General features: G+C 72.4%; 105 protein-coding genes, 2 tRNA genes and 3 pseudogenes (1 of these 110 running past the window's edge). 55 read left to right on the top strand and 55 right to left on the bottom strand.

What is annotated here, in order from left to right; translation table 11 throughout:
* Positions 1 to 603: 603 nt before the first annotated feature.
* On the top strand, positions 604 to 1,563 hold the full coding sequence (locus ACQEVU_RS48880) for an NAD(P)H-quinone oxidoreductase (protein ID WP_433336997.1): 960 nt from the start codon (positions 604 to 606) through the stop codon (positions 1,561 to 1,563).
* Here ACQEVU_RS48880 and soxR read toward each other — a convergent pair.
* Together soxR and ACQEVU_RS48870 are read right to left on the bottom strand one after the other, a co-directional pair.
* Complete coding sequence (soxR, locus tag ACQEVU_RS48875) at positions 1,550 to 2,020, bottom strand: redox-sensitive transcriptional activator SoxR (RefSeq protein ID WP_433336995.1); 471 nt, start codon at positions 2,018 to 2,020, stop codon at positions 1,550 to 1,552. The genes ACQEVU_RS48880 and soxR overlap by 14 nt on opposite strands.
* A complete protein-coding gene (locus tag ACQEVU_RS48870) occupies positions 1,972 to 2,670 on the bottom strand; it encodes a glycosyltransferase family 2 protein (RefSeq protein WP_433339709.1) in 699 nt (232 codons plus the stop codon). Before ACQEVU_RS48870 ends, soxR begins: the two co-directional genes overlap by 49 nt.
* A 101-nt stretch (positions 2,671 to 2,771) precedes the next feature.
* Between ACQEVU_RS48870 and ACQEVU_RS48865 the strand changes: the two genes are divergently transcribed.
* A complete protein-coding gene (locus tag ACQEVU_RS48865) occupies positions 2,772 to 3,161 on the top strand; it encodes a PPOX class F420-dependent oxidoreductase (RefSeq protein ID WP_433336993.1) in 390 nt (129 codons plus the stop codon).
* A gap of 117 nt (positions 3,162 to 3,278) precedes the next feature.
* Here the strand turns inward: ACQEVU_RS48865 and ACQEVU_RS48860 are convergent, their stop codons facing one another.
* Both ACQEVU_RS48860 and ACQEVU_RS48855 read right to left on the bottom strand, forming a co-directional pair.
* A complete protein-coding gene (locus ACQEVU_RS48860; protein ID WP_344610657.1) occupies positions 3,279 to 3,488 on the bottom strand; it encodes a BldC family transcriptional regulator in 210 nt (69 codons plus the stop codon).
* A 766-nt stretch (positions 3,489 to 4,254) separates the two neighbouring features.
* Entirely contained in the window at positions 4,255 to 5,094 is an 840-nt protein-coding gene (locus tag ACQEVU_RS48855; RefSeq protein WP_433336991.1) for a hypothetical protein, read from the bottom strand.
* A 144-nt stretch (positions 5,095 to 5,238) separates the two neighbouring features.
* Here ACQEVU_RS48855 and ACQEVU_RS48850 point away from each other — a divergent pair, with 144 nt between their 5' ends.
* Complete coding sequence (locus ACQEVU_RS48850; protein ID WP_433336989.1) at positions 5,239 to 6,297, top strand: Glu/Leu/Phe/Val dehydrogenase dimerization domain-containing protein; 1,059 nt, start codon at positions 5,239 to 5,241, stop codon at positions 6,295 to 6,297.
* Between the two features lie 219 nt (positions 6,298 to 6,516).
* Positions 6,517 to 6,744 (top strand): DUF3073 domain-containing protein, encoded by a 228-nt coding sequence (locus tag ACQEVU_RS48845; protein ID WP_433336987.1) that lies wholly within the window; start codon positions 6,517 to 6,519, stop codon positions 6,742 to 6,744.
* Positions 6,745 to 7,014: 270 nt separating this feature from the next.
* Here ACQEVU_RS48845 and amcA read toward each other — a convergent pair whose 3' ends face one another.
* The 5 genes and pseudogenes from amcA to ACQEVU_RS48820 form a co-directional block, all read right to left on the bottom strand.
* A complete protein-coding gene (amcA, locus tag ACQEVU_RS48840; RefSeq protein WP_433339708.1) occupies positions 7,015 to 7,179 on the bottom strand; it encodes a multiple cyclophane-containing RiPP AmcA in 165 nt (54 codons plus the stop codon).
* Positions 7,180 to 7,185: 6 nt separating this feature from the next.
* A pseudogene (gene amcB / locus ACQEVU_RS48835) lies at positions 7,186 to 8,287 on the bottom strand (cyclophane-forming radical SAM peptide maturase AmcB); the annotation flags it as partial.
* Positions 8,288 to 8,484: 197 nt separating this feature from the next.
* Positions 8,485 to 9,639: a phosphoribosylformylglycinamidine cyclo-ligase gene (purM, locus tag ACQEVU_RS48830; RefSeq protein ID WP_433336985.1), complete on the bottom strand. Its 1,155-nt coding sequence runs from the start codon at positions 9,637 to 9,639 to the stop codon at positions 8,485 to 8,487.
* A 58-nt stretch (positions 9,640 to 9,697) separates the two neighbouring features.
* On the bottom strand, positions 9,698 to 11,266 hold the full coding sequence (gene purF, locus ACQEVU_RS48825; RefSeq protein WP_433336983.1) for an amidophosphoribosyltransferase: 1,569 nt from the start codon (positions 11,264 to 11,266) through the stop codon (positions 9,698 to 9,700).
* 231 nt (positions 11,267 to 11,497) lie between these two features.
* Positions 11,498 to 11,851, bottom strand: coding sequence for a sterol carrier family protein (locus tag ACQEVU_RS48820; protein ID WP_433336981.1), 354 nt, complete (start codon positions 11,849 to 11,851; stop codon positions 11,498 to 11,500).
* A gap of 389 nt (positions 11,852 to 12,240) precedes the next feature.
* Here ACQEVU_RS48820 and ACQEVU_RS48815 point away from each other — a divergent pair, with 389 nt between their 5' ends.
* Entirely contained in the window at positions 12,241 to 14,283 is a 2,043-nt protein-coding gene (locus tag ACQEVU_RS48815; protein ID WP_433336979.1) for a carboxypeptidase-like regulatory domain-containing protein, read from the top strand.
* Between the two features lie 858 nt (positions 14,284 to 15,141).
* On the opposite strand, the gene ACQEVU_RS48810 is transcribed toward ACQEVU_RS48815, so the two are convergent.
* From ACQEVU_RS48810 to ACQEVU_RS48785, 6 genes are all read right to left on the bottom strand, one after another.
* Positions 15,142 to 15,315: a hypothetical protein gene (locus tag ACQEVU_RS48810; protein ID WP_433336977.1), complete on the bottom strand. Its 174-nt coding sequence runs from the start codon at positions 15,313 to 15,315 to the stop codon at positions 15,142 to 15,144.
* 21 nt (positions 15,316 to 15,336) lie between these two features.
* Positions 15,337 to 15,510 (bottom strand): hypothetical protein, encoded by a 174-nt coding sequence (locus ACQEVU_RS48805; protein WP_433336975.1) that lies wholly within the window; start codon positions 15,508 to 15,510, stop codon positions 15,337 to 15,339.
* A 98-nt stretch (positions 15,511 to 15,608) separates the two neighbouring features.
* Entirely contained in the window at positions 15,609 to 16,133 is a 525-nt protein-coding gene (locus ACQEVU_RS48800) for an NUDIX domain-containing protein (RefSeq protein WP_433336973.1), read from the bottom strand.
* A gap of 154 nt (positions 16,134 to 16,287) precedes the next feature.
* Positions 16,288 to 17,211 (bottom strand): anti-sigma factor RsbA family regulatory protein, encoded by a 924-nt coding sequence (locus ACQEVU_RS48795; RefSeq protein ID WP_433336971.1) that lies wholly within the window; start codon positions 17,209 to 17,211, stop codon positions 16,288 to 16,290.
* Positions 17,208 to 18,080, bottom strand: coding sequence for an MEDS domain-containing protein (locus tag ACQEVU_RS48790; RefSeq protein ID WP_433336969.1), 873 nt, complete (start codon positions 18,078 to 18,080; stop codon positions 17,208 to 17,210). The genes ACQEVU_RS48795 and ACQEVU_RS48790 overlap by 4 nt, the downstream gene beginning before the upstream one ends.
* Before the next feature lie 44 nt (positions 18,081 to 18,124).
* Complete coding sequence (locus tag ACQEVU_RS48785; RefSeq protein ID WP_433336967.1) at positions 18,125 to 18,907, bottom strand: hypothetical protein; 783 nt, start codon at positions 18,905 to 18,907, stop codon at positions 18,125 to 18,127.
* A gap of 359 nt (positions 18,908 to 19,266) precedes the next feature.
* On the opposite strand from ACQEVU_RS48785, the pseudogene ACQEVU_RS48780 reads away from it, so the two are divergent.
* Positions 19,267 to 20,256 (top strand): annotated as a pseudogene (locus ACQEVU_RS48780) (helix-turn-helix domain-containing protein); the annotation flags it as partial.
* A 73-nt stretch (positions 20,257 to 20,329) separates the two neighbouring features.
* Positions 20,330 to 21,148 carry an HAD family hydrolase gene (locus ACQEVU_RS48775; RefSeq protein WP_433336965.1) on the top strand — a complete coding sequence of 273 codons (819 nt, stop codon included), beginning with the start codon at positions 20,330 to 20,332 and terminating at the stop codon, positions 21,146 to 21,148.
* Here the strand turns inward: ACQEVU_RS48775 and ACQEVU_RS48770 are convergent.
* Together ACQEVU_RS48770 and ACQEVU_RS48765 are read right to left on the bottom strand one after the other, a co-directional pair.
* Positions 21,068 to 21,658, bottom strand: coding sequence for a peptide deformylase (locus ACQEVU_RS48770; RefSeq protein WP_433336963.1), 591 nt, complete (start codon positions 21,656 to 21,658; stop codon positions 21,068 to 21,070). The genes ACQEVU_RS48775 and ACQEVU_RS48770 overlap by 81 nt on opposite strands.
* A 247-nt stretch (positions 21,659 to 21,905) precedes the next feature.
* Positions 21,906 to 22,349: a pyridoxamine 5'-phosphate oxidase family protein gene (locus ACQEVU_RS48765; protein WP_433336961.1), complete on the bottom strand. Its 444-nt coding sequence runs from the start codon at positions 22,347 to 22,349 to the stop codon at positions 21,906 to 21,908.
* A gap of 259 nt (positions 22,350 to 22,608) precedes the next feature.
* Here ACQEVU_RS48765 and ACQEVU_RS48760 point away from each other — a divergent pair, with 259 nt between their 5' ends.
* From ACQEVU_RS48760 to ACQEVU_RS48750, 3 genes are all read left to right on the top strand, one after another.
* Entirely contained in the window at positions 22,609 to 23,721 is a 1,113-nt protein-coding gene (locus ACQEVU_RS48760) for a globin domain-containing protein (RefSeq protein WP_433336959.1), read from the top strand.
* 70 nt (positions 23,722 to 23,791) lie between these two features.
* A complete protein-coding gene (locus tag ACQEVU_RS48755; protein WP_433336957.1) occupies positions 23,792 to 24,538 on the top strand; it encodes a CPBP family intramembrane glutamic endopeptidase in 747 nt (248 codons plus the stop codon).
* A 28-nt stretch (positions 24,539 to 24,566) separates the two neighbouring features.
* Positions 24,567 to 27,491 carry a S8 family serine peptidase gene (locus tag ACQEVU_RS48750; RefSeq protein ID WP_433336955.1) on the top strand — a complete coding sequence of 975 codons (2,925 nt, stop codon included), beginning with the start codon at positions 24,567 to 24,569 and terminating at the stop codon, positions 27,489 to 27,491.
* 297 nt (positions 27,492 to 27,788) lie between these two features.
* Here ACQEVU_RS48750 and ACQEVU_RS48745 read toward each other — a convergent pair whose 3' ends face one another.
* Entirely contained in the window at positions 27,789 to 28,013 is a 225-nt protein-coding gene (locus ACQEVU_RS48745; protein ID WP_433336953.1) for a hypothetical protein, read from the bottom strand.
* Between the two features lie 91 nt (positions 28,014 to 28,104).
* Between ACQEVU_RS48745 and ACQEVU_RS48740 the strand changes: the two genes are divergently transcribed.
* Positions 28,105 to 28,317: a hypothetical protein gene (locus ACQEVU_RS48740; RefSeq protein WP_433336951.1), complete on the top strand. Its 213-nt coding sequence runs from the start codon at positions 28,105 to 28,107 to the stop codon at positions 28,315 to 28,317.
* A gap of 56 nt (positions 28,318 to 28,373) precedes the next feature.
* Here the strand turns inward: ACQEVU_RS48740 and ACQEVU_RS48735 are convergent, their stop codons facing one another.
* The 5 genes from ACQEVU_RS48735 to ACQEVU_RS48715 all read right to left on the bottom strand — a co-directional run bounded on the left by ACQEVU_RS48735 (position 28,374) and on the right by ACQEVU_RS48715 (position 30,776).
* The gene (locus ACQEVU_RS48735; RefSeq protein WP_433336949.1) at positions 28,374 to 29,414 is read right to left on the bottom strand and encodes a fatty acid desaturase family protein; all 1,041 of its coding nucleotides are present in this window, start codon (positions 29,412 to 29,414) and stop codon (positions 28,374 to 28,376) included.
* Positions 29,415 to 29,566: 152 nt separating this feature from the next.
* On the bottom strand, positions 29,567 to 29,770 hold the full coding sequence (locus tag ACQEVU_RS48730; protein ID WP_433336947.1) for a cold-shock protein: 204 nt from the start codon (positions 29,768 to 29,770) through the stop codon (positions 29,567 to 29,569).
* A gap of 282 nt (positions 29,771 to 30,052) precedes the next feature.
* Positions 30,053 to 30,325: an adhesin gene (locus ACQEVU_RS48725; RefSeq protein WP_433336945.1), complete on the bottom strand. Its 273-nt coding sequence runs from the start codon at positions 30,323 to 30,325 to the stop codon at positions 30,053 to 30,055.
* 252 nt (positions 30,326 to 30,577) lie between these two features.
* A tRNA-Arg gene (locus ACQEVU_RS48720) sits at positions 30,578 to 30,650 on the bottom strand.
* 35 nt (positions 30,651 to 30,685) lie between these two features.
* A tRNA-Ser gene (locus tag ACQEVU_RS48715) sits at positions 30,686 to 30,776 on the bottom strand.
* A gap of 458 nt (positions 30,777 to 31,234) precedes the next feature.
* Here ACQEVU_RS48715 and ACQEVU_RS48710 point away from each other — a divergent pair.
* Positions 31,235 to 32,320, top strand: a complete 1,086-nt coding sequence (locus ACQEVU_RS48710) for an EcsC family protein (RefSeq protein WP_433336943.1) — start codon at positions 31,235 to 31,237, stop codon at positions 32,318 to 32,320.
* A 79-nt stretch (positions 32,321 to 32,399) separates the two neighbouring features.
* Entirely contained in the window at positions 32,400 to 33,728 is a 1,329-nt protein-coding gene (locus tag ACQEVU_RS48705) for a mannosyltransferase family protein (RefSeq protein ID WP_433336941.1), read from the top strand.
* Between the two features lie 4 nt (positions 33,729 to 33,732).
* Here the strand turns inward: ACQEVU_RS48705 and ACQEVU_RS48700 are convergent, their stop codons facing one another.
* Positions 33,733 to 37,989: an MBG domain-containing protein gene (locus tag ACQEVU_RS48700; protein ID WP_433336939.1), complete on the bottom strand. Its 4,257-nt coding sequence runs from the start codon at positions 37,987 to 37,989 to the stop codon at positions 33,733 to 33,735.
* A gap of 219 nt (positions 37,990 to 38,208) precedes the next feature.
* Between ACQEVU_RS48700 and ACQEVU_RS48695 the strand changes: the two genes are divergently transcribed.
* Both ACQEVU_RS48695 and ACQEVU_RS48690 read left to right on the top strand, forming a co-directional pair.
* Positions 38,209 to 39,018, top strand: coding sequence for an MEDS domain-containing protein (locus ACQEVU_RS48695; RefSeq protein ID WP_433336937.1), 810 nt, complete (start codon positions 38,209 to 38,211; stop codon positions 39,016 to 39,018).
* Positions 39,018 to 39,974, top strand: a complete 957-nt coding sequence (locus tag ACQEVU_RS48690; RefSeq protein WP_433336934.1) for an anti-sigma factor RsbA family regulatory protein — start codon at positions 39,018 to 39,020, stop codon at positions 39,972 to 39,974. The genes ACQEVU_RS48695 and ACQEVU_RS48690 overlap by 1 nt, the downstream gene beginning before the upstream one ends.
* Here ACQEVU_RS48690 and ACQEVU_RS48685 read toward each other — a convergent pair.
* Entirely contained in the window at positions 39,935 to 40,564 is a 630-nt protein-coding gene (locus ACQEVU_RS48685) for a hypothetical protein (protein ID WP_433336932.1), read from the bottom strand. The genes ACQEVU_RS48690 and ACQEVU_RS48685 overlap by 40 nt on opposite strands.
* A gap of 175 nt (positions 40,565 to 40,739) precedes the next feature.
* Between ACQEVU_RS48685 and ACQEVU_RS48680 the strand changes: the two genes are divergently transcribed.
* The 7 genes from ACQEVU_RS48680 to ACQEVU_RS48650 all read left to right on the top strand — a co-directional run bounded on the left by ACQEVU_RS48680 (position 40,740) and on the right by ACQEVU_RS48650 (position 47,266).
* Positions 40,740 to 41,942, top strand: a complete 1,203-nt coding sequence (locus tag ACQEVU_RS48680; RefSeq protein ID WP_433336930.1) for a sensor histidine kinase — start codon at positions 40,740 to 40,742, stop codon at positions 41,940 to 41,942.
* A complete protein-coding gene (locus ACQEVU_RS48675) occupies positions 41,939 to 42,598 on the top strand; it encodes a response regulator (protein WP_433339707.1) in 660 nt (219 codons plus the stop codon). The genes ACQEVU_RS48680 and ACQEVU_RS48675 overlap by 4 nt, the downstream gene beginning before the upstream one ends.
* A gap of 93 nt (positions 42,599 to 42,691) precedes the next feature.
* Positions 42,692 to 43,156, top strand: coding sequence for a hypothetical protein (locus ACQEVU_RS48670; protein WP_433336928.1), 465 nt, complete (start codon positions 42,692 to 42,694; stop codon positions 43,154 to 43,156).
* Positions 43,157 to 43,173: 17 nt separating this feature from the next.
* On the top strand, positions 43,174 to 44,943 hold the full coding sequence (locus ACQEVU_RS48665) for a hypothetical protein (RefSeq protein WP_433336926.1): 1,770 nt from the start codon (positions 43,174 to 43,176) through the stop codon (positions 44,941 to 44,943).
* Positions 44,940 to 45,146, top strand: coding sequence for a hypothetical protein (locus ACQEVU_RS48660; protein WP_433336924.1), 207 nt, complete (start codon positions 44,940 to 44,942; stop codon positions 45,144 to 45,146). The genes ACQEVU_RS48665 and ACQEVU_RS48660 overlap by 4 nt, the downstream gene beginning before the upstream one ends.
* 1 nt (position 45,147) lies before the next feature.
* Positions 45,148 to 45,681, top strand: coding sequence for a hypothetical protein (locus ACQEVU_RS48655; protein ID WP_433336922.1), 534 nt, complete (start codon positions 45,148 to 45,150; stop codon positions 45,679 to 45,681).
* 22 nt (positions 45,682 to 45,703) lie between these two features.
* Positions 45,704 to 47,266, top strand: a complete 1,563-nt coding sequence (locus ACQEVU_RS48650) for an AAA family ATPase (protein WP_433336920.1) — start codon at positions 45,704 to 45,706, stop codon at positions 47,264 to 47,266.
* 3 nt (positions 47,267 to 47,269) lie between these two features.
* Here ACQEVU_RS48650 and ACQEVU_RS48645 read toward each other — a convergent pair whose 3' ends face one another.
* Complete coding sequence (locus ACQEVU_RS48645; RefSeq protein ID WP_433336918.1) at positions 47,270 to 47,908, bottom strand: hypothetical protein; 639 nt, start codon at positions 47,906 to 47,908, stop codon at positions 47,270 to 47,272.
* Positions 47,909 to 47,933: 25 nt separating this feature from the next.
* Positions 47,934 to 49,847: an Hsp70 family protein gene (locus ACQEVU_RS48640; protein WP_433336916.1), complete on the bottom strand. Its 1,914-nt coding sequence runs from the start codon at positions 49,845 to 49,847 to the stop codon at positions 47,934 to 47,936.
* Between the two features lie 102 nt (positions 49,848 to 49,949).
* Between ACQEVU_RS48640 and ACQEVU_RS48635 the strand changes: the two genes are divergently transcribed.
* The gene (locus ACQEVU_RS48635; protein WP_433336914.1) at positions 49,950 to 50,120 is read left to right on the top strand and encodes an RICIN domain-containing protein; all 171 of its coding nucleotides are present in this window, start codon (positions 49,950 to 49,952) and stop codon (positions 50,118 to 50,120) included.
* A 6-nt stretch (positions 50,121 to 50,126) separates the two neighbouring features.
* Here the strand turns inward: ACQEVU_RS48635 and ACQEVU_RS48630 are convergent, their stop codons facing one another.
* On the bottom strand, positions 50,127 to 51,191 hold the full coding sequence (locus tag ACQEVU_RS48630) for an ImmA/IrrE family metallo-endopeptidase (protein ID WP_433336912.1): 1,065 nt from the start codon (positions 51,189 to 51,191) through the stop codon (positions 50,127 to 50,129).
* Complete coding sequence (locus ACQEVU_RS48625; protein WP_433336910.1) at positions 51,188 to 51,871, bottom strand: hypothetical protein; 684 nt, start codon at positions 51,869 to 51,871, stop codon at positions 51,188 to 51,190. The genes ACQEVU_RS48630 and ACQEVU_RS48625 overlap by 4 nt, the downstream gene beginning before the upstream one ends.
* A 106-nt stretch (positions 51,872 to 51,977) precedes the next feature.
* On the opposite strand from ACQEVU_RS48625, the gene ACQEVU_RS48620 reads away from it, so the two are divergent.
* The gene (locus tag ACQEVU_RS48620; RefSeq protein WP_433336908.1) at positions 51,978 to 52,838 is read left to right on the top strand and encodes a PhzF family phenazine biosynthesis protein; all 861 of its coding nucleotides are present in this window, start codon (positions 51,978 to 51,980) and stop codon (positions 52,836 to 52,838) included.
* A gap of 37 nt (positions 52,839 to 52,875) precedes the next feature.
* Positions 52,876 to 54,093: a GNAT family N-acetyltransferase gene (locus ACQEVU_RS48615; RefSeq protein WP_433336906.1), complete on the top strand. Its 1,218-nt coding sequence runs from the start codon at positions 52,876 to 52,878 to the stop codon at positions 54,091 to 54,093.
* Here ACQEVU_RS48615 and ACQEVU_RS48610 read toward each other — a convergent pair.
* A complete protein-coding gene (locus ACQEVU_RS48610) occupies positions 54,090 to 54,956 on the bottom strand; it encodes a sigma-70 family RNA polymerase sigma factor (RefSeq protein WP_433336904.1) in 867 nt (288 codons plus the stop codon). The two genes, ACQEVU_RS48615 and ACQEVU_RS48610, sit on opposite strands and share 4 nt — an antisense overlap.
* A gap of 123 nt (positions 54,957 to 55,079) precedes the next feature.
* On the opposite strand from ACQEVU_RS48610, the gene ACQEVU_RS48605 reads away from it, so the two are divergent.
* Positions 55,080 to 55,532, top strand: a complete 453-nt coding sequence (locus ACQEVU_RS48605; RefSeq protein ID WP_433336902.1) for a carboxymuconolactone decarboxylase family protein — start codon at positions 55,080 to 55,082, stop codon at positions 55,530 to 55,532.
* Here ACQEVU_RS48605 and ACQEVU_RS48600 read toward each other — a convergent pair whose 3' ends face one another.
* Both ACQEVU_RS48600 and ACQEVU_RS48595 read right to left on the bottom strand, forming a co-directional pair.
* Positions 55,533 to 56,471: an STM4015 family protein gene (locus ACQEVU_RS48600; protein WP_433336900.1), complete on the bottom strand. Its 939-nt coding sequence runs from the start codon at positions 56,469 to 56,471 to the stop codon at positions 55,533 to 55,535.
* 334 nt (positions 56,472 to 56,805) lie between these two features.
* Entirely contained in the window at positions 56,806 to 57,474 is a 669-nt protein-coding gene (locus ACQEVU_RS48595) for a class I SAM-dependent methyltransferase (RefSeq protein ID WP_433336898.1), read from the bottom strand.
* Positions 57,475 to 57,529: 55 nt separating this feature from the next.
* Here ACQEVU_RS48595 and argS point away from each other — a divergent pair, with 55 nt between their 5' ends.
* The 3 genes from argS to ACQEVU_RS48580 all read left to right on the top strand — a co-directional run bounded on the left by argS (position 57,530) and on the right by ACQEVU_RS48580 (position 61,827).
* Entirely contained in the window at positions 57,530 to 59,131 is a 1,602-nt protein-coding gene (gene argS / locus ACQEVU_RS48590) for an arginine--tRNA ligase (protein WP_433336896.1), read from the top strand.
* A 68-nt stretch (positions 59,132 to 59,199) separates the two neighbouring features.
* Entirely contained in the window at positions 59,200 to 59,700 is a 501-nt protein-coding gene (locus ACQEVU_RS48585) for a hypothetical protein (protein ID WP_433336894.1), read from the top strand.
* A 45-nt stretch (positions 59,701 to 59,745) separates the two neighbouring features.
* On the top strand, positions 59,746 to 61,827 hold the full coding sequence (locus ACQEVU_RS48580; protein WP_433336892.1) for a tetratricopeptide repeat protein: 2,082 nt from the start codon (positions 59,746 to 59,748) through the stop codon (positions 61,825 to 61,827).
* Here the strand turns inward: ACQEVU_RS48580 and ACQEVU_RS48575 are convergent.
* Positions 61,824 to 63,395 (bottom strand): methyl-accepting chemotaxis protein, encoded by a 1,572-nt coding sequence (locus ACQEVU_RS48575; RefSeq protein WP_433336890.1) that lies wholly within the window; start codon positions 63,393 to 63,395, stop codon positions 61,824 to 61,826. The genes ACQEVU_RS48580 and ACQEVU_RS48575 overlap by 4 nt on opposite strands.
* A gap of 81 nt (positions 63,396 to 63,476) precedes the next feature.
* Between ACQEVU_RS48575 and ACQEVU_RS48570 the strand changes: the two genes are divergently transcribed.
* From ACQEVU_RS48570 to ACQEVU_RS48560, 3 genes and pseudogenes are all read left to right on the top strand, one after another.
* Positions 63,477 to 64,472 carry a suppressor of fused domain protein gene (locus ACQEVU_RS48570; RefSeq protein WP_433336888.1) on the top strand — a complete coding sequence of 332 codons (996 nt, stop codon included), beginning with the start codon at positions 63,477 to 63,479 and terminating at the stop codon, positions 64,470 to 64,472.
* A 45-nt stretch (positions 64,473 to 64,517) separates the two neighbouring features.
* Positions 64,518 to 65,507, top strand: coding sequence for an L-glyceraldehyde 3-phosphate reductase (gene mgrA, locus ACQEVU_RS48565; protein WP_433339706.1), 990 nt, complete (start codon positions 64,518 to 64,520; stop codon positions 65,505 to 65,507).
* A 426-nt stretch (positions 65,508 to 65,933) separates the two neighbouring features.
* Positions 65,934 to 66,644 (top strand): annotated as a pseudogene (locus ACQEVU_RS48560) (carbohydrate-binding protein); the annotation flags it as partial.
* A gap of 68 nt (positions 66,645 to 66,712) precedes the next feature.
* On the opposite strand, the gene ACQEVU_RS48555 reads toward ACQEVU_RS48560, so the two are convergent.
* The 9 genes from ACQEVU_RS48555 to htpG all read right to left on the bottom strand — a co-directional run bounded on the left by ACQEVU_RS48555 (position 66,713) and on the right by htpG (position 78,737).
* Positions 66,713 to 67,387 carry a hypothetical protein gene (locus ACQEVU_RS48555; protein WP_433336886.1) on the bottom strand — a complete coding sequence of 225 codons (675 nt, stop codon included), beginning with the start codon at positions 67,385 to 67,387 and terminating at the stop codon, positions 66,713 to 66,715.
* A gap of 827 nt (positions 67,388 to 68,214) precedes the next feature.
* Complete coding sequence (locus ACQEVU_RS48550; RefSeq protein ID WP_433336884.1) at positions 68,215 to 71,019, bottom strand: DUF5682 family protein; 2,805 nt, start codon at positions 71,017 to 71,019, stop codon at positions 68,215 to 68,217.
* On the bottom strand, positions 71,016 to 72,128 hold the full coding sequence (locus ACQEVU_RS48545) for an ATP-binding protein (protein WP_433336882.1): 1,113 nt from the start codon (positions 72,126 to 72,128) through the stop codon (positions 71,016 to 71,018). The genes ACQEVU_RS48550 and ACQEVU_RS48545 overlap by 4 nt, the downstream gene beginning before the upstream one ends.
* 11 nt (positions 72,129 to 72,139) lie before the next feature.
* On the bottom strand, positions 72,140 to 73,435 hold the full coding sequence (locus tag ACQEVU_RS48540) for a VWA domain-containing protein (RefSeq protein WP_433336880.1): 1,296 nt from the start codon (positions 73,433 to 73,435) through the stop codon (positions 72,140 to 72,142).
* Entirely contained in the window at positions 73,432 to 74,784 is a 1,353-nt protein-coding gene (locus ACQEVU_RS48535; RefSeq protein ID WP_433339705.1) for a hypothetical protein, read from the bottom strand. The genes ACQEVU_RS48540 and ACQEVU_RS48535 overlap by 4 nt, the downstream gene beginning before the upstream one ends.
* Positions 74,784 to 75,278 carry a hypothetical protein gene (locus tag ACQEVU_RS48530; protein WP_433336878.1) on the bottom strand — a complete coding sequence of 165 codons (495 nt, stop codon included), beginning with the start codon at positions 75,276 to 75,278 and terminating at the stop codon, positions 74,784 to 74,786. The genes ACQEVU_RS48535 and ACQEVU_RS48530 overlap by 1 nt, the downstream gene beginning before the upstream one ends.
* A gap of 68 nt (positions 75,279 to 75,346) precedes the next feature.
* The gene (locus ACQEVU_RS48525) at positions 75,347 to 76,513 is read right to left on the bottom strand and encodes an aminoglycoside phosphotransferase family protein (protein ID WP_433336876.1); all 1,167 of its coding nucleotides are present in this window, start codon (positions 76,511 to 76,513) and stop codon (positions 75,347 to 75,349) included.
* A gap of 11 nt (positions 76,514 to 76,524) precedes the next feature.
* The gene (locus ACQEVU_RS48520; RefSeq protein ID WP_433336874.1) at positions 76,525 to 76,893 is read right to left on the bottom strand and encodes a nuclear transport factor 2 family protein; all 369 of its coding nucleotides are present in this window, start codon (positions 76,891 to 76,893) and stop codon (positions 76,525 to 76,527) included.
* The gene (gene htpG / locus ACQEVU_RS48515) at positions 76,890 to 78,737 is read right to left on the bottom strand and encodes a molecular chaperone HtpG (RefSeq protein WP_433336872.1); all 1,848 of its coding nucleotides are present in this window, start codon (positions 78,735 to 78,737) and stop codon (positions 76,890 to 76,892) included. The genes ACQEVU_RS48520 and htpG overlap by 4 nt, the downstream gene beginning before the upstream one ends.
* Before the next feature lie 82 nt (positions 78,738 to 78,819).
* Between htpG and ACQEVU_RS48510 the strand changes: the two genes are divergently transcribed.
* Genes ACQEVU_RS48510 through ACQEVU_RS48500 form a run of 3 tightly spaced genes read left to right on the top strand, consistent with a single transcriptional unit; the run spans position 78,820 to position 80,686 of the window.
* On the top strand, positions 78,820 to 79,161 hold the full coding sequence (locus ACQEVU_RS48510; RefSeq protein WP_433336870.1) for a YciI family protein: 342 nt from the start codon (positions 78,820 to 78,822) through the stop codon (positions 79,159 to 79,161).
* Complete coding sequence (locus ACQEVU_RS48505) at positions 79,158 to 80,372, top strand: RNA polymerase sigma factor (RefSeq protein WP_433336868.1); 1,215 nt, start codon at positions 79,158 to 79,160, stop codon at positions 80,370 to 80,372. Before ACQEVU_RS48510 ends, ACQEVU_RS48505 begins: the two co-directional genes overlap by 4 nt.
* Positions 80,369 to 80,686 (top strand): DUF5808 domain-containing protein, encoded by a 318-nt coding sequence (locus ACQEVU_RS48500; RefSeq protein WP_433336866.1) that lies wholly within the window; start codon positions 80,369 to 80,371, stop codon positions 80,684 to 80,686. The genes ACQEVU_RS48505 and ACQEVU_RS48500 overlap by 4 nt, the downstream gene beginning before the upstream one ends.
* Before the next feature lie 3 nt (positions 80,687 to 80,689).
* Here ACQEVU_RS48500 and ACQEVU_RS48495 read toward each other — a convergent pair whose 3' ends face one another.
* Positions 80,690 to 81,112, bottom strand: coding sequence for an ester cyclase (locus ACQEVU_RS48495; RefSeq protein ID WP_433336864.1), 423 nt, complete (start codon positions 81,110 to 81,112; stop codon positions 80,690 to 80,692).
* On the opposite strand from ACQEVU_RS48495, the gene ACQEVU_RS48490 reads away from it, so the two are divergent.
* The gene (locus ACQEVU_RS48490) at positions 81,011 to 81,451 is read left to right on the top strand and encodes a TetR/AcrR family transcriptional regulator C-terminal domain-containing protein (RefSeq protein WP_433336862.1); all 441 of its coding nucleotides are present in this window, start codon (positions 81,011 to 81,013) and stop codon (positions 81,449 to 81,451) included. The two genes, ACQEVU_RS48495 and ACQEVU_RS48490, sit on opposite strands and share 102 nt — an antisense overlap.
* 352 nt (positions 81,452 to 81,803) lie before the next feature.
* Here ACQEVU_RS48490 and ACQEVU_RS48485 read toward each other — a convergent pair whose 3' ends face one another.
* On the bottom strand, positions 81,804 to 82,631 hold the full coding sequence (locus tag ACQEVU_RS48485; RefSeq protein WP_433336860.1) for an NAD(P)H-binding protein: 828 nt from the start codon (positions 82,629 to 82,631) through the stop codon (positions 81,804 to 81,806).
* 58 nt (positions 82,632 to 82,689) lie between these two features.
* Here ACQEVU_RS48485 and ACQEVU_RS48480 point away from each other — a divergent pair, with 58 nt between their 5' ends.
* Positions 82,690 to 83,094 (top strand): winged helix-turn-helix transcriptional regulator, encoded by a 405-nt coding sequence (locus ACQEVU_RS48480; RefSeq protein WP_433336858.1) that lies wholly within the window; start codon positions 82,690 to 82,692, stop codon positions 83,092 to 83,094.
* On the opposite strand, the gene ACQEVU_RS48475 is transcribed toward ACQEVU_RS48480, so the two are convergent.
* Positions 83,051 to 83,722 carry a hypothetical protein gene (locus ACQEVU_RS48475; protein WP_433336856.1) on the bottom strand — a complete coding sequence of 224 codons (672 nt, stop codon included), beginning with the start codon at positions 83,720 to 83,722 and terminating at the stop codon, positions 83,051 to 83,053. The two genes, ACQEVU_RS48480 and ACQEVU_RS48475, sit on opposite strands and share 44 nt — an antisense overlap.
* Positions 83,712 to 84,407 (bottom strand): ATP-binding cassette domain-containing protein, encoded by a 696-nt coding sequence (locus ACQEVU_RS48470; RefSeq protein ID WP_433336854.1) that lies wholly within the window; start codon positions 84,405 to 84,407, stop codon positions 83,712 to 83,714. Before ACQEVU_RS48470 ends, ACQEVU_RS48475 begins: the two co-directional genes overlap by 11 nt.
* A 109-nt stretch (positions 84,408 to 84,516) precedes the next feature.
* Between ACQEVU_RS48470 and ACQEVU_RS48465 the strand changes: the two genes are divergently transcribed.
* Both ACQEVU_RS48465 and ACQEVU_RS48460 read left to right on the top strand, forming a co-directional pair.
* Positions 84,517 to 86,175, top strand: coding sequence for a sensor histidine kinase (locus ACQEVU_RS48465; RefSeq protein WP_433336852.1), 1,659 nt, complete (start codon positions 84,517 to 84,519; stop codon positions 86,173 to 86,175).
* 113 nt (positions 86,176 to 86,288) lie between these two features.
* Positions 86,289 to 86,957: a response regulator transcription factor gene (locus ACQEVU_RS48460; protein ID WP_433339704.1), complete on the top strand. Its 669-nt coding sequence runs from the start codon at positions 86,289 to 86,291 to the stop codon at positions 86,955 to 86,957.
* A 151-nt stretch (positions 86,958 to 87,108) separates the two neighbouring features.
* On the opposite strand, the gene ACQEVU_RS48455 is transcribed toward ACQEVU_RS48460, so the two are convergent.
* Entirely contained in the window at positions 87,109 to 87,738 is a 630-nt protein-coding gene (locus ACQEVU_RS48455) for a hypothetical protein (protein ID WP_433336850.1), read from the bottom strand.
* Between the two features lie 189 nt (positions 87,739 to 87,927).
* On the opposite strand from ACQEVU_RS48455, the gene ACQEVU_RS48450 reads away from it, so the two are divergent.
* The 4 genes from ACQEVU_RS48450 (at position 87,928) to ACQEVU_RS48435 (ending at position 93,048) form a co-directional block, all read left to right on the top strand.
* Complete coding sequence (locus tag ACQEVU_RS48450; protein WP_433336848.1) at positions 87,928 to 89,826, top strand: IPT/TIG domain-containing protein; 1,899 nt, start codon at positions 87,928 to 87,930, stop codon at positions 89,824 to 89,826.
* Positions 89,827 to 90,011: 185 nt separating this feature from the next.
* Positions 90,012 to 90,977, top strand: a complete 966-nt coding sequence (locus ACQEVU_RS48445; protein ID WP_433336846.1) for an efflux RND transporter periplasmic adaptor subunit — start codon at positions 90,012 to 90,014, stop codon at positions 90,975 to 90,977.
* Positions 90,974 to 91,669, top strand: coding sequence for an ABC transporter ATP-binding protein (locus ACQEVU_RS48440; RefSeq protein ID WP_433336844.1), 696 nt, complete (start codon positions 90,974 to 90,976; stop codon positions 91,667 to 91,669). The genes ACQEVU_RS48445 and ACQEVU_RS48440 overlap by 4 nt, the downstream gene beginning before the upstream one ends.
* Positions 91,666 to 93,048: an ABC transporter permease gene (locus ACQEVU_RS48435; RefSeq protein ID WP_433336842.1), complete on the top strand. Its 1,383-nt coding sequence runs from the start codon at positions 91,666 to 91,668 to the stop codon at positions 93,046 to 93,048. The genes ACQEVU_RS48440 and ACQEVU_RS48435 overlap by 4 nt, the downstream gene beginning before the upstream one ends.
* Before the next feature lie 140 nt (positions 93,049 to 93,188).
* On the opposite strand, the gene ACQEVU_RS48430 is transcribed toward ACQEVU_RS48435, so the two are convergent.
* Together ACQEVU_RS48430 and ACQEVU_RS48425 are read right to left on the bottom strand one after the other, a co-directional pair.
* Positions 93,189 to 95,471, bottom strand: a complete 2,283-nt coding sequence (locus ACQEVU_RS48430) for an AbfB domain-containing protein (RefSeq protein ID WP_433336840.1) — start codon at positions 95,469 to 95,471, stop codon at positions 93,189 to 93,191.
* 200 nt (positions 95,472 to 95,671) lie between these two features.
* Positions 95,672 to 98,515, bottom strand: a complete 2,844-nt coding sequence (locus ACQEVU_RS48425) for a PQQ-dependent sugar dehydrogenase (RefSeq protein ID WP_433336838.1) — start codon at positions 98,513 to 98,515, stop codon at positions 95,672 to 95,674.
* 628 nt (positions 98,516 to 99,143) lie between these two features.
* Between ACQEVU_RS48425 and ACQEVU_RS48420 the strand changes: the two genes are divergently transcribed.
* The 4 genes from ACQEVU_RS48420 to ACQEVU_RS48405 all read left to right on the top strand — a co-directional run bounded on the left by ACQEVU_RS48420 (position 99,144) and on the right by ACQEVU_RS48405 (position 102,593).
* Entirely contained in the window at positions 99,144 to 99,788 is a 645-nt protein-coding gene (locus ACQEVU_RS48420; protein ID WP_433336836.1) for a DUF6230 family protein, read from the top strand.
* A 67-nt stretch (positions 99,789 to 99,855) separates the two neighbouring features.
* Positions 99,856 to 101,331, top strand: a complete 1,476-nt coding sequence (locus ACQEVU_RS48415; protein WP_433336834.1) for a DUF6114 domain-containing protein — start codon at positions 99,856 to 99,858, stop codon at positions 101,329 to 101,331.
* Between the two features lie 307 nt (positions 101,332 to 101,638).
* Positions 101,639 to 102,415 (top strand): hypothetical protein, encoded by a 777-nt coding sequence (locus tag ACQEVU_RS48410; RefSeq protein ID WP_433336832.1) that lies wholly within the window; start codon positions 101,639 to 101,641, stop codon positions 102,413 to 102,415.
* Position 102,416: 1 nt separating this feature from the next.
* Complete coding sequence (locus ACQEVU_RS48405; RefSeq protein ID WP_433336830.1) at positions 102,417 to 102,593, top strand: hypothetical protein; 177 nt, start codon at positions 102,417 to 102,419, stop codon at positions 102,591 to 102,593.
* 6 nt (positions 102,594 to 102,599) lie between these two features.
* On the opposite strand, the gene ACQEVU_RS48400 is transcribed toward ACQEVU_RS48405, so the two are convergent.
* Positions 102,600 to 103,040, bottom strand: coding sequence for a hypothetical protein (locus tag ACQEVU_RS48400; RefSeq protein WP_433336828.1), 441 nt, complete (start codon positions 103,038 to 103,040; stop codon positions 102,600 to 102,602).
* 123 nt (positions 103,041 to 103,163) lie between these two features.
* Here ACQEVU_RS48400 and mtnA point away from each other — a divergent pair, with 123 nt between their 5' ends.
* Positions 103,164 to 104,213 carry an S-methyl-5-thioribose-1-phosphate isomerase gene (gene mtnA, locus ACQEVU_RS48395; protein WP_433336826.1) on the top strand — a complete coding sequence of 350 codons (1,050 nt, stop codon included), beginning with the start codon at positions 103,164 to 103,166 and terminating at the stop codon, positions 104,211 to 104,213.
* Here mtnA and ACQEVU_RS48390 read toward each other — a convergent pair.
* Positions 104,172 to 105,176: a prephenate dehydrogenase gene (locus ACQEVU_RS48390; RefSeq protein ID WP_433336824.1), complete on the bottom strand. Its 1,005-nt coding sequence runs from the start codon at positions 105,174 to 105,176 to the stop codon at positions 104,172 to 104,174. The two genes, mtnA and ACQEVU_RS48390, sit on opposite strands and share 42 nt — an antisense overlap.
* 114 nt (positions 105,177 to 105,290) lie before the next feature.
* On the opposite strand from ACQEVU_RS48390, the gene ACQEVU_RS48385 reads away from it, so the two are divergent.
* From ACQEVU_RS48385 to ACQEVU_RS48365, 5 genes are all read left to right on the top strand, one after another.
* Entirely contained in the window at positions 105,291 to 106,412 is a 1,122-nt protein-coding gene (locus tag ACQEVU_RS48385; RefSeq protein WP_433336822.1) for a hypothetical protein, read from the top strand.
* A 22-nt stretch (positions 106,413 to 106,434) separates the two neighbouring features.
* On the top strand, positions 106,435 to 106,941 hold the full coding sequence (locus ACQEVU_RS48380; protein WP_433336820.1) for a hypothetical protein: 507 nt from the start codon (positions 106,435 to 106,437) through the stop codon (positions 106,939 to 106,941).
* 50 nt (positions 106,942 to 106,991) lie between these two features.
* The gene (locus tag ACQEVU_RS48375; RefSeq protein ID WP_433336818.1) at positions 106,992 to 107,195 is read left to right on the top strand and encodes a hypothetical protein; all 204 of its coding nucleotides are present in this window, start codon (positions 106,992 to 106,994) and stop codon (positions 107,193 to 107,195) included.
* A gap of 80 nt (positions 107,196 to 107,275) precedes the next feature.
* A complete protein-coding gene (locus ACQEVU_RS48370) occupies positions 107,276 to 107,815 on the top strand; it encodes a tRNA adenosine deaminase-associated protein (RefSeq protein ID WP_433336816.1) in 540 nt (179 codons plus the stop codon).
* A 29-nt stretch (positions 107,816 to 107,844) separates the two neighbouring features.
* On the top strand, positions 107,845 to 108,282 hold the full coding sequence (locus ACQEVU_RS48365; RefSeq protein ID WP_433336814.1) for a nucleoside deaminase: 438 nt from the start codon (positions 107,845 to 107,847) through the stop codon (positions 108,280 to 108,282).
* On the opposite strand, the gene ACQEVU_RS48360 is transcribed toward ACQEVU_RS48365, so the two are convergent.
* From ACQEVU_RS48360 to ACQEVU_RS48345, 4 genes are read right to left on the bottom strand one after another with little or no spacing between them, the layout of a single operon-like run.
* Positions 108,238 to 108,696: an acyl-CoA thioesterase gene (locus ACQEVU_RS48360; RefSeq protein ID WP_433336812.1), complete on the bottom strand. Its 459-nt coding sequence runs from the start codon at positions 108,694 to 108,696 to the stop codon at positions 108,238 to 108,240. The two genes, ACQEVU_RS48365 and ACQEVU_RS48360, sit on opposite strands and share 45 nt — an antisense overlap.
* Before the next feature lies 1 nt (position 108,697).
* Positions 108,698 to 109,330, bottom strand: coding sequence for a TetR/AcrR family transcriptional regulator (locus tag ACQEVU_RS48355; RefSeq protein ID WP_433336810.1), 633 nt, complete (start codon positions 109,328 to 109,330; stop codon positions 108,698 to 108,700).
* 37 nt (positions 109,331 to 109,367) lie between these two features.
* Positions 109,368 to 110,495 carry a sensor histidine kinase gene (locus ACQEVU_RS48350; RefSeq protein ID WP_433336808.1) on the bottom strand — a complete coding sequence of 376 codons (1,128 nt, stop codon included), beginning with the start codon at positions 110,493 to 110,495 and terminating at the stop codon, positions 109,368 to 109,370.
* Positions 110,492 to 111,148 carry a response regulator transcription factor gene (locus tag ACQEVU_RS48345; RefSeq protein ID WP_433336806.1) on the bottom strand — a complete coding sequence of 219 codons (657 nt, stop codon included), beginning with the start codon at positions 111,146 to 111,148 and terminating at the stop codon, positions 110,492 to 110,494. The genes ACQEVU_RS48350 and ACQEVU_RS48345 overlap by 4 nt, the downstream gene beginning before the upstream one ends.
* An 88-nt stretch (positions 111,149 to 111,236) precedes the next feature.
* On the opposite strand from ACQEVU_RS48345, the gene ACQEVU_RS48340 reads away from it, so the two are divergent.
* Positions 111,237 to 111,719, top strand: a complete 483-nt coding sequence (locus ACQEVU_RS48340; protein WP_433336804.1) for a hypothetical protein — start codon at positions 111,237 to 111,239, stop codon at positions 111,717 to 111,719.
* Positions 111,716 to 112,475, top strand: the 5' portion of a protein-coding gene (locus ACQEVU_RS48335; RefSeq protein ID WP_433336802.1) for a peptidoglycan-binding protein. It continues 272 nt past the right edge of the window; the window shows 760 of its 1,032 coding nt (coding positions 1-760); it begins with the start codon at positions 111,716 to 111,718; its stop codon lies beyond the right edge, outside the window. Before ACQEVU_RS48340 ends, ACQEVU_RS48335 begins: the two co-directional genes overlap by 4 nt.

The raw sequence follows: 112,475 nt of genomic DNA, 5'->3' as shown, positions 1-112,475 counted from the left end.
ACCTCTTCTTCAACGATCCACGGGCACCGTACGTCACCAGGCACCGGCGGTTCGTCATCCGGCCGGCGATCGCAGGGCTGGTGGTGGGGGGTGTCGGGGTGGCGGCGCTCGGTGTGTTTGTGGGGAATGCGGCTTACGACCAAGGGGGGTCGGGCGACGGGCCGATGGCGTTGCCCGTTGCCACGCCGCGGGTGGGGGGCTTCCGAGGGGAAGGGCCGCTGGCCATGGGGACGGTGCCGGCGGCGCCGCAGCCCGTGTTGGAGCTGCGCGAGGAGCAAGGTGCCGCGGTACCGAAAGCGGAAAAGGCCGGAAGCAAGACCGTCAGCCGGGTGGAAAGCGCCGGGGTGGCGCCGCGGCCGAGTGCTACCGCGATGCCCTCTGTTGATCCGACAAATACGATAAATCCGACATCGGCGCCAACGTTCGAGCCGCCCTCGGAGACGAGCGAACCGCCGCCGAGCAGCGAGGCGCCGAGCAGTGAGGCGCCGACGGCAGGGGCGAGTGAAGAGCCCGCCGCGGACGACCACGGAGGACATGGCGGGGGGAAGCATCGGTGGGACCACCGGTCGTGGCGGCCGTTCTGGGACGGACGATGATGGAAGCGTGCATGCGATCACGATCGACACGCCCGGCGGGCCCGAAGTGCTGCGATGGACCGAGGTCCCCGACCCCGTCCCCGGGGCGGGGCAGGTACTGATCGAGGTGGCGGCGGCCGGCGTCAACCGGGCCGACGCGCTGCAGCGGCAAGGCAACTATCCGCCGCCGAAGGACGCGCCACCGTACCCGGGGCTTGAGGTGTCGGGGCGGATCAGGGAGCTCGGCGAGGGCGTGCACGGCTGGCGCACGGGGCAGGAGGTGTGCGCGCTGCTCGGTGGGGGCGGGTACGCCGAACTGGCGGTCGCGCCCGTGGGGCAACTGCTGCCCGTGCCGGCGAACGTCGACCTGGTGGACGCGGCCGGGCTGCCCGAGGCGGCGGCGACCGTCTTCTCGAATGTTGTCGACGTGGCGCGGCTCAAGCCGGGGGAGACGCTGCTCGTGCACGGGGGCGGCAGCGGGATCGGCACGTTCGCGGTACAGCTGGGAAAGGCCCTCGGCGCGGCGGTCGTGACGACCGCGCGGGCGTCCAAGCGCAACCGCCTGTTGGCGCTCGGCGCGGACCGCGTGATCGACTACGCGGCGGAGGACTTCAGCGCGGACACCAAAGCCGACGTCATCCTCGACATCATGGGCGGCTCGTACTTGAAGCAGAACGTCGACGCGCTCAACTTCGGCGGCCGGCTTGTGGTGATCGGGCTGCAGGGCGGCCGGCGTGGCGAGCTCGACCTGGGGCAGCTGCTGACCAAGCGGGCGACGGTCGCCGGTACGACGCTGCGGGCGCGGTCGGCGGCGGAGAAGGCGGCGATCCTCCGCGGGGTGCACGAGGAGGTCTGGCCGCTGCTGGAGAAGGGGCGGATCAGGCCCGTGACGCATGCGCGGTTCCCGATGGCGGACGCCGCGGCGGCGCACCGGCTGATGGAGTCCAGCGAGCACTTCGGGAAGATCCTGCTGACTACGGGCGGGTGAGGATCACCGGGCCGGGGCCCTTGGTCGCGAGGCGGTCGTCGGTGTTGACGAGATTGCAGGACTTGAGCGACAGGCAGCCGCAGCCGATGCAGCCGGTGAGGGTGTCGCGCAGGCGCTCGAGCAGCTTGATCTGCTCGTCGAGGTGGGTGCGCCAGCCGGCGGAGAGGCGCGCCCAGTCCGCCTTGGTGGGCGTGCGGTTGGCCGGCAGCGAGGCGAGCGCCTCCTTGATGGTCTCCAGCGGCACCCCGACCTGCGCGGAGATGCGGATGAAGGCGACCCGGCGCAGCTCGGTGCGGTCGTAGCGGCGCTGGTTGCCGCCGGTACGCGTGGAGTGGATCAGGCCGAGCTTCTCGTAGAACCGCAGCGCGGAGGGGGCGACCCCGCTGCGCGCCGACAGTTCGCCGATGGTCAGACGGGACGGGTCGGCTTGCGGACGCGTTCGCGGGACAGGATCCACAGCGCCTCGACGCCGTCCTTCCAGGTGATCTTCTTGCCCTCTTCGCGGGTGCGGGCCCGGTAGGAGATCGGCACCTCGTACGGCCGGTGGCGGTTGCGCAGCAGCTTGCCTGTCACCTCCGCCTCCATGCCGAAGCCGGCCGAACGCACGTGCAGCGAGCGGTACAGCGAGACGGGCATCAGCTTGAAGCAGGTCTCGAGGTCGCCCAGATAGCAGTTGAACAGCATGTTGGCGGCGGTGGTCACGGCCTTGTTGCCCATGACGTACCAGAACGAGAACGAGCTGTGGCTGCCGAACGTGCGGTTGCCGTAGACCACCGTGGCTCGGCCGTCCAGCACCGGCTCGAGCAGCTTCGGGATGTCCTGCGGGTCGTACTCGAGGTCGGCGTCGAGGATGACCATGTAGTCACCGGTCGCGTGCTCGACCGCGGTGCGGATCGCCGCGCCCTTGCCCCGGTTGCGCGGGTGGATGACGACGTTGAGCCGGTCGTCGTGCAGCCCGCCGAGGATCTCCGCCGTGCGGTCGCGGCTGCCGTCGTCGACGATGACGAGCTCGATCTCCGTCGGGTAGTTCACGTCGAGCGCCTGTTTGACGGCGTCGGCGACGCGTTCTTCCTCGTTGTAGACCGGCATCAGGATGGACAGCTTCATCGAGATCTCCGGGAGTTGTGGCTGGACCATCAGACTAGCTCCCCGTCACTCGGGGGTGTGATGGCCCCGTCGGGGGTTGCGCTGCTCGTACGGTGTGTCGTATGACGAACAGCCCCGTAACAGTCGAGCGGTTGGGCGACGAACAGTATCTCCTGCTGACCACGTTCCGCCGTGACGGGACGGCTGTACCCACGCCGGTCTGGGCCGTGCGCGACGGCGAGGCGTTACTGGTGTGGACGGTGGGTGATTCCGGCAAGGTCAAGCGCATCCGCCGGGACGGTGCCGTCACCGTCGCGCCGTGCAACGTACGCGGCCGGACGAAGGCCGATCCGGTCCCGGCGCACGCGACCCTGCTCGGCCCCGAGGGCGGCGCGCAGGCGCGCGAGCTGATCAAGAAGAAGTACGGCATTCAGGGCCGCCTGTTTGTCTGGGCCAGCCTCCGCCGCCGCGGCGCCGACGCCACGACCGGCATTCGCATCACGCTGGTGTGAACGCGGCTATTCCAACAAAAGCAACGCGCTCGGATCACCGGGGGGTGACGATCCGAGCGCGTTGCGGAAAGAAGCGTGTCGTTTGGCGCCGGGAGGCGACGCGATGTACTGTCTGCGTCAGTCGCCTTGGCGTTGGGTCGGAATCTGGCCCTGGAGCAGGGCCCGCACCTCGGACTCGCGATAGCGACGGTGCCCACCGAGCGTGCGAATGGCGCTCAGCTTGCCCGCCTTCGCCCAACGGGTGACGGTCTTCGGGTCGACGCGGAACATCGACGCGACCTCAGCCGGTGTGAGCAACGGCTCAGGTTCATGCGTGCGAGATGGCATCGGTCACTCCTCCACAGGTACCCAGGAACGTCGGACGGGGTCCCGCCGGCCGACGCGTTTCCTATGGTCCGGCTAGTCCCCGATGTCCGACATGGGCCGAACGGCTGAAGGTCCCTGTATGGACGGATGATGAATAAGTGAATTTTCCCATTTTGGCGGCGCAAAATGGGATAAAAGGTGACCGATGACGACGGAGTGTGAGTGCCCAACCACGAATCTAGCTCACCCTCCGGGGTGACTGGTAGATCACAAACCCCACTCAATGAGTCATAACGGACACCACTAAGGTGCGATTCGGTTGCGGAGGGTGACACCCGATCGGGTGGGTGACGAACCGGGCATTTAGGTTCATCATTATCCGGGCTCGGGTCCGCGCAACTTGCGACCGTTCCTCCCGCGAGGAATCCCGGCCTCCGCCGTGCCAAGGGCGCGCGGCCTGGCGGTCGCGGTCAATCCCGACGCCGAGAATCTTTCACTGTCGCGCCACCCGATTCCGGCTCCAGCGCGTTTCCCCCGCCCCGGCGCAGCGGTCTACGGCATGCGTTGTCTTAGGACGCGCTGCGCTTTCGGGGGCTCTTATTTCGCCGGCTCACGTCTTTCGCGCGGCCGGCCGCTGCTTTGAGTGCGGTGTCTTCCGCCCTCGCCTCGCAGCCGACACCGCCGCAAGCGCCGCCCTACGTGCGCGCGCTCAAGCAGGCAAATACGAAATGTCGGATAAGTCGTGGCGCGTCAGCGCCCGACTTATCCGCTCAAGAGCGGCGCACGGTCAGTTGCAGCGCTCCAGCAGCTGCACGGCCCGCCAGCGATCAACCAGCTTTTCGTAGACCTCGGTGGCCGCGTCCGCGTCGCCGCGGGCCACGTTCGACAGGCCCGCCGAGACGAGGCCCGGCGAGTCGTCCGTCGCGAGCGCGTCGTCCGACATGAGATGCACCAGGCCGCCGTAGTCCAGCTCCACGATCGAGCGCGAATGGAACTCCTCGAGCCACCGCGCCGTCTCCTCCACCGCGACCGTGATCGGCGCATCCCCTATGGCCCGGCGCAGCACCGCGTATGCCCGGTGGGCCCGGCGGCGGGCCTTCGAGATCTCCGTGCGGTAGCGCAGCACCCGGCGGCCGGGGCGCAGTGACAGCTCGCGTTCCTCCAGGTCGACGAAGACGAACCAGCGCAGCGGCACACCCCAGGTTGCCACCTGCTCATGCACGCGCGGCAGGCCCCGCTCCAGGACGTGGTCCCCGCTGCGCCAGTCGTCGACGATGGTCTGGGCCAGGCCGGCGAGCACGGGGGGTACAAACGCGTCGGCAATCACGCTGGGAACGCCGTCCCGGGCGGTCAGTGCCGCCTCGGCGACCCGGATGCGCAGGTTCCACGGGCAGACGAGCAGCGTGTCGTCGGCCTCGAGGACGTAGGCCTCGTCGGGCAGGGCCGGCAGGCGGGTCCAGCCGGCGCCGAGCGCCTCGATCACGGCGGTCTGCTGGCGGCTGGGGCCGTCGGACAGCGCGACCGCGCGGCCCTCCTTGACATAGCGGCGCCAGTACAGCTGGTCGTCGCGGTCGAAGGCGGCCAGCGGCTCGTACACCCGAAGGTAGGACGTGAAGAGCGACGGCACGGCCCGATCGTCGCACGAAACCGGCGCACGACGCGAAGGCGCCCTCGAGCCCGTTGCTACGTGTCGGCGTTAGGGTCAGTTCACCGCACTCCGTGTACGGCGCCGTCTCACAAGGACGGGCCGTCAAACGCTCCGGGAGCTTCGATGGGTGTCTTCACGCACAATCACGAACAGGTCGTGTTCTGTCACGACCCGCAGTCCGGCCTGCGGGCCATCATCGCCGTGTACTCGACGGCCCTCGGGCCCTCGCTCGGCGGCACTCGCTTCTACCCCTACGCGACCGAAGAAGACGCGCTGCACGACGTGCTCGAGCTGTCGCGCGGCATGGCGTACAAGAACGCCCTCGCCGGGCTTGACCTCGGCGGCGGCAAGACCGTCATCTGGGGCGACCCGGACAAGGACAAGAGCGAGCCGCTTTTGCGGGCCTACGGGCGGTTCGTCCAGTCTCTCGGCGGTCGTTACTACACCGCCTGCGATGTCGGCACCTACGTGCAGGACATGGACGTCGTGGCCAAGGAGACCCGGTACGTCACCGGCCGCTCCGAGTCGCACGGCGGCGCGGGCGACTCCTCCGTCCTCACCGCGTTCGGCGTCTTCCAGGGCATGCGGGCCGCCGCCGAGCACCGCTGGGGCACCCCGTCACTCGCCGGGCGCCGGGTCGGCATCGCCGGCCTCGGCAAGGTCGGCAAGCACTTGACCCGCCACCTGCTCGAGGACGGCGCGGCCGTGGTCGCCACCGACGTGTCCGAGCGGGCCCGCGACTGGGCGGCCGCCACGTACCCACAGGTCGACCTGGTCGACAGCAACGAGGAGCTGATCGCCTCGGCGATCGACGTCTACGCGCCCTGCGCGCTGGGCGGCGCCCTCAGCGACGAGACCGTCCCGATCCTGCGCGCCAAGATCGTCGCCGGCGCGGCCAACAACCAGCTGGCCCACCCGGGCGTCGAGAAGCTGCTGGCCGAGCGGGACGTGCTCTACGCGCCCGACTACGTCGTCAACTCCGGCGGGGTCATCCAGGTGGCCGACGAGATCGAGGGGTTCAATTTCGCCCGCGCGAAGGAACGGGCCGGGCGGATCTACGACACCACGAAGCAGATCCTGCAGCTCGCGGACGCGGAGGGCGTCCCGCCGGCGCTCGCCGCGGACCACCTCGCCGAACGGCGGATGGCCGAGGTGGGTCGGCTACGTACCATCTTGGTGTAGACATGCACGGGGGCTCCGCGCGGGCGTGACGACCCGCCGACGACAGTGGTGCTTACCCGACCGGTCCGGTCGGGTAAGCAACGCCACCGAAATGGTCGGCAGGGGCGAGATGCCGAAAGGTGCCCGCGACATGTACCGTAAGAGCCACGAGAGATGCCTGACGTTGTCGGGGCCTGCCGGTAATGGCTGCCCCGTAATTCTGTGCGAGGGGGTCGAGCCATGGGGCGCGGCCGTGCGAAGGCCAAGCAGACTAGGGTGGCCAGGGAGTTGAAATATCACTCGCCTAACACCGACCTCGAAGCGTTGCAACGTGAGCTCGCGGCGGGCAGCCCTAAGTCACGCGACGACTACGCCGAGTATGACGGAGTCGACGAAGAGGCTGACGACGAGGACGACGACTACGACGACCCCTCTAGCGACAATGATTGGCGCTCACGGGGTCGTTGACCTTCGGTCAACCCGGCTCACGGGCACGTGGACAACCACGTGCCCGAGTCGTGTCCACAGCACCCGCACGGTTGCCGTTCTCTCGACGGCTCGCCATGTGGGTGTCTCGGCGTAGCCATCACCCCGAGGCGTTCCTTCACGCCCCGGGGTGTCCGAGGCCGGTCTCCTGACGGGCCTCGGCCGGATCCGGACGGCCCGGGCCCCCGCTCACACACGGCGCGGCGGCCCGGTCCGAGGGGACCGGGCGGCCGCTGCAGCGCGGGGCAACCCTCAACGGGGACGGTTGTTCCAGTTGTAGAACGTCGGAATGTTCTCGAAGTGGTTCCAGGCGCAGACGGCGCTCGCGCCATCCTGCCCGCTCGCCTCCGCGCGGGCGGCCCTCGCCGCGGCAGCCTCCTCGAGCAACGCACGAAGACCGTCTGCGGTCTCGTACACGCGCTCGGTGACCGGGTCAGCATGCTCCGGCATGGTCCAGCACTCCCTCCAGAAGGCGAATCTTGCTGTTCCGGCAGTGGTTCGTCTCGGTGGTGTCGAACCTGCCGTGCTCGAAGTAGCGGTTGGCCGCGTGCGCGCCGCCGCAGAAGCCGAAGTACGGGCAGCTGGTGCGGCACGCCTCGACGCCCCGCAGGTACTCCGGCACCCACCCCGCCGAGGTGGCCGCGCCGGCCAGGATCGTCGAGAGCGGGGTGTGCAGCACGTTGCCGGAGGAGAAGTCGCCGTACCGCGCGTCGGTGAACCCGGCGAGCTCGGGCGAGAGCAGGAACACGCGCCCGTCCGCGGCGATCGTCGGGATCGGGTCGAGGGCGGCCGGGAGGATGCCGTCGGCCGTGCCGGCGAGGACCGCTCCGGCGTACCGGAGCGTCCACTCGATCTCGCGCACGTGGATGCGCGGGTCGAGCCGCCACGCCGCCACCAGCTCCGCCCAGAACGTCCGCACGGCGTCGTCGCCAAAGTCGTTGGCGCGGGCGTTGACGCCCTCCTGCTCCTCGATGTTGATGCCGAGGACGTCGCAGCCGAGGTCGAGGAAGTACTCGTAGAGCCGCGCCGCCAGTCCCGGGCGAGGGTGCGACACCACGCAGAGTGCCGAGAACGGCACGCCGTGGCGCTGGAGCGCTTCGATGCCGTGCATGATCGTGCGGTACGCCGGAATCCCGCCCTTGTTCACCCGCTCCCCGTTGAGCTCCTCCGGCCCGTCGACGCTCACGCTGACCCGCACCTCGCGCTCGGCGAAGAACTCGCACCAGGCGTCGTCGATGAGGGTGGCGTTGGTCTGCACGTGGTGCTCGACGCCCGCGAACGGCGCCATCAGCTCGGCCAGCGCGGCCCGGCCGGCCGCCAGGGGCTCGCCGCCGTGCCAGACGACCGAGAAGCGCTCGTCGGCCGCCGCCCAGGGATTGACCGAGGCGGCGACGGCCGCGGCCACGGCGGGGCTCATGCGGTCGTTACGCGCCCGGAAGGGGAGGTAACAGTATGTGCAGTCGAGATTGCACAATGTCGTGGGTTGCATCACGACATAACCCGGGGTCGGCGAGATGCCCCGCATGCCGCTCCACGACACCGCCCCGTCCTCCTTTTGGGTGTAGGGACGTGTCGCTTCAGCCTAGGTCCATCCCCGCGCCGCGGTAAGCCCCGGTTGATCCGATACGCGTATTCCGACACGTGCACTTGCAAGTAAGAGACGCGCAAGGGGGCGGGCCCGGTTGTACCGGACGCCGCCCCCGTTTTACGTCATGCCTGACGTCAGCCGCGCGTGTGCGAGCCGACCATCTGCACCGTGCCGGTGCCCTCGATGACCTCGCCCACCTGCCAGGCGTCCAGGCCGCGGCCGGCCAGGAAGGCCAGCGTGCGGTCGGCGTCCTCGGCGGAGACCACGGTCAGCATGCCGATGCCCATGTTGAAGGTGCTCTCCATCTCCGAGTCCTCGATGCGCCCCTTGGTGCGCACCAGCTCGAAGATGGGCTGCGGACGCCAGGTCGCGCGGTCCACGACGGCGTCGACGTGCTCGGGCAGCACCCGGACCAGGTTGCCGGGGATGCCGCCGCCCGTGACGTGCGCGAACGCGTGGATGTCGCTCTCCTTGATCAGGTCGAGGCAGTCCTTCGCGTAGATGCGGGTCGGGGTGAGCAGCTCCTCGCCGAGCGTGCGCTGCTTGCCGAACTCGTCGATGACGCTGTCCAGCCGCATCCGGCCGGCGCCGAGCAGCACGTGGCGGACCAGCGAGTAGCCGTTGGAGTGCAGGCCGGTGGAGCGCAGCGCGATGACGACGTCGCCGACCTCGACCTTGTCGCGGCCGAGGATCGCGTCCTCTTCCACGACGCCGACGCCGGTGCCGGAGATGTCGTACTCGTCGGGGCGCATCACGCCCGGGTGCTCGGCGGTCTCGCCGCCCAGCAGGGCGCAGCCGGCGTAGCGGCAGCCGTCCGCGATGCCGGCGCCGATCTCGGCCACCCGGTCGGGCACGACCTCGCCGCAGGCGATGTAGTCGAGCAGGAACAGCGGCTCGGCGCCGCACGCGACCAGGTCGTCGACGACCATGGCGACCAGGTCGATGCCGACCGTGTCGTGGATGCCCATGGCCTGCGCGATGGCGAGCTTCGTGCCGACGCCGTCGGTCGAGGAGGCGAGGATCGGGCTCTTGTACTTCTTGAGGTCGAGCCGGAAGAGACCGGCGAACCCGCCGATGTCGCCCATCACCTCGGGCCGGTGGGTCCGGTGCACCTTGGTGCGCAGCAGCTCGACGGCCTGCTCGCCGGCGTGGATCGAAACACCCGCGTCCGCGTAGGTCACGGTCTTGCGGCGGCCCCGGCCGTTGCCGGCGCTCCACAGCTGCCGCTCGGGGGTGCTGCCCTGGCCGGTCTCGCCGGCCTTCTCGGCGCGCTCATCCACGTGCGTCACTTTCTCCCCTTTGATTGCCTCGCGGCGGCGGGCACCGCTGTATGTCTCGGGTGGGCGGTCACGGGCGCAGCAGTGCGCCGGAACCGCCGGGACTGGCGGCGACGCTGCTGATGGCGCCACCGTCGGTCGTGTTCGGCGCGGCCCCCGCGGCGCGCGCGACACCTTCCAGGACGTGCTTGCCGATCACGTTGTCGGCCGGTAGCTCGATCGGGTAACGCCCGTCGAAGCACGCGCTGCACAGCCGCGACGCGGGCTGCTCGGTCGCCGCGACCAGGCCGGCCAGCGACACGTACCCGAGGGAGTCGGCGCCGATCGAGCGCCGGATGCCCTCCAGGTCGAGCCCGTTGGCCAGCAGCTCCGCGCGCGTGGCGAAGTCGATGCCGTAGAAGCACGGCCACTTCACCGGCGGCGAGGAGATTCGCACGTGCACCTCGATCGCGCCGGCCTCGCGCAGCATGCGCACGATCGCGCGCTGGGTGTTGCCGCGCACGATGGAGTCGTCGACGACGATGAGCCGCTTGCCGCGCACGTTGTCGCGCAGCGGGTTGAGCTTGAGCCGGATGCCCAGCTGGCGGATGGTCTGGGACGGCTGGATGAAGGTGCGCCCGACGTAGGCGTTCTTGATCAGGCCGTGGCCGAACGGGATGCCCGACTCGGTCGCGTAGCCGATCGCGGCCGGGGTGCCCGACTCGGGTACGGGGATGACCAGGTCGGCCTCGACGGGGTGCTCCCGCGCCAGGGTGCGCCCGATGGCGACGCGGGCGGCGTGGACGTTGCGCCCCGAGATGGTGGTGTCGGGGCGGGCCAGGTAGACGTACTCGAACAGGCACCCCTTCGGGTCCGGGGTGCCGAAGCGGCTGGAGCGCAGCCCGTGCTCGTCGATCGCGATGAGCTCGCCGGGCTCGATCTCCCGGACCACGCTGGCGCCGACGATGTCCAGCGCCGCGGTCTCGCTCGCCACGACCCAGCCGCGCTCGAGGCGGCCGAGCACCAGCGGGCGGACGCCGTTGACGTCGCGCGCCGCATACAGAGTGTCCTCGTCCATGAAGACGAAGCTGAAGGCGCCGCGCAGGGTCGGCAGGACCTCGAGCGCGGCGGCCTCGACCGAGAGGTCGGGGCGCGCGGCAAGCAGGGCCGTCACCAGCGCGGTGTCGTTGGTGGCGTTGATCGAGTCGGGCTCCATCTCGGGGAGCTCGGCGACGCGGCGGGCCAGCTCCGCCGTGTTGACCAGGTTGCCGTTGTGCGCCAGCGCGATCGTGGTGCCCGCCCGGTCGCCGCCGGCGCGGGTGGAGCGCAGGGTCGGCTGGGCGTTCTCCCAGGTGGAGCCGCCGGTGGTCGAGTAGCGCGCGTGGCCGATCGCGATGTGGCCGCGCAGGCTCGCCAGGGTCGGCTCGTCGAAGACCTGCGACACCAGGCCGAGGTCCTTGTAGACCACCACACCGGATCCGTCGGAGACCGCGATGCCGGCCGCTTCCTGCCCACGGTGCTGCAGTGCATACAGCCCGTAGTAGGTCATCTTCGCGACCTCTTCGCCCGGCGCCCAAACGCCGAACACTCCGCACTTGTCCTGTGGACCTGGACGCTGGGGGTCGAGCTCGTGGCTCAACCGGCCATCGCCTCGGGGCACGTGCCGCTCCTGTCGTCGCAGTTGCCGGGGTGTGAGTGGCTGGTGTGTGAGATGGCTGCCGGATGGCTTCGAGATGGACGCGGGCCGGACGGCTGGTTTCGTCCGGCTGCTGGTCGACGCCTCGTCATACCGGGTCGCCGACGCGAAAACAGTGTACGCGAGGTTTCGGGCATGACGCAGAGCCACATTATGCGTGCGATTCGTAAGCAGTCTGCCGCACGCTTTGCGCAGTCACAAGGGTAGATAGGCCGATAAATCCGCCCGAACTCCGCTCGCTCTGATCTTCCCGGCCGTGACGGCTTCATGCCACGATTTCCGACCCGTGGCGATCTCGATCCACGTGGTCGGGTCCGTCTCCACAACGTTGGGTGGCGTACCTCTCGTATGTCTCGGCCCCTCGATGCACTGAATCGCGCCGTACGGAGGAACCCGGACCTCCACCGAACGTCCAGGTGCAAGTCGCCGCAGGTCGGCGAGGAGTTCACGGACGGCGTCGCGCAGGGCGGTACGGTCCGGATCGCCTCCGCCATTCAGTGCATCAAGGACGGTTTGCACCGTGTCGGAATATCGGTGCGGAGTGGACATACCGGGACGATACGACCGCCCTCGGCCCGGTCGCAACACATCGCGGCTTTCGCCGACCCCTCCGGACAGGGCATAGTTTGCTGCGGCGCACCATGCAAGGCGAGTCGTGCTCGCATGTTGGACCATAGATGGACATGCTCGGCAGTGACGCTCGGGTGAAAGTCAAGATCCGGAGGGGTGTGGACGTGACTGCGCACCGACGAGCCCTGCTGCTCAGAGCGGGGACGGTGGCCGTTCTAGCTTTTGGGGCCATTCTCGGCATCGGCACGCCGGCGTTCGCGGCCCTGACGATGTCGCTGTCCGGCACGCAGTTCGACATGTCGGCGGGCGACAGCAAAGCGTTGACGGTTACGCTCAGCGACGGCCCGGCTCCGAATGTAGATGTCACTGTGACAGTGCCGTCCGGGAATGGCAATATCACGGTCACTGCGAGCGGTATTCCCGACGGCGTCAGCTGCGGCAACGGCGGCGGCACCTCGGTGAAGTGCACCACGAGCGTCCTCGCCGATCCGGTGAAGATCACGTTCCAGATCGTGGCGAAGAGCCCCAGCGGCCTGCAGCCCGGCCAAAACCTGAGCAACCTCGAGGGCTCGGTCCAGGCCAGCGGCGCGGGCACCACCAAGTTCTTCGTCAACCTCAAGGGCCCCGCCGCGGCGCCGCCGACCTCGGCCGCCCCGACCACCGTGACCGAGGTCTCGGGCACGGTCACCGACTCGACGACGGGCAAGGGCCTCAAGGGCGCCACGGTCGTACTCCAGGACGGCGCCGGCCGCGGCAAGCAGCTCACGAGCGGCGACAACGGCGTCTTCAAGTTCGTCGGCACCGAGCAGTCGCCGATCGCCCCCGGCTCGATGACCATCTCGGCCGGCGGTGTGACCGGCTACTCGAACTTCTCCCGGGACGTGACCGGCGTGGCCGGCAAGAGCGTCACCAAGGTGACGATCGGCCTGCCGCTGCTCGAGGAGTCGCAGTCCCCGCCGCCGCCCCCGAGCGCCGGCGACCTGGCGACGCAGGCGTCCCCCGGCGGCGTGCAGCCCGCCGACAACGCGACCAACAACGCCTCCAACAACAGCGGCAGCGGCGTGTCGTGGATTCTCATCGCGCTCGGTGTACTGCTGGTCGGCTTCGGCATCGTGGCGATCGTGCTCCTGCTGCGCCGCCGCGGCGATGACGACGACGAGGACGAGGACGAGCCGGCCCCGCGCCGCGGCGGCCCCGGCGGCCAGCCGCGCCCCGGCTACCGCCCGCAGGCCGACCCGACGATGGTCGCCTCCATGGGCCCCGCCGCGACGATGGTCGCCCGCGGCGGCAACGCCAACGACGCCACGGCGATCGTCCGCCCGGGCCGCGCCTTCGACGACGTCCCCCCGGACCCGTACGGCGCTCCCCTGCCCGGCCCCGGGGGCTACCCGTCGGCCGGCGGCTACAACGACCGCGCCGGCTTCGCGAGCGGCGGCGTGGGCGGCCAGGGCGGCGGCTACGGCCCGTCCTCGCGCCCCCCGGTAGACCCGTACGCGCCGGACTACAACAACGGTGGCGGCGGCGGTTACGCCGACTCGACCCAGCGCTACGAGCCCGGCACCGGCGGCGCCAACTACGGCGCCCCGGGCGGCGGCTACAGCGGCGGCGGCAACGGCTACGACGGCCCGCAGGCCGGCGGCGGCTACGGCCCCGGCGGCGGCGCTCCGGGCGGCGGCAACGGCTACGGCGGCGGCAACGGCTACGACGGCCCGTCGGCCGGCGGCGGCTACAACGACCGCGGCGGCTACGGCACCGTCCCGTCGTCCGGCGGCCCCGGCGGCGGCAACGGCTACGGCGCTCCCTCGTCGGGCGGCGGCTACGGCGCCAACGGCTACGACGGCCCCCAGGCCGGCGGCTACGGTCCCGGCGCCCAGGGCGGCGGCGGTGCCGGCTACGGCGGCGGGAACGGCTACGACGGCCCCTCCGCGGGCGGCGGCTACAACGACCGCGGCGGCTACGACGGCCCGCAGGCCGGCGGCTACGGCGACCGGGGCGGCTACGACGGCCCGCAGGCCGGCGGCGGTTACAGCGACCGCGGCGGCTACGGCCCGAGCGCCCAGTCCGGCGGCTACAACGACGACTACGGCCCGAGCGCCGGCAGCGGCTACGGCCCCGGCGGCGCCCCCCAGGGTGGCTACAACGGTGCCGGCGGCGACTACGACGCCCCGCACGCGGGCCGCGGCGGCTACGGCGAGCGCGGCGGTTACGAGCCGGCGGCCGGTTACGAGCGCGACGGCTACGAGCGGGTCCCGGAACCTCCGCGCGCCGGCAACGGCTACAACGGCGGGGGCGGCGGCGACTACGAGCAGCGCGGCGGCTACGGCCCGGCGGCCGGTGGCGGCGGCGACTACGACGACGCCCGCCAGCGCGGCGGCGGCAACCGCCGGTCGCTGGACTGGCTGGACGACTGACCGCTCTCAACTCATGGCGATGGCCGACCGCGGCTTGCGGTCGGCCATCGGCCTGTCGGCGGGTTCTTCACCATCCACGTCGCCGCCGCTGAGCGCAGGCGAACCTGCGTTCCGCTGGCAGCCGTGACCGTTGCCCGCTGGGCATCGCCGCGACCGGGGCAGGTCATCGTGGTCGGGGCGGCACAGCGTGATGGCGCCGTCGGAGCGGGTGCGCCGCTCTGGCCCTCCGAGCCGGCTCGACATCGCCGTGATCGGGCAAGTCGCCGTGGTTGGGGCGATACAGGCCGGCGGCGCCATCGAGGCGGCCGCCGCTCTAGCCCTCCGAACCCGATGGCCGCGCCGATCGCTGGCCGCTCGGATCGCTGGCCGCGCCGACTGCTCGGATCGCTGGCAGCACGGGACCGTTGTCGGCTGGACATCGCCGTGATCGGGCAACCCGATGGCCGCGCCGATCGCTGGCCGCTCGGATCGCTGGCAGCACGGGACCGTTGTCGGCTGGACATCGCTGTGACCGGGCAACTCGATGGCCGCGCCGATCGCTGGCCGCTCGGATCGCTGGCCGCGCCGACCGCTCGGATCGCTGGCAGCACGGGACCGTTGTCGGCTGGACATCGCCGTGACCGGGCAAGTCGCCTTCGTCGGAGCGCCTCGAGCCGAACGGCGCCATCAGGGCAGGCGCACGGAAAGTGCCCAGACACGATCCGATTCGTGACGAATCGGATTTATAACCCGACAGGCGAAAAATCCGAAAAGTCGTGGCGCGCCAGCGCCCGACTTTTCGCATCAACAGCGGCGGACGCGGAGCGCGAAAGAAAAAGAAAGGGACGGCGCCCAGCCGTCCCTCTCGCTGGCGGTGGTTCAGTCCCCGTCCTCTTCCCGGAGCGCAGCCTCGTCATCGAGCAAAGCGGCGGCGCCCGGCTCGCGGAGGTCGAGGTCGTTGCGAGTGTTGCGGGAGTCCCGAAGGTGCCGGGGCCGGTACTCGTCCCCGTCCTCGTCCGATCGGCGCAGGACCTTCGTGTGGCGTCGCATCATGGTTCGGCGGTTCCCCGTGTGCTATTTCGTGTTGGGTGTGGCGGCGCGGCAGGCGGCGTCCAGCTCCAGGTTGGCCGGCGCCGTCGGCCGCGGGTGCGTCACCCGGAGCCAGCGCACCTTTCGCAGCATCCGCGTCGCCGGTCCGGCGGCCCGATGCCTGGCGACGTGGCCGTTGCGACCTCGTTCGATCCTCACGCAACCGAGTGTGCCGAAGCGGCGACGCATTCGTTAGAGCACGAACAGTCCTTGGGTGCGGTCCGTCCGGTTTCCCCCGATAGAAGGTGAGTACCGGATCAGGCCTCGCTGAGTAAGTGGCCGAACTCGGCGTGCAGGAGGCGGCCGGTCTCGACTGCCCTCGATGCCAAAGATAGCCGCCGGTACAGCGACGGGCGTAGATCAGGCCGAGCATCCGAAAGTGTCGCCCAACGATATCCCGTCAGTTCGTCGGCGGCCGGGCGGATTTGCTCCGCGGAGGAGAGTTCGCCGCCGTCGAAGACGAACTGCACCTGGTCGCTCCACGGGCCGCGGCCGGGGGTCCAGTCGACGACCAGCAGGCGGCCGGGCGGGCGGGTCAGGCCGATCTCTTCCGCCACCTCGCGCGTGCAGGCGGCCGACGGCGGCTCGCCGGGTTCGACGATGCCGCCGGGGATGTCCAGGTACGGCTTGTAGTTTGGCACCACGAAGAGGATCCGGCCGGCCGGGTCGCGGATCAGGGCGCCGGCCGCCACCGTCTTGTGCGCCATCCGCTTGGCCACGCCGGGGTGGAACTCCCGTTCCGGCTCGCCGTCGAGTTCGAAGTCCGCGCTGAAGTCGCTCATCGCCTCGGATTCAACTCCTCAAGGCGGCGCGGCGTCCATCCAATGGGGTACGCCGGTCCGGCGCGGAAGCGAACACGTCCGCTGATGGTGACGGTCATTGCCGGAGTGCAAAGGTGCAATGAATGAGCGAAAGGGGGGATGCAGATAGCAATTGCTAGATATCCCGCCTCATGTGCAGGCGCACGGTTGTGCCGGGGCCGTCCGTGCGCATTTCGAGCAGATCGCAGATCTGGCGGGCGATCCACAGGCCGTGGCCGCGGCCGGCGTGCGGGTCGGCGCGCAGGAATCCGAGGAAGTTGTCCACGGCGGTGCCGGCGTCGCTGATCTCGCAGACGACCCGGCGGTCGGTGGCCCACATGCGGGCCTCGCCGTGGCCGGCGCCGTGGCGCACCGCGTTGGTGGCAACCTCGTTGACGGCCAGCGTGAAATCGTCGAGGCGGTCGGCCGGGACGCCGAGGCGCACGGCGTGGTCGGCGACGAACTGGCGTACCGGAGCCATGTCCACGAAATGCGGGAGCCACTCGACGCCGCTGGTCGGGCGCTCCAGCAGCGGGACGTTGTGCTCGGCGTAGTAGGAGGCCGGGTCGGCGTACGCGGCGCTGACCTCGCTGCCGGTGCCGACCGCGAGCGCGGGGTGGGTGCGCCGGGCGTCGTCGAGAATGGCCGTGGGCAGGGAGCGCCGGTCGTAGCCGCACATCAGCCAGGCCCGCGCGTCAGCGAGGGCGACGTTCATCACCGACTCGTAGCGGCCCCACTCGGTGGTCTCCAGCGGGTCGCGGCCGGCCCAGACCGGCTCGCCGAGCACGCGCAGGATGCCGGTCGAGCCGGGCAGTGAGTCGATGCGGCGGTGATGGGCGTTGAGGGTGCGGCCGGGGGAGTCGAACCAGCCGTCGGCGGACAGGAACGAGACCCGCTCGGTGTCGTTGTCGAGGTGCTCGCGCAGCAGTTCCTCGTTCTCCGCAGAGGTGACGGCCAGGACGGTGTCGCCGCGGTGCAGCCCCTCGCGGACGAACGGGATCGCCGCGGCAAGGAACGCCGACGGCGAGTCGAACAGCAGGGCCTGGTGAATCAGGGTCACGGCAATTCGTCCGCCGGCTCGAGTTTCCAGTCCATGATCGACAGCACCCGTCGCATTGCCGGCGGGATGCCGCGGGCCATCACCCGGCGCTCGGGCGCGAGCGACTCGGCGAAGCGCACCAGCGCCCGGATGCCGGCCACATCGACGAAGTCCAGATCGGCGAGGTCGAGCACGAACCACGGCTCGCCGGCCGGCCAGGCGGCGGCCTGGGCGAGGGCGTCGGCCAGCGGCGCGGCCGTCGCGTCGTCGACCACCCCGCCGATACGCAGGCCGCGCGGGGAGTAGGTGGGCACGATCCGCAGCCGGCGGTCGTCGTGCAGCGGGTCGATGCGCACCACGCCGGCGTGGTGGGCCAGCAGCGCGGGGAGGTCCGCCGTGGCGAAGATCCGTTCGTCGTACTGGCAGACCGCGGCCAGGTCGCCCGAGTCCACGACGGTCGAGGCGACCCCGGACTCGTACTCGTGCAGCCGCACGTGGGTGGGGGCCCCGCGCAGCGCCCAGCTCATCTCGCCGGTCAGCCGCAGGCCCTGGAACCCGGCCGCCCGCGCGTCGCGCACGGCGTCGCGGATGCCCACGACCACCTCGGCCGGGTCGAAGGCGCCATCGCCGGCCGGGCGCACGTCGAGCTGGCCGCGGGCGATCGCCAGCGCGCCGTCGACGCTGTGCGGGCCGAGCCAGGCGTCGATGGCGTCGGCGTGGGTGCGGTCGGCGAAGTACAGCACGCGCTCACCGCGGCGCAGGCCGTCCGCTATGTACGCCGAGACCACCTCCCGCTGCTCCGCCTCGCTGGCGAAGGGCAGACAGAGGTGGTCGCCGGGGCGGATGCGCCCGGCATGCATCGTGGAGATCGCGTCACTGATGGAAGTCAACCTAACCCGTGTACCCAACTCCCGCCGGGTGGGAAACACAGGTGTCAGTGCGAGCGGATGCAGCAGGTGGAGCAGACCTTGGGCGTGGGCAGCGTGAAGGCCAGGCAGCAGGTGCGGCGCTGGATGTCCAGGCCGCCGCCCGGGCGCTCGGTCAGGTCGACCAGATCCTCGGCGCCGAGGGCGCTCAGCAGCCGCTCGGCGATCTGGATCGTCGGGCCGGGCAGCGAGTCGGCGGCGCGGGACAGCCCGTAGGCCACGCCGGAGGCGACCGAGCCCCACAGCGTGCGCCGGCCGAGGTGGACCCGCTTGCGGAACTCCTCCAGCAGCGGATCGAGGTGCGCGTCGACCAGCGAGCGGCGCAGCACGCCGAGCAGTTCGGCCTCGTCCTCGACGATGAGCAGGCCGGGCGCGTCGGTGGCGACGATCGGGTCGGTGGCCAGCACGGCGGTCACCGGGGCGTGCAGGCCGAGGGTGAGGAACGGCTGCCGGTCGGTGTAGCGCACGAGCACGTGGTCGGGCGTCATGAGCGGCACGCGCCGGGACGCGGCGAAGCCGAGGACCGCCGGCAGGGCCGCCCAGTAGGAGTAGCACTTCCACGCGAGCGCGGCGGCGGCGTGCGGCTGCGCATTCCAGCGCCGGGCGGCGGTCGCGAGCAGATCGGTGACGTCGATCTCGGCGGCGGGGCGCCAGCCGGCGTCGGCCGGGGCCACCAGGCCGGGGGCCAGCCCCTGGAGTGAATCCTTGCCGTGCCGGTGCCGCAGCGCGCGCAGCGTCGCCACCACCGGCGCCAGGGGCCCGACGCCCTCTCGGCTGATGAGCGCGGTCACGTTGGGTCGCCGATGCGGGCCGGGGGCACGGCGCGACCGCACCGCTGCGCGATGCTTGTCGTGTGCGTGCGGCTGGTGCTCACCACCGGTGCGTACCCCCAGATCTGCCTGCCAAGCGCCCACCATACAGCTATTAGGTAAGGCTAACCACCCTAACCCTGTCGGAAGTAGGCAGGCCGGATGTCGTAACTTAGCGTCACGGCGTCGGAGGCGGGTGGTGACCAAAAGAGGTTGATCAACACCGATGGCGCGGTGTTGTCAACCAGTTTGTCAGGAATCTGTCCCCCTGACCTGGTCCGGAGCCGGACTCGTGGACACTAACCGGACAGGGGCCGTCTCCCTGTAGGGCTGGGCCGGACATGACCACGAGCGATCCATCTCCCGTGCAGCGGGCGTCGGATGCGTTCGTTGCAGAGTTCGCGCGGTGGCGCGTCGAGCGCGGCATGTCCAAGAAGCAGCTGGCCGCCGCCATGGGCTTCGACGCCTCCTACGTCAGCCACGTCGAGGCCGGCCGCCACCGCCCCACCGAGGACTTCGCGCGCCGCGCCGAGGCGATCCTGCAGAGCGGGGGCACGGTGTGGCAGCGGTACAAGGAGTACGACGAGCTGCGCGCCACGGCCCGCAGCCGGGTCGGGGTGCCCGGGCGCGACCCGCCGGTGCCCGACCAGTGGCTGCCGCCCGGCACGGGGCTCGTCGTCGAGCGGGAGACCGCCCGGCTGTCGTACGTCGACGGGAAGTACCGCTGCACGGTCCGCCGCGCGCTGTACAACGCCGGCACGGAGCCGATCACGCGGTACCTCGTCAGGATCTCCGTCGACCGCTACCCGGACGACCCGGCGCGTTCCAACCGCCACCACCACGACCACCCGCTCTCGCTCGACGAGCTGTCGCTGGTGGCCTCGTGCGCCGGTGAGCCGATGGAGTGGCGGGCCAAGACCGACCGCGACACGCTCAAGGAGCTCTGGCTGCTCTTCGAGAACGCGCAGGGGCGATTCCCGCTGTACCCCGGGCAGCGCACCACCATCGCGTACTCCTGGCACATCGGCATCGACAAGTGGGGCAACTGGTTCGAGCGGGCGATCCGCCTGCCGACCCGCCACCTCACCGTCGAGGTGGAGTTCCCGGCCCGGATGCGGCCGGTGGTGTGGGGCGTGCAGACGTCGCTGTCGGCCGAGGAGGTGCCGCTGCGCACGCCGATCACCCAGGAGCTGTCGGAGGACGGGCGCGCCGTCTTCTCCTGGCACACCGAGGCGGCCACGCTGCACGACTACTACCGGCTGGAGTGGCGATTCCGCGGCAGCCGGCCGGAGGGCGCCGTCGAGGAGCCCGACGACGACTGGGCCGGACCGCCCTATTCGCCGGGGGTTGGACACCAACTGTCCGCCTGAGTACCGCCCGCGGGCCGTCGCTACGATGGCCCGCGTGGCGGTTGCGGTCCTGTTCGACCTTGACGGCACGCTCATCGACAGCGAGCCCATCTGGGGCGCGGCGAACACCGGCCTGGTGCGCTCCCGCCGCGGCCGGATGACCGAGGAGCTGCTGCGTGCCCTGAGCGGCCTCGACGCGACGCTCGCGATGCGGCGCATCCACCGGTACTTCGGCTGGTCCGGCTACGACGTCGCGACCGACGTGGCCTTCGTGCAGCGCCGGGTCCGCGCGGCGTACGCGCGCGGCGTGCACTGGCTGCCGGGCGCCCGCGAGCTGCTGGCCGAGGCGCGCACCGCCGGGCTGGCCACGGCGCTGGTCACCTCGACCTATCGCGAGCTCGCCGGCTACGTGGTGGCCGAGGCCGGCCCGGGCGCCTTTGACGCGGTGGTCTGCGGCGACGACGGGCACCGGGCCAAGCCCGACCCGGCGCCCTACCTCGCCGCCGCGGCCGCGCTCGGGCTGCGCCCGGCCGACTGCGTCGCCGTCGAGGACTCGGCGCTCGGCGTGGCCAGCGCGCACGCCGCCGGCTGCGCGGTGCTCAACGTCGCGCCGGTGGTGCGCTCCGACCTGGCGCACGCCTGGGCGCCGTCGCTGGAAAAGGTCGGCGTCGGCGAGCTCCTGGGCGCCAGGACGCTGGCGGGATTGAGTGTGAGCGAAGCGAGCATGGGGGGTCCGGGGTGGGAACCCCCCGGCGCGCCCGAGCGAAGCGAGCGCCAGTTGCGTTTGTCAGTGCTACGCCATCGACAGGGCGGGGGCGCCGGGTTCGACGTGGTCGACGCACAGCACGCCGCCGAGGTGGTCCACCTCGTGTAGCGCGTCGCCGGCCAGGCGCCCGCGGTCGAACCTCACGATCGCCTCGTCGCCGGCCGGCGTGCGGTAGCTGATGACCGCGGTGCGCGGGCGGCGCAGCGCGCAGCGGAAGTCGAAGAAGCTTAGGCAGCCCTCGGACCGCTCCTCCTGGTCCCGGCGGGCCGGCGGCCCGATCTCGAGCACCTGCGGGTTGATGAGCACCAGCTGCGGCTCGCCGGCGACCCGGAAGATGGCGATCGAGCGCGGCTCGCCGATCTGCGGCGCGGCCAGGCCCATCGCGCCGGTGCTGAAATCGTGCACCCGCTGGACCGCGTCCGCCACCGCGCTGAGCCGGGCCAGAATCCGCAGGGCCTCATCGCATTCGTCCGGCAGTACGAACGGGCGGGTGGCGGTTGTGAGAATCGGATCGCCCAGCTGCACGATCCCGAGCGCCGCCATCACCTCGCTCGGCCGGCGGGCGCCGAGGCGCTGCTCCGGCATCGTCCTGCTGTCATCGGCCACGTCGCTGGTCATCGCTGCTCCTCCCCAGAGGCGGTTGTGCCAATCGCCACGTGAATGGGGCGCGAGCCGAGCGTGCAAACGGTACGCGGCTGGCGGGCCGCGACGCGAAGAATCGTACGGTGCGAAGACGGAAATGCGTCGGCCCGGCTCAGCGCCATCCACCCAGTGTGAGTGGCGCCGAGCCGGGTGTGAACCCCTATAGGTCTCGTTGAACGTGAATGAATGCGTGCGATTCTTTACGTCTTATCGTGCGTTTAGGTCAGTCGAGCTCGCCGGCGGCGGAGATGTACGCCTCCTCGACGTAAACGGTGATCCAGCGCGCCGGCCGGCGATCCGCCACGAGATCGAGGGACGGGTCGAGGTTCAGCGCGTGGTACGCCCGGCGCATCGCGTCGTCGTCGAGCACCTTCGCCTGGCCGCTCACGTGCAGGCCGATCGCGCCCCGCGCGAAGTCCACGAAGAGCAGGCTCACCCGCGGATCGCGGCGGATGTCCGCCATCGCGCCGGCCAGGCTCTCGTCGTCGAACTCCGGCCAGGCCAGCCGGTTGACGTCGAGCACCCGCACGAAGCCCGGGCCGCCGGTGACGAAGGTGCAGTCGTGCCCGTCGTCCGGCTCCCCGGTCGCGACGAACATCATCTCCTGCCGGCGGACGAAGCTCTGCATGCGCTCGTCCAGCTCGGCGAGGACTTCACGATCGGACACGGTTGGCACGGTGCACCTCCGGATGCTGCGAACGCCTGTGCACACCGTGGCATTGCGGTGGCGGGGGGTAGCCGGACAGCCGGTGCGACACCCTCCGTTCGGTGGAGGCGCGGCCGCGTTGTCCAGCCCCCGCGACCGGCGCGTCACGGGGAATGTGAGGCCCGCACACGCCTCGTCGCACATCCAGTGCGATGCGTGGTCATCCCAGGTAGTGACCCTGATTCACAGACGGCACCTACGTTGACCGCGAAGGGCACCGATGAGCAATCTGTCGCGATTATTGAAGGAGAGCTGGACACTCGTCGAGGAACAGCAGGACAAGCTCGCCAGCTACTTCTACGCGCGCATGTTCCTCAGCAACCCGCAGCTGCGGGACCTGTTTCCGGTGCAGATGGACGTCCAGCGCTCACGGCTGCTCGGCGCCATCGTCACCGCCGTGCAGACGGTCGACGACCCCGACCGGTTCGGGGAATACCTGGAGTCGCTCGGCCGGGACCACCGCAAGTTCCACGTCCAGTCCGAGCACTACGACACGGTCGGCGACGCTCTGCTGGAGGCGCTGCGGGTCTTCGCCGGCGACCAGTGGACGATCGAGTTCGAACAGGCCTGGCGCGACGGATACAAGGTCATCGCCGAGCGCATGATGGCCGGCGCCGAGGCCGACTCCACCAACCCGCCCTACTGGCACGCCGAGGTGCTGTACCACGAGCGGCGCAGCCGCGACATCGCCGTGATGACCTGCCGCCCGCTGAACGAGCTGGAGTACCAGGCCGGCCAGTACGTCAGCGTCGAGACCAAGTACCAGCCGCGGCTGTGGCGCGCCTACTCGATCGCGAACGCGCCGCGCAAGGACGGCTCCCTCGACTTCCACGTCCGCGCGGTCGGCGCGGGCTGGGTCTCCTCGGCGCTGGTACGCCGGGTGCAGCCGGGCGACATGATCCGCCTGGGCGCCCCGATGGGCCAGATGACGCTGGACCGCCGCTCCACCCGCGACGTCGTGTGTGTCGCCGGCGGCACCGGCCTCGCCCCGGTCAAGGCGCTCATCGAGGAGATGACCCGCGCCAACCGGACCCGGTGGGTGCACGTCTTCTTCGGCGCCCGGGACCGCGACGACCTCTACGACCTGGCCTGCCTCAACCGCCTGGCCGCGCGCTACCCGTGGCTCTCGGTGGTGGCGGCCACCAGCGAGGACCCCGAGTTCCCCGGCGAGCACGGCAACGTGTCGGACATCGTCGCCCGATACGGCCCGTGGAACGACCACGACTTCTTCGTCTCCGGCTCGGCGGCGATGGTCCGCGCGACGCTGCGCACCCTTGCCGAGATGCAGGTTCCGGCCATCCGGATCAAGTACGACGCCTTCGGTGACAGCTGATCGCGGGCGGGCCGTCGTGGTGCGGTGACGGCCCGCCCGCGTTCGCGCTGAGCGCCAGTATCTTTGTGCCGTGATCGACAGACGGGCCCTGCGGTCCGAGATCCTGCTCGTGCTCGGTGTGTCGCTGGGGGCCTCGGCGGTCTACTCGATCATCAGGATCATCGACCGGCTGACGTACGTCGCGCCGCTGTCCCAGCAGACCGCGACGCTCAATCCGACCGTGGTCGCCGACCGGCCCTGGCTCGACCTGATCTACCAGCTCTACTACATCGCGAGCCCGCTGGTTCCGGCGCTGCTCGCGGTACACCTGCTGCGCCGTGACCACAATCCGCTCGACATCGGCATCGACCGGACCCGCCCGCTCGGCGACCTGTGGCGGGGCGCCGCCCTGGCCGCGCTCATCGGCCTGCCCGGCCTCGGGCTGGTGTGGGCGGCCCAGCAGCTCGGCATCAGCGCGAAGATCGTGCCCGAGGCGCTGGGCACCCACTGGTGGTCGGTGCCGGTCCTGATCCTCTCGGCCGTCGAGAACGGCGTGCTCGAAGAGGTCGTCATGATCGGCTACCTGCTGACCCGGCTGCGCGAGCTGGGCTGGGCGGCGTGGCCGTCGATCGTCACCAGCGCCGTGATCCGCGGCTCGTACCACCTCTACCAGGGCTTCGGCGGCTTCATCGGCAACTTCGTGATGGGCCTGGTGTTCGGCTACTTCTTCCACCGCACCCGGCGCGTCCTGCCGCTGATCATCGCGCACTCGATCCTCGACATCGTGTCCTTCGTCGGATACGCCCTGCTCAAGGATCATTTGTCGTTCCTGAGATAGGGCAAATCCGGACAATTACCCTGACGATGTGCGCCGAATCCTTCTCGTTATCACCCTGCTGCTGACCGCGGCGGTATTTGTCCCGTCGCCCGCCGCCGCCCGCTCCGCCGCGTCGCTCTACATCGTGCAGCTGGCCGGGGAGCCCGCCCTGCGCACGGAGAGTGCCCGGGCCGCCATTCGGGCAAACCGGGATACGGTACTGCGAACAGCCGGCATCCCGAAGCCCGTCCGCGACTACGAGACCGTCTTCAACGGCTTCGCCGCCGCGCTCACCCCCGAGCAGCGGGACCGAGTCGCCCGGACGAAGGGCGTCCTGCGGCTCTGGAAGAACGAGCGGCGCACCATCGACGAGAAGCGTGACGAGAAGCTCATTCCCGAGGATTCAACGCCCGCCTTCCTCGGCCTCGCCGGCGACGGCGGCGCCTGGGAGCAGCAGTTCGGCGAACCGGAGCACGCCGGCGAGGGCATGATCATCGCCGACATCGACACCGGCTTCTGGCCCGAGAACCCGAGCCTGGCCGCGCTGCCCGAGCCCCGCCCCGACCAGGCCGAGATCGCCCGCAAGTGGAAGGCCGGCGTCCCCGGCCGGTGCGACAAGGGCCAGGGCGCGCCGCAGCAGCAGGTCACCTGCAACAACAAGGTCATCGGCGCGCGGTACTACAACCTCAGCGGCTTCGGCGACTGGACGGGCGAGTACCAGTCCCCGCGCGACTACGACGGCCACGGCACGCACACCGCGACCACCGCCGCCGGCGACCACGACGTGCCGGCCACCATCAACGGCGCCCCGGTCGGCAAGGTCTCCGGCATGGCCCCGGCCGCCCGGATCGCGGTCTACAAGGCGCTGTGGCGCCAGGCCGACGGCGAGGGCTCGGGCGGCACCGTCGACCTGCTCGCCGCGATCGACGACGCGGTCGCCGACGGCGCCGACATCATCAACTACTCGGTCTCCGGCTCGAGCGCTCTCGTCGTCGACCCGATCCAGCTGGCCTTCTACAACGCCGCCGCGGCCGGCGTGTTCGTCGCCGCGTCGGCCGGCAACTCCGGACCGGACGCGTCCACCGTCGCGCACAACGCGCCGTGGGAGATGACGGTCGCCGCGAGCTCGCACGACCGCGGCTCGCTCAAGAGCGTGACGCTGGGCAACGGCAAGACGTACGAGGGCGTGGGCCAGGGCCCGGCCGTGCCCGACGCCCCGCTGGTCGACTCCGCCGGCGCCGGGCTGGCCGGCGCGGCGCCGGACAAGGTCGAGCTGTGCTACCCCGGCGCGCTGGACCCGGCCAGGGTCAAGGGCCGCATCGTGCTGTGCAAGCGGGGCGTGAACCCGCGCGTCGACAAGAGCGTCGCGGTGCGCGACGCCGGCGGCGTGGGCATGATCCTGTACAACCCGAGCGAGAACTCCCTCAACGCCGACTACCACGTGATCCCGACCGTCCACGTCGACCAGGCGGCCGGGGCGGCGATCAAGGCGTACGCCGCGACGGCCGGCCCGCACGCCGCGCTCTCCGCCACCACCAACACCGTGCCGCGCGCACCGGCGGTCGCCGCGTTCTCCTCGGCCGGCCCCGCCGAGGCCGGCGACGGCGACCTCATCAAGCCCGACATCACGGCCCCCGGCGTCGACATCGTCGCCGGCGTCGCCCCGCCCGGCCACCACGGCAACCTCTACGACGCCGAGTCCGGCACCTCGATGTCCAGCCCCCACATCGCCGGCATCGCCGCGCTGCTGCGGGCCAGGCACCCGGGCTGGTCGCCGGCCGCGGTGAAGTCGGCGCTGATGACCACGGCGAGCACCACCGACAACTCCGGCGGGCCGATCCAGCGCGGCACCGGCGACGCCACCCCGCTCGACTACGGCTCCGGCCACGTCCGCCCGGCCCTGGCCTTCGACCCCGGCCTCGTCTACGACGCGAGCGCGCCGGACTGGGCGCGGTACGCCTGCGGCCTGGGCCAGATGCAGCTGGTCAGCGACTGGTGCCCGATCGTCGGCACCAGCGACCCCAGCGACCTGAACTACCCGTCGATCGGGATCGGGTCGCTGCCCGGCACCCAGACCGTCACCCGCTCGGTCACCAACGTCACCGACCTGCCGAGCGTGTACGCCGCCGCGGTGACGCCCCCGCCCGGCACGACCGTCGAGGTCAGCCCGCCGACGATCACGGTGCCGCCCGGGCGGACCGTCTCCTTCAAGGTGACGGTCCGGCGCACCGACGCGGCCTATGGGAAGTACACCTTCGGCGCTTTGACCTGGACGGACCTGCGCGGGCACGCGGTGCGCAGCCCGATCGCGGTGCGGCCGGTCGCCCTGTCCGGTCCCGGCGAGGTCACCGGGAGCGGCGCCGCCGGCCACACGGCGATCGACCTGCTGGGCGGTTACGCGGGCACGGTCACCGCCCGCGCGTACGGCCTGGCCGCCTCCGAGGTCCACGAGCAGAAGCTGATCGGCAGCACGGCGGCGTTCAACTCGGCCGCGCCGGGCATCTCGCCGGCGATCTCCGCCTTCGAGTTCACGCTGCCGCCGGGGGCCAAGCTGGCCCGCCTGTCGACGTACGCCGCCGACGTGGCCCCCGGGACCGACCTTGACCTGTACGTGTACCAGGGCGACAAGCTCGTCGGGCGCAGCGAAGGCACGACGGCGGACGAGGAGGTCCCGCTGACCGGCGGGTCGGGGACCTATCAGGCGTACGTCGTGCAGTTCTCGCTGCCGCCGAACCTCGCCGAGCAGTCGGTGAAGGCCCACCTCTTCGTCGTCGACGCCCCCTCGAAGGGCAACCTCACGGTGACCCCGGCCCAGCGCCCGGTCAGCCCGGACGAGCCGCTGCCCTTCGACGTGGCGTGGCGGGGCCTCGACCCGGCGAAGCGCTACCTGGGCCTGATCGAGTTCGGCGACGGCGTGGCGGCTCGGGCCTGGACCACGGTCGCGATCGGCCCCCAGCCGCCGACGATTCCCTAGTTCGTGGCCCGGAGACTCAGGCGTGGCGGCGCAGGAACTCCTCCAGCGCCGCCGCGACCGTCTCCGCCGCGTTGACGGGGGACATTCGGGTCCGCCGCAGGAAGAGCGCCATCGCCGACACCTGCCCGACCAGCCCGGACGTCGACCGGCTGGCGGCTCGCGGTCACCAACCCGGCCGGCGGCTACGTGTCGCTGCGGGCGCGGGCGACCGACGCCGCCGGCAACGCGGTCACGCAGACGATCATCCGGGCCTACCGGGTGGGCTGAGTTCCGGCGTGGCGGCCCGACTACGTACAGCTACAGGACCGCGCCGCGAGGTGCGAGCTCCAGGGCCGCCACGCCGCGCCCGTACAGGGCGACGACCCGGTTGCCGTGGCGGACGCGGATCACGCCGGAGTCGTCGGCGAGGGCGGTGATCGCGTGCTTGGCCACCTCACCGGCGTCGGGAGTGTCGGTCTCCTCGTACGCGACGTCCAGACTGTCGCCGGTGATCAGCCGAACTCGCAGCACAATCTCGGCCATGACAGCCAGCCTACGACTTCCGTATGCCATTGCCAGATTTTCCAAGATCGTCAACGTTCCGTAGTCGCACCTGGTGCTATACGGTCTGAGGGTGAGAATCGAACGTCATTGGTGGAACGGCGATCGCACCGTGCGTGGGCGTCGCGACGTGTACATCCGCACCGATGGCGAGTCGTGGGAGGTCGAGGCTCGAGCCGGCGGCGGCCGGTCGAAGATCTACCAGTGCCCGGGCCGGCAGTCGGCGGAGATCCTCGCCGGGGCCTGGATGGACGGGCAGCGCCGGTGGCAGGTCGTAACGCCCTGACCGGCCGGCGCCGCGGCTCTGCGAGCCCGGACGGCCGCCGGTCAGGACGACCGGTCTCAGGCGCCGGCTGGGCGCGGAGCGCGCCCGACCGCGTGCAGGTGGCGCAACGCCTGGGCGTATGAGGCCAGCAGGCTGGTCTGGCAGTACGCCAGTTCGTGCGCGCCGCAGAACTGCCTGACCACGGCCTGGGCTCGGCGCAGGTTCGGGCGCGGCATGCTCGGGAACAGATGGTGCTCGATCTGGTAGTTCAGGCCGCCGAGCATGAAGTCGGTGAGCCAGTGCCCGTGCACGTTACGTGACGTGATCACCTGCCGGCGCAGGTAGTCGGTGCGGTCGTCGGGGTCGAGCATCGCCATGCCCTTGTGGTTCGGGGCGAAGGAGCAGCCGAGGTACAGCCCGAACAGCCCCTGGTGGATCACGATGAAGACCACGGCCGGCAGCGGCGACAGGATCAGGAACACGGCGGTCAGATAGCCCACGACGTGGATCGCGAACAGGGCGATCTCCCAGCCGCGGCGCCGGGTCGTGCGCCGGGCCAGGGCGCGCAGGCTCGCCACGTGCAGGCTGAGCGCCTCCAGCAGCAGGAGGGGGAAGAAGAGGTACGCCTGGTAGCGGTAGACGGCCGCAGCGGTCCGGCCCCGGCCGCGAGCCTGGGCGGCCGTGAACGCCAGCGCGCCGATCTCGATGTCGGGGTCCTTGCCCTCCTCGTTGGGATGGGCGTGGTGCCGGTTGTGCTTGTCGAGCCACCAGCCGTAGCTGAGGCCGATGGCCAGATTGGCGTGCAGGACACCCACGATGTAGTTCGCCCGGCTCGAGCTGAACACCTGCCGGTGTCCGGCGTCGTGGCCGAGGAAGCCGAGCTGGGTGAAGACGAACGCCAGGAAGGCGGCGGTCGCCAGCTGCCACCAGGAGTCACCGATCGCGACGAAGGCGGCCCAGCCGCCCAGGAACAGCGCCGCGGTGACGGCCATCTTCCACCGGTAATAGCGGGGCCGCCGGTCGAGCAGACCGGCGGCCTTGACGAGGCGGAGCAGTTGCGCGTACTGGCTGCCGTGCCCGGACCGGACGGTGGCCAGCGCTGGCTGGGGTGGTGACAAGGGTTCGACTCCTGGCTGCACGCATGCATCGACGGGGGGAGCCTCGCGGGGCCGCGAGGTGTTCGGAGCGTGGGTAGCCGTGGGCCTCCGCAAGCCCGGCCGGTCGGTCCTCGACCGGGCCGGCCGGGCGCCGCTCAGTGCGACAGAACGGCTCAGATGACGCGGATGTTGGCCGCCTGCGGCCCCTTCTGGCCCTGGGTGATTTCGAACTCCACCCGCTGGTTCTCCTCAAGGCTGCGGAAGCCGCCCGCCGAGATCGCCGAGTAGTGGGCGAACACATCGGCGCCACCGCCATCCGGGGTGATGAAGCCGAAGCCCTTCTCCGCGTTGAACCACTTCACAGTACCGACGGTCATGTCCTGCTCCTTCGCAAGGCAATGGAGGCCACACGGTGTGGTCTCCCGCGTCGCCGCTTTGATGACCCTGCTCCGGAAAAACCCGGTAATACTGACAGCGCCCGCAGGTGTGATACCCCACGGGCGCCGCAACGTATATGGAAATCAAGACTGCAACAAGCCAACCGTAGCACCGGTGGGCTTCGGCAGGAGCGGCCCGGCATGCCATGTCATCTGCGCGGTTACAACACGGCACGGGGACCCGTGCGGCACCGGACGCGCCGCACGGGTCCAGCCGGACGGCTAGGTGACGGTGAACTCGATCTGCCCCTCGTTGTCGGCGTCTGCGTCCAGGGTCTTGTCGTTGAGCACCTCGGCGGCCGTCTGATCCAGGAACAGCCGGGCGCCGGAGGCCTCCACTACCGCGTCGCCCTGCGCCGGGCTGGGCGCCAGGCTCAGGCGCAGCGACCCGCGGGTTTCGTCCGCGGCGATGCGCAGACCGCCGCCCTCCGGCGCACCGGGCTGGGCGGCAAGGCTCTGGATGGCGATCACTGCGTTGTCGGTCAGCAAAACCATGACGAAGTTGCTCCTCCAGATTTGGCAGCAACGGGAGACGAGGCGCCGCGGCTGTGCAGCAAGCCCGCCGCGCCGGGGCCGCAGATGTGATGGCGACCCGCCCTACCAGCCCAGACTTGCTCGGATTGCCGGACGTGTCAAACGCAGCGGGAGTGATCTGAGGCGGCCGCCACCGCCCGGCCATGGGGCCTCCCCCGGGAACGATGAAGGCCGTGGCCAGCGTTTCCGCTGATCACGGCCTTCATCGTGCTGCGCGCCCGAAGGGACTCGAACCCCTAACCTTCTGATCCGTAGTCAGATGCTCTATCCGTTGAGCTACGGGCGCTCGGTGCTCGCCTAGTGTACACACCAGGTTTTGCGCGGAGGCTCCGGGATTCGAACCCGGGATGGGCTTTAAGACCCAAACCGCATTAGCAGTGCGGCGCCATAGACCGAACTAGGCGAAGCCTCCAGCCGTCCCCGTCACCGGGGACTGCCGTACGAGGATACAGGCCGCGCGCGCCGCCCGGCAAAGCGGGTACGCCCTCCGGGGGCTGGCCTGCGGCGTCGTCGGTGGGGGCGCACAACGGGTGCTCCGGGCGGCTGGCCATTACGCTCGTGCAGATGGGAGAGGACGCGACTCCGGCGGGGCGTCGGAAAGAGACGGAAACCACAAAGCCGGATTCGGTACCGCCAAAGGGACCCAAACGGCCCCCGGCCCTCGGCGACACGGCACTTCGGTTCGAGCCGCCGCCGCACGAGGCGCCCGCGGACGAGGTGAGCGCGCCGCCACCGCCACGGCCGCGCACGCCGACCACGCCGTTTGCGCCAGCGCAGCCCACCGTTGCGTCGACGCCCTTTCGGGCCGGCGCGCCCGAGCAGCGCCCGGCCCCGTCTGAGCAGCCCCCGGCTCAGCCCGCGCCTCGCGCAGTGAGCCCGGAGGCCACGCCCGAGGTTCCGGCCGCTCCCGCGAAGAAGGCTGCTCCCACGAAGAAGGCTGATCCCGCCAAGAAGGCAGCGCCCGCCAAGAAGGCAGCGGCCAAGAAGGTCACCAACGCGGCGCCGGTCGAGCCGGCACCCACGCCGACGCCCGAGCCCGCCGTTGAGGCAGCGGCCAAGAAAGCTACGGCCAAGAAGGCCGCGCCCGCGAAGAAGGCCGTGCCCGCGAAGAAGGCCGTGCCCGCGAAGAAGGCTGCTCCCGTCAAGAAGGCGGCTCCCGTCAAGAAGGCGGCCGGAAAGGCTGCGCCCGCGAAAGCGGATCCTGTGAACAAGGTCACAGGCGACGCACAGGCCCTCGAAGAGCCCGAAGTGACCGTGGCGCACGACGCTCCCGTGGTCGAGGCCGTCGCCGCGGCGGTCGCGCCGGTGGATGAGACGGGCGAGGCGCCGCATGGCGTTGAGGTCGTGAGCTTTCGGCCCGGCGACCTCAATCCGGCCTACCTGCCCGAGATCCTCGCGCTCGCGGCCGTCGATCGGCTGGGGGCGGCGGCGCGGCGGCGCATCTCGTGGTACCGGATCAATTATCCGGACGCTGGAAGCGACGCCGTGTCGCGGGCGGTGACCCGCGAGTTCGTGCGGCGGGCGCGGGCCCAGGGGTTCGCGGCGGGGCTGGCCGGGACGGCCGGGCTCCTCGTCGAGACGGCCGGGACCGGCTGGCTGCAGGCCAAGCTGGTGCTGCACCTGGCGGCCGCGTACGGGCACGACCCCGAGGACCGGCGCCGGGCCGCCGAGCTGCTCGTGCTGCAGCGCGTGCACGGCACCGTCGAGACGGCCGAGGCGGCGGTCCGGGCGGCCGAGCACGCCGGCGCCGCGCGGCGGGCCAACCCGCGGATCGGGGCGTCGCGCATGACGGCGCCGCTGGTCCGCGTGGTCGGGGCGGGCATCGCGCGGGCCGCCGCCGCTCGCCTCGCTCGGCGCATCGTGCCGGGCGCCGGGGCGATCGTAGGGGCGATCAGCGCGGCGCGCAGCACCGAGCAGCTGGCCGCCCGGGCGGTGCGTTACTACCGGCGGGGCTGAGCGGCAACCGGTCGGACGGTTCTCACACGCGTCCGCTCCACCAGGCGATGTGAACTGGGCGTATGTATAGTTTCCGCCTGTGTCGCTACCCCCTGGCGCAAGCAGTTCTGAGTCCGTTGATGCATCCGACGAGGGACGGCTGACGACGACCGAGACCGTCGGCCAGCAGCGCGAACCGGCGACGGAGCCGGCCGGCGGGGGTCGCGCTACATCGGCGGACGCGGATGTCGCCGAGGCGCGGTGGCGCGTCTGGCGCCGGCCCGGGTCGGCGCCGTGGCTGCGCTCGGCGAAGATCGCCGCGGTGATCTGCGTCGCCGCGATGATCGCGTACGCGGTCGCCACCGTGTTCGTGTGGCGGATCACCGAGCCGGGGGCGCGCCTGCCGAGCGTCGGCGGGCTGCTGCAGACCTGGTACCGGTTCGACGCCGTCTACTACGTGCGCATCGCGAAGTACGGGTATGCGTTCAACCCGTGGGCGCCGGCGTTCTACCCGCTGTACCCCTTCCTGATCAAGATCGCCGATCCCCTGATCCCCGGTCAGGGCCTGGTCGCCGGCATGCTGATCAGCGCGTTCTTCGCCTTCGTCACGCTCACGATGCTGCACCGCTTCGTCGACGAGGAGTTCGGCGACAAGGTCGCCGGCCGCACGGCGTTCTACCTGGCCGCGTTCCCGACCGGGTACTTCCTGTTCGCCGCGTACAACGAGTCGCTGTACATCGCGCTGGCGATCATCTCGCTGTACGCCGCCCGGAAAGGCAACTTCTGGATCGCCGGCGCGGCGGCGATGCTGGCCGGCTCGACGAGGCTCTTCGGCCTGCTGCTGGCCGCCCCGCTGGCCTACGAGTACCTGCGCCAACGGGGCTGGAGCCTGCGCAAGATCCGCTGGGACGCGCTGAGCTTCCTGTACATCCCGGCCGGCGTCGTAGCGTTCTCGATCTGGTGCGCGGTCAAGCTGGGCGACTGGCTGGCCTTCGCGCACGCCCAGGACCACTGGAAGCGCAGCTACGGCTGGCCGGGCGAGCCCATCTGGAAGACGCTGCACGAGCTCACGACCGGCCCGATCCTCGCGGACTGGCGCCTGCTCGGCATCTTCGAGGCCACGTGCACGATCGGCGCGATCGTGCTGCTGGTGCTGGCGTTCCGCGGCCGCTGGGGCTTCCGCCCCGACCAGCGCTTCCTGCTGGTGTACGCCGCCGTGCCGATGCTGCTGTTCATCTGCACGATGGCCGGCTGGCCCCACTATCTGATGTCCGCGCCGCGGATCGTCCTGGAGTGGTTCCCGCTGTTCATCGTGCTCGGCATGATGGGCTCGAGCCGCTCCTTCGAGCGGATCTACCTGTTCGTCGCCCTGATGACGCAGGCCCTGATGCTGGCCCCGGTGCTCATGGACTACCAGTTCGTGGCCTAGCAACCTACGCGAAGACACCCAGGGCGGCCGCGATGCCGATCGCCATCACGGCGCCGCCGGCCAGCTCGCGCGGCCAGCTCTGGGACTTCGTCTCGCCCTCCCGGCCGAACAGCTCGATGAGGGAGAAGACCAGGCCCGGCAGCGTGAGCAGGACGAAGCCGTTCACGATGCGCGACTGCGGGTCCTTGATCAGGTGGGCCAGGGCGAGGCTGGCCAGCGTGCCGACCAGCATCATGAACACCGTCTTCACCAGCCGCTTCGGCAGGACGCGGAAGAGCTTCGGCTGGTTGGGGAAGACGTCCTCGTACACGCTCAGGACCTGCGGTACCACGAACAGCACCACGCCGGCCCACAGCTGCCACGGTGCGCCCAGGAAGGCGACCGACACGAGGACGAACAGCACCGTGCGCAGGCCGATCGCGGACAGGCGCTGGACCTTGCCCGGCTTCGGGAGCTTCTCCGGGCGGACCTCGCCCAGCCGCTGCGGGTAGGCCCAGGAGGCCAGGGTCTCCAGCGCGATCCGGGCGGCGATCGCCGTCAGGGCGGCCAGCGCGATGTGGTTGGCCGAGGCGGCGATCGGCAGCTTGTGCCCGGCCAGGCCGGACAGCGCGCCGACGCCCTTCTGGACCGCCCATCCGCCGGTGAGCGACGCGATCAGCACGTCGCCGCCGCGGGTCCACCAGTCCAGCGCGCGCTCCGGCGGCGGGCGGCGGAACGGGCGGACGACGCCGGCCAGCAGGGCGATCGCGAACCACATCGCGCAGACGCCGAGCAGCAGGCGCAGGGTGTCGGCCGAGTGGACGCCGCCGGTGGCCGCCACCACGGCGGCGAAGACCGCGGCGGCCGCGAGGCCGGCGAAGGCGTCCATGATGCCGAGCACGACCAGGGCCAGCATCAGGGCGGCCGGGGGCAGCGGCGCGCCGTGCGAGCGGACGGCCGCGACCGCGCCGAGGACCGCGCCGGCGGCCGGCATCGCCCACCAGGCGGCGCCGAGCATCGAGCGCACGTACGAGCCGTCGCTGAGGATCCGGGCCAGCAGCGGGGAGAACGGGGCGACCCGCTGCGGGAGGTCCATGCTCAGCCGGTCCAGCCGGGCCGTTGGGAGCAGCCGCCAGGTGGCCGAGCGGTCGCCGGGGCCGCCGCCCTCCCAGCGCTCCTTGAAGTACTTGGCCGAGCCGGAGCTGATCTTGCCGGCCTTGCGGCGGTTCCCGCCCTTGGCGGCCGCGGCGCCGCCCGCGCTCGCCGTGACGGCCAGCAGCGTGAAGCCGGCGACGCCGGTGTTCATGACCGCGGCGGCGTGCTCGGCCGGGACGTACGCGGGCAGCCGGTCCAGCGGGTCCGAGCCCACCACGGGGGCGGCCGCCGGTGCGGCGGGGGAAGACGGGGTGACGGTCGGGGCCGGTGACGCCGACGGGGACGCGACCGGCGCATCGACCAGCACCAGGCCGACGCTCAGCGAGCGCTGCCGCCCGTCCGCGGTGAGGCCGTTGACCTGCAGGGTGTGCTCGCCGACCGGCAGCGCGGCCGGCACCGGCAGCGACGCCTCGACCGCGCCGTTCGCGTCGGCCGTCACGTGGCCGACGAGCACCGGGTCGGAGAACAGCCACACGTCGGTCTGGGCGTTCGCCGCGAACCCGGTCATCGAGACGAGCACCCGGCGCTTGCGGTCCAGCACCAGCCGGCCCTCGGCGTCCAGGGGCTGGCGCGTGCGGTCCGCGCCGATGGCGGCGACCGAGGCGGTGAAGCCGTTGCCGGTGAAGGTGAGGCCGCCCGTCGCGGCCGGGGCGCGCGTGACGTTGTCGGGCCGGCCGCCGACCGTGGACAGGGCCCGGTCCGGGGCGAGCTCCGGGCGCGTCCCGGTCGACGGGTCCGCCACCGGTACGGCGACGGCGGGAGCCGGCGGCTTCAGCGTCATGCGCGCGACCACCGGCGCCGCGACCCAGTCGGGGTTGTCGAGCGCGGCGACGATGCGGTACGTCCCGGGGTCCTTCGGCGCCGTCCCGGAGCCGTTGTAGGTGACCGCGACGCCCTCGAGCCCGGACGGCGCGGTGGTGACCGCGGCCGCGTGCGCCGCGCCGTCGGCGACCAGCGACGCCGCGCTCACCTGCAGCGTCGCGGTGCCGCGGGCGACGGTGGTCGTCGCGCTCGCCGGTGGCGCCGGCAGGTACGAGTCGTCGCCCGGCTGGGCGGCGGTGACGGTGCAGGTGCCGGCGTGCGCCGGGGCCAGCGCGGTGCCGCGCAGCTCGCAGCCGCCGGTCGCGGCCGCCGTCACCGGCAGGCCGGCGCTGGACGTCGCGGTGACGGTGCCGGCGGTGCCGCCGACGGTGAGGCGCTCGGGCGCGCCGAGCGTCAGCGTCTGCACGGCCCGGGCCACGTCGACGGTGCGCGCGAGGTCGGGCGCGGCGAGCCGGTTGGCGTCGCCGTCCTGGTGCGCGGTCACGGTGCAGCCGCCGCCGCGGCGGAACGCGAGCGCGCCGTCGCGCAGCTCGCAGGCGCCCGTCGCGGTGAAGCGGACCGGCAGCGCGGACGACGCGCTCGCCGAGAGCGGGCGGGGCGCGTCGCCGAACGTCGCGGTGGCCAGGTCGGCGAAGTCGATGTGCTGCGGCGCCTTGGCGATGGTCAGGGTCGCCTCGAGGGTGCCCTTGTAGTTCGGGCCGTCGACGGTCGCCACCACCGTGTAGGTGCCGGCGGCGGCCGGCGCGGCCTCGGATCCGTCATAGGTGATGCGGACGGCGCCGGCGCCCGCCGGGTCGACGGCCGCGGTGACGGCGCGGGAGCTCCCGCTGTACACCTGCGAAAGCCCGCTCAGCGTGATCGTCGCGGCGCCCTTGCCGACGGCGAAGGAGCGGGCGACGGGCGCGGCGGCGGCGTGGTTGGCGTCGCCGGCCTGGCTCGCGGTGACGGTGCACTGGCCGGCGCCGGTGATGGTCAGGGTGGTGCCGACGTTCGAGCAGGTGCCGGCCGCGGCGTACGTCACCGGCAGGCCGGCGTCGGTGGACGCGGCGAGGGTGATCGGCTTCGCGCCGAAGGTCCGGGCGGGCAGCTCGGGGAACGTGATGGTCTGCGGCGCCCGGGCCACGACGAGCGTGCCGGACGCGGTGCCGGCGTGCGTCGCCGAGGAGTACGCGGCCTGCACCGCGTAGCTGCCGGCGGCGCTCGGCGGCACCGCCGAGCCGTCGTAGGTGACCGTCATCGTGCCGTTGCCCGGGTCGGGGTCGGCGGCCGCGGTGACCGTGCGGGCGGTGCCGTCGTACGTCTGGTTGAGCCCGGCCAGCGACACGGAGACCGGGGCCTGGGTCACCGCGAACGCGCGCGTCACCGGGGTCGCCGCGGTGTAGGTGCCGTCGCCGGCCTGGGTTGCGGTCAGGGTGCAGGTGCCGACCGCGGTGACCGTGACCGTCGAGCCGGACGCGGTGCACGCGCCGGAGGCGGCCACCGACACCGGCAGTCCGGACGTGGCGGTCGGGGCGACCGTGAACGGCGCTGTGCCGTACGCGACGTCGGCGAGCGCGGGGAAGTCGATGGTCTGGGCGCCGGGCGGGGCCGGCTGGCCGCCGCGCACCTGGTACACGTACCGCCCGCCCGAGTTGTGGACGAGCCCGGTCGAGGGGTTGGCGTCGACGAGCGCGCCCGCCACGCCGGAGCCCGGGTAGACGTAGGTCGAGTCCGCCGTACCGCTGGAGTAGCCGACCGTCAGGCCGCCCGACGGCTCGTACGCCAGCCGGTCGTAGTTCATGACGATGTCGAAGTTGCCGGCGCCGGTGTCCGAGCGGTCGACCAGCAGCAGCTGGGAGCTGTTGAGCCGGTCCGAACCGTTGTTGAAGTAGCCGACGTCGACCCAGTTCACGCAGTACGCGGGGCGGCCGGCATAGGTGATCGGGCCCCACGACACCGGCGACGCGGCCGGCGCGCGGGTGTCGACGTCGTAGAACGCGACGGCGACGATCGGGCTGCCGAACGCGGCGAGGTCGAGGCCGGAGTAGCCGGAGTACGCGCGCCCGAACGTGACGTCGCCGTTGTTGTTGACGAACATCCCGCTGTACGTCGTGCCGAAGAAGTTGACCGGGAACCCGAGCGGGACCTCGTCCGACGACCCGTCGTCGGAGCGGCCGAGGGCGCTCGTGAGGCACCCGCCGTCGGTCACCACCGCGTTCGGGCCGGCCGCCGCGGCCGGCTCGACGCCGACCAGGAGGAACGCCCCCTGCACGGCGAGGGCGAGCAGGGCCAGGATCCGGTAGGCGCGGCGGCGGTAGTCGGTCACGGGCGCTATATCGGCGCGCCGTCCGGTCAGTTGATCTCTTCTGGGGTTATATCGATATCTGGCGATGGGAAGCTGGTTGCCGCGGCGCCGACCGGCCCGGCGAGCGCGGGCGGGGCCGATCGCCCTGCTTCGCTCCGTATGCGCCGTCACACCGTCCGTGACGACGCCGACCGGGTCGCGTGAAACGCCCTTCGCCGGTGTCGTGGCTATGCTGCGAAGGTGAGCGCCCCGGCATCGGCGAAGCATCTCTGCTGGTCGTACGACGACCGGCATGAGTTCGAGGCCCGCGCCCGGGACTTTCTCGGCGCGGGCCTCGCCGCCGGTGAGCAGGTCTGGTATGCCACGGCCGGCGGCCCGGGCGGGCTGACCGGCTGGCTCGAGGAGGAGGGGCGGGCGCGCCCCGGCGCGGTGCGGTTCGTGCCGCTCGAGGCCGCATACCGCAGCGGCGCGCTCGTCGACCCGCCGGCCCAGGTCGCCGAGTATGTCGCGGCCACCGCCGCCGCCGTCGCGGACGGCCACGCCGGGCTGCGGGTCGTCGTCGACGTCACGCCGCTCGTGCGCACCCCGGCCCAGTTCAACGCGTTCGCCCGCTACGAGGCGCTCGTCGACCGGCACATCACGGCGGCGCCGATGCGGGCCGTCTGCGCCCTCGACCGTGGCGCCCTCGGCGACCGCGCGGTGGCCGAGTTGGCCTGCCTGCACCCGGCGACCAACGTCGACGGCGCCCGCTTCTCCCTGCGGGCCGGCCCGCCGGGTGGCCCCGCGGCCACCCTCGCGGGGGATCTTGACATCACCGCCGACGAGCTCCTGCCGGCCGCTCTGGCCCATGTGCTGCCCAGACCGGTCGACGGGCGTATCGTGATCGACGCGCGCGACCTGCGCTTTGTCGACCACCGCGCCCTGCTGCACCTGCAGCGCTACGCGGAGGACTCGGCCGCCGTCGCCGTCCTGCACACGTCGCTGAGCACGGTCGGCCGGCTGCTCGATTGCTTGGGGGCGGCGCGGGTGCGGGTCGAGGGGAAGGGTTGATGAGGACGGGCGCCGCGGCCGGCCACACCGGGTACTACCACGAGGCGATCTGCTACGACACCGACGAGCACCTGCTCGCGGTGGTCGTGCCGTTTCTGCTCGGCGGGGTCGAGGCCGGGGAACCGACCTTCGTCGGCTTCGGCGAGCGCAACGCCGCGCTGGTGCGTGCCGCCCTGCCGGCTGGCACCCCGGTGACCTTCCTCACCGGCGGCGAGGTCTACGCCCGCCCGGCCAGCGCCATCCGCTCCTACCGCAGCCTGCTGGCCGAGCAGGTCGCGGCCGGCGCCGGGCAGATCCGCATCGTCGGCGAGCTGCCCCGGGAGGTGCTCGGCGCCACCTGGGACTGGTGGGCGCGGTACGAGTCGGCGATCAACCACGCCTACGACGAGTTCCCGTTGTGGAGCATGTGCGCGTACGACGAGCGCGTCACCCCGCCGAACGTCCTCGCCGAGGTGGCTCGCACGCACCCGCGCACCGCGCGGCCGCACGGCCGGCACGAGCTCAACCCGCAGTACGCCCCGCCGGAGCAGTTCCTGCTGGAGAACCGGCCGCCCGTGCCCGACCCGATCATGCTCGACGCGCCCGTCGCCGAGCTGCTCGACCCGTCGCCGGTGCAGGCCCGCGACGCCGTGCGCGCCGCCAAGGACGGCCGGGTGCCCGAGCTCGAGGTCGAGAACCTCGTCCTGGCGGTGAGCGAGGTCGTCGCCAACGCCCGCGTCTACGGACGGCCGGTGGCCCGGATGCGGCTGTGGACCGGCGCCGATCGCATGGTCGTCACCGTGACCGACGCCGGGCCCGGGCCGAAGGAGCCGTTCGCCGGCCTGCTGCCGGTGGTCAGCCTCGCCTCGGCCGGGCTCGGGCTGTGGATCGCCCACCAGGTGTGCGCCCACGTGAACATGCACCGCGCGCCCGACGGCTACACCGTCCGGCTCACCGCCGGCACGCCCCCGGTCTGATCCACCGCCGGGCGCTCGCGGACCGCGAAGGCGCCGATCGCGAGCAGCGTGCCGAAGAAGAGGCTGTCGGGCAGCAGGAACCAGGCGCCGGGCAGGCCGAGGGCGCCGATCACGCTCGACAGGATCACGGCCACGCCGATCCACCACGGCAGCGTCTTCGCGCGCAGGATGGCGATGCCGAGGCAGATCGAGCCGACGACGAGCGCCAGCAGCGCGATGCCCTCGAACACCGCGAAGCCGGTCGGCTCCTCGGCCGGCAGGCCGCCGTGGTCGACCAGGTAGGGCTTCACGAAGGCCTCGGTCGTGCCCTCGCCCAGGTTCAGCATGACCAGGGCGGCGAAGATGCCGATGTACCCCACGATGTGCAGTTTCGGCGCCCGCCCGGCGAACGCCAGGATCACCGGCAGCCCCATCGCGACGATGACGTCGCCGATCAGCGCGACGGACTCGAACAGCGGCCACTGCTTGTAGTGGTACACCTCCTCGCCGCTGCCCGGCGCGAGCAGGTTGGCGGCGACGTAGCCGGCCATGGCGACGATCGCGCCGGCGATGAGCGCCCATCCGCCGAGGCGCTTCAGGTTCACGGTCATGATCTCTCCTCCAGGTCGCCGCCCGCGGCGGCACCACCTCAGCGTCGGGGCGGCGGGCCCCCGCGGCGTCGTGCGTTGGTCGGCGCCGGGTCATGCTCCGGTCGCGAGTTGTGAGGCCGGAAATGCGACCTCCGGATGACGCCCGGCCGGCCCGGCCGTCGGTAACTTGCCGGGTGTGAAGGAGTCGGACACGCGCGCGTGGCTGCGGCGGCGGCCGGCGGGGCTGCTGCCCGACGTGCTGTTCGGGCTCGCGGTCGCCGGTTTCGCCCAGATCGATCTCGTGTACGGGCTGGACAACTCGACGCCGTACGGCCCCCGGCCGGCCGTGGTCGCCGTCACCCTGGCGGCCACCCTGGTGCTGGCGCTGCGGCGGGTGGCGCCGCTGTTCACCGCCGCGGTCGTCGGGGTCGCGATCGGCGCCCCGATGCTCGTCACCCCGCTGACCGTCACAATCTGGGGCGACTTCCTGCCGATCCTGGTCGCCGGCTACTCGGTGGCCCGGCACAGCGAGCGGGCCCGTGCGGCCGTCGGCGCGGGGGCGATCCTGGCCGGCCTGGTCGTGGTGTTCCTGCGCAACCCCGAGTCCGGGACCGTCGGCAATCTCCCGTTCGTGGCGGTACCCCTGGCGGCCTGCTTCATCGCCGGACGGGTGCTGCGCGCCCGGGCCCGCAGCCAGTCCGACGACCGCGACCGTGCCCGGCGGCTCGAGGCCGAGCGCGAGGACGCGATCCACGCCGCGCTGGCCGAGGAGCGCGCCCGCATCGCGCGCGAGCTGCACGACATCGTGGCCCACTGCGTCAGCGTCATGGTGGTGCAGGCCGGCGCCGCCGAGGACCTGCTCGACCGCGACCCGATGCGCGCCCGGGCGCCGCTGCGGTCGGTGCAGGAGACCGGGCAGCAGGCCGTCGCCGAGCTCGGGCGGATGCTCGGGCTGCTGCGCGGCGAGCGGGGCCGGCTCGCGCTCAAGCCGCAGCCGGGCACCGCGGACCTGGCGGAGCTGGTCGAGCACATGGCCGGGATCGGGCTGCCGGTCGAGCTCGCCGTCGAGGGACCGGAGCGGCCGCTGCCGCCGGGAGTGGACCTGACGGTGTACCGCATCGTGCAGGAGTCGCTGACCAACGCCCTCAAGCACGCGGCCCCGACCACCGCGCGCGTCGTGCTGCGCTACGACGAGCAGTCGGTCGCGGTGAGCGTCCGCGACACCGGCCGGGCCGGCGCGACGGGCGGCCGGGGCGCCGGGGCACAGCGGGTCGGGCACGGGCTCATCGGCATGCGGGAACGGGTCGGCCTCTACGGCGGCACGCTCGACACGGCGGCCGCGCCCGGCGCCGGCTTCACCGTGACCGCATGCCTGCCCCTCCAGGCGGCCCAGCGATGATCCGCGTGCTGCTCGTCGACGACCAGGCGCTCGTGCGCGGCGGGTTCCGCTCCATTCTCGACGGCCAGGACGACATCGAGGTCGTCGGCGAGGCGGCCGACGGGCACGAGGCCGTGGACCGGGCGCTCGCGCTGCGGCCCGACGTGATCCTCATGGACATCCGCATGCCGCGCATGGACGGCATCGAGGCGGCGCGGCGGCTGCTGTCCGGCGGGCGCTGCCCGGCCCGCGTGCTCATCCTGACGACGTTCGACGAGGACGAGTACGTGTACCAGGCGCTGCGGGCCGGGGCGAGCGGCTTCCTGCTCAAGAGCGCGCCGCCGCGCGAGCTGGCCGGCGCCGTGCGCACGGTCGCGGCGGGCGAGGCGCTGCTGGCCCCGGAGATCACGCGGCGCATGATCGAGGAGTACGTGCGCCGCCCGCGCCCGGACGCCGGCCGCCGCGCGGGGCTGGAGACGCTGACCCGCCGCGAGCTCGAGGTGCTCGGGCTCATCGCGCGGGGGCGCTCCAACGCCGAGATCGCCGGGGAGCTGTACCTCAGCGAGCCGACGGTGAAGACCCACGTCACGCGCGTGCTCATGAAGCTGGGCCTGCGCGACCGCGTGCAGGCCGTCGTCTTCGCCTACGAGAACGGCCTCGTCCAGCCCGGCCAGTGAGTACTCCTTCGGGGTCGGTCGAACGGCTCGGCCCCGCTCCCTTCGCCTACCGGTCCGTCAGAGGAATGCGTCCGGTAAGCGAAGGGGAGGTCCATGGACTTCAGGCAACGACGGCGGGTGGTCCTGGGCGACAGCGCGCTGCAGCCGCCGCTGCAGGCGAGCCCGGCGGTGACCCGTGCCCGCTCCGCCACCGGCTCGGCGGCCCAGCTGCGCCGGCCCCGGCACGCAGGCTTCCTGCGGGCCATGCATCAGCTGGACGCCGCCGTCGACCCCGCGCAGCGGGCCCAGCTCGCGGAGTGGCTCAGCGATGCCTACGTCGAAGAGGTGGGGGACCTACCGCTGGGGTGTCTCGCCCAGTGCTATCTCGGCCCGCCGTACGTCGACCATCGCCTCGATCTCGGCCGCGCGATCGTCGAGCACTACGCGCCGACCGACCCGGTGCCCGACCCGTTCGCCCAGGCCCGGATGCTCGTGCGCACCGGCGCCTATGCCTACGTCGAGATCTACATGAGCGGCACGATCGTGCCGGTGCGCAACGACGGTTCCGTGGTCGCCTAACCCAAGGGATACCCGAAATGTCCGAAGTGGATTTCCACCTGCGCAACCAGGTTCAACAGGTGCAGAGATTGATCGTGAACCTGGACCAGAACCTGGCCGCGGTCTCGACGCAGGTCGCACTCGTCGGCCAGGAGCAGCAGGAGGCCCGCAACGAGCTGGCCGGCCTGCGCGCCGACTTCCTCGCGTTCGTCCGGCAGCACGAGCTCACCGCCAACATCCAGCTCGCCGAGACCCGCATCGGGGTGCTGCAGGACCAGTTGGAGCACGAGTTCGGCCGCCACAACGTGGTCCGGCACACCGCCGTCGGCATGCTCCAGGCCTTCGACGTCGGCCTGGTCTCGGAGGAGACCATCCGCAGCGTGGGCGAGCAGCTCATGCTGCAGACGCCGCGGTACTGGCTGGCCCCCGTCCTCGTCGCGCTGGCCGCGTGGTCGGCCGACGACCCGTCGCTGTGCGACCGGGCCGTCACGGAGGCGTACCGCCGCTCGCCCGGCCACACGGCGCTGTTCATGGCGCTGGTCCTGCGCCGGCAGAACCGTCTCGAGAGCGCCGCGCGCTGGCTGCGGCACTACCTCGCCGCCCAGGATCCCAACGCGCTCGGGCGCAACTTCGCGGTCATCCTCGAGGCGATCGCCCAGGGCGCGTTCGGGCCCGGCGGCGTCGCGATCGTCGGGGAGTTCCTCGGCCGCTGGCGCGAGCAGCTGCTGGTCGACGAGGCCAAGCAGGACGCCCAGGTGAACCGCTGGCGGCACGAGGTCGACGCGCACGTCGCGCCGCCGGCCGCGGTGCCGCGCTTCCCGCGCCTGGCCGCCGTCAGCCCGCAGTGGCCGGCGATGGAACGGATCCTGGCCGCCGCGGAGTCGCATCAGGCCTTCATCGACCACTACCGGGCGCTGTTCGCCGAGGAGATCGTGCCGGCCGACCGCATCGAGGACGCCATCGACGACATCCTCGACCGCCTCGTCGCCGAGTACGACGATGAGGAGCTGCCGCTGCGCCGCGACCTGGCGCTCAACCAGGCGATCGTCCGCAACGACGGCGACCTTGAGCGGTCCCGGCGGGCCGTCGCCGTCGACGCGGCCGCGCTGGAGACGACCATGGACTTCCTTGAGGTCCAGACCCAGTCCGCGCTGACCCCCGACGCGATCGGCGTGTCCCGCTCGACGCAGCGGCTCGCCATCGCCTCCTGCGCCGACTGGATCTCCCGCGCCCACGGGCAGTTCTGCCGCGACTACCGCGGCGCGCTGCCGCCGGACGTCACGGCGGTCTTTGCCGGCGACTACAACGTCGCCGCGAAGGGCTTCAAGCTGCCGCCGTGGACGGGCTCGTTCCAGCGCCCGCTCGCCGAGCTCGAGGGCTCGCTGGCCGCGCACTGGGACCAGCACAGCCGCGCGTTCATCGCCGGCTTCACCTTCGACTGGGGCAAGAAGATCATCGCGCCGATCATCGTCACCGTCCTGGCGCTCGTCGTGCTCACCGCCTGCATCGGCTGGGTCGGCCTGATCCTCGCGCTGCTCGTCGGCGGTGTCTGGTTTGTCCGGCTGCATCAGCAGTCGCAGCAGGTCGAGCTCCAGCGGCAGGAGGTCGTCGCGTTCGTCGAGCGGGCCAAGCACGACGCGATCCTGCAGCTGCGCGGATCCAGCGCCGAGCTGACCGACTGGATGAGCCGCTACCAGGCCGCCGACCGGCTGGAGCCGCAGGTGATGGCACTGATCGCCGACCTCGGCCGGGCGACCCAGGCGTCCACCCCCTACTCGCGCCGAACCGTCACCGGAGGAGTCCAGTGAGCCAGTCCCGACGAGTACCGCGGATTCCGCAGCAGCCCGCGCCCGAACCGGCCCCGGAGGCGCCGCCGTCACCCTGGGCCCGGCAGGCCGCCGCGCAGCAGCCCCGGGCGACCAAGCGGGAACGCAAGTTGGTCGACGGCCTCCCCGACTGGGAGCCGCTGCCGCCCGGCGAGATCCTCGTCCGCCGGCACCGGCAGCCCTGACGTGTGGGGCGACGGCGGCCCGTACGCGCGGTGGGCCGCGTTCTTGGAGCAATGGTCGGCGGGCGCGCCCGCCGACCCGGCCGACCTGCCCGCGCTCGCCCCCGCCGACCTGCCACCCGACGGGTGGGAGCGGCTCGGCAACCGGCTCAGCGGCGCCGTCTCGCAGCGCCTGCAGGACTGGGCCCGCGCGCTGAGCGCCGGCCTGAGCGGCGCCCGCGACGAGTTCAGCGTGGCCCGCGCCCTCGTCCAGGCGCGGGGCGGCCTGCACCCCGTGCGCTCGCTGGCCGCCCACCCCGCGCTGCCGGAGGACCTGCGCCGGCGCTTGGCCGAGATCGTCGACACCTCGATCGCCTCGGCCCAGGACCAGCTCGAGCGGCAGGTCGACGGGCTGCGGCGCGGCGGCGCACCGAAGTCCGTGGTCGACGCCCGGCTGCGCACCATCCGCGACAACCCCCTGACCGCCGCCGCGCCGGCGGCCCGGCCCGACGCCTGGCTCGGCGCGACCGCCGGGCGGCGCCGGGTCGTGCGGCCCTGACCCTCACGAAGGAGCCCCGACCGTGTCCAACTTCGCGGAGTCGCGCGCCGACCTCGACAGCTACATCGCCGCCCGGGTCCCGCTCATCAGCATCCGTACCATCGAACAGGACCGGGCGCTGCGCCTGGTCCGGGAGATGGCGGCGAGCCCGCGGCGCGGCAACCTGCCGTTCTGGATCTACACCCGCGCGACCGGGCTGCGCGATCTGCGCACCAATCAGCCGACCTCCGACGACCGGTCGTGGCCCGGGGCGATGGACTTCGCCGCCCAGCAGTTCAGCAACCGGGCGCAGGCCACCGTGGTCTTCGTCGACCCGGACGACCTCTCCGACGACAACTCGGCCAGCCGGCACGTGGCCGAGCTGGCCCGGCTGGCCGACGCCAACTCCGGCAGCATCATCCTGATCACCGACACGCCGCTGTGGAGCGGGCTGCAGCGCCTCGGCATGAGCATCGCGCTGAGCCTGCCGGACGCGGCCGAGATGTACGACGTGATCCATGCCTTCCTCGGCGACCACCACGGCGTCGTACCGATCGAGTGGACCGAGCAGGACGCCCGCCGGGCCGCCGAGTTCCTGGTCGGGGTGCCGGAGGGCACCGCCATCAACGTGCTGGCCACCATCGTCACCAAGGGCTCGGTCCAGCGCGAGGACGTCGAGCACCTGGCGCGGTTCAAGGACAAGCACTTCGGAGACCTGGCCGGGCTCGAGCGGGTCGGGATCGGCCCGGACATCCAGCAGGTCGGCGGCATGACGAGCCTGCGGGCGTGGCTGGCGCGCAAGCACCAGCTCATGGTCTCCGACCTGCGCGGCACGCGGCTGCGCCCGCCCCGCGGTGTGCTCCTCGTCGGTGTGCCCGGCTGTGGCAAGTCCCTGTCCGCCAAGGCGATCGCGGGGCAGTGGCGGCTGCCGCTGTACCGGCTGGATCTGGCGGCAATGCTCGGGCAGTACGTCGGGCAGTCCGAGAGCCGCCTGCGCGAGGCCCTCGACGCGGCCGACCGGATCGCGCCCTGCGTGCTGTGGATCGACGAGATCGAGAAGGGCCTCGCCGGGCAGAACGACAGCACCGGGGTCGGCCGGCGGCTCGTCGGGCAGTTCCTGTACTGGCTGCAGGAGTCCCGCTCGCGGGTCTTCGTCGTGGCCACGTCCAACGACGTGCGCTCCCTGCCGCCCGAGCTGCTGCGCAAGGGGCGATTCGACGAGCTGTTCTTCGTCGACCTGCCCGACGCCGACGACCGGCAGGAGATCATCCAGCTGTACTACCAGCGGTACGTGCAACACGAGATCCCGGCCGAGCTGCTCGACAAGCTCGTGGCGCTCTCCGACGGCTTCGCCGGATCCGACATCGAGTCGGCGCTGCACGACGTCGGCGCGGAACTGCACCTCAACGGCGGCGCCGAGCTGCGGCCGGAGTTCGTCATCGACGCGTTTGCCAACACGTTTCCGCTCAGCCGGACCAACCCGGAGCAGATCGACGAGATTCGCGCGTGGGGTCGCGAGCGGGCGGTCCCGGCCGGCCGCGCGCCGGCGTCGACGCTGAGCGGCCCCCAGCACTCCGGCCGCCGCGTGGTCGTGCTGACCGACTGAGCCTCACCGGATCACGCCGACCAGTACCAGCACCGTCCACACGACGAGCGCGCCGGCCAGCGCGTATCCGGCCTGGCTCAGGAGCCGGGCGACCAGGAACCGCAGCGGCCGGCGCGCCGTCACGACCTTCAGCAGCGGACCGCTGGGGGTGCCGAGCAGCGCCACCTGGCGGGCCACCGCGCGCCCGTCCCGTCGCCGGCGCCCCTGCAGCCGCACGATGTCGCCCGCGGTCACGTCGCCGCCCCGCGTCCGCCCGTACAGGATCCAGTCCTCCTCGACATCGTCGAACGTCTTCAGCCGCAGCTTCCGGACCTCCAGGTCTCCCGGGCCCGGCATGAGTGCCGGCGGGCGGCGTCCGCCGCGGGTGGCGACGACGCGCCGGAACATGCGGCGCGCGCCGACGAAGGCGGCCACCACGAGCAGCGGCCCGATGGCGGCGGCGATGCTCCGGTCACCGTGCAGCAGGACGACCACGGTGGTGACGATCCCCGCCGGCGCCGTCATGAGCAGCAGCACCCGCAGCCCGAGGAGCGCGTGCCGTTCGGTGGTCGGCGTCACGCCGGTCAGGACGCCGGTCTGCTCGATGGAGCGGGCGTCACGCGGCTTGACGGGCGGCGGCGGTACGCGCGGCGGCATCTTCACGCCAGGTTCTGACGGACGGGAGCGGTCAGAGCGTCGGGTAGGCGAGCCGCACGAAGTCGATCAGGTCGACGGCCACCCCGGCGATGAGCAGCCCGGCCGCCACCTTGCGCAGCACGTTGGGTGAGCGGGTGGCCAGACCGGTCGCGGCGCCCAGGCCGACGACGGCGGTGGCGCCGAGCAGGGCCGGCACGCCGTACAAGTCCGGCCGGGCGACGCCGCCGATCATCGCCAGCAGGCCGAGGGTGAAGACGGCGGCCGTGGCGAGCGTGCCGAGCCAGTCGGCCGCCCCGAACAGCGAGCCGGTCTCCTTCGTACGCCCGGCCAGCAGCCGGACCGCGAGCAGGGCCGTCAGCAGCCCGAGGAGCGCACTCTCGACCCATAACGCCTCGAACGAGTACACCGCCAGGCCGATCACGAGCAGCGCGATCAGCGTGAACACCACGAGCATGAGCACGCTGAGGGCGATCCGGCCCGCTGTGCGCCGGGCGGCCGACCGCGTCCCGAAGACGGAGGCGAACCACGCGACGCCGGCCGGGAAGAGGGCGATGGTGGTCCACTCGTGGAACATCCAGTTCCCGAGGAACACGTTCTTGAAGAAGAACGGGTCGAGGAACAGCAGGGCGAACGCGACGGCCCCGGCGATCGCCGCCAACGCGATCTTGATCGGCGACCGCGGCGGGGGCGGCCCCTGCGGTACGGGCGGCGCGGACGGAGCCGGGAACGGTGCCATGGGCGGCGCCGACACGGGCATTGGCGCCGGCGGGGCCGCGTAGGGCGACATGGGCGCGACCGGGAAGGCCGAGACCGGCGCGGCCGCGAAGGCCGGTGCCATCGGCGGAACCGGTTGTGGCGGCACCGGCACGGGCGCCGGCGGGTGCAGGACCTGGACGCTGCCCTGGGCGACCACGATCTCCGGCTGCTCGATCGCCGTCGGCGCCACGCCCAGCGCCCGGTGCAGCAGCGTCGCCACGAGCGGCACCCGGCTGGAGCCGCCGACGAGGAACACCGCGGCCGGCGGGGCGCCCGCCGTCACGTTGCGGGTCAGGGCCACCGTGCGGTCGAGGATCGGCCGGGCCAGCCGCTCGAGCTGCTCGCGCCCGATCGGGGTGTCGTCCTCGATGAGGGGCAGGTGCACGTACGTCGTGGTGGCCCGCGACAGCACCTCCTTGGCGTTGCGCACGTCGTCCCAGAGCAGCCGGTTGGCCCGCCGGTCGCCGGCGTTGTCGGGCTGCTCCAGCCGCTGGATCTCGGCGGGGTGGCTGCGGCTGTACGCGGCGGAGATGTAGCCGACCAGCGCCGCGTCGACGTCCAGGCCGCCCGCGTCCGGCAGCCCCTCGCTGGCCACGGTCTCCCAGCCGTACGGGGTGCGCCGGACCACGGAGGCGTCGAACGTGCCGCCGCCGAAGTCGTACACCACGACGTTCGCGCCGACGGGCAGGCGCAGGTCGAGGGCGTTGACGAAGTACGTGGCCGCGGCGACCGGCTCGGGCACGAGCGCCGGCGTGCCCAGCCCAGCGGCCGCGGCGGCGTCGAGCAGCACCTGGCGCCGGACCGTCCCCCACGCCGCCGGGCAGGTCAGGACGGTCGCGGCCGGCGCGGCCCCCATCGTGCGCACCGCCTCGGCCCGCACCCGCCCGAGCACGGCCGCGATGACCTGCGCGACCGGGTAGGCGCGGTCGCCGAGCAGGATCTCCCCGTCGTCGATGCGCCGCTTCGGGTGCGGCTCGAACAGCTCGGGGTGCACGCGCGCGGCGTGCACGGCCTCGCGCCCGACGAACAGGCCGCCGTCCGGCGCCACGCAGACCGACGAGGGCAGCAGCGGAAACCCGTCGAAGAGCACCGCCCGCGCCGGTACGCCGGGCGCCTGCGCGACGGCCACCGTGTTGGACGTGCCGAAGTCGACGCCCAGGCGGTACCCGGGAAGATCCGCTGGCTGCACCAGCGGACCATACGCACGCCCGGACGCGGACCGCATCGACGCTATGGCCGGGTTCGCCTGGACGCCCCGCTCGCCTTCCGACCCGATCGGCTGGAGCCCGTCATGGCCCGTGTCGATCGTCCCGAGGCATTCCTGCCCCAGCGACGCCACCGAGAACTCCGTGCAAGCGGCATGGTCCTCGACGACCAGAACTGCGGCACCGCGAACGGCACGCGCGTGCAGATGTGGATGTGGCTCAACAACACCTGCCAGCTGTGGTCCATCGCCCCGTAGGGCGGCTCAGCCCGCCGCGATGACGGCGTGCAGCAGCTCCACGGGGAGGCCGGCCCGGGCGGCGAGTCCGTCCGGGCCGGTGCCCTGCGTGGCGAGCAGCCCGATGGCCCGGCTGACGGCGACCGGGGACTCCGGCGGCCCGAGGTCTCCGGGCTCCGGGTGTCCCCACTCGGCGAGCAGGCTCATGCCGCGCCGGTAGGTGTGGTCGCGGTAGACGCCGAGGGCGTGCCCGCGGTACACCAGCGCCTTCAGCGAAAGGCCCCACCGCCGCTTCAGCTCGTGCAGCCGCTCGAAGTCGAGCCGGGCCGGCAGCTCCTCGCGCAGCCGGTCGGGCGGGGCCAGGAAGGCCGACGCGAACGCGGTCGCCTGCCGCTCGAGCACCTGGCTGCCCGGCTCGGCGTCGTGGTGCAGCAGCAGGTGCGCGAGCTCGTGGGCGGCGTCCATCCGCGAGCGGGCCTTGTCGTGCTTGGCGGGGCTGGCGAAGACGAACGGCCGGTGGCCGTACCAGTGTGAGAACGCGTCGACCCGGTCGGAGACGTCGGGCAGCGTCAGCACGACCACGCCGTGCGCCTCGAGCAGCCGGATCACGTGCGGCACCGGCTCGCCGCCCAGCCCGAACGCGGCCCGCGCGGCCGTCGCCGCCGCCTCCACGTCGCCGCTCGTGGCCGGCTCGGGCAGCTCGAGCTGGGGCAGCCGCAGCTCGGGCAGGCGCACGAGGCGCTCGACGGCGTCGACCACCCGCCAGGCGATCTCACCGAACGCGAGCGCCTGGTCCCGCTCGGCCTGCGTGGTCGCGCGGAGGCTGCGGAAGTGCGCGTGCCCGGGCGTGGCCGGGGCCGGTACGGCGGCGGCGAAGAACTCCGGCGGCAGCCCCAGCGCGAGCGCGAGCCGCCCGAGCACGCCGGCCGGCGGGCGGGCCTGGCCCAGCTCGTACTGCCCGATCGTGGCCGCCGTGACCCCGGTCGCTGCGGCCAGCTGTTGCTTGGACATCCGCCGCCACCGCCGCGCGAGGGTCAGCGCATGACGTTGGAACGGGGCGACGGTCAGCGGGCGCCGGGGCGTCGGGCTCATGCAGGGATCGAGGCGCCCGGCCGGCCGATCAGCTGCAGGTCGAGCTCGGGGATCGGCAGCTCGTCGTGGCGCGGCGCGGTCCCGCCGGCCGTGCCCGTCCGCGCGGCGACCGCGGCCGCGCGGGCCGGCTCGCCGAACCAGAGCGCGACCGCGAACCAGGGCGAGCCGCCGTTGCGGTTGTCGCGGGGCAGGCCGATGTAGGCGACCGCCTCGCCGGTGTCGATGTTGCCGGTGTGGGCGATGCGGATGTGGCGTTTGCGCGGTACCAGACCCGCGAAGACGTCCGGGAACTGCTCCTCGTCGTCGAGGGCGAGCTGCCGGTCGGCGCTGTTCTCCACGGCGCCGCCGAGGCGGGCGTCGCTGCCCTCCCACCGGATCGACTCGACGCTGGTCTCCATGCCGCCCTGCAGCGAGTACAGCCGCAGGATGTAGCCGCCGGCCAGGATCTCCAGCGTGTTGTCCTCGATCCGCGCGTCGACGCCCGGCCGCCCGGCGAACCCCGCCGCGCCGAGGTTGGTGAGGTTGCGCCAGACCGTGGTGCCGAAGCTCATCGCGTCGTCGCCGAGCGCGGGCTCGTGCCGCTCGGCCGCGCGCCGGTACACCTGCCGGATCAGCTCCTCCAGCGGCCCGAGCACGCCGCGCGCATCGAGCGCCGCCGTCGCCTCCGTCAGCAGATCCACGCCCCCGAACCTATCAAGGGCCACGGGCGTTGTCCCGGAGGTCGGGCGCGCCGACTACCCGTTCGAGCAGTCGAGCGCCTCTCGCGATGCCGCCTAGCCTGGCCGCGTGTACGGGTATGTGATCGCCGACGTGTTCACCGACACCGCGCTCGAGGGCAACCCGCTCGCCGTGGTGCCGGACGCGGCCGGGCTGTCCGCCGCGCGGATGCAGCGCATCGCGCGCGAGATGAACCTGTCCGAGACCACGTTCGTCTTCCCGCCGGCGGCCGGCGGGGACGTGCGGGTGCGGATCTTCACGCCGGTCGGGGAGCTGCCGTTCGCCGGGCACCCGACGTTCGGCACGGCGGCGGTGCTGGCCGCGACCGGGCACCCGGGCGTGCGCGACGGCGGGCTGCGCATGGAGACCGGCATGGGGGTGGTGCCGTTCGAGTTCACCGGCGAGGCCGGCGGCGGGCGGGTGCGGGCCGCGCGGATGCTCCAGCCGATCCCGGTGTGGGAGCCCTACGACCGGGCGGCCGAGCTGCTGGACGCCCTCGGGGTGGCCTCGTCGACGCTTCCGATCGAGGTGTACCGCAACGGGCCCCGCCATGCGTTCATCGGCCTCGCCACCGTGGCCGAGCTGTCCGCCCTGCGGGTCGACCTGCGCGCCCTGGCCGGGCACGACGACCTGGCCGCGAACTGCTTCGCCCCGACCGCCGACCCGCTGGTGTGGCGGGCCCGCATGTTCTCGCCGGCGTACGGGGTGACGGAGGACGCCGGGACCGGCTCCGCGGCCGGCCCGCTCGCCCTGCATCTGGGTCGCCACGGCCGCATCCGGCCCGGCGCGACGATCACGGTCCGCCAGGGCGTCGAGATGGGCCGCCCGTCGACGATCCGTGCCACGGCCACGGTGGCGGACGGCGCGGTGCAGCGGGTGGAGATCTCCGGCACCGCGGTGGTCGTCGCCGACGGCCGCCTCTATGTCTGAGTCACGTTCGCGCGGCGGCCGCTGCTACGTTGGCGGCATGGTGCGGACGTGGAACCTGCGCCCCGCCACGGCGGCGGACGCGGACCGGTTGGCCGGGATCAAGGCCGTCGCGATGCGGGCCGACCTCGAGCGCATCGACCGCTTCGACCCCGAGCGGGCCCGGCGATGGTTCCTGCGGGACTTCGTGCCGGCCAACACCGACGTCATCGAGGTCGACGGCCGCGTTGCCGGCTCGATCGCGGTGCGGCCCGAGCCCGATGCACAGTGGATCGAGCACTTCTACCTCGACCCGGCGCTGCACGGCCAGGGCATCGGCGGCGCGGTCCTGGGGCGGGTGATGGCCGCCCACCGCGACGCCCGGCCGTTCCGCCTCGCCATCATCCGCGGCAGCCGGGCCCGCCGCCTGTACGAGCGGCACGGCTTCAAGTACGCCTACGACGATCGCAACGGCTTCGACGAGGTGTTCGACGCCGCGGGCGACGGCGGGTACCTCCTGGTGAACGCCCAGGCCGAGGCGGGCGCCCGCTTCGGGGCGCTGGCCGAGCTGTTCGACCCGTCGACGTTCCGGCACTTCGAGGCGCTCGGCGTCGGGGCGGGGTGGCGCTGCTGGGAGGTCGGCGCGGGCGGGCCGAGCGTGCCGGCCTGGCTCGCCGCGCGGGTCGGAGCGAGCGGGCGGGTCGTCGCCACCGATCTCGACGTCTCGTGGCTGCCGGCGGGGGCCGGATACGAGGTGCTCCGCCACGACGTTGGCGCCGAGCCGCCGCCGGGGGAGGGCTTCGACCTGATCCACGCCCGGCTCGTGCTCGTGCACGTGCCGCGGCGGGACCAGGCGCTGGCCGCCATGGTGTCGGCGCTGCGGCCCGGCGGGTGGCTGCTGCTCGAGGAGGCCGACCCGGCGCTGCAGCCGCTGGCCTGCCCGGACGAGTGGGGGCCGGCCCAGGAGCTGGCCAACAAGCTCAAGCACGACTTCCGCTCGCTCATGGCCGGGCGGGCCGTCGACCTCGCCTACGGGCGCACGCTGCCCCGGCGGCTGCGCGCGGCCGGGCTCGCCGACGTCGCCGCCGACGCGTACTTCCCGGTCACCGGGCCGGCCTGCGCCCGGCTGGAGCGGGCGACCGTGGAGCAGATCCGGGCCCGGCTCACCGCGGCCGGGCTGGCCACCGACGAGGAGATCGACGCCCACCTGGCCAACCTCGACGCGGGCCGGCTGGACGTCGCCACCTCGCCGATGATCTCGGCCTGGGGCCGGCGCTAGTAGTGCCGGACGATGTCCAGCCGCGCCAGCTCGTCCGGGTCGGCGATCACCTCGATGGCGAGGATCCGGCCGCCGCTGACGACGAACGTGAGCGCGAGCAGGTCCCGGCCGCCGACCACGACGACGGCGCCGCTCTCGCCGTCGATGTCGGCCGGGCGCGCGCCCTGGGCGCGGCCGGAGAAGAACGCGGCCACCACCTCGGCGCCGCGGGGCTCGCCGGTCGAGCCCATCCGGGCCGCGGCCTCGTCGGCGCGCATGACCACGTCGGGGTCGAGCAGCCGCAGCAGCGTGGCCATGTCGCCGGTGCGCGACGCGGTCAGGAACGCATCGACGATGTCCCGGCGGGTCTGCCGGCCCGCGGCGGCGTCCGGCCCGTCGGCCTGGACGCGGCGGCGGGCGCGGCTGGCGAGCTGCCGGGCGGCGGCCGGGCTGCGCCCGACGACGACCGCGATGTCGTCGAACGACACCCCGAACATGTCGTGCAGGACGAACGCCAGCCGCTCGGTCGGGGTCAGGGTCTCCAGCACAACCAGCAGCGCCACGCCCATCGAGTCGGCCAGCAGCGCCTCCTGCTCCGGGCCGGCGTCGGCGGCCGGGGGCTCCTCGGGCCGGGCCTCCAGCGGCTCCTCCCGCCGGCTGGTGCGCGAGCGCAGCATGTCCAGGCAGATCCGGCCCACGACGGTGGTCAGCCACGCGCCGAGGTTGTCGACGCCGCCCGCGTCCGCGCGGGTGAGCCGCAGCCAGGCCTCCTGTACGGCGTCGTCGGCCTCGCTCGCCGAACCGAGCATCCGGTGGGCCACCGAGCGCAGCCGCGGCCGCAGTTCCTCGAACCGCTCGGCCAGCCGGTCGTCGCCGTCGTGCATGAGCGCGCCTTTCGTCCATTTTGTGGCCTACGCCACATTGGTCACATGCCCCGGGGTTGGGCCGTCGTACCAGCGACGAAGCAAATCGCTGCGATGTGACAGCGCTACCGAAGGAGACGGCAAATGACGTCCCGGCTCAGCAACACCACTCCCAACCCCGACATCACCAAGGCGGTCAACCTGCTGTACAAGGCCGCGCACTCGACCGGCGTGCCGAACGCGACCCTGGAGCTGGTCCACCTGCGGGCCAGCCAGATCAACGGCTGCAGCCCGTGCGTCGACTCCGGCGCCCGCGCGATGCGCAAGAGCGGCGAGACCGACGAGCGGATCTTCTCCGTCGCCGCCTGGCGCGAGACGCCGTACTACACCGACGCCGAGCGCGCCGCCATGGCCCTGGCCGAGGCCGCGACCCGGCTCGCCGACCGGTCCGACCCGGTGCCCGACGACGTGTGGGACGCCGCGGCGAAGCACTTCAGCGAGGAGGAGCTGGGCGCGATCGTGCTCTGGATCGCCACCACCAACTTCTTCAACCGGCTGAACGCGACGACCCGCACGCCCGCGCCGCAGAACTGGTGACTACTCGGCGACGGCCGTGTACCGCCCCCACTCCTGCTCGACCTGCTGGTCCGTGACGTCGACGGCGACGCCCGGCAGCTCCTCGACGACCCGGCTCGCGAACGGTTGCGACAGGAAGTTGTGGTGCAGATCGAGGCGGCGCAGGTGGGTCAGCGGCTGCCCGGCCAACAGGACCTCGACGCCGGCGTCGTCGAGCACGCCGAGGGAGAGATCCAGCTCCTCGAGGCGGCCGACGACCGGCGCCCCGGCCAGTGCCGCGGCGATCCGGTCGGCGATCTCGGCGTTGCGCAGCCCCAGGCGGCGCAGCGCCGGGAACCGGCCCCCGCCGAGCAGCGGCTCGAGGTCGGCGACGTCGGCGTCGCCGCCGTAGTTCTGCACGCCCAGCCACAGCTCCAGGTGCTCGAGCGCGGGCAGATCGCAGTCGACGACCGCGCGCACCACGCCGGCCGGCAGCCCGCCGGACTCGAACGCGAGGGAGCGCAGGTGCTCGTGGCGCACGGGTGTGAGCCGCAGCCCCTCGCTGCCGCGCACGCGCAGGGTGTGCAGCCGCGGATAGGCCTCCAGCAGCGGCGTGATGTCGTCCTGGCGGATCCAGGAGGCCTCGCACTCGTCGGAGAGGATGTCGCCGAGGAACAGCGCCTCGAGCGAGGTGAGGCGGTCGGCGGCCGCGCACAGCTGGGCGATCGGCGGGTCGGCGAAGGCCGCGTACCCCCACGAGCCGAGCACCAGCGCGTGCACCGCGGAGCAGTCGATGCCGTCGAGGAACCGGTCGAACTCGGCGGCGAACTTCGGGTCGAGGCCCTCCGGGGTGCTGCCGTCGAAGTCCCAGAACGAGAAGCGCCAGGCGGCGGGGGCGTCGACCTCGGGCAGCGGCTCGCCGGCCTGTGCGTCCACCACCGGCCGTCCGGCGAACGTCGTTGCGTGCTGGGAGAAGCTCACCGCCCGAACCTAACAGCAACGCCCGGGAAGCAAGCGCCGGTGTGACGGCCGGCCCGCCGTGCGCTCACCTCGAAGTGTGAGCGGGCGATCCCCGTCACCGCGGTTACCTTGCGAACCATGCAACGGTTCTTGCGAATGGCCGTGACGGCGGGGATTTGCTTCGTGCTCATCGTGGCCGGCCCCGGAGTACTGCCCGCCTGGTCCTGACCCACGCGCGGCCGCACGGGTCGATGGATGACATCCGTCATGCCGGCGGTGTGATCGGTGGCAGGCGGCTCGCAGGGCGCCCGGCCATAGCTTCATGTGCATGACCGAGAAGACCATCGCGGCCGGCTCAGTCCTCCTCGAGGCCGCCGCCCTCGTGCTGCTGTGGCTGCCGGGTCGCCAGCAGGTAGCCCTGGGGCGTTGACTCGGTGCCCGCCGGGGCGCGCTCGCCCCGGAACGTCAAAGCGAAGCCCGCCGCCGCCAGCAGCTCGACGAGATCGTCAGGTTGCTGGCGGTACCACGTCACCTTCAGACCCATGTCGTCCACTATGGACGGACGATACGCGGCGTCGCCGATCTGGAACGTCAGCATGAGCACGCCGCCGGGGCGCAGCACGCGGCGGAACTCCGCCAGGGCGCGCGGGCGCTCCGGCCACGGAACGTGGATGAGCGAGTAGCAGGACAGCAGGCCCGCCAGGGAGGCGTCCGGGAGGTCCAGGCGCAGCATCGAGCCCTGTTCGAAGCGCAGCTGCGGGTGGGCGCGGCGGGCGGCGGCGAGCATGCCCGGCGACAGGTCCACGCCGAAGGCGTCCACTCCCAGGTCGTTGAGCAGCCGCGTGATGACGCCGGCGCCGCAGCCGACGTCGGCGACCGGGCCGGGCTCACGCAGTACCGTATCCGCGAAGGCTTGGAAGAGCGCGCGGTCGATCGGCCGGTCCTCGGGCGCCGAGCTGGACTCGGCCAGGTGGGTCACCGAAAGCCGGTCGTAGGCGAGGCGGGTGCCCTCTTCGAAGTCCACGACCGGACTGTAATTGAGCGGCGGCAACGGGGCCGCTTCGGTACCGTACGGGGGCATGGCTGACATCGGCACCCTGCTGCGGGACAGGCTCGCGGCCGCGTTCGAGACCGTGACCGGATCGACCGTCGACCCCGTGCTGCGCCGATCCCAGCGGGCCGACTTCCAGGCCAACGGCGCCCTCGCGCTCAAGGACCGGTCCGTCGCCGCGGAAGTCGTCGCGGCCGCCGGGCTGGGCGACCTGTGCTCGCGGGTCGAGGTGGCCGGACCGGGCTACATCAACCTGACCGTCGCCGACGAGACGCTCAACCGGATGCTGGCCGCGACGGCCGCCGACGAGCGGCTCGGCGTGTCCACTGTGGAGCCCGAGACGGTGCTGGTGGACTATTCGGGGCCAAACGTCGCCAAGGAGATGCACGTCGGGCACCTGCGCTCGACCGTCATCGGCGACGCGGCCGCGCGGGTGCTGGAGTTCCTCGGGCACCGGGTGATCCGGCAGAACCACATCGGGGACTGGGGCACCAACTTCGGCATGCTCGTCGAGCACCACGTCGAGGGCGGCGTCATCGACGAGCGCAACCTCAGCGCGTTCTACGCCGGCGCGCGGGAGCGTTTCACCGAGGACGACGGGTTCCGGGACCGGGCGCGGCGGCGGGCGGTCGCGCTGCAGGACGGCGACCCGGAGACGGTCGCGCTGTGGCGCTCGTTCGTCGGGATTTCGCGGCGGTACCTCACGGGCGTCTACGACCAGCTCGGCGTCCGCCTGCGGGACGAGGACATCGCGGGCGAGAGCGACTACGTCGGCGCCCTCGACGGGATCGTCGCCGAGCTTCAGGCCAAGGGGCTTCTGCACGACAGCGACGGCGCCCTGTGCGCGTTCCCGGAGGGGTTCAACGGCCCGCTCATCGTGCGCAAGAGCGACGGCGGCTACGGGTACGCCGCGACCGACCTCGCCGCCCTGAAGTACCGCTGCCGGACCCTCGGCGCGACGAGGCTGCTCTACGTCGTCGGCGCGCCCCAGCGGCAGCACCTGGAGATGGTCTTCGCCGTCGGTCGGGCGGCCGGCTGGCTCGTCCCCCCGGCCCGGGCGCAGCACGTGTCGTTCGGCTCGGTGCTCGGCCTCGACGGCCGGATGCTGCGCAGCCGGACCGGCCGCGCGGTGCAGCTCGCCGAGCTGCTCGACGAGGCGATCTCGCGGGCGCGGGCGCCCGAGATTGCGATGGGCGCGCTCAAGTACGCCGACCTGTCCACCGACCGCAACAAGGACTACGTCTACGACCCGCAGCGGATGCTCGCGTTCACCGGCGACACCGGCCCCTACGTGCAGTACGCCAACGTCCGGGCCCGCTCGATCCTGGCCAAGGCCGGCGGGGACGGCCCCCGGCGGGAGTTCGCCGTCGCCGGCCCGGTCGACCACGCGCTCGCCGTGGAGCTGCTCGGATTCCCGGGTGTGGTTGCGCAGGCCGGCGAGACGCTCGAGCTGCACCGGCTGGCCGGTTATCTGCACGACCTGGCGGCGGCGTTCACGACGTTCTTCGAGCGGGCCCCGGTGCTGCGGGGGCAGGAGCGGGAGGGCCGGCTGGCGTTGTGCGAGCTGACTTCGCGCACCCTGCGCACCGGCCTTGACCTGCTCGGCATCCAGGCCCCCGATCGGATGTAAGACTGCGGCCTCGGCCTCCCGTTGTTACGCTCCGGTGTCCGGCAATCCATATTGGGAGGATTTTGATCGTGCGACGGCTACTGTCCGTGGCTCTCATGGCCGCTCTCGTCAGCGGTGCCGCGGCCTGTGAACAGTCTGACGACAAGTCCAACTCGGCGGCGTCGACGGGGGCCGCGGCCTCGGCGAGCCCGTCCGTCGACGTCACCGGCAACACGAAGACGGTGTGCGACAAGGCCAAGGCGCTGCTCACCGCCGACAACGTCAGGCCGATCGGCGAACAGATCGGCCTCATGATCCAGGCGCGGCAGTCGAAGAACAAGACGGCCGAGACGGCGGCGATGGCCAAGACCAAGGAGCTGGCCGACGCCCTGGCGCAGAAGGTCCGCGGCCTGCAGCAGGAGGCCGTCGACCCGAAGCTGCAGGCGGGGCTGGGCAAGGCGGCGGACGGCGTCGCGCTGTTCGGCACGCCGGAGTACCTGCAGAAGATCAACTCAATCGACGACATGGGCAAGATGAGCACCGACATCAGCGCGGCGGGTCAGGATCTCGAGACGGCCTGTAACGCCTGACGTCATTGCGCGCTGGATTTGGTGCGCTGTGGCAGGCTCTCGGGGGTGGTAGATCCATCGGGTGTCGCCACCCTCGATGAGCTGGCCGACCTGCTGCGCGACCTGCGACGCCGGCAGGCGCGGCGGGCTCGCTCGTCGCCGTTGACGTTCGACGAGCTCGCCGCGCGCACCGGCTGGCCGCACGCGGCGATCGGCGCATACTTCGCGGGCCGGGCGCTGCCGCCGGCCGAGCGCCTCGACACCCTGCTGCGACTGCTCGGCGCCAGCCCGGCCGAGTCCGGCGCGATCGCCTCGGCCCGCTCCCGCATCGCCGAGCCCCGCCCGGCCGCGGCGTCCGACGGCATTTCCGCGTCCCCGGCCCCGGAGCTGGTGCTGCCGGCCGACCTCGCCGGGTTCGCCGGGCGGGCCGGCGCCATCGCCCGCCTCGACCGGCTGCTGCCCGGCGCCCGGGCCGTGGTCATCGGCGGCGCGCCCGGCGCCGGCAAGACCGCCCTTGCCGTCCACTATGGACACCGGGTGGCCGGCCGGTTTCCCGAGGGCGCGCTGTTCCTCTCCCTGCGCGGCTCCGACCCGGCCGGGCCGCTGCCCGCCGTCGAGGCCCTGCGCATGCTGCTCGCCGCGCTCGGCGTCGCCCCGGCCGACATGCCGCTGGGGGTGGCCGCGCGCACCGGGATGTACCGTGCGCTGACCGCCCGCCGCGGCGTGCTCCTCGTGCTCGACGACGCCGCCGGACCGGCCCAGGTCCGACCGCTGCTGCCGGCCGCCGGCGACAGCGTCGCCCTCGTCACCGGCCGCGGCGGCCCGCGGTTCGCGGCCCGCCTCGACGAGCCCGAACTGGCCCTCGACGCGCTCGACCGCACCGAGGCCCGGGCCGTGCTGGCCGGGCGGATCGGCGCGGAGCGCACCGCGGCCGAGCCGGCCGCCGTCGACCGGATCATCACGGAGTGCGGCCGGATGCCGATGGCCCTCGCCATCGTCTCCGCGCGCGCCGCGCTGCACCCGGAGCTGTCGCTGGCCGCCGTGGCCGACGCCCTCGCCGGCTCGGGCGCGCTCACCTGGTCGTACGAGCTGCTCTCCCCGCCGGCGCAACGGCTGTTCCGCGCCTTCGGCGTGCACCCCGGCCCGGATGTGGGCGCGGACGAGGCCGCGGTCCTCAGTGGACAGTCCGATGTAGACGCGCTGGCCGAGCTCGCCCGGGCGCGACTGGTGGTCGAGCACCGGCCCGGACGGTTCGCGATGCACGCCCTGCTCCGGGAGGACGCCGCCGCCCGCACGCCCGACGCTGAGCGGGCCGAGCTGGCCGACCTCATCGTCGCGCACCACGCGGGCTCGCCGTCGGCGCCGCTGCCGGTGCTCGCCCTGGCCATGCGCCGGGGCCGGTACGGCGACGCCGGGCGCATCGCCGACGCCGTCGACGGCCCGCTCGACGCCGCCGGGCGCTGGGACGACCGCATCGCCGTGCAGGAGACCGCGATCCGCGCCGCCGAGCGGCTCGGCGACCCGGCCCTGCTGGCCCGGGCCCAGCGCGCGCAGTCGGCCGCATACCTGCGCACCGGCCAGCACGAGGCGGCGCTGCGCCGGCTGCGCGAGGCCGCCGACTGCTTCCACGCCCAGGGCGAGCCCGCGGCCGCGGCGCGCTGCCGGCACGATCTCGCCGCGGTGCTCGAGTCGATGGCCCGCTTCGCCGAGGCGATCGTCCACGACGAGCTGGCGCTGGCCCTGTTCCGCCGGGCCGGGGACGAGCCGGGCCGGGCCGCCGCCCACGCCGCGGCCGCCTGGCACTACACGCAGATCGGCCGGGGCCCGGAGGCGGTCACGCACGGCGAGGCCGCGCTGGCGCTGCGCGAGGCGCTGGGCGACCCGCACGAGGAGGCCGTGGCCCTGGCGCACCTTGGCCGGGTGCACGCCGCGCTGGGCGACTACGAGCGGGCCGTGGACCGCTACCGGGACGCCCTCGAGCGCTTCACCGCGCTGGGTGCCCGCCTGGACGAGGCCGAGACCGCGACCCGCCTGGGCGACGCGCTGGAGGGGGCGCCGGCGATCGGGCTGTGGCGCCGCGCCCTGGCCATCTACGAGCGCCTGCACCACCCGGCCGCGGCCACCGTGGCGGCGCGGCTCGGTTTTTAGTACCGGAAGCGCTCCACCAGGCTCTGCAGGCGCCCGGCCATCGAGGCGAGCTCCGCGGTGGCCGCGCGGGTCTGCCCCATGCCGCTGCTCGTGGTGCGCGACGCGTCGGCCACGCCGGAGATGGTCGCGGCGATCTCGTCGGTCCCGGACGCGGCTTGCGACACGTTGCGGCTGATCTCGCCGGTCGTCGCCGTCTGCTGCTCCACGGCCGCCGCGATCGTCGTCTGGTACTGGCTGATCTCCCCGATGACCGAGCTGATCTGCCCGATCGAGGCGGCCGCCGCGCGTGCGTCCGTCTGGATCGCCCCGACCCGGCCGGCGATGTCCTCGGTCGCCTTCGCCGTCTCCTGGGCCAGCTCCTTCACCTCGTTGGCGACCACCGCGAAGCCCTTGCCGGCCTCGCCCGCCCGGGCCGCCTCGATCGTCGCGTTGAGTGCCAGCAAGTTGGTCTGCTCGGCGATGGAGGTGATGAGCTTGAGCACGTTGCCGATCTCGGCCGAGGAGCTGTCCAGCTGGGCCACGGTCCCCGACGCCGCCTCCGCCGCCTGCACCGCCGCCGCGGCCACGGTCGCCGCCTGTGCGGCCGACTGGGCGATCTCGCGGATCGAGGCGGACATCTGCTCGGCGCCGGCGACCACGCTGTGCACGCTGCCGGCCACGTGCCCGGCGGCGGCCGCGACCGAGTCCGAGCGCGACGACGTGGTCGCCGCCGTCCGGGCGATCTCCTCGCTGGTCGTGGCGAGCCGGTCGGCCGCGCCGGACACGCCGCCCGCGCAGTCGGCGGCCGCGCGGATCGTCTCGCGGGTGCGGGCCGTCGCCGCGTCGAGGGCGGCCGACATGCGCCCGATCTCGTCACGGGCGCCGGTCGCCGCCACGCCGGTCAGGTCGCCCTCGGCCAGGCCGGTCAGCACGGTGCCGACCCGGCGCAGCGGCCCGACGATGCGCCGCACGGTGAGCACGGCGACGGCGCCGCCCAGCAGTACACCGGCGGCGAGCGCGGCGATGAGGGCGGCCCGCGCATTGTGGTACTCGGCCCGCGCCGCCGCGACGCGCTCGGCCGCCCCGTCCGCCTCGGCCTTCGCCGCCGTGTCGAGCGCGCCCATCGCCCGGGTCACGATCGCGTTCGCCTTGTCCTGGGCGACCTTCTCGAAGGTGTCGACGTCGTCGCGCTGGGCGGCCGGCAGCTGCTCGGTGTCGCGGACGTTGCGGTACTCGTCCCAGTCGCGGCGGAACTGCCCGATCGCGTCCTGGTCGGTGGCGGTCGACGCATACTCGGCGAGGGCGGCGGCCACGGCGCTGTCGGCCGCGTTGAGCTTCTGCAGGGCCGATGCCTTGTCCCGCGACAGCGCGACGTCCCGGATCGCGATGCGGGCCTGCAGCGCCTTCGCGCGCAGGTCGGCCAGCAGCAGCGCCGGGCGGAGGTTGTCCTGCTCGATCGCCTCGCCGTGGGCGTACACGGCGGCCAGGCTGGACACGCCCACGAACCCCGCGACAACGGCGGCGACCGTGAAGAGTCCGCACGTGATGAAGATTTTGACGGCGACGGGACGATCGGCGAACCAGCCCATGCTTGGCTGATCGACCGGCCGGGGACGCGCTCAAGGATTTCCGCTTATGCCGAGTCGTCGATGAGCGGGTTTAATCGCGATATGACCTCCGACACGCCCGGCCGGGACGCGATCGACGCGGCACTCGAGCGGCTCTACCCCGGACCCGAGCCCCTGCGGTGGACGGTCGGCGACCTTGCACCGCTCGACCGTGTCCGCTTCTACCGGCGGGTGGAGCCCGTCCCGCACTGGCACGCGGTGTCGTACGGCATGAGCGAGCTCTACGGCAAGCAGTCCGACAACCCGGACGAGTCCGGCTGGGGTTTCGAGTTCACGTTCCGCCTGCGCCGCGAGCCGGGCGAGGCTGAGCCGCCGGTGTGGGCCGCCAACTTCCTGCAGAACCTGGCGCGGTACGTCTTCGAGACCGGCAACTGGTTCGAGCCGAACCACCACATGGACCTCAACGGCCCGATCGCGCTGGAGCAGCGCCACACGCTCATCCGCGCGGTCGCCTTCGCCGAGGACCCGGAGCTCGGCACGATCGAAACATCCAATGGCACTGTGCAGTTCCTGCAGGTCGTCGGGCTCACCCCGGATGAGTACGAGGCGACGCAGGCCTGGAGCGTGCGCGACTTCCTCGAGCTGATGGCCCGCCGGGTCCCGCTGCTCATCACCGATCTGCGCCGCGCATCGCTGCTCGACGACCCGGAGGTGGTCGTGGCGGTCGAGGAGGGCCGGCGGATCGACGGGTCGTCCACCGCCACCCTGGCGCTGAGCGAGTTCGGCTGGCGCCCCGACGGCGATCTCGTCCGTCTCGTCCTCGGCGCCCACGTCGCCGACCGGGTGGCCAAGACGCTGCTCGGGCGCCTGCCCTTCGGCCGCCCGCTGCGCCTGGACGGCCCCGAGAGCAGCGCCGAGTTCTCGTCCGGCAGCTTCTCCGTCGGTACGGCGGAAGACGCCGACGATCGCCTCATCGTGGTCCTCACCGACGAGGCCCTGGACACGCTCGTGCAGGTCCTGGTGCCCGAGCCCGGGGTCCGCGCCGCCATGGAGCCGCTGGTGGTGGAAATTGTGCGGACGGCCGGCCCGCGCTCGTAAGTTGGGTCCGTGACGTACACCGCCGATTCCTCGCGTTATGAGCGCATGCAGTACCGCCGCAGCGGCCGCAGCGGGCTGAAGCTGCCGGCCGTTTCCCTCGGGCTGTGGCACAACTTCGGCCACGGCCGGCCGTTCGAGGGCCACCGCACCCTCGTGCGGCGCGCCTTCGACCTCGGCATCACCCACTTCGATCTGGCCAACAACTACGGGCCGCCCTACGGCTCGGCGGAGGAGAACTTCGGCCGGATCATGGCCAGCGACTTCCGGCCGTACCGCGACGAGCTCGTCATCTCCACGAAGGCCGGCTACGACATGTGGCCGGGGCCCTATGGGGAGTGGGGGTCGCGGAAGTACCTGCTGGCCAGCCTCGACCAGAGCCTCAAGCGGATGGGGCTGGAGTACGTCGACATCTTCTACTCGCACCGCTTCGACCCCGAGACGCCGCTCGAGGAGACGATGGGCGCGCTGGACGCGGCGGTGCGGCAGGGCAAGGCGCTCTACGTCGGCGTCTCCTCCTACTCGCCGGCCAAGACCGCGGAGGCCGCGGCGATCCTGCGCCGGCTCGGCACCCCGGCGCTGATTCACCAGCCGTCGTACTCGATGCTCAACCGCTGGATCGAGGACGGCCTGCTCGACGTGCTCGAGCGCGAGGGCATCGGCTGCATCACCTTCTCGCCGCTGGCGCAGGGCATGCTGACCGACCGTTATCTGCACGGCGTACCGGAGGGATCCCGGGCGACCGAGAACAGCTCGCTGTCGGCGGACTGGCTCACCGAGGACAACCTCGCCAAGATCCGCGCGCTGCACGAGATCGCCGCCGGCCGCGGCCAGAGCCTGGCCCAGATGGCGCTCGCCTGGACGCTGCGCGACCCGCGGGTCACCTCGACGCTGATCGGCGTGAGCAGCGTGGCCCAGCTGGAGGACAACGTGGCGGCGCTGTCCGGCCTGGAGTTCACCGCCGACGAACTCGAGGCGATCGACCGCCACGCGACGGAGTCCGGCATCAACCTCTGGGCGCGCTCCAGCGCCGAGTGACTTTCTCCCGGTTTGAGGCCCCTTGACATAGAGGGGCCTCTTTCTTTTGCGCATTGACACGTGGCGTTCCGGGTCCTAACGTTCTCACGCAACAGCGGTGTTAACCACAGTTACTTCCTCTGTTGCGCGCTCCGGCACCGGGGCGCTGGGCTGAGCCTCCCCGCCCTGGTGCCGGTCTCCACACCTTCCGGAAAGGATCGCGATGCGCACAACGTCCCTGATCCTGAGCGCGGTCACGGCCACCGCCCTGGCCGTCACCGCCGGCGCGCTGGCCTACGCCAACAGCGACCCGGCGCCGGCGTCCGACACACCCCCCGGCATCGCCCCGGTCGTCTTCGCGGCGATGCAGCGCGACCTGCACATCACCCCCGCGCAGGCCCGCACCCGTCTCACCAACGAGTCCCGCGCCGCCGCCGTACAGCACACATCGGCAGCGGCACCCGCTGCTCGATCGGCTTCGCGGTCTCCGGCGGCTTCGTCTCGGCCGGCCACTGCGGCACCGCGGGCGCCCGCACGAGCCAGCCCGCGGGCACCTTCCGCGGCTCGAGCTTCCCGGGCAACGACTACTCCTGGGTCCAGGTCGACGCCGGCAACACGCCCCGCGGCCTGGTCAACAACTACAGCGGCGGCACGGTGGCCGTCGCGGGCTCGACGGAGGCCGCGGTCGGCGCGTCGGTCTGCCGCTCGGGCTCCACGACGGGCTGGCGCTGCGGCACCATCCACCAGAAGAACGCCTCGGTCACCTACTCGCAGGGCACGGTGACGGGCCTGGTCCGCTCCAACGCCTGCGCCGAGCCCGGCGACTCCGGCGGCTCATGGTTGTCCGGCAACCAGGCCCAGGGCGTGACCTCGGGCGGCTCGGGCAACTGCCAGTCGGGCGGCACGATGTACTACCAGCCGGTCAACGAGATCCTCCAGGCGTACGGCCTGACGCTGCTCACGACGGCCGGCCCGACCCCCACCCCGACGTCCACCGGCGGCACCCCGCCCCAGGGCGGCACGTGGGCCCCGAACACGGCTTACGCCGCAGGCGCCACGGTGACGTACGGCGGCCAGACCTACCGATGCCTGCAGTCCCACACATCTCAGGTCGGTTGGGAGCCCCCGAACGTCCCCGCGCTCTGGTCACCCGCCTAGACCTGCATCGAGGGAGGGGTAAAAGGACGGGCCCGGCATCTGGCAGCCGGGCCCGTCCGTCACCTTTGTCAGGCTGACTCGATCAGATCGGCAACGCGCACCAGCGAGCCCAGCCGCCCCGGAATCGCATCGGGATCGGCGATGCGCCCGGTCTCGTACGTCAGCAGCTGGTCCCCGTACAAACTCCACTCCGGCAGCCGCCCGGCCACGTGCTCGGCGACGAGCTCCCGCCCGAACACCGCCCGGGCCGCCTCGGGCTGATCGGCCGAGATCCGGTACGCGCTGTCGAACGGCTCGTACCCGATCGCCGTGGCCCGATCCCCGAACAGCGCCCGCCCGAACCGCGACATCGCCCCGCGGTACTGCACGGCGATGCTCGGCCAGCTCCGCCGCAGCCGAACCACGTACAGCACGTAGTGATGCGTCGAGGTCGTGGTCGACGCCGAGTCGCCGACCCCCGTCGTGCTGGTGGTCGTGTACGTGTATTCGGCCACCGCCACCGCCCGCCCCCCGACCGTGCCGGACAGCGCGAACTCCACGCCCCGCTTGTTGCGCCCCGGCATGCGCTGCCACCAGTCCACGTCGGGCCGCGGCTGGTACTGCCACCGGTTGCGCACCGCCCAGTACTGCAACGCCTCCACCCGCCGCCGCTCCTTGCGATGACCGAGAACCGCGGCGACGATCGCGAGCACCAGGAACGCGCCCAGGCAGCCGCCCATGCCAAGCACCACCGACGAGTCCATAGACCCACGCTAATCACCCCCATCCACTCCTCCGCCGACCGCAGCCGCCGCAAACCGCGAGTCGCAGACAGGGCGCGAGGCGCGGCGCGGGAAGGGCGTGCGGCGCGGCGCGGCGCGCGAAGGGCGTGCGGCGCGGCGCGGCGCGGCGCGCGAAGGGCGTGCGGCGCGGCGCGGGAAGGGCATGCGGCGTCGGACGCGGCGCGGGGCAGAGCAAGGCGCGGCGCGGACGCGGTGCGGGCAGGGCGAGGCGCGGCAGGGTGTGGGCGGCGCGGACGCGGTGCGGGCAGGGCGAGGCGCGGCAGGGTGTGGGCGGCGCGGACGGGGCGCGGGCGGGGCGAGGCGGGGCATGCGGCGAGGGCGGCGACGGCGGGGTGCGCGGCGCGGGCGGCGACGGCGAGGGCGGGGCGCGGGCGGCGACGGCGGGGCGCGCGGCGCGGGCGGCGACGGCGGGGCGCGCGGCGAGAGCGCGCGTGAGCCGGTGTCAGGCGCGAGGTGCAGGGCCCCGCGCCAAGGATGGACGCTCGGCCGCGTTCGGAACGGCCCGTGACCGGATGCGGCGGTTGGCTCCGTGGGCCTCGCTCGGAACGGCCCGTGACCTGCCGCGGCGGTGTGGACCCGTGGGACGCACTCAGAACGGCTCGTGACCGGCCGCGGCGGTGTGGACCCGTGGGACGCACTCAGAACGGCCCGTGACCGGCCGCGGCGGTGTGGACCTGTGGGCCTGGCTCGGGACGGCCTGTGACCAGGCGCCGGCGGTGTGGCCCGCGCGCCCCGCCCGGAACGGCCTGTGACCGGGCGGGGCGCGCTTTCACCGTGCCGGAAACGGCCTAAACCGGCGCGGCAAGCAGAGTGGCCAGGGCCTCGGCCGTCTCACCATAAGTGCTCAGCAGCGGCAGCGGGGCCGTTGCGGCCACTGTTGGTCCAATCTCCCGCCAGGTCGGCTCCAGTCCGAGCGTCTCGGCGAGCGCGTCCGTCGTCGCCGGGTGCGCTGCCAGGAAGGCGGCCGCGGGGTGAGAGGTCGCGGTCAGAGCGGCGCCGGCGCCGGCGGGGGAGCGGCGCGATGACGCGGGTGAGGGGGCCAGCCACGGCGGGACGAAGGCGTCGAGCGCGGCCAGGGTCGACGGGAAGGTGCGGCCGGCCTCGCGGATGAGGACCGGGACCAGCTCGCCGGCCTGGTCGCGCAGCGTGGTGATGAGCGTTGGCAGCCATGGCAGCAGGACCGGGTCGGGCAGCTTCGCGAAGGCGTTGGACATGAACTCGACCACGAACGGCGTGAGTTTCGGGGCCGGGTCCAGGGCCTGGATGAAGCCGCTCAGATACTGCGGCACCGACGGCACGACCAGCGGGTTGGCCAGCAGGTCGGCGCAGCGGGCGCGCAGGTCGGGCAGGGGGAGCAGGCCGAGCTGGTGGTGGGCCGACCACAGCAGGGCGACCTTCGCGGGGCTCTCCGGGTGCGACTGGCGCACGGCGAGCTCGAGCTGGGCGCGGTCGCAGCCGAGCGACAGGGCCAGGCCCTCCATCGTGAACAGGAAGCCGAGCATCGCGGCGACCTGGCCGACGCCGGTCTCGTCGTCGACGAACGCGGTGGGCAGCAGGGTGCAGTAGTGGGCGTAGCCGGCGGTGACGAAGGACTCGCACCAGGTCGGCAGCGTAGGCTCGGCCGAGCGGTAGTACGCCAGCAGGCGCCGGATCCGCTTGAGCACCTCGGGCGCGTCGTCCACCGTGCGCTCCGCCGAGAGCAGCTCGACCGCGCGGGCGCCGAGCTCGTCGGTGAAGCGGCGGCTGCCGAGGAACAGGATCGAGTCCTCGACGGCGCGCAGGGCGACCGCCGCGGTGGCGTCGGGCGCCCAGACCGAGCGGCGCAGGCGCTGCTCGACGACCTGCTCGACGGTGACGCCCTCGTAGCCGAGCTCGATGATGTAGCGCTGGTGCTTGCCGATCGACAGGTCCCAGCTCTCCTGGATCGACTTCTCGCCCAGCCGGCGCGTGCCCATGATGGGGCGCACGGCGCCGTCGGGCAGCAAGTACCGCAGCATCCACAGCAGGTGCGACGCCGGGGCGAGCTCGGGCCGGCCCGCGATGTCGAGCAGCGCCCGCTGCACCGTCGAGCGGGTGAGGTCGAGCCCGATCGGGGCGAGCCGGTCGTAGACGTCCTGGGCCAGCGGCGGCAGCGCCTCGTAGCCGACCTGGCCGACGCGGTCCCCGCCGAGCAGGATCTCGCAGAGCCGCCGCACGTCGCGCCGGCCCGGCACGGCGTCCTTCTCGATGCACGTGACCGCCGCGTCCTGGAAGTCGTACGGCGTCGGCCGCGCCCGGTTGCGCATCCCGGCCAGCAGTATCGACGTCTCGAACACCGCGATCGCGTCGGCGGTGCTGGCCAGGTAGCCGTTGCGCCGGGCCAGCCGCACGATGTCGACGCACCAGCCGAGCAGCTCCTCCTCGTCGAGCCCGTCGAGCACCGGCGGGCTGGCGAGGAACCCGGTGAGCCGGTCGTTCACCGGCTCCGGCGCGGCGCCGGCCCCGGTCGCCGCGACGGCCTTGCGCTTGCGGGCGCCCCGCTGCCCCTCGAGCTGGAACGGCTGGAGCCGCTCCCGGGCGACCGCCTTCTGCCACGTCGCCGCCGCGATCGACACCGAGCCGGAGGCGAGCCCGAACTGCGCCTCGATGGCCGAGTGGCTGGACGGGATGAGCCCGTAGAGCCACTTGGTGCCGGTGCGCGGGCTGATCTCGAAGTCCGGCACGCCTTCGGCGGTGCCGAACTCCTCGACCCGGCTCGCGGCGTGGAAGGCGCCGCAGATGTAGAGGCAGTCGGCCTTGTCGACGCCGGTGCGCGCCAGGTGCTCGCGCATCCGGGTCCACATGTAACGCTCCCGGTCCTCGTCGACCTTCACCCGCCGGGCGTCGGTGGGCTGCAGCCGCCGGAACAGGCTGCCGATGAGCACCATGACCTGGCGGTAGGTGGCGTAGTCGGCGCCGGCGAGCGGCTGCTCCACATACTGGTCCCACCACTCCGACCAGTGCCGCACCTTGCCGTGGTGCAGCAGGTGCCGCTCGAGCTCGGCGAAGCGCGGCCGCAGGTCGCCGATCTCGATGCCGACCGCGTCGCCGTGCAGGTCGGCGTCCTCGGACTCCTCGGCGCCCTCGGCGGACGGCGCCTCGTCCTCGCGCGGCTGCCACTGGAACACGTGGTCGGTCGAGCGGTCGACCAGCACCAGCTCCACGCCGGGCGTGTCGAGGGCGTAGGCGATCGCCTGGTACTCCGCGGACGCCTCCGTGATCGGCGCGACGACGCTGAGCGGTCCCCACTCCTGCGGGAACCCGTCCAGCTGGGACGCGAACGCCTGCAGCGCAACGGGGAGCCGGCAGTTGCGCAGCTCGTTGAGCAGCGGCGTCATGTCCTCGCACAGCTCGAGATAGATCACCTTGGGCCGCTTCTCGCGCAGCCGCCGGACCATCGCGAGGCCCGACGCCGGCGAGTGGTGGCAGACCGGGAAGATCTCCAGCTCCTCGCGCAGCGCCCGGTCGACGTCGTCGACGATCCCGGCCAGGATGTCGGGCACCGCGCCCGGTCCCTCGGCGAAGGCGGTGGCCGCCTCCACCATCTGGGACCGCAGGGCATCGAACGAGCTCATGACAACGTGGCGATCGCCTGGCGGCCGCCCTCGAGGAACGCCGGCCACTCGCCGCCGTCGTCCTTGCTGCGGGGCTCGACGACGCCGTGCCAGTACTTGTTCAGGATCGCGAGATCCTCCGGGCTGCGCCGGGCGAGCGAGCCGACCAGCGACCCGGCGAGCGTCTCGGCCTTCAGCCGGCGGTCGCCGAAGAACGTGCTGTGCAGGATCGCGTCCTCCAGCACGCCGATCTGCTCGGCGGTCGACAGCGCCGACTCGAGCTTCTCGTCGTCGCTGGTCGCCGAGGCGGCCGCGGCGCGCAGGTCGGCGAAGCTCTGCAGCAGGATGTCGAGCAGGTTGGGCGGCACGTCGAGCTCGATCTGGTGCCGGCGCAGCAGCTCGGTGGTGCGGAAGCGAACGATCTCCGCCTCGCTCTTCTTGTTGGTCACCACCGGGATCCGCACGAAGTTGAAGCGCCGCTTCAGCGCCGAGGACAGGTCGTTGACGCCCCGGTCGCGGCTGTTGGCAGTGGCGATGATCGAGAAGCCGGGCTGCGCGAAGACGATGTTGTCGTCGTCGAGCTCAGGGATCGAGACGTACTTCTCCGACAGGATCGAGATCAGCGCGTCCTGCACGTCGCTGGTGGAGCGGGTCAGCTCCTCGAACCGGCCGATGACCCCCTTCTCCATCGCGGTCATGATCGGCGAGGGGATGAGCGAGGCCCGCGACTGGCCCTTGGCGATGACCATCGAGACGTTCCACGAGTATTTGATGTGGTCCTCGGTGGTCCCCGCCGTGCCCTGCACGACGAGCGTCGAGTTGCGCGAGATCGCCGCCGCCAGCAGCTCGGCCAGCCAGCTCTTGCCGGTGCCGGGGTCGCCGATGAGCAGCAGCCCGCGGTCGGAGGCCAGCGTCACGATGCTGCGCTCGACGAAGCTGCGGTCGCCGAACCACTTCTGCGAGATCTCGCGGTCGAGGCCGTCGGCCCTCTCGGAGCCGAGGATGAACAGCCGGATCATCCGCGGGCTGAGCCGCCACGAGAACGGCTTCGGCCCGTCGTCGATCGACTCGAGCCAGTCCAGCTCCTCGGCGTATTTGGCCTCGGCGGGGGCGCGGAGCATGTCGGTCATGAGGGGGTCTCCTATGCGAGGAAGCTCTTGAGTTCGGCGACAAGCTTTTTGATGTGCCCGGAGAGCACCGGCGCGCCCATGTCCTTGAACCGCTGCCGGAACCACGGGTTGACGCTCTGCTGCCCGCCGCTGCTGACGGAGCCGACCGGGATGAACTTGACTCCGGAGCGATGCATCGCCTGCATCGAGTCGAACAGGACCTGCGACTGCGACTCGTAGAAGTCGGAGATCCACACCACGACGGTGTTGCGCGGGTCGGCGACCTTCGGCTGGGCCAGCGCCATCGCGACCGTGCCGTCGGTGCCGCCGCCGAGCTGGGTGCGCAGCAGCACCTCGAACGGGTCGTGCACCCACGGCGTGAGGTCCAGCGCGCGTGTGTCGTAGGCGACCAGGTGCACGTCCACCTTCGGCAGGCCGGCGAAGATCGAGGCCAGGATGGTGCAGTTGACCATCGCGTTGACCATCGAGCCGGACTGGTCGACGACCACGATGAGCCGCGCCGGGGTGGTGCGCTTCGCGGTGTGCTTGTAGAAGAGCCGGTCGACGTAGAGCCGCTCGTCCTCGGGGCTCCAGTTGGTCAGGTTCTTCCAGATGGTGCGCTCGATGTCGAGGTTGCGGAAGACCCGCTTCGGCGGCACCGACCGGTCGATCTCGCCGACGCTGGTCTGCTGGACCTGCGTGCGCAGGACCGCGGCGACCTCGTCGACGAACCGGCGGATGAGCGCCTTGGCGTTGGCCAGCGCCACGCCCGAGAGGTTGTTCTTGTCCCGCAGCAGCTGCTCGATGAGCGACATGCTCGGGGTGAGCTGCTTGGCCAGCGCCGGGTTGGCGAGGACCTCGCGCAGGTGCATCCGCTTGACCAGGTCGCCCTCGATGCCGCCGAGCACGCCCGCGAGCCCGCCGGCGTTGGGCCGGCCGCGCAGCTCGCCCGGGTCGAGGCCGAGCGCCTTCTCGAACCAGCCGGCGTCGGCCTGCCAGTTGGCCAGCTGGGTGGCGCTGACGTTGCCGGAGCCGGTGTTGAAGACGTTGATGAGCAGCTTCGAGACCAGCGCGGCCCGCCGCACCTCCAGCCCACCAGCGCCGTCGTCCTCGGGCGCCATCAGCCCCTCGAACTCCGCGGCCAGCTCGGGGTGGCGCTGGACCAGGTTGTCCACGGTCACGCCGGGATCGAGCAGCGCGGGCGGGAGGGGTATGTCGTCGACGATCGCGACGCTGGCCGACTCCAGGGCCGGCTGCTCGTCGGCCTCGAAGATCCGGCCCAGCATGCGCCAGTAGAGAACCTGGCGCCGATTCTCCTGTGGTGTCATTTGCGCAGCAGCCTTCCCGCCCGCTCGCGCAGCACCTCGACCGCCTCGCCGGCCGCCTTGGCGAGCTTCGCGTCGTCGGGGCCGAGCGCCCAGTCGCCGGTATGCACGGCCGCCTGCTTCTTCTTCACCGTCGTCTGCACGCCCAGTGGCTGCACCGACCAGGCGCCGTCGTCCCACCGCAGGAGGCCGATGCAGGCGCTCGCGCCGGCCAGGATCTCCGGCGTCAGCGGCCCGCAGGCCGGCAGCCGGCGGGTGTCGAGCGTGACCGTCGACAAGTCCTCGACGAGGACCGGCTCGGCGATGCGCACCGGGTGCCGCTCCAGCGGCGGCGTGGCCGGGGCGAGCGCGGCGCCGAGGTGGATGCGGGCGGTGGTGAACGGGTCGGCCTCGTCGCCGAGCCGGGCCCGGGCGTCGTCCCAGATCAGGTCGCCGCCGGCGGTCAGCGGCATGTCGGTCAGCTCGAGCACGCGCCGCTGGGCCAGCGCCGTGAGCAGCCACTGGTGGCCGCCCAGCAGGCGCCAGATCGCCGGGCCGACGATCGTGTCGACCTTCGCCGCGGAGACGCTCGCCCGCACTATGCGCACTTCCTTGGCCGCATGCTCGCCGCCGGCCTCCAGCACCCCGTGGACCTGCGCCTGCACCGCGGTCGGGTGCTCGTGCACGTCGGTGCCGAGGATGTAGAAGCGGCCGGTGACCGGCTCGGCGGCCGCGGCGCGCGGGCCGCCGTCGCGGGCCAGCAGCAGCGCGCGGCTCCACAGGTCGGCCCAGCGGCGCACCGGGACGTGCTCCAGCGTCGCGATCGGGCTGCCGGCGCGCAGCTCCGCGGCGAGGCCGTCGAGCAGCACCGCGAGGCGGCGCAGCGCCGGCTCGCCGAAGGCGGCCTCGATGGCCTGGCTCGAGGCGGAGACCAGGTCGTTGTCGACGCCGCGCCAGCCGGTGATGGCCAGCTCCCGCAGCCACGAGCGCGCGCCGGCGAGCAGGTTGGGCGGGGCCGCGCCCGCCTCGGCGGCACCGGCCCAGCCGGCCCGCCGGCGCCCGAGCGCCGCGTCGGCCGAGGCCAGCAGGGCGTCGTGGACGGCGCCGAACAGCGCGATCCGGGCGGCGGCGAGGGCGAACAGGTGGTCGTCGGCGATCGAGCCGGCGGCGATCTTGTCGATCGCCTCGGCGACCGGCTCGTGCAGCGGGCTGCCGGCGAAGGCGCCGGCGAGCGTGGCGAGGGCGTCGGCGCGGTCCTCGTCGACGCGGGCGAAGCCGTGCAGCAGCCCCTCGTCGACGGCGGCCGCGAGCTCGAGCGCGGGCCCCACGCCGGCGTCGGCCTCGGCGCCGGGCGCGAACAGCGAGGACAGCATCACGCCGCCTCCCCCGCACTCGAGACGGACGGGAACCAGTGCAGCTCCGGGATCGCCTCGCCGCTGCCGGGCCGCTCCAGATAGGCCAGGTGGCGCAGGAAGCCGCTGAACACGGTGGCGGCGGGGGCGGGCTCGTGGTGCGCCTTCAGCCCGGCGGCGAGGGGCCGGCCGTCCTCGACCTCGATGCGCAGGTAGCGGGCGACGCGATCGCGCCCGTACTGCACCTCGGCCTCGTCGAGCAGCGCCTGCAGATGCTTGCAGGGGTGGGCGCCGCGCAGGCCGCCGCAGGGCCGGTTGTTATTGGTGCTGCAGCTCAGCCCGTGCGTGCCCGCGCCGATCGAGGAGACATAGACCCGCTCGATGTCCGAGCCGCTCGACACCACGCCCTGCAGGCGCCCGTCGGCGAGCTCGACGAAGGGGACCTTGGCGAGGCGGCGTGGCTGCACGGGCGGTATGACGACCGCCGTCGAGCGCGTTTCGACGCTCAAGACCATCGACCTCCAGCATTAGGGGGTGGTTCTTGACGCCGGTAGTTGTATCTCATGGGTACGACAAAAACGGGCTACCCCAGGGCGACCGCCCTCCGCAGGCAGGCCGGGACGTCTTCGGCGTGATACGGCCATTCACTTGGTTCGATATTGTGGACGAAGCCGGCGTAGATCACGGCGTCCAGCAGCGGCGCGACGGGCCGCAGCAGCTCGACCGCCCGCTCCGGCTCGCTGCGCGGCGCGACCCGCCGCCAGAGCGCCGCCCAGTGCTCCACGAGGGCCGCCGCCGGCTCCGGCTCGAGCCCCTCGCACAGCGCGAGGATGTCGAACGCCGGGTTGCCGAGGAACGCGTCGCCCCAGTCGAGGACGGCCGGGGGTACCGACGTGGAAAACCGCACATTGCCCGGGTGGAAGTCGCCGTGGACGAGGGTGTCGGGAAGGCCGCACTCCGCGACCGCCGCCAGCCGGGGCGCGAGGCCGCCCACCAGCGCGTCGAGGCCGAAGATCTCGGCGAGCCACGGCACGGCCGCCGCCACGATCTCCTCGCGCAGCCGGGGGCCGCGCCGGTCGTGCACCCCGCGCCCGGCCAGCTGCGTCAGGTCGTCCGAGGCGCGCCGCTGCACCCCGTGCAGCAGGTCGGCCATCGCGAACCGGGCCTCGGACGGCGCACCGAAGCCGTCCTCGCCGGGCAGGTGGCTCAGCAGTTGGCGGCCGAAGTCGTCGGAGGCGAGCAGCCGCGGCGCGGCACCGGGCGCGACGGCGCCGAGCCAGGCCAGCACCTCGGTCTCGGCCCGCATGAACGGCGGCAGGTGCTTGAGCCAATGCAACTCGTCGAGCCGCCAGAGCGCCGACAGGTTCCAGGTCTTGCGCTGCACGATGTTTTCGGGTGTACCGAGGCCGAGCCCCCGCATCACCTCCAGCGCCCACCGGATCGACGCCGCCGGCCCGCCCACCTCGGCGTAGGGCGCCCGGCGCGGGTGCGGCGCCGGCTCGAACGCCACGGGTTCGAGCGCGGGCGCCGCCCCGTCCAGCTGCGCGAGGTACGTCACCGCCCCGCCCGGCGGATGCGGCCGGTCGGCGTGCAGCAGCCGCAGCACGGTCACGTCGGCGCCGAAGCGCTCCCGCGCGCCGGCGACCACGTCCCAGACCTCGGGCCAGTAGGGCACCTCGACGGTGAAGGGCGGCAGGGCGCCCAGCACCGCGCCGGAGCCGTCCACGAGCACTAGCGTGACCGTTCGCACGACTCCAGTGTCTACACGGCGCTGCCGTGTGCGGCGACGATTTTCCAACCGCCGTCCGCGCCGCGGTGCCAGGTCCGCGTGTACCGCATCCGCCAGTCGAACGCCTCGCCGCCGAACGTGCCGGCGAGGCGCCCCAGGAACCAGGTCACGCCGAGGTCCCCGTCGACGAGGACCTCGACCTCCTCCTCGTCGACCCGCGTCATCACCTGGTGGCCGGTGCGGTGGACGTGCAGGTCGTCCTGTTTGCGGTACAACTTCCCGTCCGGTCCGGTGAAGACCAGGCGGTCGTCGATCAGCTCATCCAGGGCCGCCACGTCGCCGGCCAGCTGCGCGGCCTGCAGGCGGCGCTCGGCCGCCAGCAGCTCGTCCTCGGCGCTCACAGCGACTGCGCCAGGCGGTCGGCGACCAGGCGGGTGAAGCGCGCCGGGTCGGCGAGCTCGCCGCCCTCCGACAGCAGCGCGATGCCGTAGAGCAGCTCGGCGGTGTCGCGCAGGCCGGGGGCCTCGGGGTCGGCGGCGTGCGCGTCGCGTAGCCCGGTGACGAGGGCGTGGTCGGCGTTGAGCTCGAGGATGCGCTTCATGTGGGGCATTTCCTGGCCCATCGCGCGGTACATCTTCTCGAGCGTCGGCGTCATGTCGTCCTTGTCGCCGACGATGCAGGCCGCCGAGGTGGTGAGCCGGGTCGACAGGCGCACCTCCTTGACGTCGGCCTCGAGCGCGGTGCCGAGCCACGACAGCAGCGGCGCGAAGCCCTCGCTGCGCTCCGGCGCGATCTCCTCGGCGCCGAGGTCCACCTGTCCCTTCGCGACCGACTGCAGGTTTTTGCCGTCGTACTGCGTGACCTGCTCCACCCACACCTCATCCACGGGGTCGGTGAGGATGAGCACCTCGTAACCCTTCGCGAGGAACGCCTCGAGGTGCGGCGAGTGCTCGACGGTCGCGCGCGTCTCGCCGGTCATGTAGTAGATGTCCGTCTGGCCCTCGGGCATGCGCTCGACATAGGCGCGCAATGAGGTCGGCTCCGGCGAGTGCGTCGACGGCAGCAGCAGCAGATCGAGCAGCGTCTCGCTGTTTTCCGCGTCGTCGAGCAGACCCTCCTTCAGGGTGCGGCCGAACTCGTTCCAGAACGTGGAGTACCGCTGGCTGTCCTTGTCCTTGATCTCACCCAGCGTGCTGAGGACCTTTTTCACCAGGCGCCGCTGCACGACCTGGATCTGGCGGTCCTGCTGCAGAATCTCGCGCGAGATGTTGAGCGAAAGGTCGTGCGCGTCGACGACGCCCTTGATGAAACGCAGGTACCGCGGCGTCAGCGCCTCGCAGTCGTCCATGATGAAGACGCGCTTGACGTACAGCTGGACGCCGCGCTTGCCGTCGCGCATGTACAGATCGAACGGCGCGCGGGCCGGGATGAACAGCAGGGCCTCGTATTCGAACGTGCCCTCGCCGCGCATGTGAATGGTCTCGAACGGGTCGGTCCAGTCGTGGCTGACGTGCTTGTAGAACTCGTGGTACTCCTCGTCGCTCACCTCGCTGCGCGGCCGCGCCCACAGCGCCTTCATCGAGTTCAGCGGGGCGTCGGCGCCGGCCAGGCGAATGGGCCAGGCGATGAAGTCCGAGTACTTCTTGACGATTTCCCGGATCTTCCAGTCCGCGGTGTAGTCGAAGAGCTGGTCCTCGCTGTCCTCGGGCTTGAGGTGCAGCGTCACCGAGGTGCCCTGCGGCGCCTCGTCCAGCGCCTCGATCTCGTAGGTGCCCTCGCCGGCGGACTCCCACCGGGTGCCGTGGTGCTCGCCGGCCCGGCGGGTCACCAGCGTCACCTTGTCGGCGACCATGAACGTCGAGTAGAAACCGACGCCGAACTGCCCGATGAGCTCGGCCCGCTGCTGCTGCTCGGGTGATTCACGCAACTTGCGCAGCAGTTCCGCGGTGCCGGACTTGGCAATCGTGCCGATGAGGGACACGACGTCTTCGTGGGACATCCCGATCCCGTTGTCGCGGACCGTGAGCGTGCGCTGATCCTTGTCGATCTCGATCGCGATGTGCAGATCGCTCGCGTCGACCTCGAGGTCCTTGTCGATCAGCGATTCCAGGCGCAGCTTGTCCAGCGCGTCCGAGGCGTTGGAGATCAGCTCGCGCAGGAAGATGTCCTTGTTGGAGTAGATCGAGTGCACCATCAGCTGCAGCAGCTGTCGGGTCTCGGCCTGGAACTCCAGCGTCTCGCTCACCCTTGATTCCTTTCCGGAAGTGTCGAATCCGGTGACCCAAGTTCGTATGGGAGGTATCAAGTATGCCGAGAGGGAGATGGTCATGAAGCAGTACCTGTTGAGCGTCGTCGAGCCGAGCACCGGCGAGCCGCCGTCGGACGAGGTGATGGCGCGGATCGTCGCGCAGGTGGAGGAGCTGGACCGGGCCGTGAAGCAGGCCGGTGTGTGGGTGTTCAGCGGCGGCCTGCACCCGCCGGGCAGCGCGACGACGCTGCGGCCCAAGGGCGACGACGTGCTGACCAGCGACGGGCCGTACGCCGAGGGCAAGGAACACCTCGGCGGATTCATGGTCCTGCAGTGCGCCGACCTCGACGAGGCGCTGGAGTGGGGCCGCCGCGCGGTGGCGGCCACGATGCTGCCGATCGAGGTGCGACCCTTCCGATGACCGGGCCGGTCGAGCGGGTCTTCCGCGAGCAGTACGGCCGCGCGGTCGCCGTCCTGGTCCGCACCTTCGGCGACATCGACCTCGCCGAGGAGGCGGTCCAGGAGGCGTTCGCGGCCGCGCTGCTGCGCTGGCCCGCCGGCGAGCCCCCGCCGGGCGCGGCGGGCTGGATCATCACGGCCGCCCGCCGCCACGCGATCGACCGGGTCCGGCGCGAGGCCAGGCGCGCCGCGAAGCACGCCGAGGCGGATCTGCTGTACGGCGTACCGCGTGAGGAGCCGGACGATCTCCTGCGGCTGATCTTCACGTGCTGCCACCCCGCGCTGGCCCGCCACGCGCAGGTGGCGCTCACGCTGCGGCTGCTCGGCGGGCTGAGCACCCCGGAGATCGCCCGCGCGCTGCTGGTCCCCGAGCCGACGCTCGCACAGCGGATCGTGCGGGCGAAGAACAAGATCAGGGACGCGGGCATCCCGTACCGCGTGCCGGGCCCCGCCGACCTGCCGCAGCGGCTGTCGGCGGTGCTCGCGGTGGTGTACCTCATCTTCAACGAGGGCTACTCCGCGAGCTCCGGCCCCGACCTCGTGCGCGACGACCTGTGCGCGGAGGCGATCCGGCTCGGCCGCATGCTGTGCCGCCTCATGCCCGGCGAGCCGGAGGCCGCCGGCCTGCTGGCGCTCATGCTGCTGGTCGCGGCCCGGCGCCCCGCCCGCGTCGGCCCGGAGGGCGCGCTGGTGCCGCTGCCGGAGCAGGACCGGGGCGCGTGGGACCTCGCCCTGATCGACGAGGGTCACCGGATCGTGCGGGACTGCCTGCGGCGCAACCGGCCCGGGCCGTACCAGATCCAGGCCGCGATCAACGCCGTGCACACCGACGCGACCCGGCCCGAGGACACCGACTGGGGCCAGATCGTCCGGCTGTACGACCAGCTCATGGCGGTCGCGCCGGCGCCGGTCGTCGAGCTCAACCGCGCGGTCGCGGTGGCCGAGCTCGACGGGCCCGACGCCGGGCTGCGGCTGATCGAGGGGCTGCCTCTGCGGCGGTACCACGTGTTCCATGCGGTCCGCGCCGATTTCCTTCGTCGCGCGGGCCGCGTCGCCGAGGCCCGGGCCGCGTACGCGACGGCCGCCGAGCTCTCCGGCAACGAGCCGGAGCGCGCGTTCCTCCGCTCGCGGCTCTCGCACCTCGGCGGCCTGAGTGAGATGCTCGAAGGATGACCGATCCGGTGCTCGCTCAGCTGCTCGCGGTCGCGCTGATCGTGGCGATCGTCGCGCTGGCCGTCGTCGTGATCCCCATCAACCGCCGCGGCGCGCCGATCAGCGCCCGGGGCGGCCGGGAGGATCGCGGCTGGTACGGGTTCATCTACGCGAACCCCGACGACCCCAACCTTTTCGTGCCCAAGCGCCTGGGCCTGGGCTGGACGATCAACTTCGGCCACCGCCGCGCCTGGCAGGCGGTGTTCGGCCTGCTCGCCTTCATTGCCCTGAGCATCGTGCTCGGCACGCTCGCCGGCGCACACGGCCGCCACTGACGTTCAGCCGGCCGTCGGCCAGTCCCATCCGAGCTGCAGAAACATCCCGAGCCGGTCGCTGACGGCGCGGATCTCGGAGATCTTGCCGTCGCGGATGGTCAGGATCCAGATCTGCTCCACCTCGCACGAGCGCCCGGTCGGCTCCGGCATGCGCGGGTGGAAGCCCGTGTGCGTCCCCCGCACGACCAGCCGCGCGACCACGGTGTCGCCCTCGGCGATGAGCTGCTGGGGGAACATGCCGCCCTCGCCGAACGCCTCGAGCTGCCGGCGGAACCCCTCGAACGCCGCGCCCGGCTCGTCCTCCTCGCCGAAGATCACCTTGTTGTGGTCGATGACGTCGGCCGCCATGTACTTCCCCCAGTCACCGATCCGCCGCTCGCTCACGGCCTGAAAGAAGTCGGCCACGACCTGCTTGTTCGCGTCCATTGGATCGTTCGCCCGGCGGTGACCCCGGCCACGCTGGACGCGGTCGAGGCCGGCCTTCGCATGCTGCGCGCGGGCGGGTTTCCGCTCGGGATGGCGGTGGACGCGCTGAACAGCCTGACGCTGTTCGTGCTCGGTCACGCGGCGGCTGAGGTGGGCATCGGGACGTCGTCGTCCGGCCCCGGCTCGCCGGACTGGCTGGCGAGCCTCGACGCGGACCGGTACCCGTTGCTGCTGGAGTCGGTGCGCTCGGGCGCCGGGGTGGATGACGCGGCGCGGTTCACGTTCGCGGTGGAGTCTTTGCTGGACGGCTTTGCGGCGCAACTGGTTCGCGGGTCGTGAGTGTTGCGACAAGTCGGGCGCTCCGCGCCGCGACTTGTCAGATTTTTCGCCTGTCGGGCGAAAAATCCGGCCAAAGGCCAGCGCAGCCGAGTCGCGCCGCGTGGCGCCTGATTCGGTTGCGCTGGCCTCGCCGACTTCGTTCGGTGGCGCTTGCTCGTCGCGCCTCGCTCGTCGCGCTTGCTGGTGAGCTCGGTTCGGTTGCGCCCTCGCTGGGCGGCACCCGTTTACAGGGCGGCACCCGCGCGCGACGTGCCGCGTCTCGGTCCGGGCCGGGTCCGTGCCTGACGGCGGCCGCCGCGCCTTGTTCGCGGCCGGCGCCGTGCCCTGACGGTGGACGCTGCGCCGCGGGAGGTCAGACCTGCACGCCCGCGAGGAACTCCTCCAGCGACGTCGTCGGCCGCCCGATGAGCCCGCTCAGCTCCCCGGTCACGACGTCGAGCGCCCCCTTCGCGATCTCCCCGTCCGACTGCGCCAGGGTCTCGGCAAACCCGGCCGGCACCCCGAAGCTGATGAGCGTCTTGGCGTAGTCCTCGACGGGCAGGTCGCGGTACGACACCGGGGTCTGGAAACGCTCGCTGAGCGCCGCCGCGAACTCGCTCATCGTGAACGCCCGATCCCCGCCGAGCTCGTAGGCCCGGCCCTCGTGCCCGGGCGTGGTGGCCACGACGGCGGCCGCCGCGGCGAAGTCCGCCCGGGTCGCGGCGGCGATCCGCCCGTCGCCCGCCGAACCCAGGACCGCGCCGTGCTCAAGGGGGCCGGCCAGGTTGCCGGTGTAGTTCTCGAGGTACCAGTTGTTGCGCAGGAAGGTGTACGGCAGCCCGGAGGCCTGGATAAGCTCCTCCGTCGCCTTGTGCGACGGAGCGATCGGGATCGGGTTGGTGTCCGCCCGCGTGATGCTCGTGTAGATGATCCGCCCGACCTTGGCCGCGACCGCCGCCTCGACCACCGCGCGGTGCTGGGCGGCGCGCCGGCTGCCGAGCTCGCTCGCCGACACGAACACGAGCGCGTCGGTGCCCTCGAACGCGTCGACCAGCGTCTCCGGCCGGTCGTAGTCGCCGAAGCGGGCCTCGCCGCCGACGGTCTCGGGGCGGCGGGCGATGGCGCGCACGTCGTGCCCCTTCAGCTCGGAAAGGATCAGTTTGCCCAGGTGCCCGGTCGCGCCGGTGACCGAAATCTTCATTTCTGGATCGTAGGCACTAACTTTTAGAAAGTGCAAGCCATCGGGTTATCGTAGTGACATGTCCCTCGAGCGGCTCGTGTTCGACGTCTTCGCGAAGAACTGCACGTCGCGGCCCGTCATGGAGAACGTCGCCGGCAAGTGGGGCATCCTGACCATGGCCGGGCTGCTCGCGGGCACGCATCGCTTCAACGAGCTGCGCCGGCGCGTCGACGGCGTGAGCGAGAAGATGCTCTCGCAGACGCTGCACGCCCTCGAGCGCGACGGCCTGGTGGTGCGCGAGGTGGTCACCGCGATACCGCCCCGGGTGGAGTACAGCCTCACCGACCCGGGCCGCCGCATCGCCGTCAAGCTCGGCGAGCTCATCGACCTGCTCGAGGCCGAGATGCCGGCGATCACGGCGGCCCAGGAGCGCTATGACGCTAGGGAAGATCCCGCTGTTGTACCGCAGCAGCCGCACCCGTGAAGACCAGCACGTAGCCGGCCAGCACGAGCGCGGCCGTACCCTGCGTGAGCCCCGCCCCCGGCATGCCGCCCAGCGCCGTCGCGGCCCGGAACGGCAGCCAGCGCGCCCCGTCGTCGCCGACCAGCTCCGCGGCCACGCCCTCGATGAGCGCCAGCCAGGCGAGCGCGCCGGCGATGGCGGCGACCTGGTTGCGTACCAGCGCCCCGATTCCGACCCCGATCGCGGCGAACGCGGCATTCCAGCCGACCGCGCCGGCCAGCGTGGCATACGGCACCGATGACGTGCTCCGCACGAGGACGAGCACGAGCGCGACGGCGCCGCCGGCGATTCCGAAGCCGATGCCCATCATGGTGTACACCATGAGCTTCTCCACCAGCACCCGGCGCCGCGACGGCGTTGAGAGGTAGGTGTCGGCGATGGTGCGGTGGCGGTACTCGCCGGCCATCGCCATGATCCCCAGCACGAGCGGGAACAGCGCGGCGAGCCCGGCGTGCGCGGCGGCGCCGGCCGCGTCCTCGGGGTGCTTCGCCAGCCGGCTCCCCGCGCCGGCCGCCACGAGCGCGAGCGCCGCGACGAGCAGCAGCCACGGCGCCCGTACGGTGGTCAGCTTCCTGATCTCAGCCCGCATGCCCGGCCTCCGTCGCCTGCAGGAACGTGTGCTCCAGGTCGGGCCCCGCCGCCCCTTCGTGCCGTAGCCGCCCCTTGTCGACGATCACCACGTGGTCCGCGGTCTGCGCGACCTCGGCCAGTACGTGGCTGGACACGAGCACGGTCCCCCCGCTCGCCGCCCGGCGCCGCAGCAGGGCCCGCAGCCACGCCATGCCCGCCGGGTCGAGCCCGTTGGCCGGCTCGTCGAGGATCAGCAGCCCCGGGTCGCCCAGCAGCGCGCCGGCGAGCCCGAGCCGCTGGCGCATGCCGAGGGAGTACGTGCGGACGCGCCGATGCGCGGCGTCGCTCAGCCCGACCTCGTCGAGCACCTCGTCGACGCGCCGCATCGCGATGCGTGCCGAGCCGGCGAGGATCCGCAGGTGGTCCCGCCCGCGCCGCCCCGGGTGGAACCCGCCGGACTCCAGCACCGCGCCGACGGTACGGCGGGGTTCGCGCAGGTCGCCGTACGGCCGCCCGTCGATGAGCGCCTCGCCCGCGCTCGGCCGCGCCAGCCCGACGAGCATCCGCAGCGTGGTGGTCTTCCCGGCCCCGTTCGGCCCGAGAAACCCGGTGACCGAGCCCGCCGGAACGTCGAACGTCAGCCCTTCCACGGCGGCGACGTCGCCGTAGCGTTTGGTGAGATCGCGTATGCGTACCGATGTCATGCCGCCGACGATCGCCGGTTTCGCCGCCTGAGTCGTCGCCCGCCCGCGGCATTGCGAATACCGCAGGCGTGGGACGTTTTTGTCGTACCCCCCGCCTACCGTGAACCCCATGCGGATCGACCTCACCATCGCGCTCATCGTGGGCGTCGTCGTGCTGGTCACCACCCACGGCGCCCCCACGACCGGCCCACTCGAGCCCGCGGCCCTGACCGCGCTCGTCGTGGCCTGCGCCGCCCTGGTCCTGCGCCGCCACCACGCGCTCGCCGCGTTCCTGACCAGCTCGATCGCCGCCGAGGTCTACCTGGTCCTCAACCACAGCGGCACCAACGGCGCCCTGATCCTCGCCGCGCCGCTCTACGCCCTCTACACGGTCGCCGAGTCCCAGAGCCGCCGCCGCGCCCTGACCATCGGCGTCCTGGCGGTGTCGGCGTTCGCCGGCCTGCACATGCTGGCCAAGCCGTCATCGTGGCTGGGCGCCGAAAACCTCGCGCTGGCCGCGCTGGGCGCCCTGGCAGTGGCCGCGGGCGACGGCGCGAGAAGCCGCCGCGAATACCTGGCCGAGGTCGAGTCCCGCGCCCACCGCGCCGAGCTGGACCGCGAGGCCGAGGCCCTGCGCCGCGTCACGGAGGAGCGCCTGCGCATAGCCCGCGACCTGCACGACGCCGTCGGCCACCAGCTGGCCCTGATCAACGTCCAGTCCGGCGTCGCCGCCCACCTCCTGGAGTCCCAGCCCCCACGCGCCCGCGAGGCCTTGTCCCACGTCCGCGCGGCGTCCCGCACGGCCCTGTCCGAGCTGCGCGACACGATCGGCCTGCTGCGCCGCCCTGACGACGACCCGCCGCCGCTCGACCCGCTGCCGGGACTCGCCGGTCTGCCGGACCTGGTAGCGGCCTTCCGCCGCTCGTCTCACCCACCTTCGCCGCTACCTTCGCCGCCTGTTGCAGCGCGGCCCGCCGCGCCCCAGGCTGCCGCCGGATCGCCAGAGCCTCCTTCAGCGGGTGCCGTCGCTGCACCGCCAGCGCCCGCTTCAGTGCCGCCCGCGGCGGGCCACGCTGTCGCCGCACCGCGGGGCCCGATCCCAGCGCCGGTTTCGGCGACGCTGTCCGTCGGGCCGCATGCGGCCGTTCCAGCGGCAGCGTCGGCTTCCCTCGCCCCGCTCGTCTCGCCGCAATGGGAGCGTGCGGAGGTGCCGGCTCGTCCGGACCTGGCGGATCGGTTGGTGACTGTCGAGACGGTGGTGACCGATTCAGCGGATGCAATGGTGGTGCCGACGGCGGTGGACCTGACGGCGTACCGGGTGATCCAGGAGTGCCTGACCAACGCCTGCAAACACGCGGCGCTCGCACCCGTCCACGTGCGTCTGCGCTACACCCCCGAGTCCCTGGAACTCCGCGTCGACAATGCCCCACCGAGCGGTCCGCCTACGGCCGCCCGGATGGAGGCCGGCGCAACCGGGCACGGACTCGTCGGCATGCGCGAGCGCGTGGAGGCGCTGGGCGGCCTGCTCGTCGCGGGCCCGCGTCCGGACGGCGGCTTCCGCGTCACGGCCATCCTGCCGCGATCGGTCCGATCCGCACCGCTGCCCGACACCGGCCATCGCCCGCCGCGGGCCGACGATCCGCGCACGCGCCAGGGTTCCGTATCTGTCCGCCTCTGGGGCGCCCTGCTGCGACCGGCGGCGATCGGCCGGGCGTGGCGGCTGCTCGGCGCCCGGTTCCGCCCGCGGTGGACAGCCACCGCTCAACCGCCGCGGGAGGTGAGCGAATGAGTGGCCGGCCCGAGCCGAACTCACCCGACGACGATGCACCGCACCGTCCCGACGAGGTGACGAGCCGTGGCGGCGGGGTTTCGAGCCCTGCCGGCGGGGTGGGTGGGCGTGAGGTGATCCGGGTGGTGCTGGCCGACGATCAGCCGCTGATCCGCAGTGGGTTCCGGGTGTTCGTCGAGGCGGCCGAGGACATCGCGGTCGTGGCGGAGGCCTCCACCGGCCGGCAGGCGGTCGAGCTGGCGCGCTCGGCGCGGGCCGATGTGGTGCTCATGGACATTCGCATGCCCGACCTCGACGGGCTCGCGGCGACGCGGCTCATCACCGGCGATCCCGACCTGGCCGGGGTGCGGGTGCTGATACTGACGACGTTCGAGGTCGACGAGTACGTCTTTCAGGCCCTGCGTGCGGGTGCCGGCGGGTTCCTGGGCAAGAGCGCGGAGCCGGACGAGCTGCTGGCCGCCATCCGTACGGTGCACCGGGGCGATGCCCTGCTCTCGCCCGCGGCGACGCGGAGCCTGATCGCGCGGTTTCTCGCCGAGCCGGTCGCGCGGACGCCGGCCGACGCCGCGCGGGCGACGCTGCTCACCGAACGCGAGCGGGAGGTCGTGGGGCTCGTGGCGACCGGTATGTCCAACGACGAGATCGCGGCGCATCTCGTGGTCAGCCCGCACACCGCGAAGACCCACGTGAACCGGGCCATGACGAAGCTCGGCGCGCACGATCGGGCCCAGCTGGTGGTGATCGCCTACGAGTCCGGCCTGACGCGCGTACCAGGGCGCTGACCCCAACACGGGCAGCGCCGAACGGGGCAGGCGCGCCGGGGCGTTTCCCGAACGCGGCCCGGCGCCGACCCAGGCTGACCCGCGCACCCGAGGGACGGACCTTGCGCACCTGAGGGACCGAACCGAACGTACGGCCGAGGTTGGCGAAGGGTCAGACGGCTGCTGCCACCGTGGCGATGCCGGCGCCGACCAGTGCGAATGCCCAAACCCGGTCCAGGTTGACCCAGTTCGAGCGGAGAATGCGCAGGCCCACGGCCTGGTACACGAGCAGTGCCACGCCGCCGGCCACGGTCACCATGGCGGCGGTGTGCACGGCGGTGGCCAGGAAGCCGCCCCACAGCGGGGTGGCCGCGGCGTGGTGGGCGTGCGGCCCGGGGGCGGCGGCGCCGGCGACCAGGATCGGGACCAGCATCAGGCCCGCGCCGTGAATGCTCGACATCAGGAACGACCAGCCCGTCAGCTGCAGCGGCGTGAGGCGCAGGCCGGCGCCGTGGAAGTGGCGCTGCGACAAGGCGTGCCACAGGCCGAAAGCGACCAGGACCGCGCCGCCGCCGATGGCCACGGCACGGGTTGCGATGACCGACTGCAGGGCGGCGACCAGGCCGGCGATGACGAAGATCGACGCGGCGTGGCCGGCGGCGATCGGGGCCAGGGCGCGCAGCATCGCGAGCCGGCTGCGCTCCTGGAAGCCGATCGCCACCGCGAAGAGCCAGCCCATGCCGGGGTTCAGGCCATGGAAGGCGCCCATCGCGAAGAGGGCCAGGACGGCGGGCGTCGACATCAGCCGACACAGTACGAGCTGCGGGCGGAGTTCGTCACAAACATGCGACGAGCGCCGCGGGGTGAATTCGACGGGTTGCCGAAAACCACGGAGGGTGTCATCCGGTCGGCTCGGATCCGGGCCGGGGCCTCAGGGGCGGGCGGCGGGGGCCGATGGCGCGGTACCCGGTCCCCCACCCGAGGAGCATGGATGCGCCTTCTGAGAACAGCCCTGGGCCTGGCCTTGGCCGCCGGTGGCACCCTGGCCGCGACCGACCCGGCCGCCGCCGCCACAACCTCCCTGCCGCACGCGGTCGGCGGGTTCGAGGCCCCGACCACCCGCGTGAACGCGTCGAGCGGGCCGATGATGCGGTCCCTGGACGTGCTGCCCGACAGCGCCACCCTGATCAGCAACCTGCCGCCGGTCGGAGACCAGGGGCAGATCTCGTCCTGCGTCGCCTGGACCATCGCGCACACGATCATGGGGTACTACGCCAAGCGTGACGGCAACGCCGGCGCACCCTACGCGCCCCTGTACCTGTACATGCGCTCCGTCGCCAAGGGTGGCGCGCCCAACCAGGACCTGTACCCCGACCAGGCGCTGACCGAGGCGACCGCCAACGGCGTCGACACGCAGGACGACTACATCCAGGGCACGCTCAACTACCAGCAGCCGCCGACCGCCGCCGAGATCGCGAACGCGGCGAAGTACAAGCTCTCCGGCTGGCAGACGCTGTGGGTCGGGCAGAACCAGGGCGACAAGGCCAAGTCGGCGATCAAGACCGCCATCGCCGGTGGCTCGCCGGTCGCGATCGGCATCCCGGTGTTCCGGGACTTCATGTACCTGAACAGCAACAAGTTGTACACCACCCTGACCGGCAGCAGCCTCGGCGGGCACATGATCACGGCGTACGCCTACGACGCCGACGGTATCTGGATCCGCAACCAGTGGGGCACCGGCTGGGGCGCCTCCGGCGACGCGCACCTGTCGTGGTCGTTCGTCACCACCGACGTCCAGGCGGCGTTCACGGTGAACGGGCTGAGCACGACGGCGACCGGGGTGGCCGCGCCGAGCGTCACCTCGCTCTCGGTGGCCAAGGGGCCGGTGAGCGGCGGCACCAAGGTCACGATCGCCGGCGCCAACCTGTCCGGGGCCACGGCCGTGCGCTTCGGCGACACCCCGGCCACGTTCAGCAAGACCGAGACGGGCGGCGTCACGACGCTGGTGGCGACCGCGCCCGCGCACGTCAAGGGCGTCGTCGACGTGACCGTGACGAGCGCCGGCGGGGTCAGCGCGGCCGGCGCCGCCGACCGCTTCACGTACGTGCCGGCGGCCCCGGCCGTGACGAAGCTCAGCGCGGCGGCGACCTCGACGCTCGGCGGCGCGACGCTCACCGTCACCGGCACCGACCTGTCCGAGGCGACCGCGGTGAAGCTCGGCTCCGCCGCGGCCACCGGCGTCAAGGTCCTCTCGCCGACGTCGGTGACGTTCACGGTGCCGACCGGCCTGGCCGCCGGCGGGTACGACGTCACCGTCACCACCCCGTACGGCACCAGCGCCGTCACCGCGGCCGGCCGCCTCACCCTGGTCGCGCCGCCCGCCCCGACCGTGACGAAGCTCAGCGTCGGCGGCGGCCCGACCGGCGCGACGACGACGGTCGTGGTCACGGGTACCGGCTTCGGCACCCTCAAGTCGGTGACCGCGAGCGGGGTCAACGTGCCGTTCACGCGCCAGTCCGAAACCCAGGTCACGCTCACCATGCCGGCCCACCCGGCCGGGAAGGTCACGCTGAGGTTCACCAACGCCGGCGGCTCGTACGAGGCGACCGCGCTGCCGTTCGTCTACGCGGCCGCGCCGGCGGTGACCTCGCTGAGCCCGAGCGCGGGCGGCGCCAAGGCGGCCACGACGGTGGAGCTGACCGGGACGGGCATCGGCGGCGCGACGAAGGTGACGGTGGGTGGCGTCTCGCTCACCTTCACCAAGGTCTCCGACACGAAGCTGCGCGTCGTCCTGCCGCCGCACCCGGCCGGCGCGGTGACCCTGCAGGTGACGACCCCGAACGGCGTCAGCGCCACGTCGGCGGGCGCCACCTACACGTACCGCGTCTGAGTCTGACAACCACCAGCGGCCCCGCCCTCGTCTATTCGAGGTGCGGGGCCGCTCTGCGTCCGGGCCCGGCACGGTGGGTGGTTTTTCCGCTCTCACCCCGTTACGGGGCAGCCGCGATGCCGACCGGCGGCTACCCTTTGGCGAACTTCGATCGGACCGCGAAAACCTGCGTAGGGAGTTGCCCGGTGCGAAGATTCCTGCCGTTCCTCGCCGTGCTCGCGCTCGCTGCCGGCTGTACCCCGTCCGCCGCGTCGCAGCAGGCGCCGCCGGGCATGGCCGATCGCGGCACGGCGGTGACGACTGCCAAGCCGACCCGTCAGGACCTGACCAACCGCGTCAGCCTCAGCGGCAAGGTCGAGCTCGGCCCCACGTTCGGCCTCGTCGCGCCGATCGACGGCGAGGTGCGCTACCTCGATGTGAAGGCGCCCAACGGCACGCCGACGAAGCCGACGAAGGTCGCCAACATCTGGGTCAACGGCAAGGCGACCGCGATCGAGGTGCCGGCCGGTTCGGTGTTCGCCGGACGTCTCGTCGACGACCGCTCGAAGGTGACGGCCGGCATGCCGATCGTGTCGGCGCGGTACGCCGGCTACGGCATCGTCGCCGACATCGACGGCGCCAAGGCCTACCAGGTCTCCGACTCGCTGCAGTCGGTCACGGCGCAGATCAAGAGCGGCCCCGGGCCCTTCCCGTGCAACGTGCTCGGCACGCTCGCCGCGCTGCCGGCCGGCACGATCCCGGAGCCGCCGGCCCCGGCGGTCAACCCGAGCGCGACCGCGCCCGCCCCGCAGCCCACCAAGGGCCAGGCCCAGCAGCCGTCGGAGTCGACCGGCATGCGCCTGGTCTGCGCCGGCGCGGCCGACGTCAAGCTCATCAACGGCGCCGCCGCGACCGTCGAGGTGATCACCGCGAAGGTGACCGGCGTGCTGGTGCTGCCCATCGAGGCGGTCGCCGGCTCGCAGGGCAAGGGCCAGGTCGAGGTCGTCAAGGCCGACCAGAGCCGGGAGATCCGCGAGGTGACGCTGGGGCTCACCGACGGCAAGGTCATCGAGATCAAGTCCGGCCTGACCGAGAACGAGACGGTCTCCGTGCCCGGACCCAACATCCCGGCCGCGAAGGGCGGCGGCGACGGCCAGGTGAAGCCCACGTGACGCCGATCATCGAGCTGGCCGGGATCACCAAGACCCTCAAGGGCCAGCAGGAGCCGCGGGTCATCCTCGACGGCGTCGACCTCACCGTCGGCGAGGGCGACAGCGTCGCGATCCTGGGCCGCTCCGGCTCGGGCAAGAGCACGCTGCTGAGCCTCATCGGCCTGTTCGACCGGCCCGACTCCGGGATGTACTTCATGGGCGGCCGCGACCTGTCCCGCATCTCCGAGCGGCGCGCCGCCGCGCTGCGCAGCGCCGAGTTCGGCTTCGTCTTCCAGCGCTTCTTCCTGCTCAAGCACCTCACCGCCGCCCAGAACGTGGCCATGGCGCTGGTCAACGGCCAGGGCTGGCTGCCGCGGCGCAAGCGGCGCGCCCGCACGCTCGAGGCGCTGGACCAGGTCGGCATCGCCCACCTGGCCAAGCACCGCCCGGCCCGCCTCTCCGGCGGCGAGCAGCAGCGGGTCGCGATCGCCCGGGCGCTCGTGCGCCGCCCGCGGCTGCTGCTGGCCGACGAGCCGACCGGCGCGCTGGACACCGAGACCGGCAACCTCGTCATCGAGGTGATGCGGGCCGCCACCGACCGCGGCTGCGGCCTGATCCTGGTCACCCACGACCACGCCCACGCGGCCAAGATGAGCCGGGTCCTGCGCCTGGCCGACGGTGTGCTGCACCAGGTCGAGCGGGTGCCGGCATGATCAGGCTCTCCGGCCGGTTCCGCTCGGCGCTCATCATCGGCCTGCAGGGCATCCGGGCCCGCAAGATGCGCACGTTCCTGTCGATGATCTCGCTGTTCCTGGGCGTGCTGGCGGTCGTCACCGTCCAGGCCGGCGCCGAGACCGCCCGCACCCTGCAGCTGGCCGACATCGAGCTGCACATGGGCAAGGACGGCACACACCAGATGTACATCCCGCCGATCGGCGACGCGATCAGCGTCACCCGCGACACCCTCAAGGGCCAGCCGGGCGCCGCCGCGATGTACTCGCTGCAGGCGATCATCGGCGAGCCGAAGGTCAAGCCGATCAACCCCGGCGGCTCGCCGCTGGACCACCCCGAGATGTACGGCGGGTACGGCCCCAACGCCAAGTACGAGATGCAGTGCGACGACACCGGGAACAACTGCCGGCCCGTCCCGGTCGACGACGGCGCCGAGGCGCCGCCCGGCGCGGCCGTCGAGGTGCAGATGGTCGCGATGATCAACGACGTCCGCCAGTTCCGGCCGTACCGCATGGTCGCCGGCTCCTGGCTGGACTTCTCGGGCCTGCCGTCGTACTCGCCGCGCATCGTCATCAACAAGGCCGCGGCGATCGGCTTCGAGCGCTATCGCATCCCGGCCGAGATGCGCCTCGACGGCGCGAACGCCAACCCGACCCCGCGCATCGTCGGCGTCGTCGACGACGGCAACGACATGCAGCCGATGGCCTACGCCCGCGCCGACGAGATCGACAACTGGACGGCCCCGGCCGACAACGGCACCGCGCAGGCCGCGACCGACGGCCCGGCGGGCAAGCCGATGTTCATCAGCAGCGGCCCGCCGCTGCAGGTGCTGCTGTCGCCGGCCGCGGGCGAGACGGAGAGCCTGCTCACCCGCAAGCTCGTGGCCGCCGGCGTGCCGCGCGAGGCCCTGCACGTCGAGGTCGTCAACGCCCGCAAGAGCATCGAGCAGGAGCTGGCGATCCTGCGGTACATCTTCCTGGGCATGGCCGGCCTGGTCCTGCTCATCGGCGTGGCCGGCATCCTCAACGTCGGCCTGGCCACGGTCGGCGAGCGGGTCGAGGAGTTCGCGCTGCGCCGCGCGGTCGGCACCCCGCGCGTCCTGCTGGCCGGCATCGTGCTGGCCGAGACCCTGCTCACGGGCCTGCTGACCGCGGCCGCCGCGATCGGCGTGGCCGCCGCGGCCATGAACGTCGGCATCCGCATCCTGAGCGACCGCGTCCCGCAGCTGCACGACATGGGATTCCCGTGGCAGGCCGGCGTCGCCGGCGTGATCGCGGGCCTGATCGCCGGCCTCCTCGGCGGATCGATCCCCGCGATGCGCGCCGCCCGGATCCCGATCGCCACGGTGATGAGGGCATAACCGCTCCGCTCGGGCGCGCCGGGGGTTCCCACCCCGGACCCCCCATGCTCGCGTTGCTCGCACCAAAAACCCGGTGCGTTCTTGCCATCGCGGACGCCGGCCCCCCCGCCAACGCGAGGGGCCGGTTTCGTAACCGTGCTCTATGGCGCCCAGGGGGCGTCGACGGACCAGGTCGTGTCCTCGACGAACAGGCCGGCGCCGTCATACGGGTTGGGGCCGCCGGGCGTGGCCAGCCACAGCTCGGCGTTGTAGTGGCGCAGGTACTGACCCGGGAAGTTCCAGGCGGTCAGGCGCACCCCGCCCGCGGCCTGCTGCGCGCACCACGTCGCGTCGGCCTTGAACAGCGCCGAGTTGTCGTTGGCGTCCTTGCGCACCCGGAACGCCTGGTGGCGCAGGTACTGCCCGGGGTAGTTGCGCGACTCGAACGAGTAGCAGGACGAGTCGGCCAGGCCGGGCACGACCCGCCACGTCGCGTCCTGCTTCAGCAGCGCGCTGCTGCTGGCGTCGACGACCTCGGTGTAGCCGAGGCTGTTCTGGTGGCGCACGTACCGGTTGGTGCAGCACGCCGTCGTCGCCCGCAGCGACTTGTACACGCCGGTCTGCAGCGTCGCCGGAGCCACCGGGTTCGACGATGCGGCGATGAGCGCCTGGTTGCTCGCCCGCAGCCGGGCCGCGTCGACCTTGGTCACCTGCCGGTCGTACGTGAGCAGGCCGTTGCTCTCGTTCTCCACGTCGGTGATCTCGGTGTACACCGAAGCGGAGAGCCCCTGCGGCAGCCCGCCGGTGCGCAGCTGCTCGTAGAGCCCGTTGAGCCGGTCGTTGAGCCGCGCCGCGCTCGCCTGGTCCTCGTAGGAGAACCCGTTGCCCGGCGACCACTCGTGGCCCGACGCCCGCAGGCCCAGGCCGCCGAACTCGCCCAGGACCGCGGCGCGCGTGCCCGACGGGCGGGTGGCCCCGGGCCCGACGTAGATGTGGTTGTCGAGCACCGAGCCGTTGCCGCCGTCGACCGAGCCGCAGCAGTTCACGCCGCTCATGTTGTCGACCAGCCGTGACGGGTCGTAGGCCTGCACGTCGTTCGCGATGCGGGCCTGGTCGTACTGCCCCCAGCCCTCATTCTCGTCGACCCACATGACCAGGGCCGGCGAGCTGCGGTGCTGGTCGATGATCCGGTGGAACTCCGCCTCCCACTGCGTGCGGGCCGCGGTGTCCGGCGTCTTGCCGGTCGGCATGGCCGGCATGTCCTGCCACACCAGGAGGCCGAGCTGGTCGGCGGCGTAGAACCAGCGCTGCGGCTCCACCTTGATGTGCTTGCGCACCATGTTGAAGCCCAGGTTCTTGTGCGCCTGCAGGTCGGAGCGCAGCGCCGCGTCGGTCGGCGCGGTGTAGATGCCGTCGGGCCAGTAGCCCTGGTCCAGGGTGCCGGTCTGGAACACGAACTGCCCGTTGAGCAGGATGCGCAGCTTGCCGTTGACCGAGCCGACGGAGATCGAGCGCATGCCGGCGTAGCTGCCGACGGAGTCCACCACCGTCGTGCCGCTGCGCAGCTCGACCTTCACGTCGTAGAGGAACGGGTCGTCCGGCGTCCAGCGGTGCGCGTTGGGCACGGAGACGGAGAACGCCGTGCCGGCGCTGCCGCTCGCCGAGCCGACCGTCGCGCCGCCGGCCGAGACCGTGGCGGTCACCGTCTGCCCTGACAGCCCCGCGGCCTGGGCGGTGACCGAGAGGGTGTTGTTGGACAGGTTCGGCACCAGGTCGACGCGGGTGATGCGGGCCGTCGGCGTCGGCTCCAGCCACACCGTCTGCCAGATGCCGGAGGCGCCGGTGTAGAAGATCCCGCCGCCGGCGTGCGGCAGCACGTCGTTGCGCCGCTGCTTGCCCACGGCCTGGCTGCCCGCGTCCGTCGGGTCGTACACGCCCACGACGATCGTGTTGGTCCCGCCGTTGAGCAGCGCGGTGATGTCATAGGTGAAGGCGTCGTAGCCGCCGCTGTGCACCGCGCCGGCCTGCGTGCCGTTGACCCTCACCGTGGTCTGGAAGTCCACGGCGCCGAAGTTCAGCTGGACGCGGCGGCCGCTCCAGCTTGCGGGGATCGTAAACGTCCGGCGGTACCACATCCGGTCGTTCTCGGTGATCTTCCGCTGGATGCCGGAGAGCGCCGACTCGACCGGGAACGGCACCCGGATCTGCTCGCCGAAGGTGCCCGGCGGCGTCGTCTGGCCGCTGCCGGTGACGGCGAAGTCCCAGATCCCGTTGAGGTTGGCCCAGTCGGCCCGGGTCATCTGCGGGCGCGGGTACTCGGGCAGCGGGTTGGTCGTGGACACCGAGTTGGTCCACGGCGTGGTCATGGGCGGGGTCTTGGGGGTCCAGGCGCTGGCCGGCTGTGCGGAGGCGACCAGCACGCCGGCGGTGGCGATGAGGGGCACAAGCGCCAGCCCAATGCTTTTGAAGAGCTTGGGCCTACCTTCGGATAGCTGCATGAGAGGACTCCTCGAGGCATGCCTCGACCGCGGTGGCGGACCGCGGCCGATCCGTGGGGGCGCGCAAGCACCCCCACGGACCAACACATCCACTCATGTTCAAACGAGAACTGTCAACCTACAGTGTTACGTTCTACTAGGGACTCTCACGCTCCAACGAGATCGAACTTCTCCCACGGCCCGATCGCGGTTCGGTTGGCGATGAGCGAGCCCGCCCCGTTGTTCTCCGCGGTGACGTACATGTTGTTCACCGTGGCCTGCAGGCTCTCGCTGCCGTCCGAGTTGCGGATCAGGTTGAACGTCTCCCACGATCCGGCCGTCGCACGGTTGGCCAGCAGCGGGTTGGCGCCCGCGTTCTCGGCGCAGACGTACTGGCTGTTCGACCTCGCCCGCAGCGCGATCTTGCCGCCGCCGAGGTCGATCATGTCGAACTGCTGCGCCGTGCCGATCGTCGAGGAGTTGGCGATCAGCGCGGTCGTCGCGTTCGGCGCGGACACGTACAGGTTGTTCGTCAGCGACTTCAGGCTCACCACCGGCGTGCTGGACGTGCCGGTCGTGAACGTGAAGGCGTCGAGGTCGAACAGGTTGCCCGCGCCGCCCTTGAACACGAGGTACAGCGTGGTGGCCGTGCTCGGCGCGCCGGAGATGTTCGCCGTGACGTTGGTGAACGTGTCCCAGCTGCCGGTCGGGGTCACCGTGGCGGTGCCGAGCAGCGTGCCCGTCGCCGAACCGGCGCGGACCTCGATGGTGCCGCCGGCCCCGGCCGAGGAGACCCGGGCGGTGAACTGCGTGGCGTTGTTGAGCAGGTACGGCGAGAACGACACCCAGTCGTTGTTGTCGATGAAGCCGACCGTCGAGCCGCCCTCGGCCGTGGCGTGGCTGGCGATCTGGATGCCGCCGTTCTGGGCGGCGAAGTGCTCGCCCTGGCGGTGGCGCGGCTGCAGCGTGTTGATGCCGTGGCCGGTCAGCCCGCCCTTGTCCGTGTAGGAGGCGTCGAAGATGCCGAAGATGTTCGCCGCGGCGTCGTGCTCACCGTCGACCGGCACCGTGATGGAGCCGGTGCAGCCCGTCTTCGACGTGATCTGGTGCGAGTGCTGGTCGTGGCCGAGGAAGTACGTGACCGTCACCTTCGAGCAGTCGATCGTGCCGTCCTCGGGGTCGGTCACCGTCACGTTGAACGGCACCGTGTCGCCGAAGCTGAACAGCTGGCCGTTGGCCGGCAGCGTGAGCTTCACCGTCGGCGCCGTGTTGCCCACCGTGATGACCGTGCTCGCGGTGCCGGTGAGGCCCTGCGGGTCCTTCACCGTCAGCGTCGGGGTCTTCGTGCCGTTCGTGGTGTAGGTGAACGACGGGTTGGCCGCGGTCGAGTCGGTCGTACCGTTGCCGTCGAAGTCCCAGGCGTACGTCAGCGCGCCGCCCTCGGGGTCGGAGCTGCCCGCCGAGGAGAAGTTCACCGTGAGCGGGTTCGGCCCGGAGGTCTTGTCCGCGGTGAGCTTCGCGATCGGGGCGCGGTTGCCGCCGCCGATGTACTCGACGCGGTACAGCGCCTGGTTGTTCGACCCGGTGCCGTAGTCGAGCACGTAGAGCGCGCCGTCGGGCCCGAACGCCATGTCCATGACCTGCGTGCCGGCCCACGGGAAGGTCGAGATCTCGCCGGGCGAGCCGTCGGCGTTGATCTTGACCGGCTTGATCCACTTACGCCCGTACTCGCCGGCGAAGAAGTTGCCGTCCAGCGACTGGGGGAACTTCACCGCCGAGTTGAGCGAGGCGTTGTAGCGGTACACCGGGCCGCCCATCGGCGACTCGGAGCCCGTGCCGAACTCCGGCGGGGTGCCGGCGTCGCCGCCGTAGCGGATCCAGCTGGGCTTGGCGGCCGGCAGGGTCGTCAGGCCCGTGTTACGGAACGAGTTGTTCGTCGGGCCGCCCGCGCAGTTGTACTTCGGGCCGGTGACGTTGGCGGCGAAGTCCCACTCGTTGTAGGTCTCCGACGTCGTGTTGGTGCCGGTGCAGTAGGGCCAGCCGAAGAAGCCCGGCCCGGTGACCCGGTCGAACTCGACCTGGCCGTTGGGGCCGCGGTTCGGGTCGGTGGTGCCGGCGTCGGGGCCGTAGTCGCCGAGGTAGACGACGCCGGTCGGCTTGTCGACGCTCATCCGGAACGGGTTGCGGAAGCCCATCGCGTAGATCTCCGGGCGGGTCTTCGCGGTGCCCGGGGCGAACATGTTGCCGGCCGGGATGGAGTACGTCCCGTCGGTGTTCGGGTGGATCCGCAGCAGCTTGCCGCGCAGGTCGTTGGAGTTGGCCGCCGAGCGCTGCGCGTCGTACTGCGGGTTGCGGTTGGTCCGCTCGTCGATCGGCGCGTACGACGCCGACTCGAAGGGGTTGGTGTCGTCGCCGGTGGTGAGGTACAGGTTGCCCTGCGCGTCGAAGTCGATGTCGCCGCCGACGTGGCAGCACAGGCCGCGGTCGTTGTCGACCGTCATGACGACCTTCTCGCTGGTCAGGTCCAGCGTGTTGTCGGCCTTCATCGTGAACCGGGACAGGTTGAGGTGGCCCTTCCACGCGTTGAAGTCGGTGGCCGTGCCCGTGGCGGGTGCGTCGCCGGACGGCGTGGACAGGGTCGGGGAGTAGTACAGCCAGACCCACCGGTTGGTGGCGAAGCCGGGGTCGACGGCGACGCCCTGCAGGCCTTCCTCGTCGTGGGTGTACACGCTGAGCTTGGCGGCGACCTTGGTGTTGCCCGCGGCGTCGGTGACGCGGACTGTGCCGTCACGGGCGGTGTGGATCACCGTGCGGTCGGGCATGACGGCCAGGGACATCGGCTCGCCGAGCTCGGCGCTACCGAGGGCCAGCTGGACGTGCTGATAGTCGCTGGCCGGGAGGGGAATCGCGGCGGCAGCCGGGGCGTGGGCCACGGCCGCCACGACGGTGCCGCCGGCGGCCAGGGCGGCTGCGGTGAGCAGCCGCCGCCACCGGCGCGGGGATGGTGCCATGTGCGGTGTCCTTCCTGAGCTGATGGGGTTCCAGCCAGGCAAGACGCGCGCCGACCGCGCTTGCGATGAGCAGCCGCTGGACTCGGGGCGCCGAGCCCTTTGTCGCGCGGGGATCTAACGTTTCGGGCGGATGGCGGCCACCCTCGTTAGTTATGGGGCTTAACTAACCACCGGGCCCGCCAACTGCGCAATGCCGAGTTTTTCGAGACGCGGCCTTTGTGGCCTTTGCACGGAAACTGATGGGGTTCGATATCAAAAAAGAACCTCCGGAGTTTGTCGTTACGAAACCGTGACAAAGCCCAAGATCGGCTACCTGTGGTGACGATCACAGCCGATGTCTGTCCGAATTGCAGGACTTTGAGGGGTGGTCGCCGCCCGGAAGATCCCCGTCACCGACTACGCAGCGTGCGAATTTCGCCCGAACGGGGGTTACCGGTCAGTAATCACCGACCTTGTACGCGCGCGAGGGACCCGGCAACATCGTCCGCACGCCCCGACCCGGCCTTTGGCACACCTTGGAACTCCGCCCCCGGCTGCGACCCGGAGGCCGGTCCCGGCCAGCGCGAAGCGAGCGCCCGCACGGCAGGAGCGCCGCACCATCAGCACCCCGCGACAAGAGGAGCCCTACGTGTCCGTAGCTCAGGGCAGCGCGGTGAAGGGCCGCACGCGATGGAAGCGTTTCGCTACCGTCGTCGTGCCGGCCAGCTTCATCGCCGGCGCCATCGTGTTCGGCCAGGCGACCGGCGCCATCGCCGCGTCGTTCAACGTCTCCGGCAGTCAGTTCAAGGTCTCCGCCGACCGGCTCGAGGGCACCGGCTTCGTGCAGTACGGCGGCGTGGCGACCGAGAAGGGCGGCAACCCGAGCGACCCGTACGACCCGAAGAACCACCTGGTCGCCGTCTCCGGCATCGCCAGCGCGAAGCTGTACAACCTCTGCCAGTCGGTGAAGATCCCCGGCCTGCCGGCCAGCATGGTGATCCACGCCGGCAAGGACAAGAACAACCCGGCCGAGGCCACCGACCTGCTGATCAACATGTCCTCGCTGCAGGGCGACGCGACGTTCAACAACATCCAGATCGGCATCGACGCCTCCGACCTGTCCAAGGGCGGCGCGAACGCGAAGGGCCTGCAGGGTGGCTTCGCCCAGCAGGCGGACAGCGTGACCATCACCGGCCTCAAGCAGGTCGCGTGGTCCACCACCGCCGGCACCTTCAAGCTGAGCGGCCTCGACCTGAGCGTCTCGACCGGCGCGAAGCCGGAGGAGTGCTTCTAACCGCTCGACCAGGGCCCGCGGGTTCGCCCGCGGGCTTCCTGTTGTACATCTCGACCTGGAGGACGCAGTGACCACCTCGCGCGCCGCGCACGCGAAAGACCGTGCGAACAACGGTGGGTGGGCGCTCTATCGCCCCTTCTGGGGCGGGCTCTTGATGCTCCTGTCGGGCCTGGAGCTCTTCCTCAGCGGCAACATGCATCTGGCGCTGGAAGTCCACTTCGGCCCGACCGGCTTCCTGTCCTACGTCCTGCCGCTGATGATGCTGCTGTGCGGGGCCCTGTCGTGGTTCACGCCGCAGCAGCGCCTCTTCTACGGCATCCTCGGCACCGTCGTGGCGCTGTACTCGCTGATCGGCCTCAACCTGGGCGGCTTCTTCCTGGGAACGGTGCTCGGCCTGGTCGGTGGCGGCCTGACGGTGGCCTGGACCCCGGACGCGGACTCCGCCCCGCAGGCCGCCGACCCGGCCCCGGAGGGCGAGGAGGAAGAGGACGGCCGCCTCGACGACATGCTGGACGATTCCGGCTACGCCCCGGAGCGCCCCACCTCGGGCGTGCTGACCGACGAGCTCCCGACCACGCAGGTCAGCCCGCTGCACTCGTATGGGGAAGGTTTCGGTGCCGGAAGCGCCGATGAGCAGCTCCCCCCACCCCACGGCCCAGGTGAGCTCCCGAAGCGCCGTCACCTGGGCCCGCTCCTGATGGCCGTCGTCCTGACGGCCGCGGTAGTAGGCGCCGCCCACCGCACCGGCGAGGCCTTCGCGGCCCCCGCCGCCTGCCCGTCGTCGTCCCCGGCCCGATCCACGGCGGCGAAGCCGGCCCCCGGCGCCACGACCGCCGCGACCGACCCGACAATCCAGCCGGCGGCGACGCCGACGCCGACGCCGTCCCCGGCGAAGACGGAGGAGAAGCCGGGCGGCCTGTTGGGCTGGTTGAACGACCTGTTCACGGGCGGCGACAAGAAGGAAGAGGAGCAGAAGGCGGAGGCCAGCCCGTCGCCGAGCATCACGGAGTCCCCGAAGCCGCCGGCCTCGGCCAGCGCGACGGCCAAGCCGACGGCGACGCGCTCGGCCCCGTGCGCCTCGGCCAGCGCCTCGCCGACCCCGAACAACAAGAAGGCCGAGGTCGCGGCGGGCCAGCCCTTCGTGGCGGCCGAGCCGTCCATCCTGAAGGCCGACGTCATGACGATGGACGACCTGACGTACGACGGCGTCGCCGAGCTGCCCCGCCGGGACGGCACCAAGGTGAAGGTCCTGGCCTTCTCGATGAAGAACTCGGTGTCGACCCCGTTCGAGCTGGACACCCCCGGCGCCGGACGGCTGCTGCTCACGAAGAGCAGCAAGCTGACGGTGGAGGGCAACGTGAAGTTCTACACCACGAAGTTCTCGGCGAACGTGCTCGGCCTGCTGCCGCTGACGTTCACCCCGTCATTCCCGCCCCCGCCGATCCCGCTGCCGGGCTTCTACACGGCCTGCACGATCGAGCTGGTGTACGTCCAGTCAAACATCCTGACGGCCCCGGACATGAACATCGCGTACGCCGCCTGAGCACGACCCTTTTCCGTGACCCCTCGTCGGTGGTAGTCGTAAAGCCGGCCGACCGGCGAGGGGCGCGCGATGAGACGAGTGACGCGGTGATCGATCGGCAGGACCTCAGCGCCTCGGGCGCCGGCGCGGTGGCGGTGAACGTCGGTGCTGGCGGCCGCCGGCGAGCCGGTGCGACGCGCACCAGCTGGGCCGGTTCGCCGCCGTCGACGATACCGACTTCGGCGACGGCCTGCAGCACCTCGCCGCGCGGCCCGGCCTGGCCGACCAGGACGGCGGCTACGCCCTGCGCCACCTCGCCCGGCACCTCGTGCGCGCCGGCCGCCCCGACGACCTGCACCGGCTGCTGTCGGCGGACACGCCCACGGGCCCCGGCGGCCGCACGAACGTCTGGTTCGCCGCGCACGACCGGGCCGGCACGCTGGACGAGTACCTGCTGGCCCTCGACCTCGCCGCCGGGGCCGCGCAGGCGGCGCCCGACCGCCACGGCGGCCTCGGCGCCGAGATGCGGTACGCGCTGATGCGGGCCAGCGTGCACACCATCACCAACAACCTCTCGCCGCCGCTGCTGCGCCTGCTCGTGGAGCACGGCGTCTGGGACGTGCGCCGCGCCCTGAGCCACGCTCGCCGCCTGGCCGATCCCGGGACGCGTCATCAGGCCCTGGCCGGTCTGGTGCCCCACGTGCCGGCCGAGGCCCGGTCCGCGGTGGTGGGCGAGGCGCTGCGGGCGGCCGAGGCCATCACGGACCCGTACTCCCGCGCCGTCGCGTTGACCGGCCTGGCATCGTGCGTGCCGCCCGATCGCGCGGGTGTGGTGGTCGACCTGGCACTGCGCGCCGCCGCCGCCATCACCGGCGAATACCTCCGCGCGGCCGCGCTGGCCCGGCTGGCTCCCCTCCGGCCGGTCGCCGAGGTGCTCGATGCGGCGTTCCGGGCGGCCGTCGGCGTTACCGACGCGTATTCCCGGGCCAACGCGTTGACCGGGCTGGCGCCCAATCTGCGGGCCGATCAGCTGTTGCCCGCGCTGCAGGCCGGCGGCGACATCCCGCCGGAGTTGGCCCTCCGCCGTGGTGCGGCGGCTGGGTGAGGTGGGTGGCTCGCTCAGCCCGCAGGAGCGGCTCGCCGTCCGGCGGCGGGCGGTCCGGCAGTGGCAGCGCGGCGGCTGCTTCCGGGTCGCGGCGGTCGTGGTGGAGCAGCTGGCGGATCAAGATGTGACGCGGGACTGGCTGCAGACCTGTCGCGACGTGTGTGACTGGTGGCCCTGACCGGCGTCAGGAGTGGGACACGCGCTGGGGTGCGAGTACCGTTCGCGTGCGGGTCAGGGTCGCGAACGGGTTGGCGAACTGCAGGACCAGCATGGCGAACTCGGCGCCCGGGAGGCACTCGATGACCAGGAGCTGGTCGCCGCGGCGGACGTCCCAGAACGTGTCGGCCCAGGCGCCGGCCGTGATCAGGCCCTCGATGTGCAGGGCGGCGTGGCGGCCGGACGGCGGCGGGGCCTCCGAGCGCGGGGCGATCCGGATCGAGGAGATCGACGTGAGCGGAACCTCGATGCGGTCGCGGCGGGTCCACCAACGGTCCAGGCCCTGCGGCTCGATGACGAGGGCGGTGTCGGTGACGGTCAGCTGCAGGTTGGTCGGAACCTTCATCAACGCGAGCAGTGCCGCGGCCAGGAGCAGCGGGACCGCCGCGAGCACCAGTGCGGAGCTCATGAAAACCGAATGTACGCGCGTCAACGTCCGGCGTTTGGCGCTTTCCTGAAAACGGCCGAACGGCCGAATGCTATCGGGGACAAGGGGGCATTCATGCGAGTAGGCGGTGCGAGCGGAGCGAGCATGGGGGGTCCGGGGTGGGAACCCCCCGGCGCGCCCGAGCGAAGCGAGCGCCAGCAACGCTTTCACCGCACCATTGACTGGGTCGACGGGGCGGTGGTCATCGTCGATCAGACCCGGCTGCCGGGGGAGGTCGTGTACCTGCGGCTGGAGAGCGTCGAAGCGCTTGTCGATGCCATCCAGCGGCTCGCCGTACGCGGGGCGCCGGCGCTCGGCGTGGCCGGGGCGCTCGGTGTTGCGCTGGCCGCGGCCCGGCACTCGGACGCGGACGAGCGGGCTCATGCGGTACACCTCCTGGAAACCGCCAGACCGACGGCGGTCAACCTGGCCCGCGGCGCCCGGCGGGTCGCGGCGGTCCTGCCGTCCTTCGACGCGGCGCTCGCCGAGGCGTTGCGCGTGCGGGACGAGGAGATCGTGAGCTCCGCCGAAATGGCGCGGCGCGGGGCCGATCTCGTCGAGAAGCTGTGCGGCGGCGACGTCCGGCTGCTGACCCACTGCAACACCGGCGGGCTGGCCGCGGTCGTCGACGGCACGGCACTCGCGGTCGTGTTCGAGCTGCACCGGCGCGGGGCGCTGCGGGGCGTGATCGCCAGCGAGACCCGGCCGCTGCTGCAGGGGGCGCGGCTCACCACGTGGGAGCTGCGGCGGGCGGGCGTGCCGCACCGGCTCGCCGTCGACTCCGCCGGGCCGTTTCTGATGGCGCGCGGCGAGGTCGACGCGGTGATCCTCGGCGCGGACCGGATCTGCGCCAACGGGGACGTGGTGAACAAGATCGGCACGTACGCCCACGCGCTCGGCGCCCGGGCGGCCGGCATCCCGTTCATCTGCGTGGCGCCGGAGTCCACGGTGGACCTCGCGACGGCGACCGGCGCCGACGTGGAGATCGAGGACCGCGGGGCGGCCGAGATCACGGGCGCCACGGCGCCGAGCGGGACCGCGGCCGTCAACCCGGCGTTCGACGTCACGCCGGCCGCGCTGGTCACCGCCGTGGTGACCGACGCGCGGGTGTTCTCAGGCCGGGCGGACGGCGCGGACGGTCCGGCGGTCGGCTGACACCGACTCGATCCAGCCGCCGACCCGGCCCAGGCGCAGCAGGACGTCGGCGCGGGCCGGGAGGTCGGCGGATTCGCCGGGCTGCGGTGGCCAGGCCAGGCGGGCGGTGTGGCCGGGCGTCAGCCAGGGGGTGAGGGCGCCGATCGGGTCGGCCCCGTCCAGCGCCGCGCGGGCCGCGTTGAGCTCGGCCAGCACGGTGTCCAGGGCGCGGCCGACGGCGGGCGCGTTGCCGCCGCACATCGCCGCGGTGAGCTCGGGGCGGGACGCGGCGACCCGGGTGCCGTCGCGGAACGAGCCGGCGCCGAGCGTGCCGGCGAGCGGGTCGTTCGAGATGAGCGCGGCGACCGCGGCGGCGACGAGGTGCGGCACGTGGGAGATGGCCGCCACGGCGGCGTCGTGCTCGTCGGCGGTGGCCGGCACGACCCGGGCGCCGAGGCCGGTGACGAGGGCCGCGAGCTCGACCCAGTCGCGCAGGCCGGCGCCGTCCTCGCCGAGGCAGAGCACCCACGCGCAGCCGTTGAACAGGCGCGGGTCGGCGGCGGTGAAGCCCGACGTCTCGCGGCCGGCCATCGGGTGGCCGCCGATGAACGTGGCCAGCGACTGGCCGCCGGTGCGCAGGCGGTCGGCCGCCAGGTCGCGCACCGGGCCCTTGACCGACGTGACATCGGTGACGACGCCGACGTACGCCAGCGAAGCCAGCTCGTCGAAGACCGCCCCGACGGCGGGCAGCGGCACCGCGACCACGGCCAGCTCGGCGTCGCGCACCGCGTCGGCGATCGAGGCGGTCACGTGCCAGCGCGCGTTGGCCGGCGCCTGGGCGGCGGCGGTGCGCGCGGTCGCCCGGGTCGCCGGGTCGGCGTCGTAGCCGCTGACCCGGTGCCCGTGCGCCGCGAGCGCTCGTAGGACCGATCCGCCGATCAGCCCGAGCCCGATCACCGCCACGTTCAACGTCGCATCACGCACTGCGGAACTGTCGCACATCCCCCGCTCACCCGTTCGGCTCGGGACGCCCGCCGAACGACTTATGTCGACCTATTCCCGCCGATTCGCGCGATTACGTCCCGTTACCGTCGGCTCATGCGTTTCATCCCTTTTGCGGTAGCCGCGGTCGCCGTCGGCGCCCTGCTGATCGGCGGCTCGGCCGATGCGGCCACGGTCCAGAAGAGCCCGCAGTTCGACGGCGCCGTCTACAGCGCCGCCTACCTGGGCGACACCGTCTTTGTCGGGGGCTCGTTCGCCAACGCGGTGGTCGGCGGGCGCAGCTACCCGCGCACCCGTCTCGCCGCCTTCAACGCCCGCACCGGCGCCCTGCTGGACTGGGCCCCGGCGGCCGACGACACGGTCCGCGCGATCGCCGCCGATGGTAACTCTGTGTACGCGGCCGGTGACTTCTCGCGTATCGGCGGCGCCAAGCGCGACTCCCTCGCGAAGCTCGACGCGAAGACGGGCGCCGTCGATGCGTTCAGCCACACCATCGCCGGGTCGCCGGTCGCGCTGGCGGTGGGCGGCGGGCGCCTCTACGTCGGCGGGCGCTTCACCGGGGTCGACTCGGCCCGCCGCACCAACCTGGCCGCGTTCAGCCTCGCCACCGGCGCGCTCGACGGCAAGTGGGCGCCGACGACCGACGACGCCGTCCAGGCGCTCGCCTTCACGCCGCAGCGGGTGTACCTCGGGGGCTCCTTCCACCGGACCGACAACGTCGCGAACTCGCTTCGCCTCAGCGCCGTCGACCCCGCGGACGGGTCGCTCGACCGCGGCTTCCAGCCCCGCCCGGACGCCGTCGTCACCTCGGTCGCCGTCGGCGCCGACGGCACCGTCTACGCCGGTCAGGGCGGCCAGGGCGGGCGCGCGGCCGCGTACACGCCCGGCGGCAAGGTCCGCTGGACCCGCGTCTTCGACGGCGACGTGCAGGCCGTGGCGGTGCTGGGCGGGGTGGCGTACATCGGCGGCCACTTCGACCGCGCGTGCAAGACGAACCAGAACGGCAGCCAGGGCGCCTGCACCGGCGGCTCGCTCTCCCGGGTGAAGCTCGCCGCGGTCGACGCCTCCGGCCGGCTGCTGGACTGGGCCCCGCAGGCCAACGGCATCGTCGGGGTGCGCACCCTGGCCGCCAGCGAGAACCTGCACCAGGTGACGGCCGGTGGTGAGTTCACGACGGTCGGCGGCGTCAGCCAGAAGCGGCTCGCGGTCTTCACCTGACGCCCCGGGCTAAGCTGCTGATGTGGCAGTGAGTGAGTCGCAATGGAAAGAACCAGGCGGCCCGCCCGGTCAGCTCCAGGCGACCGCGGCGCGCCAGCCCTGGCCCGGCGCGATGGGGCCGCCGGTCGTCGGGCCGCCGCCCCGGCTGAGCGCCGCCCGGCCGCCCACGCCGGCCGCGCAGATGGGCTCCTGGCAGGGCGCGCTGCGCCCGCCGGTGTTCCGGGTCAGCACGCCCCGCCCGACGTACCGCGAGCCACTGCCCGTCCGCGGGCCGATGGTCGCCGCCGGCGCGGGGGCGGGCTCGGCCTGGATGCTGCTGTTCGGGCTGATGATGACCGGGTCCGCCCGGGGGTACGTCTGGATCACCCTCATCGCCGGGATCCTCGCGTGGGCGGCCGCCGCGATCCTCGCCCGCTTCGGTGACCGGGGCGTCGCCGTGGGCGTGGCGGCGGCGAGCGGGGTGGCCGTGGCGATCGCCGGGATCATGGTCGCCTACCGTCTCGCGGGCGGCGTCTGGCTGCTCTGGTGAGACCGAACGGCCACCCAGAGTAGCCGTTCGTCGGACTTCGGCCCGCGCTCTTGACGTGGATTCCGGCGAGGATCACCCTCAGCAACATGGCTTTGAGGCTGCAGCGGCTCGACCCCGAGCGGCGTCGCCGGCGGCTCGCGCTGCTGGTCGAACTCGCGGACGCGAAAGCGATCCGTGAGCGGCTCCATCCGCGGCGGCTGCGAGCCGACCGTCTGCGCGAGCTGATCGCAAGCCGTCGGCGACTCGCCGACTGAACTCCGGGGCCCTTTGCCGCCAAGCAGCAACCCGCTCGAATAGTGTTCACGCGTACCGACGAGCACCGACCGGGGGGACCGTGTCGCACTTCGCTGCCGCTGTCACGCGCGGCGCTGGGAGCTGGGCCGCAGCCGAGCTGGACCTCAGCGGCGTCGCCGACATCGAAGAGATCACCGATCGACTGCGCGACGCCGATCCGGAGGCGTCCGTGTCGCTGCTGTTCGTCGAGTCCGACGATGCCTACCTGGTGATCCTGCGCCTCGACGAGGGCGAGGATCTGCGCATCTTCGGCTCCGACGTGCTGTTCGCCGAGGAGTCGCGCCTCGGCGCCATCCTCCTGGGTGACATCGAGGAACGGCTGCCCGAGATCGCCGAGCCCGACGTCGACGAGGACGAGGAGGCCGAGGGCGACGAGGAGGAGGACGAGGAACGGCCCACCGCCGAACCGGACATCGAGCCGGCCGGCGACCCGGACATCCTGTCCGACCTCGGCATGCCGAGCGGCCGCCTGCTCGAGCTGTGCATCCAGGAGGGCATGCTGCCGGCCGACATCACCGCCGAGATCTGCCAGGCCATCGGGGCCGGCGACGAGGTGGAGGAACTGCGCGAGTCCGTGTGACGGCCTCGCGGAGGGTCTGGGAGCCGGCCATGCGCCGCGCCCTCGAGGTGGCGGCGGCGGCCGGGCCCGACGTGCCCATCGGGGCGATCGTCCTCGGGCCCGACGGCGCCGAGCTCGGGGCCGCACACAACGAGCGCGAGCTCACCGGCGACCCGACCGCGCACGCGGAGATGCTGGCCCTGCGCCGCGCGGCCGGGGCCCGCGGCGGCGACGGCTGGCGCCTGGCCGACTGCGCCCTCGTCGTGACCGTCGAGCCGTGCACGATGTGCGCGGGGGCGATCGTGCTGGCTCGCGTCGGCACCGTCGTCTTCGGCGCCTGGGAGCCCAAGACGGGCGCCGCCGGCTCGCTGTGGGACGTGCTGCGCGACCGGCGGCTCACGCACCGCCCCGAGGTGATCGGCGGGGTGCTGGAGGAGGAGTCCTCAGTCCTGCTGCGTGCCTTCTTCGGCACCCACCGGGGCGAGTAGCGCGCCGGCCACCTCGCGGGCGTTGTCGCTCCACGGGGCGGGGCGCAGCGTGCGCGGGTCGAGCTTCACGTTGACCCGGCGGCCCTCCGCGTGGACCGTCCGGCCGTCCGCCGAGATGATCCGGAAGCGGTACACCGCGCTGCTCTCCCCGAGCGACTCCAGCCAGAAGTGCACGCCGATCTCGCCGGTGCCGCGGACCGGGGCGCGGTAGGAGATCGAGTACTCGGCGACGGCGTGCATCACGTCCGTGGTCGTCGGGCGGCCGCCGGCGTAGGAGTGGCCCCGCTTGTTCGACAGGGCGCGCTCGAGGAACACCGCGTAGCGCGCGTTGTGCACGATTCCCATCGCGTCGAGGTCGTCGAAGTGCACGACGAACGGCTCGATGGCGCCGGGCAGTACGGCTGTTGTGGTCATCTCAGGCCTCCGGGAGGAGTTCGGGTTTCGGACTCAGGCCGCGCAGCCGCACCAGGGCGGCGGTGCGCGCGTACGTGTAGATCTGGCTCGCCGGCAGCAGCCGCGACTCGTAGATGGCCGCCGTCTCGTGCGCGTTGAGCTCGAACGACAGCTGCGCCGGGTCGGTGTCCGGGCCCAGCTCGCCGAGCTGCATGGCCTCGGTGATCAGCCGCTCCAGCAGCACGTGCCACAGCCCGAGCGCCTCGGCGAGCCGGTCGTGCACCACGCCGGGCCGGGCCGCGAACTCGAACTGCGCGTTGCAGAAGAAGCAGCCTCCCGGCAGGTCGCCCGAGGCCACGTCGGCCAGGCGCCGGTCGTGCATCGCCCACAGCCGGCGCAGCCCGCGCGGCTGCTTGAGCGCCGGGAGGACCACCACCCGGGTGTAGCGCTCCTGGGCGTGCTCGATCGCGGCGAGCTGGAGCTCCTCCTTGGTGCGCCAGTGCGCGAAGAGGCCGGACTTGCTGACCCCGAGGCGGTCGGCGAGCTGGCTGAAGGACAGGCCGTCCAGGCCGGACTCGGTGGCCAGCACGATCGCGGCGTCGAGGGCGGCGGTTCGGGCCCGCTCCCCGCGCGCGAGCCGTCCATCTGTCGTCATGCCCCTGACGGTACCAACAAAAAACGCGACCGGTCGGTTAGTTTTGTGTGGGCAGGGTCACCGTGACCCTGAGCCCGCCGCCTTCGCGCGGCTCGGCGTCGGCGGTGCCGCCGTGCGCCACGGCCACCGAGCGCACGATGGACAGCCCCAGCCCCGTTCCCCGCGCCGATCCGGTTCTCGAGCGGAGCCGCCGGAAGGGCTCGAAAAGCCCCGGGATCTCGTACGCCGGGACATGCGGCCCGGTGTTCTCCACGACCAGCCGCGCCGTGGCGCCGGTGCGCGCGGTGGACACCCACACCCGCCCGCCGGGGACGTTGTAGGCCCGCGCGTTGTCGACGAGGTTCTGCACCACCCGCTCGAGCAGCACCGGGTCCCCGACGACCGGCGCGGGCCCGAGGTCGGCCGCGACGACCTCGTCGGCGGGATCGCCGACCACGTGCCGGGCCACCTCGGCCAGGTCGACCCGGTCGTGCACGGTGAGCGCCTGGTCCGAGGCGACCAGCGTGAGGAGCCCGTCGATGAGCCGCTCGTGGCGCGCGTTGACGGCCAGCAGCGTCTCGCCGAGCTGGACCACCTCCGGCGGCGGGTCGGGCCGGCCGAGCGCGACCTCGATCAGCGTCCGGTTGATCGTCAGCGGCGTGCGCAGCTCGTGCGAGGCGTTGGCGGCGAAGCGCCGCTGCCCCTCGAAGGCCTGGTCCAGCCGCTCCAGCATCGAGTCGAACGTGTCGGCGAGCTCCTTGATCTCGTCCCGCGGCCCGGCCAGCGCGATCCGCTCGTGCAGGTTGCCGCCGGCGACCCGCCGGGCCGTCTCGGTGATCCGCCCGACCGGGCGCAGCGCCCGCTCGGCCATCAGCCACCCGAACCCGACCCCGAGCACGGTGACCAGCCCGAGCGCGATCGAGCCCTGCGTGAGCAGGGAGTGCAGCGTGTCCTCCTCGACATGCTGCTGGCGCTCCTGCAGCTGCTTGATGAAGTCGAGCAGCCGCAGCTGCTGGTCGCCCAGCGCCACCTTGACGTCGGCCGGCAGGGCGGTCACGCCCTCGGTGCGCTGGTGGATGTTCTGCTTGACCAGCAGGTACGTGACCCCGAGCAGCAAGGCGCCGCCGGCGAGGAAGAGCGCGCCGTACAGCAGCGTGAGGCGGGCGCGGATGCGAAGGTGTCTCACGGGATCTGGTACCCCACTCCGGCGACGGTCTCGATCACGGGCGGATCGCCCAGCTTGCGGCGCAGCGTCATCACGACCACCCGCAGCACGTTGGTGAACGGGTCGATGTGCTCGTCCCAGGCCCGCTCCAGCAGCTGCTCGGCCGACACGACCGCGCCCCCGGCCCGCAGCAGCTCCTCCAGCACGGCGAACTCCTTGCGGGTCAGCCCGACGTAGTGCCCGTCCCGGAACACCTCGCGCCGGTTGGGGTCCAGCCGCAGGTCGCCGCGCTCCAGCACCGGGGGCGCGGCCGCCCGGGCCCGCCGCCCGAGCGCCCGGACCCGGGCCACCAGCTCGGTGAACGCGAACGGCTTGCCCAGGTAGTCGTCGGCGCCCAGGGACAGCCCGGCGACGCGCTCGGCCACGGCCGCGGCGGCGGTCAGCATCAGGATGCGGGTCTCCGGCAGGGTCGCGCTGACCCGCCGGCACACCTCGTCGCCGTCGATCGCGGGCAGGTCGCGATCGAGGACGACCACGTCGTACTCGTTGACGCCGAGCCGCTGCAGCGCGCCCTCGCCGTCGTAGGCCACGTCGACCGCGAACGACTCGCGGCGCAGCCCCTCGGCCACGGCGTCGGCCAGCAGCTGCTCGTCCTCGACCACCAACACGCGCATGCCCTCATCGTGCCGCGTACCTGTGTAAGCCGGGGATAAGCCGCCGCGCTCACGACCGTCTTATCGCAGCGCGCATTGACTGGTTCACATGAGAAGAATCCTGGTCGCAGCCCTGCTGCTGGCGCTCGCCGGCTGCTCCTCGGCGCCGTCGGGCCCCTCGGTCGCCACGGTCTCCTCCGGCGGCCCCCGGCCCTCCGCCTCGGTCGACAAGGCCGAGGCCAACCGGCAGTTCGCCAAGTGCATGCGCGAGCACGGCGTGGACGTGCCCGACCCCGGGCCGGACGGCAACTTGCAGTTCGACGCGGGCGCCACGACCGACCGCAACAAGGCGCTGGCGGCGGCGTCGCAGTGCCAGCAGTACCTGCCGAACGGCGGCGAGCTGAAGAACCTCTCGCCGGAGCAGCTCGAACAGGCCCGCGCCTTCGCCAAGTGCATGCGGGAGCACGGCGTCGACATGCCGGATCCCGACCCGAACTCGGGGCTCTCGGCTCTCCTGAAGGGCAACATCGACTTCAACAGCCCCGAGTTCAAGGCCGCCACGGACGCCTGCAAGGGCGTGGTGCAGCGGTGAGGCGCTGGATGCTGCTCGGTGGCGTCGGGGTCGCGCTTATCGGGTTGTTCGCCTATGCCGGATTTCATCGATCCTCTCCGCCGGCCGCCGCGCCGCCGCCGCCGCACACGGCGAAGATCACGAAGGGCACGCTGACCGCCATCGAGGACGTCGACGGCACGCTCGGTTTCGGCGACCCGGTCACGGTGAACGGCCGCCTGCCCGGCACGGTCACCGCCCTGCCGGCCGAGGGTTCGGCGGTACGGCGGGGCGAGGCGATGTACCGCGTCGACGGCCACCCGGTCGTGCTCTTCTACGTCGCCGCCCCGTTCTACCGCCCGCTGCGCCCCGGCGACGAGGGCGAGGACGTGACCGCGCTCGAGGCCAACCTCGCGGCCCTGGGCTACAAGGGCTTCACCGCCGACGACTCGTACACCGGCGCCACCGCCGACGCCGTGCGCGACTGGCAGCACGACCTCGGCCTGCCCGAGACCGGCACCGTCGAGCTCGGCCGGATCGTCGTCGCGCCCGACGCCGTGCGCGTCGGCGAGGTCAAGGCCCACCTCGGCGACAACGCCGGCGGCCCGATCCTGCAGTGGACCGGCTCGACCCGGCTGGTCACCGTGCAGCTCGACGTGACCGAGCAGCGCCTGGCCGCGGTCGGCGCGGCCGCCTCGGTCAAGCTGCCCGACGACACCGTGGTCCCGGGCCGGATCTCGGCCATCGGCGCGGTCGCCACGGCCACCGTGCAGAACAACCAGACGAAGGTCACCGTCG

The organism is Dactylosporangium sp. CA-139066, from assembly GCF_050936175.1.
Lineage (GTDB): Bacteria > Actinomycetota > Actinomycetes > Mycobacteriales > Micromonosporaceae > Dactylosporangium.
The sequence above is the reverse complement of the archived record's forward strand: the minus strand, read 5'-3'. Positions and strand labels throughout refer to the sequence as shown.

Bases quoted from the DNA above. Each gene is read 5' to 3' on its own strand.
- ACQEVU_RS48345 (WP_433336806.1), bottom strand. From the start codon at position 111,148: ATGCGCGTGTTGGTGGTCGAGGACGAGCAGCTGCTGGCCGACGCCGTG.
- ACQEVU_RS48730 (WP_433336947.1), bottom strand. From the start codon at position 29,770: ATGACCGTCGGTACTGTGAAGTGGTTCAACGCGGAGAAGGGCTTCGGC.
- ACQEVU_RS48860 (WP_344610657.1), bottom strand. From the start codon at position 3,488: ATGCCATCTCGCACGCATGAACCTGAGCCGTTGCTCACACCGGCTGAG.
- ACQEVU_RS48665 (WP_433336926.1), top strand. From the start codon at position 43,174: ATGTCCGAAGTGGATTTCCACCTGCGCAACCAGGTTCAACAGGTGCAG.
- ACQEVU_RS48540 (WP_433336880.1), bottom strand. From the start codon at position 73,435: ATGACACCACAGGAGAATCGGCGCCAGGTTCTCTACTGGCGCATGCTG.
- ACQEVU_RS48845 (WP_433336987.1), top strand. From the start codon at position 6,517: ATGGGGCGCGGCCGTGCGAAGGCCAAGCAGACTAGGGTGGCCAGGGAG.
- ACQEVU_RS48635 (WP_433336914.1), top strand. From the start codon at position 49,950: ATGGCCCGTGTCGATCGTCCCGAGGCATTCCTGCCCCAGCGACGCCAC.
- mtnA (WP_433336826.1), top strand. From the start codon at position 103,164: ATGGGGGGTCCGGGGTGGGAACCCCCCGGCGCGCCCGAGCGAAGCGAG.
- ACQEVU_RS48450 (WP_433336848.1), top strand. From the start codon at position 87,928: ATGCGCCTTCTGAGAACAGCCCTGGGCCTGGCCTTGGCCGCCGGTGGC.
- ACQEVU_RS48475 (WP_433336856.1), bottom strand. From the start codon at position 83,722: ATGCGGGCTGAGATCAGGAAGCTGACCACCGTACGGGCGCCGTGGCTG.
- ACQEVU_RS48360 (WP_433336812.1), bottom strand. From the start codon at position 108,696: ATGACCACAACAGCCGTACTGCCCGGCGCCATCGAGCCGTTCGTCGTG.
- ACQEVU_RS48725 (WP_433336945.1), bottom strand. From the start codon at position 30,325: ATGGTTTTGCTGACCGACAACGCAGTGATCGCCATCCAGAGCCTTGCC.
- ACQEVU_RS48465 (WP_433336852.1), top strand. From the start codon at position 84,517: ATGCGGATCGACCTCACCATCGCGCTCATCGTGGGCGTCGTCGTGCTG.
- ACQEVU_RS48550 (WP_433336884.1), bottom strand. From the start codon at position 71,019: ATGAGCTCGTTCGATGCCCTGCGGTCCCAGATGGTGGAGGCGGCCACC.
- ACQEVU_RS48500 (WP_433336866.1), top strand. From the start codon at position 80,369: ATGACCGATCCGGTGCTCGCTCAGCTGCTCGCGGTCGCGCTGATCGTG.
- ACQEVU_RS48570 (WP_433336888.1), top strand. From the start codon at position 63,477: ATGACCTCCGACACGCCCGGCCGGGACGCGATCGACGCGGCACTCGAG.
- ACQEVU_RS48505 (WP_433336868.1), top strand. From the start codon at position 79,158: ATGACCGGGCCGGTCGAGCGGGTCTTCCGCGAGCAGTACGGCCGCGCG.
- mgrA (WP_433339706.1), top strand. From the start codon at position 64,518: ATGCAGTACCGCCGCAGCGGCCGCAGCGGGCTGAAGCTGCCGGCCGTT.
- ACQEVU_RS48485 (WP_433336860.1), bottom strand. From the start codon at position 82,631: ATGAAGATTTCGGTCACCGGCGCGACCGGGCACCTGGGCAAACTGATC.
- ACQEVU_RS48575 (WP_433336890.1), bottom strand. From the start codon at position 63,395: ATGGGCTGGTTCGCCGATCGTCCCGTCGCCGTCAAAATCTTCATCACG.
- ACQEVU_RS48455 (WP_433336850.1), bottom strand. From the start codon at position 87,738: ATGTCGACGCCCGCCGTCCTGGCCCTCTTCGCGATGGGCGCCTTCCAT.
- ACQEVU_RS48355 (WP_433336810.1), bottom strand. From the start codon at position 109,330: ATGACGACAGATGGACGGCTCGCGCGCGGGGAGCGGGCCCGAACCGCC.
- ACQEVU_RS48745 (WP_433336953.1), bottom strand. From the start codon at position 28,013: ATGGCCGAGATTGTGCTGCGAGTTCGGCTGATCACCGGCGACAGTCTG.
- ACQEVU_RS48555 (WP_433336886.1), bottom strand. From the start codon at position 67,387: ATGGACTCGTCGGTGGTGCTTGGCATGGGCGGCTGCCTGGGCGCGTTC.
- ACQEVU_RS48535 (WP_433339705.1), bottom strand. From the start codon at position 74,784: ATGCTGTCCTCGCTGTTCGCGCCCGGCGCCGAGGCCGACGCCGGCGTG.
- ACQEVU_RS48675 (WP_433339707.1), top strand. From the start codon at position 41,939: ATGATCCGCGTGCTGCTCGTCGACGACCAGGCGCTCGTGCGCGGCGGG.
- ACQEVU_RS48530 (WP_433336878.1), bottom strand. From the start codon at position 75,278: ATGGTCTTGAGCGTCGAAACGCGCTCGACGGCGGTCGTCATACCGCCC.
- ACQEVU_RS48495 (WP_433336864.1), bottom strand. From the start codon at position 81,112: ATGGACGCGAACAAGCAGGTCGTGGCCGACTTCTTTCAGGCCGTGAGC.
- ACQEVU_RS48510 (WP_433336870.1), top strand. From the start codon at position 78,820: ATGAAGCAGTACCTGTTGAGCGTCGTCGAGCCGAGCACCGGCGAGCCG.
- ACQEVU_RS48685 (WP_433336932.1), bottom strand. From the start codon at position 40,564: ATGACCGTGAACCTGAAGCGCCTCGGCGGATGGGCGCTCATCGCCGGC.
- ACQEVU_RS48670 (WP_433336928.1), top strand. From the start codon at position 42,692: ATGGACTTCAGGCAACGACGGCGGGTGGTCCTGGGCGACAGCGCGCTG.
- ACQEVU_RS48615 (WP_433336906.1), top strand. From the start codon at position 52,876: ATGGTGCGGACGTGGAACCTGCGCCCCGCCACGGCGGCGGACGCGGAC.
- ACQEVU_RS48760 (WP_433336959.1), top strand. From the start codon at position 22,609: ATGAGCAATCTGTCGCGATTATTGAAGGAGAGCTGGACACTCGTCGAG.
- ACQEVU_RS48810 (WP_433336977.1), bottom strand. From the start codon at position 15,315: ATGATGCGACGCCACACGAAGGTCCTGCGCCGATCGGACGAGGACGGG.
- ACQEVU_RS48630 (WP_433336912.1), bottom strand. From the start codon at position 51,191: ATGAGCCCGACGCCCCGGCGCCCGCTGACCGTCGCCCCGTTCCAACGT.
- ACQEVU_RS48365 (WP_433336814.1), top strand. From the start codon at position 107,845: ATGCGCCGCGCCCTCGAGGTGGCGGCGGCGGCCGGGCCCGACGTGCCC.
- ACQEVU_RS48480 (WP_433336858.1), top strand. From the start codon at position 82,690: ATGTCCCTCGAGCGGCTCGTGTTCGACGTCTTCGCGAAGAACTGCACG.
- ACQEVU_RS48340 (WP_433336804.1), top strand. From the start codon at position 111,237: ATGAGAAGAATCCTGGTCGCAGCCCTGCTGCTGGCGCTCGCCGGCTGC.
- ACQEVU_RS48800 (WP_433336973.1), bottom strand. From the start codon at position 16,133: ATGAGCGACTTCAGCGCGGACTTCGAACTCGACGGCGAGCCGGAACGG.
- ACQEVU_RS48425 (WP_433336838.1), bottom strand. From the start codon at position 98,515: ATGGCACCATCCCCGCGCCGGTGGCGGCGGCTGCTCACCGCAGCCGCC.
- argS (WP_433336896.1), top strand. From the start codon at position 57,530: ATGGCTGACATCGGCACCCTGCTGCGGGACAGGCTCGCGGCCGCGTTC.
- ACQEVU_RS48545 (WP_433336882.1), bottom strand. From the start codon at position 72,128: ATGACCGACATGCTCCGCGCCCCCGCCGAGGCCAAATACGCCGAGGAG.
- ACQEVU_RS48435 (WP_433336842.1), top strand. From the start codon at position 91,666: ATGATCAGGCTCTCCGGCCGGTTCCGCTCGGCGCTCATCATCGGCCTG.
- ACQEVU_RS48865 (WP_433336993.1), top strand. From the start codon at position 2,772: ATGACGAACAGCCCCGTAACAGTCGAGCGGTTGGGCGACGAACAGTAT.
- ACQEVU_RS48605 (WP_433336902.1), top strand. From the start codon at position 55,080: ATGACGTCCCGGCTCAGCAACACCACTCCCAACCCCGACATCACCAAG.
- ACQEVU_RS48820 (WP_433336981.1), bottom strand. From the start codon at position 11,851: ATGTCCACTCCGCACCGATATTCCGACACGGTGCAAACCGTCCTTGAT.
- ACQEVU_RS48610 (WP_433336904.1), bottom strand. From the start codon at position 54,956: ATGCACGACGGCGACGACCGGCTGGCCGAGCGGTTCGAGGAACTGCGG.
- ACQEVU_RS48400 (WP_433336828.1), bottom strand. From the start codon at position 103,040: ATGAGCTCCGCACTGGTGCTCGCGGCGGTCCCGCTGCTCCTGGCCGCG.
- ACQEVU_RS48690 (WP_433336934.1), top strand. From the start codon at position 39,018: ATGAGGACGGGCGCCGCGGCCGGCCACACCGGGTACTACCACGAGGCG.
- ACQEVU_RS48850 (WP_433336989.1), top strand. From the start codon at position 5,239: ATGGGTGTCTTCACGCACAATCACGAACAGGTCGTGTTCTGTCACGAC.
- ACQEVU_RS48870 (WP_433339709.1), bottom strand. From the start codon at position 2,670: ATGAAGCTGTCCATCCTGATGCCGGTCTACAACGAGGAAGAACGCGTC.
- ACQEVU_RS48470 (WP_433336854.1), bottom strand. From the start codon at position 84,407: ATGACATCGGTACGCATACGCGATCTCACCAAACGCTACGGCGACGTC.
- ACQEVU_RS48385 (WP_433336822.1), top strand. From the start codon at position 105,291: ATGCGTTTCATCCCTTTTGCGGTAGCCGCGGTCGCCGTCGGCGCCCTG.
- ACQEVU_RS48770 (WP_433336963.1), bottom strand. From the start codon at position 21,658: ATGACCAGCGACGTGGCCGATGACAGCAGGACGATGCCGGAGCAGCGC.